This window comes from Gluconobacter albidus (assembly GCF_002005485.1).
GTDB lineage: Bacteria > Pseudomonadota > Alphaproteobacteria > Acetobacterales > Acetobacteraceae > Gluconobacter > Gluconobacter albidus.
The window spans coordinates 2,305,001-2,418,614 of record NZ_CP014689.1; the positions used below are offsets into that span (position 1 = coordinate 2,305,001).

The 113,614-nt window shown below is 60.3% G+C and carries 105 protein-coding genes, 3 tRNA genes, 1 other RNA gene, 5 pseudogenes and 1 riboswitch (2 of these 115 cut by a window edge); of the genes and pseudogenes, 54 read left to right on the top strand and 60 right to left on the bottom strand.

The features are described 5' to 3' along the window. Together clpB and A0U94_RS10505 are read right to left on the bottom strand one after the other, a co-directional pair. On the bottom strand, positions 1-1,357 hold the 5' portion of the coding sequence (clpB, locus tag A0U94_RS10500) for an ATP-dependent chaperone ClpB (RefSeq protein WP_077803337.1). The gene continues 1,244 nt to the left of window position 1, outside the view; the window shows 1,357 of its 2,601 coding nt (coding positions 1-1,357); the start codon lies at positions 1,355-1,357; the stop codon falls past the left edge of the window. Between the two features lie 92 nt (positions 1,358-1,449). Beyond that, entirely contained in the window at positions 1,450-2,529 is a 1,080-nt protein-coding gene (locus tag A0U94_RS10505; RefSeq protein WP_077803338.1) for an aldo/keto reductase, read from the bottom strand. A 197-nt stretch (positions 2,530-2,726) separates the two neighbouring features. Between A0U94_RS10505 and A0U94_RS10510 the strand changes: the two genes are divergently transcribed. After that, on the top strand, positions 2,727-4,946 hold the full coding sequence (locus A0U94_RS10510; protein ID WP_077803339.1) for a S9 family peptidase: 2,220 nt from the start codon (positions 2,727-2,729) through the stop codon (positions 4,944-4,946). A gap of 60 nt (positions 4,947-5,006) precedes the next feature. On the opposite strand, the gene A0U94_RS10515 is transcribed toward A0U94_RS10510, so the two are convergent. The 3 genes from A0U94_RS10515 to A0U94_RS10525 all read right to left on the bottom strand — a co-directional run bounded on the left by A0U94_RS10515 (position 5,007) and on the right by A0U94_RS10525 (position 7,773). Next, complete coding sequence (locus A0U94_RS10515) at positions 5,007-6,398, bottom strand: M20/M25/M40 family metallo-hydrolase (RefSeq protein ID WP_077803340.1); 1,392 nt, start codon at positions 6,396-6,398, stop codon at positions 5,007-5,009. A 64-nt stretch (positions 6,399-6,462) separates the two neighbouring features. Next, positions 6,463-7,116, bottom strand: a complete 654-nt coding sequence (gene grxB / locus A0U94_RS10520; RefSeq protein ID WP_077803341.1) for a glutaredoxin 2 — start codon at positions 7,114-7,116, stop codon at positions 6,463-6,465. A 30-nt stretch (positions 7,117-7,146) separates the two neighbouring features. Continuing rightward, positions 7,147-7,773, bottom strand: coding sequence for a YqgE/AlgH family protein (locus A0U94_RS10525; RefSeq protein ID WP_062106878.1), 627 nt, complete (start codon positions 7,771-7,773; stop codon positions 7,147-7,149). Positions 7,774-7,919: 146 nt separating this feature from the next. Between A0U94_RS10525 and A0U94_RS10530 the strand changes: the two genes are divergently transcribed. From A0U94_RS10530 to A0U94_RS10540, 3 genes are read left to right on the top strand one after another with little or no spacing between them, the layout of a single operon-like run. After that, positions 7,920-8,675 (top strand): SDR family NAD(P)-dependent oxidoreductase, encoded by a 756-nt coding sequence (locus tag A0U94_RS10530; RefSeq protein WP_062106864.1) that lies wholly within the window; start codon positions 7,920-7,922, stop codon positions 8,673-8,675. After that, on the top strand, positions 8,665-9,543 hold the full coding sequence (locus tag A0U94_RS10535) for a polyphosphate kinase 2 family protein (RefSeq protein ID WP_077803342.1): 879 nt from the start codon (positions 8,665-8,667) through the stop codon (positions 9,541-9,543). Before A0U94_RS10530 ends, A0U94_RS10535 begins: the two co-directional genes overlap by 11 nt. A gap of 8 nt (positions 9,544-9,551) precedes the next feature. Continuing rightward, positions 9,552-10,655, top strand: coding sequence for a glycosyltransferase family 61 protein (locus A0U94_RS10540; protein ID WP_077803343.1), 1,104 nt, complete (start codon positions 9,552-9,554; stop codon positions 10,653-10,655). A 67-nt stretch (positions 10,656-10,722) separates the two neighbouring features. Here the strand turns inward: A0U94_RS10540 and A0U94_RS10545 are convergent, their stop codons facing one another. Next, on the bottom strand, positions 10,723-12,552 hold the full coding sequence (locus A0U94_RS10545; RefSeq protein ID WP_062106860.1) for a DEAD/DEAH box helicase: 1,830 nt from the start codon (positions 12,550-12,552) through the stop codon (positions 10,723-10,725). A gap of 127 nt (positions 12,553-12,679) precedes the next feature. Further along, a complete protein-coding gene (locus A0U94_RS10550) occupies positions 12,680-13,330 on the bottom strand; it encodes a class I SAM-dependent methyltransferase (RefSeq protein ID WP_208611634.1) in 651 nt (216 codons plus the stop codon). 84 nt (positions 13,331-13,414) lie between these two features. On the opposite strand from A0U94_RS10550, the gene dapF reads away from it, so the two are divergent. From dapF to ftsY, 3 genes are read left to right on the top strand one after another with little or no spacing between them, the layout of a single operon-like run. Further along, on the top strand, positions 13,415-14,197 hold the full coding sequence (gene dapF / locus A0U94_RS10555) for a diaminopimelate epimerase (protein WP_077803940.1): 783 nt from the start codon (positions 13,415-13,417) through the stop codon (positions 14,195-14,197). Then, a complete protein-coding gene (locus A0U94_RS10560; RefSeq protein WP_077803345.1) occupies positions 14,194-15,396 on the top strand; it encodes a MiaB/RimO family radical SAM methylthiotransferase in 1,203 nt (400 codons plus the stop codon). Before dapF ends, A0U94_RS10560 begins: the two co-directional genes overlap by 4 nt. Positions 15,397-15,456: 60 nt before the next feature. After that, positions 15,457-16,419, top strand: coding sequence for a signal recognition particle-docking protein FtsY (ftsY, locus tag A0U94_RS10565; RefSeq protein WP_062106856.1), 963 nt, complete (start codon positions 15,457-15,459; stop codon positions 16,417-16,419). A 31-nt stretch (positions 16,420-16,450) separates the two neighbouring features. On the opposite strand, the gene A0U94_RS10570 is transcribed toward ftsY, so the two are convergent. The 7 genes from A0U94_RS10570 to argC all read right to left on the bottom strand — a co-directional run bounded on the left by A0U94_RS10570 (position 16,451) and on the right by argC (position 23,746). Continuing rightward, positions 16,451-16,921, bottom strand: coding sequence for a hypothetical protein (locus A0U94_RS10570; RefSeq protein WP_062027971.1), 471 nt, complete (start codon positions 16,919-16,921; stop codon positions 16,451-16,453). Between the two features lie 9 nt (positions 16,922-16,930). Beyond that, positions 16,931-18,901, bottom strand: a complete 1,971-nt coding sequence (locus tag A0U94_RS10575; RefSeq protein ID WP_077803346.1) for a serine/threonine-protein kinase — start codon at positions 18,899-18,901, stop codon at positions 16,931-16,933. Positions 18,902-18,990: 89 nt separating this feature from the next. Continuing rightward, positions 18,991-20,280 (bottom strand): adenylosuccinate synthase, encoded by a 1,290-nt coding sequence (locus A0U94_RS10580; protein ID WP_077803347.1) that lies wholly within the window; start codon positions 20,278-20,280, stop codon positions 18,991-18,993. 57 nt (positions 20,281-20,337) lie between these two features. Continuing rightward, positions 20,338-21,477 carry an ATP phosphoribosyltransferase regulatory subunit gene (locus A0U94_RS10585; protein WP_077803348.1) on the bottom strand — a complete coding sequence of 380 codons (1,140 nt, stop codon included), beginning with the start codon at positions 21,475-21,477 and terminating at the stop codon, positions 20,338-20,340. Then, a complete protein-coding gene (locus A0U94_RS10590) occupies positions 21,474-22,631 on the bottom strand; it encodes a phosphoserine transaminase (protein ID WP_077803349.1) in 1,158 nt (385 codons plus the stop codon). The genes A0U94_RS10585 and A0U94_RS10590 overlap by 4 nt, the downstream gene beginning before the upstream one ends. Positions 22,632-22,685: 54 nt before the next feature. Further along, a tRNA-Leu gene (locus A0U94_RS10595) sits at positions 22,686-22,769 on the bottom strand. A 77-nt stretch (positions 22,770-22,846) separates the two neighbouring features. Next, on the bottom strand, positions 22,847-23,746 hold the full coding sequence (argC, locus tag A0U94_RS10600) for an N-acetyl-gamma-glutamyl-phosphate reductase (RefSeq protein WP_077803350.1): 900 nt from the start codon (positions 23,744-23,746) through the stop codon (positions 22,847-22,849). Positions 23,747-23,893: 147 nt separating this feature from the next. Here argC and mazG point away from each other — a divergent pair, with 147 nt between their 5' ends. The 5 genes from mazG to A0U94_RS10625 all read left to right on the top strand — a co-directional run bounded on the left by mazG (position 23,894) and on the right by A0U94_RS10625 (position 28,603). Continuing rightward, positions 23,894-24,697: a nucleoside triphosphate pyrophosphohydrolase gene (mazG, locus tag A0U94_RS10605; RefSeq protein ID WP_062028401.1), complete on the top strand. Its 804-nt coding sequence runs from the start codon at positions 23,894-23,896 to the stop codon at positions 24,695-24,697. 157 nt (positions 24,698-24,854) lie between these two features. Then, entirely contained in the window at positions 24,855-25,118 is a 264-nt protein-coding gene (locus A0U94_RS10610; protein ID WP_208611635.1) for a hypothetical protein, read from the top strand. A gap of 85 nt (positions 25,119-25,203) precedes the next feature. Further along, positions 25,204-26,247 (top strand): tRNA preQ1(34) S-adenosylmethionine ribosyltransferase-isomerase QueA, encoded by a 1,044-nt coding sequence (gene queA, locus A0U94_RS10615; RefSeq protein WP_077803352.1) that lies wholly within the window; start codon positions 25,204-25,206, stop codon positions 26,245-26,247. Positions 26,248-26,276: 29 nt separating this feature from the next. Continuing rightward, positions 26,277-27,422, top strand: a complete 1,146-nt coding sequence (tgt, locus tag A0U94_RS10620; RefSeq protein WP_149026819.1) for a tRNA guanosine(34) transglycosylase Tgt — start codon at positions 26,277-26,279, stop codon at positions 27,420-27,422. A 131-nt stretch (positions 27,423-27,553) separates the two neighbouring features. Beyond that, positions 27,554-28,603 carry a purine-nucleoside phosphorylase gene (locus tag A0U94_RS10625; RefSeq protein WP_077803354.1) on the top strand — a complete coding sequence of 350 codons (1,050 nt, stop codon included), beginning with the start codon at positions 27,554-27,556 and terminating at the stop codon, positions 28,601-28,603. On the opposite strand, the gene A0U94_RS10630 is transcribed toward A0U94_RS10625, so the two are convergent. Genes A0U94_RS10630 through A0U94_RS10640 form a run of 3 tightly spaced genes read right to left on the bottom strand, consistent with a single transcriptional unit; the run spans position 28,576 to position 32,084 of the window. Next, on the bottom strand, positions 28,576-29,466 hold the full coding sequence (locus tag A0U94_RS10630) for a DUF817 domain-containing protein (RefSeq protein WP_149026753.1): 891 nt from the start codon (positions 29,464-29,466) through the stop codon (positions 28,576-28,578). The two genes, A0U94_RS10625 and A0U94_RS10630, sit on opposite strands and share 28 nt — an antisense overlap. A gap of 3 nt (positions 29,467-29,469) precedes the next feature. After that, complete coding sequence (locus A0U94_RS10635) at positions 29,470-30,546, bottom strand: purine nucleoside permease (RefSeq protein ID WP_077803356.1); 1,077 nt, start codon at positions 30,544-30,546, stop codon at positions 29,470-29,472. Further along, on the bottom strand, positions 30,543-32,084 hold the full coding sequence (locus A0U94_RS10640) for an adenosine deaminase family protein (protein ID WP_077803357.1): 1,542 nt from the start codon (positions 32,082-32,084) through the stop codon (positions 30,543-30,545). The genes A0U94_RS10635 and A0U94_RS10640 overlap by 4 nt, the downstream gene beginning before the upstream one ends. 158 nt (positions 32,085-32,242) lie before the next feature. Between A0U94_RS10640 and queG the strand changes: the two genes are divergently transcribed. Both queG and A0U94_RS10650 read left to right on the top strand, forming a co-directional pair. Next, a complete protein-coding gene (gene queG / locus A0U94_RS10645; protein ID WP_077803358.1) occupies positions 32,243-33,301 on the top strand; it encodes a tRNA epoxyqueuosine(34) reductase QueG in 1,059 nt (352 codons plus the stop codon). Continuing rightward, a complete protein-coding gene (locus tag A0U94_RS10650; protein WP_062028418.1) occupies positions 33,298-33,528 on the top strand; it encodes a ribbon-helix-helix domain-containing protein in 231 nt (76 codons plus the stop codon). The genes queG and A0U94_RS10650 overlap by 4 nt, the downstream gene beginning before the upstream one ends. Here the strand turns inward: A0U94_RS10650 and A0U94_RS10655 are convergent. Next, positions 33,525-33,842, bottom strand: coding sequence for a hypothetical protein (locus tag A0U94_RS10655; RefSeq protein WP_231865250.1), 318 nt, complete (start codon positions 33,840-33,842; stop codon positions 33,525-33,527). The two genes, A0U94_RS10650 and A0U94_RS10655, sit on opposite strands and share 4 nt — an antisense overlap. A gap of 170 nt (positions 33,843-34,012) precedes the next feature. Here A0U94_RS10655 and A0U94_RS10660 point away from each other — a divergent pair, with 170 nt between their 5' ends. Together A0U94_RS10660 and A0U94_RS10665 are read left to right on the top strand one after the other, a co-directional pair. Next, positions 34,013-34,843 carry a TerB family tellurite resistance protein gene (locus A0U94_RS10660; RefSeq protein WP_062106825.1) on the top strand — a complete coding sequence of 277 codons (831 nt, stop codon included), beginning with the start codon at positions 34,013-34,015 and terminating at the stop codon, positions 34,841-34,843. Positions 34,844-34,917: 74 nt separating this feature from the next. Continuing rightward, positions 34,918-35,070, top strand: a complete 153-nt coding sequence (locus tag A0U94_RS10665) for a DUF3309 family protein (RefSeq protein ID WP_077803360.1) — start codon at positions 34,918-34,920, stop codon at positions 35,068-35,070. Between the two features lie 68 nt (positions 35,071-35,138). Here the strand turns inward: A0U94_RS10665 and A0U94_RS10670 are convergent, their stop codons facing one another. The 3 genes from A0U94_RS10670 to A0U94_RS10680 form a co-directional block, all read right to left on the bottom strand. Continuing rightward, entirely contained in the window at positions 35,139-36,596 is a 1,458-nt protein-coding gene (locus tag A0U94_RS10670) for a mannitol dehydrogenase family protein (RefSeq protein WP_077803361.1), read from the bottom strand. A 147-nt stretch (positions 36,597-36,743) separates the two neighbouring features. After that, complete coding sequence (locus A0U94_RS10675; protein ID WP_077803362.1) at positions 36,744-37,811, bottom strand: FUSC family protein; 1,068 nt, start codon at positions 37,809-37,811, stop codon at positions 36,744-36,746. A 25-nt stretch (positions 37,812-37,836) separates the two neighbouring features. Then, positions 37,837-39,399: a Do family serine endopeptidase gene (locus A0U94_RS10680; RefSeq protein WP_077803363.1), complete on the bottom strand. Its 1,563-nt coding sequence runs from the start codon at positions 39,397-39,399 to the stop codon at positions 37,837-37,839. Positions 39,400-39,524: 125 nt separating this feature from the next. On the opposite strand from A0U94_RS10680, the gene A0U94_RS10685 reads away from it, so the two are divergent. From A0U94_RS10685 to A0U94_RS10690, 3 genes are all read left to right on the top strand, one after another. Further along, entirely contained in the window at positions 39,525-40,724 is a 1,200-nt protein-coding gene (locus A0U94_RS10685; protein ID WP_077803364.1) for an Mrp/NBP35 family ATP-binding protein, read from the top strand. Continuing rightward, complete coding sequence (locus A0U94_RS15930) at positions 40,721-40,891, top strand: hypothetical protein (protein ID WP_167369379.1); 171 nt, start codon at positions 40,721-40,723, stop codon at positions 40,889-40,891. Before A0U94_RS10685 ends, A0U94_RS15930 begins: the two co-directional genes overlap by 4 nt. 91 nt (positions 40,892-40,982) lie before the next feature. Continuing rightward, positions 40,983-41,057 (top strand) — tRNA-Thr (locus A0U94_RS10690). A gap of 645 nt (positions 41,058-41,702) precedes the next feature. On the opposite strand, the gene thyX is transcribed toward A0U94_RS10690, so the two are convergent. Continuing rightward, entirely contained in the window at positions 41,703-42,614 is a 912-nt protein-coding gene (gene thyX, locus A0U94_RS10700) for an FAD-dependent thymidylate synthase (protein WP_077803366.1), read from the bottom strand. Positions 42,615-42,707: 93 nt separating this feature from the next. On the opposite strand from thyX, the gene ssrA reads away from it, so the two are divergent. The 3 genes from ssrA to A0U94_RS10715 all read left to right on the top strand — a co-directional run bounded on the left by ssrA (position 42,708) and on the right by A0U94_RS10715 (position 44,180). Continuing rightward, positions 42,708-43,032: a transfer-messenger RNA gene (gene ssrA / locus A0U94_RS10705) on the top strand. Positions 43,033-43,133: 101 nt separating this feature from the next. Then, positions 43,134-43,709 carry an SspB family protein gene (locus A0U94_RS10710; RefSeq protein WP_062028435.1) on the top strand — a complete coding sequence of 192 codons (576 nt, stop codon included), beginning with the start codon at positions 43,134-43,136 and terminating at the stop codon, positions 43,707-43,709. A 78-nt stretch (positions 43,710-43,787) separates the two neighbouring features. After that, the gene (locus A0U94_RS10715; RefSeq protein ID WP_062028437.1) at positions 43,788-44,180 is read left to right on the top strand and encodes a VOC family protein; all 393 of its coding nucleotides are present in this window, start codon (positions 43,788-43,790) and stop codon (positions 44,178-44,180) included. A gap of 37 nt (positions 44,181-44,217) precedes the next feature. On the opposite strand, the gene A0U94_RS10720 is transcribed toward A0U94_RS10715, so the two are convergent. The 3 genes from A0U94_RS10720 to A0U94_RS10730 form a co-directional block, all read right to left on the bottom strand. After that, complete coding sequence (locus A0U94_RS10720) at positions 44,218-44,436, bottom strand: hypothetical protein (RefSeq protein ID WP_011252962.1); 219 nt, start codon at positions 44,434-44,436, stop codon at positions 44,218-44,220. Between the two features lie 94 nt (positions 44,437-44,530). Then, entirely contained in the window at positions 44,531-45,328 is a 798-nt protein-coding gene (locus A0U94_RS10725; RefSeq protein ID WP_062028440.1) for an ABC transporter ATP-binding protein, read from the bottom strand. A 4-nt stretch (positions 45,329-45,332) separates the two neighbouring features. Further along, positions 45,333-46,202 carry an ABC transporter permease gene (locus tag A0U94_RS10730; protein WP_062028446.1) on the bottom strand — a complete coding sequence of 290 codons (870 nt, stop codon included), beginning with the start codon at positions 46,200-46,202 and terminating at the stop codon, positions 45,333-45,335. Positions 46,203-46,425: 223 nt separating this feature from the next. On the opposite strand from A0U94_RS10730, the gene A0U94_RS10735 reads away from it, so the two are divergent. Genes A0U94_RS10735 through A0U94_RS10745 form a run of 3 tightly spaced genes read left to right on the top strand, consistent with a single transcriptional unit; the run spans position 46,426 to position 49,023 of the window. Further along, positions 46,426-47,835, top strand: a complete 1,410-nt coding sequence (locus A0U94_RS10735) for a transglycosylase SLT domain-containing protein (protein WP_062028448.1) — start codon at positions 46,426-46,428, stop codon at positions 47,833-47,835. Between the two features lie 55 nt (positions 47,836-47,890). Beyond that, entirely contained in the window at positions 47,891-48,439 is a 549-nt protein-coding gene (locus tag A0U94_RS10740; protein ID WP_062028450.1) for a peroxiredoxin, read from the top strand. After that, on the top strand, positions 48,436-49,023 hold the full coding sequence (locus A0U94_RS10745; protein ID WP_062106553.1) for a DUF1643 domain-containing protein: 588 nt from the start codon (positions 48,436-48,438) through the stop codon (positions 49,021-49,023). The genes A0U94_RS10740 and A0U94_RS10745 overlap by 4 nt, the downstream gene beginning before the upstream one ends. Positions 49,024-49,048: 25 nt before the next feature. Here A0U94_RS10745 and A0U94_RS10750 read toward each other — a convergent pair whose 3' ends face one another. Continuing rightward, positions 49,049-49,678, bottom strand: coding sequence for a POTRA domain-containing protein (locus A0U94_RS10750; protein WP_062106551.1), 630 nt, complete (start codon positions 49,676-49,678; stop codon positions 49,049-49,051). A 159-nt stretch (positions 49,679-49,837) separates the two neighbouring features. On the opposite strand from A0U94_RS10750, the gene A0U94_RS10755 reads away from it, so the two are divergent. Further along, positions 49,838-52,072 (top strand): TonB-dependent receptor, encoded by a 2,235-nt coding sequence (locus A0U94_RS10755; RefSeq protein WP_077803368.1) that lies wholly within the window; start codon positions 49,838-49,840, stop codon positions 52,070-52,072. 87 nt (positions 52,073-52,159) lie between these two features. On the opposite strand, the gene A0U94_RS10760 is transcribed toward A0U94_RS10755, so the two are convergent. From A0U94_RS10760 to A0U94_RS10800, 11 genes are all read right to left on the bottom strand, one after another. Next, entirely contained in the window at positions 52,160-53,716 is a 1,557-nt protein-coding gene (locus A0U94_RS10760) for a carbohydrate porin (RefSeq protein ID WP_077803369.1), read from the bottom strand. 217 nt (positions 53,717-53,933) lie between these two features. Continuing rightward, positions 53,934-55,421, bottom strand: a complete 1,488-nt coding sequence (locus A0U94_RS10765; protein WP_062106547.1) for a peptide MFS transporter — start codon at positions 55,419-55,421, stop codon at positions 53,934-53,936. Positions 55,422-55,456: 35 nt separating this feature from the next. Then, entirely contained in the window at positions 55,457-55,600 is a 144-nt protein-coding gene (locus A0U94_RS15935) for a hypothetical protein (RefSeq protein ID WP_167369321.1), read from the bottom strand. Between the two features lie 10 nt (positions 55,601-55,610). Beyond that, the gene (locus A0U94_RS10770; RefSeq protein WP_062106545.1) at positions 55,611-56,531 is read right to left on the bottom strand and encodes a DnaJ C-terminal domain-containing protein; all 921 of its coding nucleotides are present in this window, start codon (positions 56,529-56,531) and stop codon (positions 55,611-55,613) included. Then, a complete protein-coding gene (locus A0U94_RS15940) occupies positions 56,528-56,686 on the bottom strand; it encodes a hypothetical protein (RefSeq protein WP_167369380.1) in 159 nt (52 codons plus the stop codon). The genes A0U94_RS10770 and A0U94_RS15940 overlap by 4 nt, the downstream gene beginning before the upstream one ends. Before the next feature lie 47 nt (positions 56,687-56,733). Next, entirely contained in the window at positions 56,734-57,681 is a 948-nt protein-coding gene (locus tag A0U94_RS10775; RefSeq protein ID WP_062028462.1) for an alpha/beta hydrolase, read from the bottom strand. A 32-nt stretch (positions 57,682-57,713) separates the two neighbouring features. Continuing rightward, entirely contained in the window at positions 57,714-59,219 is a 1,506-nt protein-coding gene (locus A0U94_RS10780) for an efflux transporter outer membrane subunit (RefSeq protein ID WP_062026976.1), read from the bottom strand. Between the two features lies 1 nt (position 59,220). Continuing rightward, a complete protein-coding gene (locus tag A0U94_RS10785; RefSeq protein WP_077802588.1) occupies positions 59,221-60,132 on the bottom strand; it encodes an HlyD family secretion protein in 912 nt (303 codons plus the stop codon). A 12-nt stretch (positions 60,133-60,144) separates the two neighbouring features. Then, positions 60,145-60,339, bottom strand: coding sequence for a DUF1656 domain-containing protein (locus tag A0U94_RS10790; protein ID WP_062026972.1), 195 nt, complete (start codon positions 60,337-60,339; stop codon positions 60,145-60,147). A gap of 191 nt (positions 60,340-60,530) precedes the next feature. After that, positions 60,531-60,965, bottom strand: coding sequence for a hypothetical protein (locus tag A0U94_RS10795; RefSeq protein ID WP_077803370.1), 435 nt, complete (start codon positions 60,963-60,965; stop codon positions 60,531-60,533). 77 nt (positions 60,966-61,042) lie between these two features. Next, a complete protein-coding gene (locus A0U94_RS10800; RefSeq protein ID WP_062027183.1) occupies positions 61,043-61,321 on the bottom strand; it encodes a hypothetical protein in 279 nt (92 codons plus the stop codon). Positions 61,322-61,407: 86 nt separating this feature from the next. Here A0U94_RS10800 and A0U94_RS10805 point away from each other — a divergent pair, with 86 nt between their 5' ends. From A0U94_RS10805 to A0U94_RS15725, 11 genes and pseudogenes are all read left to right on the top strand, one after another. Next, the gene (locus tag A0U94_RS10805; RefSeq protein WP_077803371.1) at positions 61,408-62,580 is read left to right on the top strand and encodes an ABC transporter ATP-binding protein; all 1,173 of its coding nucleotides are present in this window, start codon (positions 61,408-61,410) and stop codon (positions 62,578-62,580) included. A gap of 171 nt (positions 62,581-62,751) precedes the next feature. Then, positions 62,752-63,786 (top strand): extracellular solute-binding protein, encoded by a 1,035-nt coding sequence (locus A0U94_RS10810; RefSeq protein ID WP_231865200.1) that lies wholly within the window; start codon positions 62,752-62,754, stop codon positions 63,784-63,786. Beyond that, entirely contained in the window at positions 63,786-64,190 is a 405-nt protein-coding gene (locus A0U94_RS10815; protein ID WP_231865199.1) for a hypothetical protein, read from the top strand. Before A0U94_RS10810 ends, A0U94_RS10815 begins: the two co-directional genes overlap by 1 nt. Continuing rightward, complete coding sequence (locus A0U94_RS10820) at positions 64,187-64,678, top strand: YcgN family cysteine cluster protein (RefSeq protein ID WP_062105764.1); 492 nt, start codon at positions 64,187-64,189, stop codon at positions 64,676-64,678. Before A0U94_RS10815 ends, A0U94_RS10820 begins: the two co-directional genes overlap by 4 nt. A gap of 5 nt (positions 64,679-64,683) precedes the next feature. Next, a complete protein-coding gene (locus tag A0U94_RS10825) occupies positions 64,684-65,367 on the top strand; it encodes a M48 family metallopeptidase (RefSeq protein ID WP_062105762.1) in 684 nt (227 codons plus the stop codon). A gap of 7 nt (positions 65,368-65,374) precedes the next feature. Continuing rightward, positions 65,375-65,460 (top strand) — tRNA-Leu (locus A0U94_RS10830). Between the two features lie 94 nt (positions 65,461-65,554). Continuing rightward, positions 65,555-65,674: pseudogene (locus A0U94_RS16295) on the top strand (DUF6538 domain-containing protein); the annotation flags it as partial. Between the two features lie 63 nt (positions 65,675-65,737). After that, positions 65,738-66,349, top strand: a complete 612-nt coding sequence (locus tag A0U94_RS10835) for a hypothetical protein (RefSeq protein ID WP_244177995.1) — start codon at positions 65,738-65,740, stop codon at positions 66,347-66,349. Beyond that, a pseudogene (locus tag A0U94_RS10840) lies at positions 66,268-67,382 on the top strand (IS5 family transposase). Before A0U94_RS10835 ends, A0U94_RS10840 begins: the two are co-directional and overlap by 82 nt. Before the next feature lie 369 nt (positions 67,383-67,751). After that, positions 67,752-68,711: a glycosyltransferase family 2 protein gene (locus A0U94_RS10845; RefSeq protein ID WP_244177996.1), complete on the top strand. Its 960-nt coding sequence runs from the start codon at positions 67,752-67,754 to the stop codon at positions 68,709-68,711. A gap of 49 nt (positions 68,712-68,760) precedes the next feature. Beyond that, positions 68,761-70,272, top strand: a complete 1,512-nt coding sequence (locus A0U94_RS15725) for a hypothetical protein (protein WP_149026755.1) — start codon at positions 68,761-68,763, stop codon at positions 70,270-70,272. A gap of 156 nt (positions 70,273-70,428) precedes the next feature. Here A0U94_RS15725 and A0U94_RS16135 read toward each other — a convergent pair. The 3 genes and pseudogenes from A0U94_RS16135 to A0U94_RS16140 all read right to left on the bottom strand — a co-directional run. Then, positions 70,429-71,210, bottom strand: a pseudogene (locus tag A0U94_RS16135) (IS5 family transposase). A 48-nt stretch (positions 71,211-71,258) separates the two neighbouring features. Then, positions 71,259-71,600 (bottom strand): type II toxin-antitoxin system PemK/MazF family toxin, encoded by a 342-nt coding sequence (locus tag A0U94_RS10855; protein ID WP_077803373.1) that lies wholly within the window; start codon positions 71,598-71,600, stop codon positions 71,259-71,261. Between the two features lie 48 nt (positions 71,601-71,648). Beyond that, positions 71,649-72,060 (bottom strand): annotated as a pseudogene (locus tag A0U94_RS16140) (transposase); the annotation flags it as partial. Between the two features lie 213 nt (positions 72,061-72,273). On the opposite strand from A0U94_RS16140, the pseudogene A0U94_RS16340 reads away from it, so the two are divergent. The 3 genes and pseudogenes from A0U94_RS16340 to A0U94_RS10865 all read left to right on the top strand — a co-directional run. Beyond that, a pseudogene (locus A0U94_RS16340) lies at positions 72,274-72,759 on the top strand (transposase); the annotation flags it as partial. Between the two features lie 21 nt (positions 72,760-72,780). Continuing rightward, entirely contained in the window at positions 72,781-73,242 is a 462-nt protein-coding gene (locus A0U94_RS16345; RefSeq protein WP_149026757.1) for a hypothetical protein, read from the top strand. A 159-nt stretch (positions 73,243-73,401) separates the two neighbouring features. After that, positions 73,402-75,495: a glycosyltransferase 61 family protein gene (locus tag A0U94_RS10865; RefSeq protein ID WP_077803374.1), complete on the top strand. Its 2,094-nt coding sequence runs from the start codon at positions 73,402-73,404 to the stop codon at positions 75,493-75,495. A 50-nt stretch (positions 75,496-75,545) separates the two neighbouring features. Here A0U94_RS10865 and A0U94_RS10870 read toward each other — a convergent pair whose 3' ends face one another. Then, positions 75,546-76,472, bottom strand: a complete 927-nt coding sequence (locus A0U94_RS10870) for a LysR family transcriptional regulator (protein WP_077803375.1) — start codon at positions 76,470-76,472, stop codon at positions 75,546-75,548. 128 nt (positions 76,473-76,600) lie between these two features. On the opposite strand from A0U94_RS10870, the gene A0U94_RS10875 reads away from it, so the two are divergent. Continuing rightward, a complete protein-coding gene (locus A0U94_RS10875; protein ID WP_077803376.1) occupies positions 76,601-77,623 on the top strand; it encodes an isocitrate/isopropylmalate dehydrogenase family protein in 1,023 nt (340 codons plus the stop codon). A 33-nt stretch (positions 77,624-77,656) separates the two neighbouring features. Next, a complete protein-coding gene (gene acnA / locus A0U94_RS10880; RefSeq protein ID WP_077803377.1) occupies positions 77,657-80,350 on the top strand; it encodes an aconitate hydratase AcnA in 2,694 nt (897 codons plus the stop codon). A 115-nt stretch (positions 80,351-80,465) separates the two neighbouring features. Here the strand turns inward: acnA and A0U94_RS10885 are convergent, their stop codons facing one another. The 3 genes from A0U94_RS10885 to ahpC all read right to left on the bottom strand — a co-directional run bounded on the left by A0U94_RS10885 (position 80,466) and on the right by ahpC (position 83,407). Further along, a complete protein-coding gene (locus A0U94_RS10885; RefSeq protein WP_062027343.1) occupies positions 80,466-81,098 on the bottom strand; it encodes a LysE family translocator in 633 nt (210 codons plus the stop codon). Positions 81,099-81,147: 49 nt separating this feature from the next. Beyond that, positions 81,148-82,719, bottom strand: coding sequence for an alkyl hydroperoxide reductase subunit F (ahpF, locus tag A0U94_RS10890; protein WP_077803378.1), 1,572 nt, complete (start codon positions 82,717-82,719; stop codon positions 81,148-81,150). Between the two features lie 124 nt (positions 82,720-82,843). Next, a complete protein-coding gene (gene ahpC, locus A0U94_RS10895) occupies positions 82,844-83,407 on the bottom strand; it encodes an alkyl hydroperoxide reductase subunit C (protein ID WP_077803379.1) in 564 nt (187 codons plus the stop codon). 246 nt (positions 83,408-83,653) lie between these two features. On the opposite strand from ahpC, the gene A0U94_RS10900 reads away from it, so the two are divergent. Next, a complete protein-coding gene (locus A0U94_RS10900; RefSeq protein ID WP_062027349.1) occupies positions 83,654-84,583 on the top strand; it encodes a hydrogen peroxide-inducible genes activator in 930 nt (309 codons plus the stop codon). A gap of 7 nt (positions 84,584-84,590) precedes the next feature. After that, complete coding sequence (locus tag A0U94_RS10905; protein ID WP_167369381.1) at positions 84,591-86,090, top strand: hypothetical protein; 1,500 nt, start codon at positions 84,591-84,593, stop codon at positions 86,088-86,090. 32 nt (positions 86,091-86,122) lie between these two features. Here A0U94_RS10905 and A0U94_RS10910 read toward each other — a convergent pair whose 3' ends face one another. Both A0U94_RS10910 and A0U94_RS10915 read right to left on the bottom strand, forming a co-directional pair. Beyond that, complete coding sequence (locus A0U94_RS10910) at positions 86,123-86,581, bottom strand: hypothetical protein (protein ID WP_077803381.1); 459 nt, start codon at positions 86,579-86,581, stop codon at positions 86,123-86,125. A gap of 111 nt (positions 86,582-86,692) precedes the next feature. Next, entirely contained in the window at positions 86,693-87,967 is a 1,275-nt protein-coding gene (locus A0U94_RS10915) for a cation:proton antiporter (RefSeq protein ID WP_062027353.1), read from the bottom strand. 245 nt (positions 87,968-88,212) lie between these two features. On the opposite strand from A0U94_RS10915, the gene A0U94_RS10920 reads away from it, so the two are divergent. After that, positions 88,213-88,434 carry a hypothetical protein gene (locus A0U94_RS10920; RefSeq protein WP_077803382.1) on the top strand — a complete coding sequence of 74 codons (222 nt, stop codon included), beginning with the start codon at positions 88,213-88,215 and terminating at the stop codon, positions 88,432-88,434. Between the two features lie 3 nt (positions 88,435-88,437). Here the strand turns inward: A0U94_RS10920 and A0U94_RS10925 are convergent, their stop codons facing one another. From A0U94_RS10925 to A0U94_RS10945, 5 genes are read right to left on the bottom strand one after another with little or no spacing between them, the layout of a single operon-like run. After that, positions 88,438-89,085, bottom strand: coding sequence for a glutathione S-transferase family protein (locus A0U94_RS10925; protein ID WP_077803383.1), 648 nt, complete (start codon positions 89,083-89,085; stop codon positions 88,438-88,440). Further along, complete coding sequence (gene mnmA / locus A0U94_RS10930; RefSeq protein ID WP_077803384.1) at positions 89,085-90,170, bottom strand: tRNA 2-thiouridine(34) synthase MnmA; 1,086 nt, start codon at positions 90,168-90,170, stop codon at positions 89,085-89,087. Before mnmA ends, A0U94_RS10925 begins: the two co-directional genes overlap by 1 nt. Positions 90,171-90,175: 5 nt before the next feature. After that, a complete protein-coding gene (locus A0U94_RS10935) occupies positions 90,176-90,490 on the bottom strand; it encodes a ferredoxin family 2Fe-2S iron-sulfur cluster binding protein (protein WP_062027361.1) in 315 nt (104 codons plus the stop codon). Between the two features lie 21 nt (positions 90,491-90,511). Beyond that, a complete protein-coding gene (locus tag A0U94_RS10940) occupies positions 90,512-91,654 on the bottom strand; it encodes a cysteine desulfurase family protein (RefSeq protein WP_077803943.1) in 1,143 nt (380 codons plus the stop codon). Positions 91,655-91,668: 14 nt separating this feature from the next. Continuing rightward, complete coding sequence (locus A0U94_RS10945) at positions 91,669-92,769, bottom strand: cysteine desulfurase family protein (RefSeq protein ID WP_077803385.1); 1,101 nt, start codon at positions 92,767-92,769, stop codon at positions 91,669-91,671. A gap of 137 nt (positions 92,770-92,906) precedes the next feature. Between A0U94_RS10945 and A0U94_RS10950 the strand changes: the two genes are divergently transcribed. From A0U94_RS10950 to A0U94_RS10980, 7 genes are all read left to right on the top strand, one after another. Further along, on the top strand, positions 92,907-93,572 hold the full coding sequence (locus tag A0U94_RS10950; protein ID WP_062028603.1) for an alpha/beta hydrolase: 666 nt from the start codon (positions 92,907-92,909) through the stop codon (positions 93,570-93,572). 118 nt (positions 93,573-93,690) lie between these two features. Next, positions 93,691-94,617 (top strand): ABC transporter ATP-binding protein, encoded by a 927-nt coding sequence (locus A0U94_RS10955; RefSeq protein WP_077803386.1) that lies wholly within the window; start codon positions 93,691-93,693, stop codon positions 94,615-94,617. Next, entirely contained in the window at positions 94,614-96,020 is a 1,407-nt protein-coding gene (locus tag A0U94_RS10960) for a hypothetical protein (protein ID WP_077803387.1), read from the top strand. The genes A0U94_RS10955 and A0U94_RS10960 overlap by 4 nt, the downstream gene beginning before the upstream one ends. Positions 96,021-96,136: 116 nt before the next feature. Beyond that, a complete protein-coding gene (gene tyrS, locus A0U94_RS10965) occupies positions 96,137-97,387 on the top strand; it encodes a tyrosine--tRNA ligase (protein WP_062028609.1) in 1,251 nt (416 codons plus the stop codon). Positions 97,388-97,494: 107 nt separating this feature from the next. Then, the gene (locus A0U94_RS10970) at positions 97,495-98,046 is read left to right on the top strand and encodes a hypothetical protein (protein WP_077803388.1); all 552 of its coding nucleotides are present in this window, start codon (positions 97,495-97,497) and stop codon (positions 98,044-98,046) included. After that, the gene (locus A0U94_RS10975; protein WP_099253128.1) at positions 98,046-99,170 is read left to right on the top strand and encodes a sensor histidine kinase; all 1,125 of its coding nucleotides are present in this window, start codon (positions 98,046-98,048) and stop codon (positions 99,168-99,170) included. Before A0U94_RS10970 ends, A0U94_RS10975 begins: the two co-directional genes overlap by 1 nt. Next, the gene (locus tag A0U94_RS10980; RefSeq protein ID WP_062028613.1) at positions 99,167-99,772 is read left to right on the top strand and encodes a response regulator transcription factor; all 606 of its coding nucleotides are present in this window, start codon (positions 99,167-99,169) and stop codon (positions 99,770-99,772) included. Before A0U94_RS10975 ends, A0U94_RS10980 begins: the two co-directional genes overlap by 4 nt. 14 nt (positions 99,773-99,786) lie before the next feature. Here the strand turns inward: A0U94_RS10980 and A0U94_RS10985 are convergent, their stop codons facing one another. From A0U94_RS10985 to rpe, 6 genes are all read right to left on the bottom strand, one after another. Continuing rightward, positions 99,787-100,374 carry a LutC/YkgG family protein gene (locus tag A0U94_RS10985; RefSeq protein ID WP_062028615.1) on the bottom strand — a complete coding sequence of 196 codons (588 nt, stop codon included), beginning with the start codon at positions 100,372-100,374 and terminating at the stop codon, positions 99,787-99,789. Next, positions 100,371-101,894 carry a lactate utilization protein B gene (locus tag A0U94_RS10990; protein ID WP_077803389.1) on the bottom strand — a complete coding sequence of 508 codons (1,524 nt, stop codon included), beginning with the start codon at positions 101,892-101,894 and terminating at the stop codon, positions 100,371-100,373. Before A0U94_RS10990 ends, A0U94_RS10985 begins: the two co-directional genes overlap by 4 nt. Next, positions 101,891-102,634, bottom strand: a complete 744-nt coding sequence (locus A0U94_RS10995; protein WP_062028656.1) for a (Fe-S)-binding protein — start codon at positions 102,632-102,634, stop codon at positions 101,891-101,893. The genes A0U94_RS10990 and A0U94_RS10995 overlap by 4 nt, the downstream gene beginning before the upstream one ends. Before the next feature lie 200 nt (positions 102,635-102,834). Continuing rightward, positions 102,835-103,980: a glycosyltransferase family 4 protein gene (locus A0U94_RS11000; protein WP_062108111.1), complete on the bottom strand. Its 1,146-nt coding sequence runs from the start codon at positions 103,978-103,980 to the stop codon at positions 102,835-102,837. A gap of 25 nt (positions 103,981-104,005) precedes the next feature. Beyond that, entirely contained in the window at positions 104,006-105,664 is a 1,659-nt protein-coding gene (locus A0U94_RS11005; protein ID WP_077803390.1) for a heparinase II/III family protein, read from the bottom strand. Continuing rightward, positions 105,661-106,338, bottom strand: a complete 678-nt coding sequence (gene rpe, locus A0U94_RS11010; RefSeq protein ID WP_077803391.1) for a ribulose-phosphate 3-epimerase — start codon at positions 106,336-106,338, stop codon at positions 105,661-105,663. Before rpe ends, A0U94_RS11005 begins: the two co-directional genes overlap by 4 nt. A 154-nt stretch (positions 106,339-106,492) precedes the next feature. Here rpe and A0U94_RS11015 point away from each other — a divergent pair, with 154 nt between their 5' ends. Beyond that, on the top strand, positions 106,493-107,752 hold the full coding sequence (locus tag A0U94_RS11015) for an AGE family epimerase/isomerase (protein WP_077803392.1): 1,260 nt from the start codon (positions 106,493-106,495) through the stop codon (positions 107,750-107,752). A gap of 1 nt (position 107,753) precedes the next feature. Here the strand turns inward: A0U94_RS11015 and A0U94_RS11020 are convergent, their stop codons facing one another. The 3 genes from A0U94_RS11020 to A0U94_RS11030 all read right to left on the bottom strand — a co-directional run bounded on the left by A0U94_RS11020 (position 107,754) and on the right by A0U94_RS11030 (position 111,128). Then, positions 107,754-108,335, bottom strand: a complete 582-nt coding sequence (locus A0U94_RS11020) for a YdcF family protein (protein WP_149026759.1) — start codon at positions 108,333-108,335, stop codon at positions 107,754-107,756. Next, the gene (locus A0U94_RS11025; RefSeq protein WP_077803393.1) at positions 108,335-109,573 is read right to left on the bottom strand and encodes an MFS transporter; all 1,239 of its coding nucleotides are present in this window, start codon (positions 109,571-109,573) and stop codon (positions 108,335-108,337) included. Before A0U94_RS11025 ends, A0U94_RS11020 begins: the two co-directional genes overlap by 1 nt. Positions 109,574-109,700: 127 nt before the next feature. Then, positions 109,701-111,128 (bottom strand): methyl-accepting chemotaxis protein, encoded by a 1,428-nt coding sequence (locus A0U94_RS11030; RefSeq protein WP_077803394.1) that lies wholly within the window; start codon positions 111,126-111,128, stop codon positions 109,701-109,703. Between the two features lie 187 nt (positions 111,129-111,315). After that, a riboswitch (TPP riboswitch) is annotated at positions 111,316-111,445 on the top strand. 92 nt (positions 111,446-111,537) lie between these two features. Here A0U94_RS11030 and A0U94_RS11035 point away from each other — a divergent pair. Beyond that, a protein-coding gene (locus tag A0U94_RS11035) for a TonB-dependent receptor (protein WP_149026760.1) crosses the window boundary here: on the top strand, positions 111,538-113,614 show its 5' portion. It continues 362 nt past the right edge of the window; 2,077 of the gene's 2,439 nt are visible here — the first part of the coding sequence; it begins with the start codon at positions 111,538-111,540; its stop codon lies off the right edge, out of view.

Sequence of the window (113,614 nt, forward strand, 5' to 3'; positions counted from 1 at the left end):
CCAGATCGGCCAGTTCGGCCTCCAGCGCGACCAGACGATCCTTCGACGCGTTATCGTCTTCCTTGCGGATGGCCTCCCGCTCGATCTTGAGCTGGATGATACGACGGTCGAGTTCGTCCAGCGCTTCAGGCTTGCTGTCGATCTGCATCCGCAGACGGCTGGCAGCCTCGTCGATCAGATCAATGGCCTTGTCCGGCAGGAAGCGGTCCGTGATGTAGCGGTTGGAGAGGGTCGCGGCCGCAACGATGGCGTTGTCCGTGATGCGGACGCCATGATGCAGTTCGTACTTCTCCTTGATACCACGCAGAATCGAGATCGTGTCGGCCACGGACGGCTCACCCACGAAAACCGGCTGGAAACGACGGGCCAGAGCCGCGTCCTTCTCAATATACTTGCGGTATTCATCGAGCGTCGTCGCACCCACGCAATGCAGCGTGCCCCGCGCCAGTTCCGGCTTGATGAGGTTGGACGCATCCATCGCACCATCGGACCGACCGGCACCGACAAGCGTGTGCATTTCGTCGATGAAGAGAATGATCTCGCCTTCAGCCGTCTCGATTTCCTTGAGAACAGCTTTCAGGCGTTCCTCAAACTCACCGCGATACTTCGCACCTGCAATCAGCGCACCCATGTCGAGCGACATCAGCTTCTTGTTGCGCAGGGCCTCGGGCACGTCACCGTTGACGATCCGCTGTGCGAGACCTTCAACAATGGCCGTCTTGCCCACGCCTGGCTCGCCGATCAGGACCGGATTGTTCTTGCTGCGACGGGCCAGAACCTGAATCGTCCGGCGGATTTCCTCGTCACGGCCGATAACCGGATCGAGCTTGCCAGCCTGCGCAACTGCCGTCACATCGCGGGCGTATTTCTTCAGAGCGTCGAACGTGTTTTCAGCTGAGGCGCTCGTCACGGTGCGCCCCTTGCGAATTTCCGCAACGGCGCGCTCCAGAGCGGCCGCACTGGCCTTGCCGTCCACAAGCGCCTTGCCAGCCGCCGTGTTGCTGGCGGCAATCGCCACAAGCAGACGGTCCTGCGCGACATGACTGTCGCCAGCGACTTTCGCAGCAGACTCCGCCGCATCAAGCAGACGCGCCAGATCAGACGTCATCTGCGGCTGGCCAGCACCGCCACCCTGCACTTTCGGCAGTTTTGCAAGAGCGGCATCGTTAGCGGTCTGAACTGCTTTCGGATCACCACCTGCGGCGCGGATCAGGCCAGACGCCGCACCCTGTTCATCATCCAGCAGGGCCTTGAGCAGGTGCTCCGGCGTCAGCTGCTGATTGTAGTCCCGAAGCGCAATGGTCTGTGCGGCCTGAAGAAAGCCCTGGCTGCGTTCGGTGAAATTCTGAATGTCCATCGTCTTTTAAAATCCTCGTATGCCCCGTTATGGCGGCATTGATATGTCTGGCCGCCCCCGAAGGCAGCGGCCTGTGATTAATATTTAGGCAGTCATTTTTTGGTTTCAAGAGCCTCCCGATGACGTTTTGCAGGCCCCTGCAAAACAAGATCCGCTTTGGAGAGACGGTCAAAAGCATTCCGGTTCTGATGCCAGTAGGGATAGATCAGGTCAGGAGCACTCACATCGTCAAGCCGCCGGACCTGCTCCTGCGTCAGACGGAGCGATGCGGCCGCAAGATTATCCAGAAGCTGGCTCTCCTTGCGCGCGCCCAGAACGAGGGACGTGATGCCCGGCTTGTGCAGCGTCCAGGCCAGCGCCACGCGGGCGGCGGAAACGCTGTGCTCTTCCGCGATCTGCACCAGAACCTCGACCGTATCATAGAGCTTCTTCAGATCCCGGACTTCAGGCTCTGGCCAGCCGGAAATGCGGCGGGAATCTTCCGGAGCCGTCTTGCCGCGCCGATACTTCCCGGTCAGCAGCCCACAAGCGAGCGGGCTCCAAACCTGCACGCCCAGCCCCTGATCCACGGCGAGCGGCAGAAGTTCATATTCGGCGTCCCGAGCTTCAAGGGAGTAATAGAGCTGCTGACTGACCGGCGCGATCAGACGGTCCCGCTCCGCTGCCCCGAGCAGTTTCATGGCCTGCCAGCCTGCGAAATTGGAGATCCCCGCATACCGGATCTTGCCCTGATCGCGCAGGGTCTGAAGCGCCTCAAGCGTTTCCTCAACCGGCGTCAGGCCGTCCCATTCATGCAGATAATAGAGGTCAATATGATCGCGTCCCAGACGACGCAGACTGTCTTCGCAGGCATTGAGGATATGATGGCGCGACAGGCCCTGTTCGTTCGGCCCTTTCCCGGTGGGGAAACGCACCTTGGAGGTCACGAGCAGTTCACGGCTGCGTCCCTGAAGAACACGGCCAAGGATTTCCTCGGCCTCACCGCCAGAATAGGCATCCGCCGTGTCGAACATGTTCACACCGTGCTCGACACAGATATCCACCATCCGCGTGGCTTCGGCGAGATCCACCTTGCCCGTGGCGGCAAAATTGCCTTGCCCCCCGAACGTGACCGATCCGAAATTGAGTGCTGAAATCTTGAGGCCCGAGCGACCAAGCTGACGATACTGCATATCCGTCAGGCTCCTTCTTGCTGAGACATACCGTGATGCAGAACACCTGAGCCCCGGATCGGTCCCGCTAAAAACGCCCCCGCTCCCGAAAACGTGAGACGGCTGCGTCATCCTTCGCGGAAACCCTGTTCACAAACGGCGCCCCGGTCCATGATCGACGTCAAAATCCTGCCCGTTGTTATCCTTGCGGAGATGCCATGCTGTCCCCTTCCCTGCCGCTTTCCCTGCGCCGAACCCTTCTGGCCTGCGCCGTCCTGTTTCCGATGGTGTCAGCCAGTGCCCTTCAGGCCGCCGATCCCGCGGCCTGCATGCTCGATCTCGCCAAGACCCGGAACGGAACGCTTGGCCTGCCGAACCATGCGGAAGTCACGCCGGACGGTCACTCCGTCCTGTTCCTGCGCTCGGGACCGTTCGACACACATCTGCATCTCTACCGCTACGACCTGCCGGACCACACGATTCATGAACTGGCCGCACCGGCATCGGGGCCGGAACATCTGTCGGTCGAGGAGAAGGCCCGGCGCGAACGGGCGCGCCAGAGCATGTCCGGCATCACCGACTACCAGATGAGCGAGGACGGCGGCACGGTTCTTGCCTCGCAGGGTGGGCAGCTAGAACGCATTGCCACGGATGACGGTCGCGTCACGCCGGTCGAGGGCCAGTGGATCGCCCCGCGCCTCTCGCCAGATGGGCTCAGCCTCGCCGCCGTGCGGGATAATGACCTTTATAGTGTCGATCTGGTCAGCGGACGTGAAACACGCCTGACGACCGGGGGCAGCGACACTCTGAGCCATGGCCTCGCCGAATTTGCCGCCGCCGAAGAACTGGAACGCGCGGACGGTGCCTGGTGGTCTCCCGACAGCAAGACCATCCTGTTCGAGGAAGCCGATAACAGCGACGTCGAAAAGCACTACATCACCAACCCCGAAGCCCCCCAGGCCGAACCGGTCACTTTCCGCTATCCCCGCGCCGGGACGAACAACGCCAAAACGCGCTTTGGCCTCGTAGACGCAAAAGGTGGTCCGGTCCGCTGGATTTCCTGGGACCACGACGCATGGCCCTATCTCGGTCGCGTGGTCTGGCGGAAAAATGGTCCGCTCGCCATCGTGCTGCTCAATCGTGCCCAGACGCAGGAACAGCTTCTCACGATCGACCCCGCAACCGGCACCACCCATCTCCTTCTGGAACAGTCCGACCCGGCCTGGATCGAGTTGGACCCGCGTGCCGCGTCCGGCGGCCACAACCTTCCCGTCTTTCTTGACAATAATGCCGGATTTCTCTGGGCCGCAGACCGGGGCAAAGACTGGCAGCTCGAACTCCATACTCCGGACGGAAAGCTCGAGCGCGTCCTGACGCCGCCCGGCCTGTCCTATATCGCCCTCAACGATTACGACGCCGAACACAACACACTCACGGTCACCGTCCGCGCCAACCGGCTGGACAACGAGGTCGTGCATATCGACCTGAAAACCGGAGCCGTCACGCCGTTCGTGACGGAACGCGGCATTCACAACATCCACGTCACGAATGGGACGCACACGGCCATGGTGGACACGTTCGCCAGTGCCACCGGCACGCGCCAGACGATGGTGCGGGATACGGCAGGCCATGTCGTGGCAACACTTCCGGGTGTGGCACAGGCCCCGAAACTCTCGGTCCATGCCGAGTTCACGACTGCAGGCCCGCGTGATCTGGACGCAGCGATCATCCGGCCGGAGAATTTCAGCGCCTCAAAACGCTATCCGGTCGTGCTGTCCGTCTATGCCGGGCCGGGCTCCAAGATGGTGCACGACACGCCGACATCCTATCTTGATGACCAGTGCCTCGCCAATCAGGGCTATATCGTCGTCACGCTCGACGGGCGTGGAACGCCGGGGCGCGATCATGATTTCGAGCGCGCCATCAAGGGCAACCTGATCGATCTGCCGCTTCAGGATCAGGTGGACGGGCTTCAGGCGCTCGGCAAACGTCATCATGAAATGGATCTCTCCCGCGTTGGCGTGCATGGCTGGTCCTTTGGCGGTTATTTCACCGCCATGGCGACCATTCGCCGACCGGATGTGTTCAAGGTCGGCGTGGCTGGCGCACCGCCGGTTGATTTCGCGGATTACGATACGGCCTATACCGAGCGTTATCTCGGCACCCCGCAGGACGACCCGGAAGGCTATCGCAAGAGCAACGTCCTGACCTATGCCGACACCCTGAAACAGCCCCTGCTGCTCATGCACGGCATCACGGACGACAACGTCTATTTCGAAAATACCATGAAGCTGACGCAGGCCCTGCTCCATGCGGGCAAGCCTTACGACCTGCTTCTGCTGCCGGGCACGCATATGCTGCCCGATCCTGTCATCCGCGCCAGGGTGGCCCAGCGACGGGTGCAGTTCCTGAGCACGGTTCTTCAGCCCGGAAAATAATGCCGAAACAAAAAAGGGGGTCGGATCGCGTGATCCACCCCCTTTTTTTCAGGTTATTTTTTAGTGGGACAGATCCGTCACCATCACCATCATCGCATCAATGGCAGGGCGAATGGAGGCCACGGGTGTGCGTTCGTTCAGTCCATGCATGAAGGATTCGGACGGTTTGATGAACAGCGGTGACATGCCGTAACTCGGCACGTGGTTGTAGCGGTACCACATGCTGTCGCTCGCACCGGAAGACATGCTGGGGAAGACCGGCATTCCGGGATAGACGCTGTGGATGCCATGTTCGACCGCCTTGACGAAATCCGTTCGCATCGGAGAGGCAGCGGTCTCGACGGAACCCGCCGTCATGTCCTCGACTGTCAAAGCCGGATCGGCAGCGGCGGCCTGAAGTTCCTTCGCAATCTCCGGGCGGGGATGTCCGGGGAAAATCCGGCAGTTGATATTGGCCGTCGCACGCTGAGGCAGCGCATTGAGGGCATGGCCGCCGTTGATCATGGTCACGACGCAGGTCGTCCCGATCCGTCCGATCAGGGCAGGATCGGCCGAGAGGGTCGCAATGGCCTTTTCATCGGTCGGGTCAGCCGCAAAGGCGCGCATGGCAGCCCCCGTCGCCGGAGCCTCCCACTGTGCAGCACTGACGAAATAGGCGCGTGTCAGATCGTTCAGCTCCGGCTTGAAACGATGCTGCTTGATCCGCAGCAGAGCAGCCGCCAGTTCATCAATCGCATTCACGGCGCGCGGTTCGGAGGAGTGGCCGCCGGGATTGGTGATGGTCAGACGGTAATCCGCATAGGATTTCTCCGCACCTTCCCAGCTGAAATAGATCGGCTTTCCCGTCCGCTCGTCCAGAACGCCGTTGGCTCCATCGAGATTCAGCACCAGATCCGCATGATCGAGGAGTTTGGCGATTGCCTGACCGGTATTCATCTCGGTCTCCTCATCCCCGGAGAACGCGATGATGATATCGCGCCGCGGTCGATACCCCTCACGTTTGAGCGCCAGAAGAGACGCAATCCCGAGCGTATCGTCGAGCTTCATATCTGTGGAACCACGTCCCAGCAGATAGCCATTCACGATCTGGGGCTTGAACGGATCATGGGTCCAGTCAGACGCTTTGGCTTCAACCACGTCCATATGACCGGAAATCACCAGCGGCTTGAGGGACGGGTCGGTCCCGTGCCAGCGGGCAATCAGATAGGCCGTGTCACGATAGGGGGTGATGGTGATGTCGGAAGGCGCAAAGCCGCCCTGGACCAGGGCATCCCGAAACAGCGCCGCAACCTGTGGTGTCTGGCTCGCAGGTCCCTCGACCGACCTCAGGGCAATCGCCTTTTCCGCCAGAGACAGGGCCTGTGTCTCTGCCTGCGGATGGCTGGCGGGAGCGGCGAGCGCGCTTCCGGCCATCAGACATGAGACAACAAATCCACAAACAGTTCCGCGCATCCGAACCTCCAGAATTGAATGCGCGACCGTAACTGTCAGGACGGAGTTTGCCTAGCGATGCCGCTCAGACGGCAATATCGTCGAACAGTTCCACGCCGGAGCGCACCGCCATGGCCTGCCGGTAGGTCTCGACCTCAGCCGGGTAAGCCACGCCCCGGATCAGCGAGAGGCTGTGCAGATGCGCGAACAGATGAATATCGTCCGTGGAGAGCTCGCCATTCACGGCCTCGGGCGAACGGATCAGTGGCGCCAGATCTTTCAGCAATGCATTGAGCTGCGTCAGTTCTTCGGTCTTCTCTTCCAGAAGTGCGCTGAAAGCCCCGACGGAGGGCTCCTTGCGGCGGATAAATCCGGCGCGTGCGGATGTTGTTCCAAACTCTGGCAGCGGTGCGGCAGCGGCGCGCGGAAGGAACAAGCGATAGAGCGGCGCGGCTGCCTTCTGGAGCCATGCCGTAATCTCGGGGCGCGTGTCTCCCGTCAGGACGGACGTTCCAATCGCGTCAATATGCGTGACGATATCCATGCTCTCGGGCATGAAATGTCCGCTTTCCTCAAGGATGGGAACAACCTTGCGCCCCACCATACGGACCGGACCGTCCACATCGTCATTGAGCAGGATGCGCTGCTCATAGGGAATTTTTTTGAGCCCGAAGATCATCCGCGCCTTGGTGCAAAACGGGCAGTGTTCGTAAATGTGGAGAATATAGGGTGCGCTCATGCTGCCTTCCTGTGTCTGACGGGTGCCCTCTCAGGCTTCTCCGACCGATGAAGAAAAAAGAAGCGGGTCGATCTCTATGGCGCCAAGAGCCTGTCGCCATTTCTTTGCATGGTCGGCGCCGAACACGATCTCATCACTTGCCGGCGCCACAAACCACGAACTGTCCCGCAGGATTTCCTGTTCAAGCTGCCCCGGTGCCCATGCGGCGTGTCCGAGGGCCAGCATCGCCTGTTTCGGTCCGTGTCCGTTGGCGATTTCGCGCAGGATATCCAGACTGGCGGTCAGGGTCGTATGCCCGTCAACGGCCAGACTGCCCTCCCCCGCCCAATCCGCCGAATGCAGGACAAAACCGCGTGAATGCTCGACCGGACCGCCCATGCACACGCCAATCCGGCGTTCGGGGGGGTTGGGCTCGATTCCGAGCTGTGTAAACAGATCGTCCAGCCCCGGCTGACCCAGACGCTTGTTGACGATCAGCCCCATCGCCCCGTCCTGCTCCGAATGGGCGCAGAGATAGATCACGGTCCGTTCAAAAAACGTCTCCGCCAGTGCAGGCGCTGCCACAAGCAGCTGGCCCGTAAGGCCCGCCTCCCTGCCCATCGCCACAAGGGCAGGGTCCGTCAGGTTGTCATTCCGTCCATCGAGTGTTTTCTTCATGCCTGCCAACATGGGTGCATCCCTTCCTGTATTGCAAGCGTTTGCCTTCAGGAGTGTTAATGACATCCAATGTTACTGACCTGAGCTCACCACCCGCCCCCCCTACCCGCCCCTGCCGGGTGCGGACTGCCCGTCTGGAGATTGCCATGCCTCTCACCGTCCTCGTCACCGGCGCCACAGCAGGCTTCGGCCACGCCATTGCAACGCGCCTCGTCCGCGAAGGTCACCGTGTCATCGCCACCGGGCGCCGTAAGGAGCGGCTCGAGGCCCTCAAGGACGAACTGGGCGAGAGCGTTCTGCCCTTCACGCTCGACATGACCAACCGAGATGCCCTGCGTGCCCTGCCCGGCGCACTGCCCGAGGACTGGCAGGATATCGACGTTCTGGTGAACAATGCCGGTCTCGCCCTCGGCATGGAGCCCGCACAGGACGCCGAGCCCGACAACTGGGAATCCATGATCGCCACGAATGTTTCGGGCGTTGTCGAACTGACCCGTGCACTTCTGCCGGGCATGGTCCAGCGCAATACGGGCTACATTATCGCTCTGGGCAGCACGGCCGGGACCTACCCCTATACCGGCGGCAACGTCTACGGTGCGACCAAGGCCTTCGTACACCAGTTCACCCAGAACCTGCGGACAGACCTGCTCGGCACCCGCATCCGCGTGACCAATATCGAGCCCGGACTGTGTGGGGGCAGCGAGTTCAGCAATGTGCGTCTGGGAGACGACACCAAGGCGGCTGCTGTCTACAAGGACACGACGCCGCTGACGCCCGAAGACATCGCCGGGACGGTCTCCTGGCTCATCGGTCTGCCGTGGCATGTGAATATCAATTATCTGGAAATGATGCCCGTCTGCCAGGCCTCGGGTGGTCTTGCGGTGAACCGTCATGTCGGTTGAAATCGGGCTTCCTCCCCAGCTTCGCATAACGGACGGCAAAAAATTCCGCCTGTCGTCCATTCCCACAAACGACACGCTTGGTCGCCAGAAGAACGAGTCCCGCACCCGCATCCGCGACTGCGTGGACCGGATGTCCCTCCTGCAGCAGCGCCTTGCGGCCTATGCGACGCATGGCATCCTCGTCGTGCTTCAGGGCATGGACACTGCCGGGAAGGACGGCGCGATCCGGCACGCTTTCTCGGGCCTAAATCCGCAGGGCGTGCATGTCACGTCCTTCAAGGCTCCTGCCGGAATCTCGACGCGCCATGACGATCTGTGGCGCATCCATCTCGCCGTCCCCTCGCGCGGCGAGATCGGCATCTTCAACCGCAGCCATTATGAAGACGTTCTGGTGGAGCGCGTTCATCCGGACATGGTCCGGGCACGCGGGCTCAATCCCGACCTTCCGGATTTCTGGGATCATCGTCTGGAGGATCTGCGGAACTTCGAAAGCTATCTGCACCGGCAGAACATCCTCGTGCTCAAGATTTTCCTGCATATTTCGCCAGAAGAACAGCGCCTGCGCCTGCTCAAGCGGCTGGATCATCCGGAAAAGCGCTGGAAATTCAGCCCTTCCGATCTGAAGGAACGTGAGTACTGGCCGCATTATACCGCCGCTTACGAAGAGGCCATCCGCGCGACTTCAACGCCCGAGTCCCCCTGGATCGTCATTCCCTCAGACCATAAGTGGCTCGCCCGCGTTCTGGTGGCCGAAACGCTGCTGGAGACGCTTGAAAGCCTGCATCTCAAGGAACCCGAACAGAAACTGTCCGACGCCCTCAGGGATGCCCAACAGGCCCTGCTCAAAGGTGCGGCCAAGACCGTCTGATCCGGATCATGCAGATTTTCTCCCGTCTCAGGCGCTTTCTGTCTCCCCCGGCCGGACCTTCCGGTCTGGCGGAGATTGCCCGAAGCGTGACTGTGCTTGAAAGCTGCCCTGTGCGGCCCGTCTCATCTCCGGGCCTTTCCGAACTGCCCTATCCGGAGCGCAATCCGTTCCGGGACTGGACGAGCATGCCTGTCACGGTCCAGCACCATGCCCTGCGCAACGTCGTGCTGGACCAGCCCCTGATGACCCTGCTGCATGCAGGCCAACCCGTCTCCGAAACAGCCTATGTCCAGCCCCCGGACGCCCTCCGCGCCCTGACGCTACGCCCGGCCGACACGATCCGCTGCACGCCTTTCAAGGGCCTTACGGCAAGCTGCGTCGATCACTGGGCCTCGAACTATTATCACTGGGTCGCCCATACGATCCCGACCCTGCATGTCCTTTCCCTGCAGGGCAAAGCTGTCCGTCTTGTGCTGCCCGAACACATGCATCCCTGGCAGTTCGAGACGCTGGAGCTTTTCGGCCTGACATCCGACAGTCATATCCGCCTGCAACAGGAGCGCCAGTACGCGTTCAGGACGCTGGATTACATCACCTTCGTCAATGGCAGCGCGGATTTTGCCATCTCGGATGTCTCCCGCGCCGCCTATGCGCGCCTGCGTGAGGCCGTGGGAGCCTCGGCCAAACCCGCGGGTCGGCGGCTTTATATCGAACGCGGAGCCTCGGCCAACCGGCATGTTCCCAACGAATCCGAACTGGCGGAGGAGCTGGAGAAATTTGGTTTTGAGCGCGTCCGTCCTGAAACCCTGTCCCTGACCGAGCAGATCCGTCTGTTCAGCGAAGCCGAAATGGTTATGGGCATGCTCGGCGCCGGGATGGCCAATATCGCCTGGTGCCAGCCGGGAGCGCTCGTTTACGAACTCGTCCCATCCCATCACGTCAATCCGTGCTTCGCCGCCATGGCGACACAGGGCGGCCTCCGCTACTGGGCGGATGTCTTCCACACGGGTGCCGCGCAGGAAAACCATACGGACAATGCTTCGGTTCCGCTCCCCGTTCCAGACATCCTCGACCGTGCCCGGGATCTGATCGTCCGACTGCTCCGGCCCTGAACAAACAAAACCCCGCCGAAGACCTGCTCCGACGGGGTTTCACATCATTCAGATCCCGAAAGACGGATCAGGAACGGCGCTTGCGGCTCGAACCATCGCCGCGCGGGCCTTCACCACCGGCTGCGGGCTTCGGGCGACCATAACCCGAACCGCCACGGCCCTTGTAGCCACCACCGGCGCCACCACCAGCACCGCCGCGCGGACCACCCTTGAAGCCGCCGCCACCCGGACGGCCACCGCCGCCAAAGCGCTTGCCTTCACCGGGGTTGCGACCACGGGGACCCATGCCGCCCGCAGGCGCTTCGGACGGCTCGATCGTCACTTCATCGGCTTCTGCACCGGCGAGGCAGGACTTGAAGCGGGCCACGCTCTCATCGGCGATCTGGAAATAGGTCTGTTCCTGATCAATGCGGATGCTGCCGATTTCGCGCTTCTGCACGCCACCCAGACGGCAGATCAGCGGGATCAGCCACTTCGGATCGGCGCGCTCGGTCCGGCCGACGCTCATCTTGAACCACTCGCCCGCCATGACGTGCTCTTCACGCGGCGCACGTTCACCACGCTCCGTGTGACGCGGGGCTTCGACGGACATCGGACGGATCTGCTCGACCTTCGGCAGACGCGCGCGGTACAGGCCCACCAGCGCAGCTGCCAGCTTCGTGGCGTCGTATTTCTCGGCGAGCTGGTTGACCAGTTCGTCGGACATGTCGTCCACGGCATTCGTCAGGATCGGATCGTCCATCAGACGGGTCTTGTCCTGCTCGGCAATCGCCGCAGCCGTCGGAACAGCTTCCCATTCCGCCTGGATCTTTGCCATCTGAAGCAGACGTTCAGCCTTGCGACGCTGGCTCACCGGAACCATCAGCACGCTGGTGCCCTTGCGGCCCGCACGGCCTGTCCGGCCCGAACGGTGCAGCAGGGTCTCGGCTGCTGTCGGGATGCTGGCGTGGATCACGAGGTTCAGGGCCGGGACGTCAATACCACGGGCCGCAACGTCGGTCGCAACACAGACGCGGGCCTGACCGGAACGCAGGCTCTCGATCGCACGGCTGCGCTCGTTCTGACCCATCTCGCCAGAGATGGCGACGGATGCAAAACCACGCTCAAGCAGCGTTGCCTGAACCTGATTGACCATCATGCGGGTGTTGCAGAACACCATGGCGGTCGGGCTCTCGTAGAAACGGAGCACATTGACGAGCGAGCGCTCGATTTCCTGCGGCGGCGTGACAACGCAGCGATAGGTAATGTCGGAATGCTGCTTCGCACCCGAAACCGTGTCGATCCGCTCGGCATTTTTCTGGTAGCGACGCGCAAGGGACGCGATCTCGCGGGCGATCGTCGCGGAGAACAGCAGGGTGCGCCGCTCCGTCGGAGCGGCGTCGAGAAGCTGCTCCAGCTCGTCACGGAAGCCCATGTCCAGCATTTCGTCGGCTTCGTCGAGGATGACGCAGCGCAGGGCGGACAGGTCGAGGGAGCCGCGCGACAGATGATCGCACAGACGGCCCGGCGTACCGACAACGATATGAACGCCGCGGCTCAGTTCGCGGGCTTCGCTACGGGCATCCGTGCCACCAATGCAGCTCGCGATGCGGGCACCGGTTTCGGCATAGAGCCATTTGAGTTCGGACTGGACCTGAAGCGCCAGCTCACGCGTCGGCGCAATCACGAGCGCCATGGGCTGAGGGGACGGCGGAAGGCGATCGGCATCTCCGAGAAGGGTCGGAGCGATGGCCAGGCCGAAGGCGACGGTCTTGCCCGACCCCGTCTGCGCGGAAACCAGCAGGTCGCGCTCGTCCAGCCCCGGCTGCAGAACAGCTTCCTGAACAGGAGTCAGCTGTTCGTAGCCACGTGCCTCAAGGGCGCGCTTAAGGGCAGGATGGGTATCGGGAAAAGGCATATTTTATGAACACTCGGCAAACGTCACGCCGACGACAGGATGCGGCGGCTGGAATGCCGCTGCATAAAGACTTCCGCTTCAAAATACCAGAAAGAACGTATGCCGAGGTTTTTCTTGTGTTTGCGCTTCAGGTTCTGGGCTTGCGACCAATCACCGCATGAACCGTATCGCGCCATGCCGTCAGGTCTTCAGGGGGCACGACTTCACCCGTATCCAGCTCGGCCAGACCGGTGCGGGACATGAGAACACTCACCAGACGCACACGGTCCGCAGGCTCCAGCGCCTGCCAGATCGCAACCGCCTTCGCCGCATGGAACTGGTCGGAGAATGTCAGGATCAGCGGCGCACCGGGCTTGAGGACGCGCACGATTTCCATCAGCACAGCCAGAGGCTGCGTCAGATAGGCCAGCCCGTCGCACAGCGTCACGGCATCGAAACTGTCATCTTCAAAAGGCAGGATGGGCTCGTCATTGAGATCCTGCACAACCCGTTCACTCAGGACCGGATTGGCCTCCAGAGCCGCTTTCGCAACCCCCAGCCCGACCACACGCTGGAACTGTGCCTCGTCCGGATAATGGCTCAGCGCTCCAGCCATCAGGTCCAGCACAGCGCCGCCGACCGGCAGAGCTGTCTGATACAGGGCCTTCACGGCTGTCTGCGCGCCCATGTCCATCAGCGAATCCGGGATGCGCTGCGCATGGAAAATCGTGTCAGGCTCGTTGTTCGCACGCGTGAACGCCGCGACGTGCATTCCTTCAAGCTGTTCCGGGCCGCTCATATCCACTCCTTCTGATCCAGCAGCGGAGATGAGGGCATGTTCCCCGTGCGTCAACCCGCGGGATGCTTTATGAGAGGGGCCATCATGAGCCTCTCCTTCACGAAAATGCACGGTCTGGGCAACGATTTCGTTGTGATCGACGCCCGTCAGAACGATCCCGCGCTCGACACCGCCACCATCCGCCATCTGTGCGACCGACGCTTCGGAATCGGCTGCGACCAGCTGGTTCTGCTCACACTACCGACCCTGACCGGTGCAGACGTGCATGTCCGTTTCTTCAATCCCGACGGCTCGGAAGCCGGAGCCTGCGGCAATGCCTCCCGCTGCGTGGTGAAATTCGTCGGCGGTGCGCCCACGCTCCAGACAGCCGCCGGTCTTCTCCCCACCGCGCGCGACGGCGATCTCGTCACGGTCGATATGGGTCTGCCCCACCTGGACTGGCAGGACGTGCCGCTGTCGCAGGCCTGCGACACGCTGCATCTGCCGCTGCCCACGCCCCTTGACGCCGCGGCCTGCTCGATGGGCAATCCCCACGCCACGATCTTCGGCGATGCCTCCCGCGCGGAAGCACTGGGAGCCGGGCTAGAACAGAACGCCCTGTTCCCCGAACGCGCCAATATCGGTTTCGCCCAGATGCTTTCCCCAACCCATATGCGCCTGCGCGTCTGGGAGCGCGGGGCCGGCCTGACGCTGGCCTGCGGGTCCGGCGCCTGCGCTGCTGTCGTGAATGCCGTGCGTCGCGGCCTGACGGAGCGCACCTGCACCGTGACCATGGATGGCGGCGACCTGCACATCACCTGGCGCGCGGACGGCCATGTCCTCATGACAGGGCCCGCTGTCACGGTTTTCCACGGAACAACCGCGTGACCGCCTCCCTCCTGACCTTCGGGTGCCGCCTCAATGCGCATGAAAGCGACGGCATGGCCCATCATGCGCGCGGCCAGACCGACACCATCATCGTCAATACCTGCGCCGTGACGACCACCGCTGAACGGCAGGCACGGCAGGCCATTCGACGGGCGCATCGCGAAAATCCGGATGCAAAAATCGTCGTGACGGGCTGCGCCTCCGACATCGCACCGGATCGGTGGGCCGAACTGCCGGGCGTGGTTCGCGTCGTCCCCAACGAAGACAAGCTCAAACCCGCCATCTGGGGGGATAACGGTGCCGGCCTGCCACCTTCACGTCATGCCCGCGCCCTGCTTCAGGTCCAGCAGGGCTGCGATCACCGCTGCACGTTCTGCATCATCCCCTATGGCCGGGGCGATTCCCGCTCCACCCCAATGGAGGACGCCATCGCGCGCGCAGAGGCCCTTGTCGAAGCTGGTCATCAGGAAATCGTCCTGACCGGTGTGGACATTGCCTCCTGGCAAGGCACTGAAGGCAAGGGGCTGGGCACGTTGTGCCGTGAACTGCTGCGCAGTGTTGAAGGTGTCCGGCGGCTGCGCCTGTCGTCCATCGACCCTGTTCTTCTGGATGTAGAGACGGGGGATGCGGATCTGTGGTGGCTGCTGGAAAACGAGCCCCGCCTGATGCCACATCTGCACCTGTCCCTTCAGGCCGGGTCGGATCTTATTCTCAAGCGCATGAAACGCCGTCACGATACCGCGGGCGTTGCAGCCACGCTGCGTCGCGTCCGCTCCATGCGTCCGGAAACGGGTGTGGGCGCCGACCTGATCGCGGGGTTCCCTACGGAAACAGAGGCTCTGTTTGAAGAAACGCGCGCCTTCATCGAAGAGCAGCAGATCCCTTTCCTGCATGTCTTTCCCTACAGCGAACGCCCCGGCACCCCTGCGGCACGGATGCCAGCCGTTCCCAACGCCGAACGCCAGCAGCGCGCTGCCCGACTCCGCGATGTCGGCGAGAGGAACCGTGACAGTTTTCTCAAACGCCTCATCGGCACGGAATTCGATATTCTCGCCGAAACGCCCGATCGCGGCCATTCTCCCGAATTTGCTACCATCCGCCTCGTCGGCGACACGCCCGCGCCGGTGCGGGGCAGTTTCGTTCCCGTCCGGGCCACCGGGTTGGAAAACGGGACACTTCTGGCGGAAATCCGCAGCTGAAACGCGTTCAGACCTTCCTGCACCCTTGACGTCAGGCCTGACCTGTCCGAACTCCCATGCATGGCTGGATTTTTCTCACGACTCAAACAGGGTCTTTCACGGTCGAGTTCGCGTCTCGGCTCCGTCTTCACCCATCGCAAGCTGGACGAAACGGCTCTTGAGGAACTCGAAGACGAACTGATCGCGGCAGACCTCGGCCCCGCCGTCGCCGAACGCGTGATCGAAAGCTTCCGCAGCACGCGCTTCGGCAAGGACGTGACCAGCGACGAAATCCGCGAAACCCTCGCGACCGAGATCGCCCGCGTTCTGGAGCCGGTTGCAGTTCCTTTCGAACCCGATCCGACGAAAAAGCCCCACGTTGTTCTAGTGGTCGGGGTCAATGGCGTCGGCAAGACTACGACCATCGGCAAGATGGCCCGCCTGTACACCGAAGAAGGCAAGTCCGTGATGCTGGTGGCCGGAGATACCTTCCGCGCCGCGGCCGTCGAGCAGCTCGAAGTCTGGGGCAAACGCGCCAATGTTCCGGTCATTGCCGGAAAGCACGGCGCCGATGCAGCGGGACTGGCCTATGACGGCCTCAAGCGCGCAACGGAAGCCGGAACCGACCTGCTTCTGATCGACACAGCCGGACGCCTGCACAACAAGGGCGCGCTGATGGAGGAGCTGGCCAAGGTCATCCGCGTCATGCGGAAATTTGACGAAACGGCACCGCACTCCGTGCTGCTGGTGCTGGATGCCACGACGGGTCAGAATGCCGTCGAACAGGTTCGCGTGTTCCGGGAACTGGTCAACGTGACCGGGCTGATCGTGACCAAGCTGGATGGCTCCGCCCGCGGTGGCATCGTCGTAGCCCTTGCGGAACAGTTCAAGCTGCCCGTCCATATGGTCGGCGTCGGGGAACAGGCCGAAGATCTTCGTCCCTTCTCGGCTCAGGACTATGCCAGAGGTCTGGTCGGTGGCGCGAACGACCTGGCCTCAAGACTGATGGAAACCCCGGGCGAAGACACGTCCACCGCCGAATAAGACGTCAGAACCCGCTGACCTGCGAAAGATCTCAGGTTGCGGGAGTATCATCGTCCGAGGACATCCATTCTTTCTGAAGATAGGCAATGCGCTTTTCAATGGATTTGCGCTCGCGCCGGGCGACCTCCGCATTCCAGAGTCGGCCGCCAATGGCCGAGGCCTCTGCCACAAGCCATGCCGCCCCGGCCGCCAGCCAGTCCAGCGCCAGCGTCACCGGCTGCGTAATCTGCGCGATGCAGGTCTCCCAGTCTCCATTGGCGGCCCAGGCTTCATGCAGCGGCCGCACCATGACCGCGCCGACATAAAACAGAACGATCATAAGACGCTGGCCATCAGCATTCGGATCAAACAGCTTCAGGGCCACCAGCGGGAGCAACAGCACACCGGCGACAAGCAGACTGCCCGGCACATAAGACAGCATCAGGCCGATAATGATCCCGTGCCACCACCGAAATCCCGGAGCACGGAGCATTCCCGCTTCTGCCTGCCTAACGGACGCCATAGATCTTCCTCACTGGCAGAATTCCAACCAGATACTTGCCATTGCAACTGCGATGCCCGTCAGGAGGGAAAAAAATTCGCCAGAATTTCGCGCCTCGCGATCATTGGCGGCTTTCCGCTCAGGCGCCTCGTCGAGCACGCGCATCAGATTGCTGATTTCGGCCTCGGCTTCCTGAGCCTGCCTCTGATCCAGCCGGAGGCCGGTCGGATCGTTGACTGTTGCCAGAAAGACGCCCAGATTTCCGTTTTCCGCTGCCTTTCCCAGACGCACACGCCGCCGGGCGCGTGAGGTTCTGCTCCGCCACTGCCGCAGTTCCGCCTCAAGCAGAGGCAGAGCACGCTGCGCCAGAAAACTGAGCGGCGTGTTGTCGAATTTCCTCTGGACCGCGGCAAGCAGGGTCAGGTCTGCCAGCCAGCCCGGCAACCCGGCTTTCTGTGACTGCGACAGAGGAACAATGCCCTGTCGCGCGCAATGCGTCTCCAGGAACGAGCGCATCTGGTCGTCCAGAAAACCGCTCCGCGCCAGCATATCGTCCGGAAGGTCTTCGATGCCCACATGCCGGTTCAGCCACTGCAACAGACCTTCCGGCAGGGAAATCCGTGCATCCAGACATTTTTTCGAAAGACATGGAAGATAGCTGTTCGCTTCATAGGGGAACCGTCTGACCAGGTCCGCACCTTTGAGCGCCATGCGCCGCGCCGCCACCGACAACGCTGTGATCTGCCGTCCCTGTCTCTGTGGAAGATGGGCTGAAAGGAACGCATCCGGGTTACCCGCCATGAAGCTCAGGATATTGCGGACCGTTCGTTCATCGTCCGGACTGTCTGGCTTCACTGTTGCCTGGGCCATCATCTGGGGCAGCGCTTCAGGCCAGAACCAAATCCCCCCCCAGAACATGGGCGCGGCAGGATCCAGGACGGAAATCGCATGCGTAATGACCATCGTCGCGGGATCGACCGCCTTGCTTCCGCCCGCAGGAAGAAATGAGGCACTTGCCTGTTCGATCAGACTCGACATAACGGAGAGTTCAAGCTCGCCATGAAGCCAGTTACTGACGACTTTCCTTTGCAACAGCGCGGAAAACTCAGTGGGGTGACGTCCAGCGTACCAGGCCAGAGCCTGCGGTGTGTACACGGCATTCCCGCCAATCATGAGCGGAATACGGGCAGGAATGACCGGACGGACCGTAAAAACCTTGCTGGGCGCAATCGTCACCAGATCGCGCGGGGAAGGACGGTTGCGCGGATCATCGGCCAGCATGGCAGTCAGAAGGGAACGCAGCCCGACAGGCACTTTCTGGTCCTGCATGTAGGCCGCTGGCGTACCGATCTCAAAACGACGCTTGAGGATATCAGCATCGGACAGTCCCTCAAGTGGCAGCTTTCCAATCGCAAGCGCGAGAATGATCACGCCCAGCGAAAAGATGTCACAGTCCATCGTCCCCTCGCCCCGTGCGGAAGGACGGCAGACAGCCGAGGACAGGGGTTCGAAAAGAACAGGCTGTTTTTCAGCAGGCGCGGTGACTCCCAGCGGCCCCAGAACAACCTTGTGCAGCCCCTGCCCTACGAACATGTTGTCGGGACGGATGCTGCGACATGTGAGGTTGGCCGCTTCCAGCTTCTGGAGAAGTCCGGCAAACGGACGGATAACGCCGTCAATCAGCTGGCTCTCGGTCCAGAGGCCGAGACTTTCCGCAAGGGAGGGGCCGGGAGGGTGCGGGCACAGCACCCACAGGGCGCCCTGACAGTATTCATGAGTCTGGATCGGAATCACGCTCTCATGACGAAAGAACATGAATTCGGAAAGACGGGCGGAGGGTGCTAAGGGCGCCAGAGCCAGATAGGACGCCCCGGAAGCCGTCATATCCTGCGCGCCATATGTCGCGCAGCCGCCAAAATCAGGCTGTTTGTGATCCAGGCTGATCAGATACCGCTCGGCAATGAGCAGTTCCTGGCTGTTATCTGCCTGTGTGTCGGCCATCGAAATCCCGTTGTTTCCCTGTCCGGTCTTTTGTGCCGGACAGGGATTGAGACTTCGTTAATGCAGAAAGCGATTCCAGCCGTAAGAGATCAGTCTTCGAACGGATCGCGCATCAGGATGGTGTCGTCGCGTTCCGGGCTGGTGGAGAGCAGCGTCACCGGAGCTTCGATCAGCTCCTCGATACGGCGGACATACTTGATGGCCTGTGCGGGAAGTTCGGCCCAGGAGCGCGCACCGGCCGTCGTTTCTTTCCAGCCCGGCATCGTCTCGTAAACCGGCTTGACGCGGGCCTGTGCACCCGGAGCGGACGGAAAGGTCTCGATTTTCTGGCCGTCCAGCTCATAGCCCACGCAGATCGAAATCTCGTCCAGACCGTCCAGAACGTCCAGCTTCGTCAGGGCGATGCCGCTGACGCCGCCGACGCGGACGGCACGACGGATCAGAACCGCATCAAACCAGCCGCAGCGACGGGGGCGACCGGTCACGGTGCCGAATTCATGGCCGCGCTCACCGAGGGTCCGGCCGGTCTGGTCGTGCAGTTCGGTCGGGAACGGCCCCTCGCCCACGCGGGTCGTGTAAGCCTTGGCAATTCCGAGCACGAAGCCGACGGAAGACGGGCTGACACCGCTGCCCGAAGCTGCCACGGCCGCAACCGTGTTGGAGCTCGTGACATACGGATAGGTGCCATGGTCGACGTCCAGCATGACAGCCTGCGCACCTTCAAACAGGATGCGACGACCGGCACGGCGGGCTTCGTCCAGACGGTCCCAGACCTGGCAGGAGAACGGCAGAAGACGCGGCGTGATCTCGGTCAGGAAGTCCTTGAGCTGCTCCTTCGTGAACGTCTCGGCACCCAGACCGGCGAGCAGCGTGTTGTGGTGCAGGAGCAGTTCGTCCAGCTTCCAGTCGAGCGTCTCGGGCTCGGCCAGGTCGCAGATGCGGATGGCGCGACGGGCGACCTTGTCCTCATAAGCCGGGCCGATGCCACGACCGGTCGTGCCGATCTTGTGCTCACCACGGGCAGCCTCACGCGCACGATCGAGCGCACCATGTACCGGCAGGATCAGCGGAGCGTTCTCGGCAATCCACAGCGTCTCGGGCGTAACGACGAGGCCCTGCCCAGTGACGCGGTCGATCTCGGTCATAAGGGCTTTAGGGTCCACGACGACGCCATTGCCAATCACGCCGATCTTGCCACGCACCAGACCGGACGGCAGCAGCGACAGCTTGTAGACCTGCTCGCCCACGACCAACGTGTGACCGGCATTGTGGCCGCCCTGAAAGCGGACAACGATATCGGCGCGGCTGGCGAGCCAGTCGACGATTTTGCCTTTACCCTCGTCTCCCCACTGGGTTCCGATCACGGTGACGTTGGACATGAGCTGACTTCCTAGAACTGACAATACGGGGCGGGAGAAACGAAAGGGACCGGCAGGTCAGAGCGGCTGGGCCGCACCATCCTTCCAGACATGGGTGCAGCGCAGATGACGCGCCTGAGCGAACGCGTCCTCGTCGTAAGACAGGGCGGACACCGTGGCGTAACCGGCCTTGTGCAGGCCGGAGAGACTGGAGGCGTCCAGATCGACGGGCACATAACAGCGCGGACGTGAGGCCGACACGGGAGCAGCGCGCAGAAGGGCCTGCGGACGGAGTGTCAGGCCGCAGGCGGGTTCTTTCCCCGCCAGATAGCGTCCACCACGTCCCAGTTCCTCACGCGAACTGGTTGAAAACACCGTCACGCAAAGGCCGGTATGATAGCACCAGCCCCGGAAATCCACAGGATCAATCGTCAGACGCAGGTCGGGGCTTCGCTCGCGGATCGCTGCCACGGAGGCTGCGAGACGTTCGAAATGCCCGGCGATTTCCTTCGGATAGTCCAGCTCGGCCAGCAGATCCAGCGCACGGTCGGCAGGACCGGCGGCGCGGAGCATGACGGCCAGCATTCCGGCGATCGGGCCGCCCAGTTCCGCCACGGCACTGGCATCCTTGCGGTCCAGCGCATGCAGCAGGGGTTCGCGGTCGGCTTCGGGAATAACGCCTTCGATCAGGCCCAGCGCCAGAGCGGGCATGGACAGATCGAACGACACCCCCTCAATTCCCAGTTCCGTAAGCGCCTTTGCGCCAAGCGCAATGACTTCTGCATCGGCCTGCGCACTGTCGGGGCCGATCAGTTCGATGCCGGCCTGCGAGACCTGACGGTCAGCCTCGCGGCCCGGCGTGCCGACCACGATGCAGCTTCCCGAATAGGACAGGCGCAGGGGGCGCGGCGCGTCCTGAAGACGGATGCTCGCAATCCGGGCGATCTGCGTCGTCATGTCCGGACGCAGTGCCATCATACGATGCGAGTTCGGGTCCATCAGGCGGAAGGTCTGGGGCGCGAGGGATTCCCCCGAACCACCCAGAAGAGAGCTTTCAAATTCCAGCAGAGGCGGCCGGACACGCTGATAGCCGTGACGGGAAAACGCTTCCATCACGCTGGCGATGCCACGGGCTTCGGCTTCTGCCTCACCGGGCAGCAGGTCCGCAAAACCGGACGGGAGCAGCGCTGTGCTGGGGCTTTCGGAATAGAGACTCATGCCGAAAACTCCAGGCGGGTCTGTTCATGCGCCCAGTCGAGCCAGGGCAGCAGCGCTTCAATATCAGCCGTCTCGACCGTGGCCCCCCCCCAGATCCGCAGACCGGCGGGCGCATCACGATAGGCTGCGAGATCGTAACCGGCATCTTCCTTCGCAACGAGCCCGGTCAGATGCTTGACCGCCTTGCCCTTCGCCTCGTCAGACAGGCTTTCAAACCACGGCGCCGTGATTTTCAGACAGATGGACGTGCTGGACCGCGTCTCTTCCCGGACGGAGAGGAACGACACCCAGTGCGCCGTTTCGATCCACTGGGCGACAGCCGCCAGATTCTGCTGCGAACGCGCCTTCAGGGCAGTCAGACCGCCGATCTGTTCGGCCCAGCGCAGACCATCCAGCGCGTCCTCGACGCAGATCATGGACGGCGTGTTGATCGTATCGCCTTCGAAAATAGCCTCGATCAGGCCCTTCTTGTTGGCCAGACGGAAAATTTTGGGCAGCGGACGCGGAGAAGGCTGAGCCAGACGGGCAGCAGCACGCGGGCTGAGCGCTACCATGCCATGCGCGGCCTCGCCACCCAGAGCTTTCTGCCAGGACCAGGTCACGATATCGAGCCGGTCCCACGGCAGATCCATCGCAAACGCCGCAGACGTGGCGTCACAGATGACCAGACCTTCGTGTTCGACCGGAATGGCGTCAGCGTTGGGAATGCACACACCCGACGTCGTGCCGTTCCATGTCAGGACAACATCGCGGCTCCAGTCCACGGCCGTCAGATCCGGCAGTTCGCCATAAGGTGCGTCCAGAACGCGCAGATCTTCGATTTTCAGAACGTCGCGCAGATCCTGCGCCCAGGTTCCGGAGAAGCTCTCGAAGGACAGGACGTCGATCCCGCGTTCACCGGCGAGCGCCCACAGGACCATTTCCACAGCGCCCGTATCGGACGCGGGAACAATCCCCACACGCCAGTCGGATGGAATGCCGAGCAGGTCTTTGGAGCGGGTGATGACCTCTTTAAGGCGCGCACGGCCCTCGGGCGCGCGGTGCGATCGGCCGAGCAGGGCCTGATCCAGGCCGGACAGGGACCATCCGGGACGCTTGGCGCAGGGACCTGAGGAGAAGAACGGGCGGGAGGGTTTGACAGTCGGCTTGGACATGCGCGTTCCGGGCTGATCGGTCCTGAGGTCATTCCGGCAGAAAATGACCGTTCATGGTGCGAGAGAGGGGACTCGAACCCCTATGCCTTTCGGCGGTCGATTTTGAGCCGACTGCGTCTACCGTTCCGCCACTCTCGCGCGGGCAGCCCGGACCCTAATGCATTCCCCACAAAAGGGCCAGAGTGCAAAAATCCGGGCTGTGAAATAACGTAATCTTACAGGCCCAGCATCAGCAGCAGGTTCTGGATGGCCGCGCCCGAGGCACCCTTGCCCAGATTGTCCAGCCGCGCGGTCAGAACGACCTGTTCGCCGTTATGATGCACCCGCAATTCCATATCGTCGGTATTAGCCAGAGTGTCCGCCACAAGCTGCGTCTCGGCGGGCATAACGCGCACATGGGCGCATCCGGCATAGGCGTCCTGCAGTACAGCTTCGATTTCCGCCGCCGAGGGCTGACCCGGAAGATCTTTCAGATGCAGCGGGATGGACACGATCATGCCCTGAGGGAAATGCCCGACCGAGGGGACAAACAGCGGCTGGCGTGTCAGGCCGGAATAGTGCCGGATTTCCGCCAGATGCTTGTGCTTGAGGTTCAGTCCGTACAGGAAAAATGCCGGACCGCCGTTCTTTTCATGCTCCTCGATCGCCACGCGGCCTGCGCCGCTATAGCCCGAGACAGCGTTGATCGAGACGGGATGATCGGCCGGAAGCAGTCCTGCCCGGACCAGAGGGCGCATCAGGGCAATGGCGCCCGTCGGATAGCAGCCGGGATTGGCGACAAACCGCGCGCCCTTGATGGCAGCCGCCTGTTCCGCATCCATTTCAGGAAAGCCATAAATCCAGCCATCAGCGATCCGGTGTGCGGTGCTGGCATCCAGAATCCGGACATCCAGCCCCTCGGCCAGCGCCACGGTTTCGCAGGCGGCTTCATCCGGCAGACACAGAATGGCGACATCAGCCTGTTCGAGCATGGAGCGACGGGCGGCCTTGTCCTTGCGCAGATCCGGCGCAATCGACAAAATTTCCAGGCCATGAGAGGCCGGAAGCGCCTCGATCCGCTGGCGGATTCCCAGACCCGTCGTGCCTGCTTCCCCGTCAATGAAAATGCGTGCCATGCGCCAGCAACCCCGTCTGCAAATCCGTTCCGGAAGACGTTTTACGTCGGGAATGTCAGGCTGTCACGCGCAGGGCGCATCCGGTGCTTTCATCCACCCGGCCGCACGGCTATGAACCTCTGAGCACGATAACAGTAGGATCTTCCCATGCCCCAGTCCAACCGGCCGTCCTCCCAGCCGTCCCCGCGGCAGATCGACCGCCTGCTGGACGTCATGAAGCGCCTGCGCGACCCGCAAGGCGGCTGCCCCTGGGACGTGGAACAGACGCCGGCCACCATCGCCCCTTTCGCGATCGAGGAAGCCTATGAAGTCATGGACGCCATCGCCCGTGACGACCGCGAGGCCATTCCCGACGAACTGGGGGACCTGCTGCTTCAGGTCGTCTTTCAGGCCCAGATGGCGCAGGAAGCTGGTCACTTCGATTTCGAGACCGTGGCAGGACTGATCGCCGACAAGCTGGTGCGCCGTCACCCGCATGTTTTCGGCGATGCGGCTCTGGATGACGATTCCTGGGAGCGGGAAAAAGACGCCGAGCGTCAGCGCAAGGCCGAATACGGCGCGCTGGCCGGTGTTGCCCTCCCCCTCCCCGCCCTGATGCGCGCCGCGAAACTGAGCCGCCGCGCCGCCCGCGTGGGGTTCGACTGGGACGCCCCCACTGGCATTCTCGACAAGGTTCATGAAGAGATCGACGAACTGAAAGCCGAACTCGGCGGAGACCGGGACCGCATCGAGGACGAACTGGGCGACGTCCTGTTCACCGTGGCAAGTCTGGCCCGCAAACTGGATATCGACCCCGAAGCGGCCCTGCGCCGGAGCAATGCCAAATTCACCCGTCGCTTTGAAGCGATGGAAGAAATGCTCGCGCGCAAGGGGCAAACCATGGCCGAGCAGGACCTGCCGACCATGGAAGCACTCTGGCAGGAAGCGAAGACACTTCCCGGCATGAAATGACATCTTGATTACAGATCATACCTTCGTTGCGAATGAAACTGCCGCGAATACCGTAACCGAATACACTCCGTATCACTCGGTTACAGGAGTCCTTATCCTTTCTTAACCTTCTGATCCGAAACTGGTCTTCGTTTTTTTCCAACGGAGTCTTTTCATTATGACAGGCATTTCTTCCATCGGCTCTTCGGCCATGAGCAGCCTTTACAGCGCGAGCAGCGCGTCGTCTTCCAGCGCGTCCTCATCGTCCAGCAGCAGTTCCTCCACGCAGGAAACCACGACAACCAAACTGAATGCCGACGGCTCCACGACGACCATCGTCGAGGACGCCCAGGGAAACATCATTTCCGAGACGACTTCCGGCGAATCTTCGAACTCCGGCTCCAGCAGCGATACGAGCCATCTGCTCAGCGTTTCGGCCTGAAACGTACACCTGCTACACAAAAAGATACGTCAGGCCCGCGGGTCTGACGTTTTCATGCGGGCCGAACCTGCTAGAGAACGTTCCCATGACGGACGATCTCGCCCCCTTCGATTTCGAACTCCCCCGCGATCACATCGCGACGGAACCTGCACGCCCGCGTGACAGCGCAACGCTGCTGCATGTCCGGCCCGGCCTGGCACCTGATCCGCATGTGATTCGCGAATTACCGGATTTCCTGCGTGAAGGAGATCTGCTGATTGCCAACAATACGGCCGTTATCCGCGCCCAGCTTGCCGCCACGCGTGGCGAGGCAAAAATCGGCCTGACGCTCGACCGTATTCTTGCGGACGGAAGCTGGCACGCCCTGGCACGCAATTCCCGCAAGCTGAAACCGCAGGATATCCTGCATTTCGGAGACGATCCCGTCACGGCCACCGTTGTCGAAAACGAAGGCGACGGCGCGGTCAGCATCCGCTTCTCAGTCGAAGGAGACGATTTCGATGCGTTTCTCGAACGGGTCGGAGCGCTGGCCCTGCCTCCTTATATCGAGCGCCCTTTCGGCCCGACGAAACAGGACGATACGGATTATCGCACTATTTTCTCGCAGTATCGCGGTGCGGTCGCAGCGCCGACGGCGGGCCTGCATTTCACGCCTGAAGTGCTCGCAGCACTGGACGCAAAAGGCATCCAGCGCCGGACCCTGACGCTGCATGTCGGCGCGGGCACATTCCTGCCCGTCCGCTCCACCATCGCCGAGCACAAAATGCATGCAGAGTGGGGCGAGATCGACGCCGACACCGCAGCCGCCATCAACGAAACCCGTGCGCGTGGCGGCCGGGTTATTGCCGTCGGCACCACGTCCCTGCGCCTGCTGGAAAGCGCAGCCCGCGATGACGGCACCGTGGCCCCCTGGCGTGGCGAGACCTCCATTTTCATCAAGCCCGGATACCGCTTCAAGGCAGTGGACGTCCTGATGACGAACTTCCATCTGCCGCGTTCGACGCTGTTCATGCTTGTTTGCGCGTTCAGCGGCACCGAGACCATGCGTGAGGCTTATGCCTACGCCATCGCCAACGGATTGCGGTTCTATTCGTATGGCGATGCCTGCCTGCTGGAGCGCGCGCCATGAGCAATCATCAAACCGATCATGCCACCAAAATGACCTGGGTGCCTGAAGCGAGCTGCGGCATGGCGCGCGCGGGCCATCTGCACACCCGCCACGGTACGGTCCCAACCCCAACCTTCATGCCGGTCGGCACGGTGGGCACGGTCAAGGGCATGACGATGGACGCCGTGCGCTCCACAGGGGCGGGCATCGTTCTGGGTAATACCTATCATCTCATGCTACGCCCCACGGCGGACCGTGTGCAGAAGCTGGGCGGCCTGCACAGAATGATGGACTGGCCCGGCCCGATCCTGACCGATTCCGGCGGATTTCAGGTCATGTCGCTCGGCGCGCTGCGCAAGCTTGACGAAGACGGCGTGACGTTCCGCTCGCATATCGACGGCAGCAAGCACCGCCTGACACCGGAGATCTCGACCGACATCCAGTTCAAGCTCGATGCGACCATCACCATGGCGTTCGATGAGTGCCCGGCCCTGCCTGCCACGCCGGAAGTGCTGCGGAAATCCATGGAAATGTCCATGCGCTGGGCCGCCCGTTCCCGCGAGGCGTTTGTCGCGCGTGAAGGATATGGCCAGTTCGGCATCGTACAGGGCGGAACCGAGCGGGACTTACGCGAATATTCCATCAAGGCCCTGACCGAGATCGGCTTTGAAGGCTATGCGATCGGTGGTCTGGCCGTGGGCGAAGGTCAGGAACTGATGTTCTCGACGCTGGACTTCACCACGCCGATGCTGCCGCAGGACAAGGCGCGGTATCTGATGGGTGTCGGCACGCCGGACGATCTGCTGGGCGCGGTCATGCGCGGCGTGGACATGTTCGACTGCGTGATGCCCTCACGCGCGGGTCGCACCGCCCGCGCCTATACGGAGCGCGGCCCCATCAATCTGCGCAACGCCCGTTTCGCCGAAGACACCCGCACGCTGACGCCCCATGATGATACACCCATCGCCGGGCGTTACAGCCGCGCATACCTGCATCATCTGTTCCGCGCCAACGAAATGCTCGGCCCGATGCTGCTGACATGGCACAACCTGGCCTATTACCAGCGCCTGATGCGCCAGATCCGCGCCGCGATCGTGGACGGCACGCTCGACGTTTTGGCTGTGAAGCTGCGCGAAGACTGGGCCAAGGGCGACTGGACCGAAGACGAATGGCCGATGCCGGATCTGGCCCTGTAAGCTGGGGCTTTGCCCCAGACCCCACAGAGGGACGCAGTCCCTTTGATCCCGATTCATAAAGCGGGGTGAAAGGGTCTCGACCCCTTCCGGGTGCAGGGCAGAGCCCTGCATCACCTCAGAAAGACCCATCCATGCGCCATGTCGTCTCCGCTCTGGTTCTGAGCACCGCTCTCGCAACGGGAACGGCCTGCGCCGCACCGGAAGAAATCCGCGTTCTGGTCGTGGCCAATTTCGAAGTCGGGCACGATACCGGGGACGCGCCCGGCGAGTATCAGGACTGGGTAGAACGTCTGCATCTGGACGAAACCGTCCCCATCCGCGGCGTCCCGGACCAGCTCCGCCGCAATAAGGAGGGCGTGTACGGCATCGTCCTGCGACATGGCGATATGGATCTGCACGCATTGGCGCTCGATCCACACTTTGACCTGCACCATACCTACTGGCTATTCACCGGCATTTCCGGCGTTAATCCGAACATGGCATCGGTGGGAAGCGTGGCCTGGGCACAATGGGTTGTGGATGCGGACGCCCTGCGCGAAATCGACGACCGCACTATCCCGAAAGGCTGGCCTTACGGACTTTACGCGATTGGTGCGAGCCGTCCGGACACCCTGCCCGACAACCCGAACCATTATGGCTCAGTGACGGATGTGGCGCAGTTGACCAAGGCCTATCCGCTCAATCGTGGTCTGGCGCGCTGGGCGTTTGCCCTGAGCCAGAATGTAAAACTCGCGGATGATCCGGTGATTGCCGAACGCCGCAAGGCATGGCGCGGCTATCCGCAGGCGCAGAAGCCGCCGATGGTGCTGATGGGCGAGACGCTGGGTACCGAACGCTACTGGCATGGCGCGGAACGCAACCGCTGGGCCGAAAACTGGGTCACGATGTGGACGAAAGGTCAGGGACATTTCGTCATGACCAATGAGGAAAGCCAGCATTACCAGTATGACACGCGGATGCTGGCGCGGCTGGGCTATGTTGATCCGGAGCGGATCATGGTCCTGCGCTCAGGCAGCAATTTCGATATGCCACCGCCTGGCGTTTCGGTCACGGCGTCCATGGGAGACGAAGGACCGGGGCAGGCCGTCGCCTATGACAACAACGAACGCGCGGGAGAGCCGGTCGTGCGTGAACTGGTCACGCACTGGGCCCGCTATCGCGACCATATTCCGACACGCTGACCGGAGTTCGCAGACCGGCCTTTTGCCGTCGGATAAAACCTGTCCCGATCCAGCAGCGTGACGGTCATGAAGGCGACGTAAAGCAGCAGGTACCACGATCCCATTTTGCTAAAACTGACCATCTGGTGCCCGTGCTGCCCCGCATAACGCCAGATGCCGCTCGTCGTGCAGACATTTTCGGCAATCCAGAGCGCAACACTCGACAGGAATGCGGCCAGAGGCAGTGGCATCCACCAATCGCGCTGCGTGATCCGGAAGTGGATCATGGTGCGACCATAAACCGCGAGCGTGCCCATAAAGAGCGCATATCGAAGGTCTGGAATGAAATGATGCGAGAAGAAATTGACGTAAATCAGCAGCGCCAGGCCGAATGTCTGCCAGAATGGTGGATAGGGGATGAAGCGCATGTCGAAAATACGGATGGCGCGCGCCATGTAGCTGCCGACGCTGGCATACATGAAGCCTGAAAACAGCGGCACATCCATCACGCGGAAAAAACAGGGTTCGGGATAGCCCCAGGCGCCCACGCGGACCTTGAACCACTCCATGGCCGTTCCCGTCAGATGGAACAGCACGATGACGCGCGCTTCCGTCCAGGTTTCCAGCTTCAGGGCAAGGAAAAGAAGCTGGATCAAGATGGCGAATACGAACAGCGCATCATAGCGGTGCACCGGCCATCCGGGCTGCCAGAGAACGCGCGTGAGCAGGGCGGCCCCTAGCAGCAGACCGCCAAACAGCGCGGCCCAGCCCTGCTTGAGCACAAACAGGATGGCGTCCCGCAGGACAGGCGGCAGCCAGTGCCGCGCCCAGTCCCCCATCCGTCGTTCAAGAAGACCGGTCTGGAGAGGGGGCTGGTCAGACATGGTTCATTGCGCCGACGGCAGGGCCTTGCCGTACCGGTCCCAGTGCGTCGCCAGTTCCTTCACGACGACGCTGCCCACCGTATAGGCCGCATCGACCGAAGCCTGAAAACCCGAAAAACCCGTCTCATGCGCTTCGTCCGACAGAAGCTGCGCCGCACTCTGCCCCGGCGGCGGCATGTCGAAATTGCTGGCCGTGCGCAGGATCAGCGCGCGCTTCGGATCAACACGCCCGGCCTTGCCCTGAAGCGCCAGAGCCTGACAGAACGCGACGTCTTCTTCCGCCGTCGTGGCCATCACGCCCTGTCCATCCGTCCAGTATTTCACCCAGCGTTCGGCCCACTGGTTCATTTTCGCGCCGACCCAGAACGTCTCGCCTGAAATCGTGTCGCCAAGCTGCACGGAAGGGGGCTTCTGGGCGGAAGCAAAGCCGATGTAACGCAGACGCGAGGCCTTCAAACCGTCATTATCGGGGAGCGTGATGTCTTTCGTCAGCCCATAGGCCCACTGCACAAGGGCCGGATCGAGCGTGTATTCCATGTCTCCCATGCCGGAATGCAGCGCGGGGCGTGGCTTTTCATCCGGGGTGCTGCCCTGCACAGGCGTAAACCCGTCCGGCCAGGAGGCGGGAATTTCGCGTGGGTCCACCAGATGGGACAGACCGCCATTGATAACGCGCGGTGCCCAGACGGCCGAGCCGATCGTACCGAAATTCGGATCAATCCCGCCAATCCCGGCCAGCACGAAATAGGCATGGCGCAGATCGAACCGCGGATCGAGCACGAGGGCCGTAATGGCCGAGGCCATATGCTCTGGCCCCTCGCCGCTTGCGATGCCCAGAACATGCAGCTCCGGATTGTAGTGCATGACATCATGATCGGTACCGGGGGCCGGGATCGTCTGCTGCAGGGGCAGTTTTTCGATCCAGTTCTGGTACTCGCCCGCTGTATCCCCTGTGTCCTTGCCGATCTCGAAAGTCGTGACGACGACGACGCGAACAGGGATCGGAGCATGAGCCGAGGCCACACCAAAAACACCAAGGGACAGGAGCGCGGCCCCGAAAACGGTTGAGACAGATTTCACTGGTAAAGACCCTCATGTGTGGCAACGGTTTCGAACCGACCGAACCGCTCTTCAAGTGCCCATTGCAGACGGGCTTTCTCGCTGGATTTCAAAAACGCCGTGCAGGACGCGGATGGGACGGGAAACGTCCGGCAGGCCGGAACAAACTGTCCCGGCTGATGATCGGACCACAGGCTTTCGCCCGGCACGAATGCATAGTCCAGCCCGGCGCGGGACAGCGTTTTCAGATCGGCATAGGACAGATCATAGGTCTGGGCCGCACGGACATATTCCTGTGTCAGATCCCCGCGCGAAACGCCCTCATCATCCGTAGACAGCGCCATCGGCACCCTGGCCCTGCGATACAGCAAAAACGGATGGGCCGCGCCTTTGACGCCAAGGATCTCGTCATTGCTGGTCAGGTTGATTTCCACCATCACATGACGCTGCGCCATCTCAGCCAGAAGCGTTTCAGGGTCGTCCTCAAGCGCCACATCCACGCCATGTCCGATGCGACTGGCACCTGCCACATCGACGGCTGCACGAATGTGATGGCGCAAACCCTCCGTGGGGACGAGGCCCGTCGTGAGTTCCCCCGCATGCAGGCTGAGTTTCACGCCCGGATACACGCCATTCAGAAAATGGAACATCCGCATGTGCAGGTCGTAGTCGCGCATCGCGGTTGGGTCGTCTTCGGGCGCCACGATATTCAGCCCGACGAAGCGCGGGTCGGCTTTCACGGTCGCATATCCGGCATCAAGCTGTGCATAAACGGCCTGGGACGGGAAAGTCCGCAGGGTTTGGAACAGATAGCGCACCGTGACCGCGCAGCCCGGATGGGCCTGCGGTGTTCCACATTTCAGCACGTCCCGCGCCTGCGCTTCCATCCGGTCCGTTTCGGTGCGCGCTTTCTGCACCAGCGCCGGAATTTCCGGCAGGAGCGCCTGATGCGCGGAAGCGAGGTCGTCACCCTGCAACGGATGATGAAAACCCGTCCCGATCATGGCGCCGACACCGGGGGAGATCATCAGTTCCAGATACGTCACATGATCGCGTGCGGCACGGTCGCGGGCTTCGGCCAGCATTTCGCCCTCATGCGCGTCGGCAATGGCGCCAAAGCGGGAAAAAGTTGCGAAGAAATGGTCGTGCCCGGAAGCATCGCCCGGCGACGGGACGAAATCGCGCATGGATAGCGCATCAATCAGCGCGTTTTCCGATCCCGCATGGTGCGACAGATCGGCAGCCGGGAACTCGCCATCTCCCGGATGGGTGCAGGCATGATCGAGAATGCGCTTTTCCGTCAGGGACACGCACAGATGATCGCGTGCCGCCCAGTCCAGCATGCTTTCGGCATAGATCGCGCCGGCCAGATGGTTGTGCAGATCCGCGCCTTTGGGAAAGGCGCGAAGGAACATGTTCAGCCGGACCGGATCATTCCGGACATGGTCATAAACCTGTGCTGCGGAAGACGGGGTGGCGTGTGCGACCTGGATCATCGCCAAAGCGGAAGTCATGCCCAGACAAACGGCAGGCAGAACGGATAGGAAGGGGTGTCGCATGGCCCAACGATGCCGCCCCGCCCCCGGCGTGGCAAGCCATTTTCAGATCGTGACAAACCCTGTCTGAAACGGGCCTTCCGAACATCGGAAAAGCTGGTCCGCTTGCGCGCCTGATGACATAATGGAGGTCCGTTCACCGGTGAGACCAATCCCTTTTCATGCCTGATTTTCCAACACCTAACACAGGGCTTGAAACCCGGATTGCGGACCATGCGCGCCATCTCGGGTTTGATGCGGTCGGGTTCTGCAAGGCTGAACTTGGACCGGAAGTGGCTCAAGGGCTGCGGGAATTCGTCGCACAAGGCCATCATGGCACGATGGAGTGGATGGAGACGCGCATCGAAGAACGCGCCCATCCCCAGGCGCTGTGGCCCGAAGTGCGGAGCGTGATTTCGCTGGGCCTGTCCTATGCTCCGGCACAAGGCCCGACGACCGATCCCGAATGCGGCAATATTTCCGTCTATGCCCGTAACCGCGACTATCATGACGTCATCAAGGGCATGCTCAAGCATCTGGCGCAGTATGTCGTCAAACTGGGCGGACCGGAGACGCAGGTGAAGGTGTTCGTCGATACCGCACCGGTTTCAGAGCGCGCGCTGGCGGAGAAAGCGCAGCTTGGCTGGACGGGAAAGCACACCTGCCTCGTCTCGCGGGAGCACGGGTCCTGGCTGCTTCTGGGCGAGATTTACACCACGCTGGAACTCGCGCCCTCCGAACCCAAAGGTGGAAGCTGCGGCTCCTGCACGCGCTGCCTGACCGCCTGCCCGACCGATGCGTTTACGGCCCCCTACCGGATGGATGCGCGCCGCTGCATCTCGTATCTGACGATCGAGCACAAAGGCCCGATCCCGCACGAACTGCGCGCGAAGATCGGCAACCACATCTATGGGTGCGACGACTGCCTGTCCGTCTGTCCGTGGAACCGCTTTGCCGAGAGCGCGCGGCATATCAAACTTCAGGCGCGTCCTGAACTTGTCGCCCCAAAGCTCGACGAACTGGTCCGGCTGGATGATGCGACCTTCCGGACATTCTTTTCCGGCTCGCCCATCAAGCGGATCGGGCGCAACAGATTTGTACGCAACGTGCTGATCGCCATTGGAAACTCAGCCGATCCGTCGCTCCTCCCCGCGGCGCGGGACCTGCTGGCAGACCCGGACCCGGATGTTGCCGAGACGGCGCACTGGGCCATCACCTGTCTTGAGGACCATCCGGCATGAGCGATCTCGTCAAACGCAGTCTGTCCCTGTCCGGACATCGGACGTCCGTGGCGCTCGAGCCAGAATTCTGGACGGTTCTGGACATGATCGCCACAACCCGACAGCAGAGTTTTGCCTCACTCGTCGCCGCGCTGGATGCAACGCGACCGCCCGAACGTCCGCTGGCTTCCGCGCTTCGGGTTGCTGCACTTATGCATCTGCAAAAGCGCCTCGACGGCGCCGGCTAGGCTTTATCGGCTTGCAGCCCCAGCCAGTCCGGATGGCTGCGCTCGATCCAGCGCAGGACGCGGCCCTGCAAGCGGCGGAACAGCGCAATATCCTGTGACAGCAGCATCACGCCGATCGGCAGCATCCACAATCCGAGAACCGGCAGAATCGACAGGACGCCGCCCAGCATAAAGAGTACGCCCGCCGGAATCCGCACCCATTTATGCGAGGGCTCCCGCAGCCAGTTCAGCACGGTCTGCAACTTCTCGGGCAGCCGGCGGATCAAAAGCTCCATCAACTCATCATCAGTACGAGGGGGCAGCGAAGAAGTCATGAAAATATCCGTCAAACAGTCTGAAATCCTGACACCACAAAGCATGAAGAGCGGCCGGGTTCGTCATCCGGCTTTCATAGCACGCCTCACGCCAAAGCTTTCAGCTTCTGGCAAGCCCGGCTGTACGATCTGTCATTTGCCGCCACGAACGGGCGTGCTAGGCTGAAGTCATGGCTATCTGGGGCAAAATGTTCGGTGGTGTCGCGGGCTTCGCGGTTGGTGGTCCTTTTGGAGCGCTGATGGGCGCAGCACTGGGTCATGCCGCCGATAGCGGCTCCCTGCTCAAACCCTCAACAGGGGGATGGAGCGAGCGTTTTCCTGCAAATGGCCGTCCCGACCCCAACAGCGCGGCCTTTTTCGGAGCGGCCAAGATCGCGGCGGCGCTGGGCAAGCGGGATCAGCTCTATGCCATCGGACTTGTCGCGCTGTGTGCGAAACTTGCCAAGATCGACGGCCCGGTCAACCGGCACGAGATCAACGCTTTCAAGACCTGCTTCCAGTTCCCGTCCGACAACGTCAAGGAAGTCGGCATGTTGTTCGACCGCGCACGCGACCGGACGGACGACTTCGAGATGTATGCCCGCGAAATGGGCGCGGCCTATGCCGACAACACGGCGCCGCTTGAAAATCTCATGACGGCCCTGTTCCGCATCGCCCGCGCCGATGCCGGGCCGGACCGCAAGCTGCATCCCAGAGAAATCGACTTTCTCCAGCGTGTGCACCGGGCCTTCGGCCTCCCCGCGGGGGCGTGGGAGCGGGCGGAAAACGGGAACAGCCGCGCTGCCAGTTCAAACGAGCCGGACGCCTATCGCATTCTCGGCATCACGCGCACGGCCACCGATACCGAAGTGCGCGTCCGCTGGCGGACCCTGATCCGCGAACATCATCCGGACGTTCTAGCACAGAAACCCATGTCCGAAGCCGAGCGCCGCCGCGCGCAGGACAAGGTCGCCCGCATCAACGCTGCGTGGGACCGCATCAAGCGCGACCGGCAGCTTTGATCTTTCGCAATATTGCGGAAACTTTTATTCACCAACGCGCGTAAAGCAGTCTCAACCGGCAAGAGAGATGTGCCATGGGACTGATCCTTCTTGTAATCCTGATCCTCCTGCTGATCGGTGCGCTGCCGTCATGGCCGTACAGCTCAAAATGGGGATACTACCCCTCCAGCGGACTTGGCCTGATCGTGGTCATCGTCGTGATCCTTGTCCTGATGGGACAGATCTGAGCATAAAAAAAACCGCGCTCCTTCCAGAGCGCGGTTTTCTGTTTCAGTCCCTACCCTAAAAGCCGAATTCAGGCCGGGATGGCGGCTTTTACGCCCTTTTCGCGGATGATCTTCCGCAGCGCGATGACCTTCTGATCCAGTTCGGACGTATCCAGATCGCGCCACCCGTCGAATGCCGGGAGCTTCAGAGAGCTTTCGAAATCGTCAGCCTTGGCAAGCTTCCATTCGGCGTCACCATAAGTCGGCTCGGACGATTCATACGTTCCGCCTTTCTCGTCCCGCCCACGCAGCATTTCGAGATAGGACGCAATTCCGAACGCAATGCGTGACAGGTCCCGCTTGCCTTCGATCGCCCGGCGCACGGTTTCCGTCCAGAACACCTGAACCTTGGAACAGCCATCGCTGGCAATCCGGAGCGTCTGGTCCGACATCGCCTTGTTGGAGAAACGGCTGATGACGCTGTCCCGGTAACCTTCGAGCGTCATGCCTGAAGGCGCTTTCAGTGTCGGGATGACATCCTTGTTGAGATAGTTCTTCAGATTGCCAAGGAGCTCGCTGTCTTCAATGGCGTCATCCACATTCTCATAGCCGACCAGAATGCCCGGGAAGCAGAGCGTGACATGCCCGGCATTGAGCATCCGGATCTTGACGTGCTCCCAGTCCGTCACATCCCCGACCATCTGCACACCCGCTTTTTCAAGCGGCGGACGGCCATCTGCAAACTGGTCTTCGAGAACCCACTGGTGGAAATCCTCGGCCACCAGCGGCAGGTCGTCGTCCAGCCCGCTGGCCGTGTTCAGTTTCTTCGCAATGGCCGTTGAAACGGTCGGGGTGATGCGATCAACCATTCCGTTCGGGAAGGTTGCGTTCTCCTCGATCCATTTTGCCAGTTCCGGATCGCGCGCTTTCGCATAGCCGAGGAAAGCCTTGCGGGCGACATTGCCGTTATGGCGCAGGTTATCGCAGGACATGACCGTAAACGCCTTGTGTCCGGCATCCCGGCGGCGACGCAGGGCCTCGACGACATAACCGAAGACGGTGGACGGCTTTTCCGGGTTCTGCAGATCGGCCTTCACCGCCGCATTTTCCAGATCGAACGCGCCGGTTGTCTCGTTGATGTTGTAGCCACCTTCCGTGATCGTCATGGACACGATGCGGATGGCAGGGTCGGCCAGATGCTTCAGCACGGCTTCAGGATCTGCCGGGGCGAGAAGATAATCGCGCAGCGCCCCCATGACGCGCACCGTGCTTTTGCCGGAAGGTGCCGTCTCGGTCAGGGAATACAGGCAGTCCTGCTTTTTGAATTCCTCGGCCTTTTTCTTCGAGCGGTCACTGCCCGTCAGACCAACACCGATGATCGCCCAGTCAGGCGCGTGTTCGAGGATCTGCTCCACATAGAACGCTTCATGAGCCCGGAAAAAATTGCCGACACCGAAATGCACGATCCCCGGTTTCACGCCATCAATGTCGTAAGGGGGCGCCTGGACACTGGCGGGAAGAGATTTGAGGGTTTCGCGCGTAATCATGGACTTCTCCGTGGTTTCGGGCCGGTCTCTGACGGGGACCGACAAGGCCGGGCATGTGCCATCATAGCCCCCGGACAACGCAAAAGCCGAATAACGGTTTCAACAGCCCCCGGAACCGTCCGCCGCAAAGACCCTGGGAAAGAGGCGTCAGAGCCCTTTCATGCCACTCACATCTTCGCGCATGACCACACCCACGGCCCTTTCCAGATCTTCCCGGAAAAGGGCCATCACAAAGCGCATTTCCGGTCGGGTCTGTTCTTCCAGGCGTGGCAGAAGATGAAGAATTTCTTCATCCTGCGCCTGTCGCGGATGACGGCTGTTCTTCGCGAGCAGCTGTTCTTCACAACTATGTGCCAGCGCCCGCAGCGCATGGCTCAGCCCTTTGTACAAGGGCATCAGGCCGGTATTTCCTGCCGCGCGCCCCGTCGCAATGGCCCGCGCGACCAGCATCGTGTCATTCAGCAGGCGCCGCATGAGCCGTGGCAGCGCTGCCAGAACCGGATCACGTTTTTCCAGTTCCTTCAGCCGCTCGCGCCGCGCTTCGGTGACGGCGTCCTCAAGCTCTATCAGCAGGGCCACACAGTCATCGTTCTGCTGCTCGATTGCCGTCCATCCCGTATTCTGGTCGAGCGCGCTTTTGAGAAGCTGGTCCATGCGCCGTAACAGACGCCCGGCCGTATGGAACGCCTGCTTGCGCGCACTGCTGTGCAGAATGAGGAACGATACGACGATCGACACCGCAACGCCCATGACAATGGCCAGAAGCCGCGTGACCAGCGGCAGGAACGGGCTGCCCTGACTGGGAAACAGATACACGATCATCAGCGTGATGCAGGCGAAACGCAGCGTCGGCTGAATGGCCGTCAGAAACACGAGCGGCGTCAGCGTGATCCAGAACGGAACCCAGCGCAGACCCGTCGTGATTTCCAGCACGACCGCACACCCGCCCGCCAGCGCCCCGATCACCGTTCCGCTGATCTGGTCGCGGGCCGTGGCCATGGTCTGGCTGATGCTGGACTGCGTCACGATCAGGGCCGTGACCAGCGCCCAGATCGTTTCCTGCAGATGCATGAGCGATCCGACGATCCACGCTACGACCACCGACACCAGAACCCGGATGGTCTGGCGTATTGCGGGACGCATGACTTCGCGCCAGCTGCTGTTCCGGGGCGGCGCAGGCAGCCAGGCCAGGCCCAGACGTATCAGAACATTCATGCTCAAATTTCAGTACAGGTGAAAATCAGTTCCCCAGAAAGGGCACCGGAACCCAGCGCAGCCCGTCGTCGTCCTGCACCAGCAGCAGGGCTTCCGTCTTCTTGCGCTCGTGCAGACCCTGCACGGCCTTGGCGAAATCGTCCGGGGTATTGATCTGGTCCTGCCCGACCTGCGTAATCACGTTGCCTTCCACAATCCCGCGCGAGGCGGCGGGGCTGCCCGCCTCGACCCGCGAGACGAGAACGCCGCGCTGATCGTCAGACAGCGCATATTGCGTGCGTGCGTCCGCGTCGATCGCACTGACCGTCACCCCCAGTTCACCCAGAGCCGCATGCCGGTGTTCAGGCTGATGCGTGTCTGATGGCGGCATATCCGGCGGCGTGGGGGACTGCGCGAGCGTGATCGGCAGCGTTTTGAGGGCACCCTTGTGCCAGACCGTCAACTGCGCCTGCGTCCCCGGCAGAATGGAGGCAATGATGCGCGGCATGGTCTGGCCGGTCACGTCCTGATCGTTGACGCGGGTGATGATGTCGCCAACCTCAAGACCCGCTTTTGCAGCCGGGCCTTTCGGATCGATTTCAGAAATCAGCGTTCCCTTGCCGTTGGAGCCGTCCGGCTTGCGGAAGTCGAGCGTCTCGGCGATGTCGTTCGTCACATCCTGGAATTTCAGCCCCATCCAGCCGCGCGAGACATGCCCGGTGCGCCGAAGCTGGTCGATGATCCCCCGCGCATCATCCGCCGGAATGGCAAAACCGATCCCGATGGAATCACCCCCCGAGCCGCCATAGATCAGCGTGTTGATGCCAATGACCTCACCGGACAGATTGAACAGCGGACCGCCGGAATTGCCACGATTGATGGCGGCATCTGTCTGGATGTAGTCGTCATACAGGCCATGTTCGACGTTTCGTCCGCGCGAGGAAATGATGCCTGCCGTCACGGTTCCGTTCAGCCCGAACGGGTTGCCGATCGCCAGAACCCAGTCCCCGATCCGCGCTTTGTCGCTCCGGCCCAGCGGGACGGTCGGAAGCGGACGCTTGGGCTTGACCTCCAGCACGGCCAGATCGACCTGACTGTCCCGTCCCACGATCCGCGCCGGCATTTCGGTCCCGTCCTGAAGCGTGACGCTGACCTGATCCGCCCCTTCAATCACGTGGTTGTTCGTCACAATGATTCCGGACGCATCAATGATGAAGCCCGAACCCAGAGCCTGCTGACGGCGGGGTGGATGGTTCGGGGCGGGCTTATGCCTCAGATAATCATGGAAGAATTTTTCCAGCGGTGAGCCCTGCTGGAACGGGGGCACCTGCGGGCCGTCAGGATCGCTGGAATCGGGCCCCTTGTCATCCGTCTTCGCAGGCTTGAGCACAGCGGATGTCGAGACGTTCACGACCGACGGCAGGAGCCTGTTTGCCAGATCCGCAAAGCTCGACGGCACCGAACGTGGTGCAGGAGTCGGTACGGAAGATGGCTGGCCTGCAACCGGCGCAGCATCCTGAGCCAGCGCCGGAGCCGCGCCCAGCGCCCAGCCCGCGGAAAGGGACAGCGCCAGAGCAGAAACGGAAAGACGGACAGACGGGTTTTTCATACCCCCACGCTAACGCAGAACATGGCCCTTCGTCACCATCCTGCCGTTCAGGATGCGTTTGCAGCCCATTCATGATAGCGTCACAGTCTTTCCCGATATGAGATTTCCCCTGAAGAGAGCCCGGCATGACTGACACCACGCCCCCCAACGACATGCCGCCCGCCTCCCCCGGGACGGACACCCCCAGTGCCGAAACCCGCATCACAGATATCCTGAAATCCGAGCAGGACGGTCAGGGCTCGAACGTCCTGTCTTTCGCAGCCCTTGAGAGCGTCTCGGTTCAGAACGGCCATGCGCATGTTTCCCTCGCGACGTCACGGGACAACGCATCGCGCGTAGAGCCCCTGCGGCCGCGTGTCGAAGCAGCGATCGCGAGCCTGCCGGGCATCACGGGCGCCACCCTGTCCTTCACGTCCCACCGCCCCGCAACGCCGGCCGCCGCCAACGCGCCCGCACAGGGCGGAGGGCACCGCCCCTTCAATCTGGGCGACAAACGCCGCAACGCCGCGAGCCGACATGCTCCCGAGACGCTGCTGCCGGGCGTGAAGGCCGTTATTGCCGTCGCATCGGGCAAAGGAGGCGTCGGCAAATCCACCACGGCCGTCAACCTTGCGGTCGGTCTTGCGCGCGAGGGCCTGAAGACCGGACTTCTGGATGCGGATATCTATGGCCCCTCCCTCCCCCGGATGCTGGGACGCAACACCCGTCCGGACGTCGTGGACGGAACGATCCTGCCGATCGAAGCCTGGGGCCTGAAGAGCATGTCCATCGGCTATCTGGTGGACGAAAACCAGGCCATGATCTGGCGTGGTCCGATGGTCATGGGCGCGCTGACGCAGTTTCTGGGCGAAGTCGAATGGGGCGAACTCGACGTTCTCGTGATCGACATGCCCCCGGGCACCGGCGACGCGCAGCTGACGCTGGCCCAGAAACTCGGCCCCAAGCTTGCCACTGGCGGCGCGGTCATCGTCTCCACGCCGCAGGATATCGCGCTGCTGGACGCAAGACGCGGCGTGGCCATGTTCGAGCGGATGGAAACCCCGATCCTCGGCGTCGTCGAGAACATGTCCTATTTCTGCTGCCCGAACTGCAACCACCGAACGGAGCTATTCGGGCACGGAGGGGCCAAGGCCGAAGCCGAAAAAATGGGCGTTCCATTCCTCGCGGAGATCCCGCTGCTCGCCGATATCCGCGCAAGTGGCGATGACGGGACTCCGATCATCCTTTCCGCACCCGACAGCGAAGCGGCTCAGGCCTATAAAAGGCTTGCGCAGGCTGTGGCCCGTTCCCTGTCTTCCGAACACAGCACGAAAGAGCCGTCATGATCCGTATTCTTCTCCTCGGCGCCTGCCTGACAGGAGCAGGCCTGACACTGGCTGGCTGCTCCCATACGGTCACGCATCAGGGGCTTTCTTCCGACGGCTATGGCTTTACGAAAGACTCACAGCATCTGCCACCGCCCGCAGACCTGACCACCCCCATCCCACACTGAAATCCAAACGAAAATCCGGTACTCGAACAGAGAATCGTTCTCGGGCGCTTGACCTGACAGGCCCGGACATGGAAAAAGCCGCACTGCCGATGCCGGGTTAGCACAGTGGTAGTGCAGCGGTTTTGTAAACCGAAGGTCGGGGGTTCAAATCCCTCACCCGGCACCAGCTTTTTCCAAAAGCATGGCGACAGCGACGGGCGGACGGTCAATGCCGTTCAGGGCGTAGTTTACCTGCGCATTTTTGCCACAAAATCAGAATTTTCACCCCGCACCAGTAATGCACAAGTATCGCACCCACAGAGGGTGAAATGTGGGTATTCCAATAATCTTCTTGACAGACTTGGCGCCAAATCCTGATCGGCCTTGCGACCTGATTCTAAAATTATCGCATTAAATCAGCATCTTAAAAAATTTTACGCTCCCAAAAATACGAATCGGAGCGCTCCAGGCAGATGGCAATACCCTGTGGATAAGTCTGTTTGTAAAAAGCCCTGAGATAAATGTGATAAAATTCACACGAATTCGCGCTGAATCTCTCATGACAGCCCATGAAGTAAAAAATCAGAGAATATCTGCTTTTACTTACCGTTTATTGGGCTAAATATTTTATGAAGCGGGCCAGAAAAAATGAATGGCAACAGATATCAGGACAAGCGAGCCCGCTATCCCGGCCCAGACAAGAAGATTAGGTGGATTTACAGGAGCGTCTTCCACAGGGCTTTCAGCCTGTGCCTCCCGCGCCTCGCTCATCAGCCGTTCAAGATCGCTTTTGGCGGAATCGTTTCCGACAGATGCGAAGCCGGGGCTGGGTTCAGGATTGGCCATCCAGAACCGCCGTCATTTCAGACCATTCCCGCTTGGTCAGGCCGGAATTCTCCTGCGTGACGGTTTCACCCGCCAGGCTGCGGCGCACAACCTTCAGCATCCCGGCCGAAAGCGTAAAGGCGCCAAGGCGATATTCCTCGAATGCCGCAGACGTCGCGGGCACCCAAGCCTTAAGAATTTCGATCATCTTTTCCGCATAGACGCGGATCTCGTACTGCGCATGCGGGTCGGCGCGCAGGGCGAGGAAATGCATCAGATTGTGCAGATCAATCTTCCAGTACCACTGTGTGTAGGTGTTCAGGGTCAGATTGATCCGTGCAAGCTCACGCGCCAGACCCGTACCTTCAGGGTTCAGCAGGCTCTCATAATCGTCGTAGCACTGGCTGGCATCCCGACGCAGGATTTCCAAAACCTCGTGCGCCGTCTCGGCATCCAGTGCATCGCTGCGTCCCTGCCGGTTTGAACTGCTCTGCGCAGCGACCTGATCCGTCGCCGGAAGGTAGAATTCCCGATCCAGAATGGAATAGCGCGCCGAATACTCGTTCACGCTCGCCATACGGTGACGAATCCACTGCCGCGCGACGAACACTGGCAGCTTCACATGGAATTTGATCTCGCACATCTCGAACGGCGTCGAATGACGGTGACGCATCAGATAGCGGATCAGACCCGCATCTTCGGACACCTTCTTCGTCCCGCGACCATAGGACACACGCGCAGCCTGAACGACCGCGCCATCGTCGCCCATATAATCGACCACGCGCAGGAAACCATGATCCAGCACCTCGAAAGGCGTGAAAAGCAGGTTTTCCATCGCCGCCACGGTCGGACGGGACGTAAGCTGGGGTTCGCTGCGCTGCGCTTCGATTTCAGCGCGCTGTTCGGATGTCAGTGCCATGGCGGCGGCTTTAGCATGCGCTTTCGTCCCGCGTCATCCGAATGAATCGGATTGACACGATTCCGGACGTCTAATTTTTTTCGTGGCCGCTTTTCCCTTGCGACAGGACAGCCGGGCTCCTATGTTCACCAATGCAAGGGGTTCGTCCCCGGCTATGGCGATAAACGGTAAGTGGAATAAGTGTTGTGGACCCGGGGGCAGTGCCCGGCGTCTCCACCATGAAAAACCCCTCGCAAAAGGGGTCTGTGGGGACGAAACAGGCTCGACGCGCACGGTAAAGACTTATCTTTTGCCCGGCATTGTACCACCGTCATCGGGCTAAACTTACAAGTGCCAACGATAACTCAGAGGTGCTCGCTGTCGCTGCATAAGCGATAAGCGCGGTTCGGGAGGGCACCGGGCAACAGAAGCCCTCCCACCTCATCATGTCTCCGACATTCCTCTCAAAGACGGCTTGCCATCCGTGCCGGTCTGTCGCATCCCTTGATGAAAGTTGACCGAAACATCAGGCTTGCGACCATGAGCGACGACGATCACAACGGCCAGGACGGCTTCGAGCACGAGCTTCCCGAAAGCCTCCTCCCCTATGATGACTGGGTGGAAGACGCCTACCGTGAGGTCATGCTGCGTGCGATCGAGCATGTTGCGGCCGAGGGGCTGCCGGGGGCCCATCACTTCTATCTGACGTTCCGGACGAACCGGCCGGATGTGATCATCCCTGCCCGTCTGCGGGCACAGTATCCCGAAGAAATGACCATCGTCCTTCAGCACCAGTTCTGGGATCTGGCGCTGGACCGCGACAAGAACGTGATTTCGGTCGGTCTGTCCTTCGGCGGCGTTGGGAGCATCCTGTGCATTCCCGTCAATGCCATCACGGCCTTTGCCGACCCCCACATCCGGATGGCCCTGCGCTTCAACCACTCCCCGCTTGAAGACGATGAGGACATCGAAATTCCCGAGGGCGCGGTAGAGCCCGACGATATTGATCCGGCCCATCATCCGGACGTCCAGCCCGAGCCCTCCTCTTCGGAAGACGGCAAAAAAGACGCGGAAGTGGTCAGCCTCGCGGCCTTCCGCAAGCGTCCGCCCAGCTAGGCGTTAGCCAGAGTGTGTGGTTCCGGCCTATACTGACCGGAACCAATGGCCTGAATGTCGCTTTCATGAGGGATCCCCATGCGCTTTACCGTCGATCGCCTTGACCATATCGTGCTGACCGTCCGGAACCGGGACCTGTCTGCGTCCTGGTATCAGCGGGTTCTGGGCATGGATATCGACGAGTATGGCCGCAACAATCGTGTGGCCCTGAGCTTCGGCGGCCAGAAGATCAATCTTCGCCCCGAAGGCTCGGAAGGTTGGGATACCGCCGGAGCCGCTGCTCCGGGCACATCGGATCTGTGTTTCACAACGGCCATCGCCAGTGAACAGATCGTCAAGCATCTGGAAAAATGCGGCGTGGAAATCGTTGAAGGCCCGGTCGCGCGCCTTGGCGCACTGGGGCCGATCACATCCGTTTATTGCCGCGACCCGGATGGTAATCTGATCGAACTGGCTTCCTATAACGGCTGAAGGCAGCGGAGCCTGGCGCCGCTGCCTTCAGATCGCGTTACCAGTTCTTGGAAATCAGCCAGAATTCCTCGGAGGTGAGGGTAATGGCATTACAGTCCTTCGTCTCCGCTGCTGCCTTGGCGAGCGCATGAATCCGTTCGATCATGATCGTCTTGCGCTGATGGGCCTCGGACGTTTCCTTCACGGTCGACAGGGTCTGAAGCGCGGATTCGGAAGCTTTGGCGACGCGTGCAGCGTCAATGGCGGCATAAGACATGAAATGTCTCCCTGAATGTAAAAACCCCTCGGAGCCTACCCCACGGCTGCTGGGATACCAACTGCGTTGCCCGCAAGGCGTCGTGAGGGGGAGTTTATACCGGAGTCACTGCCAGCGCCGCTTCATAAGCGTCCAGCACCTCTTGTGCCGGGCCATCCATGCGGATTTCCCCGCCTTCCATCCAGATGATGCGCGTACACCACTGCCGGAGAATTGACAGCGCGTGGGACGTCACCACCAGGATCTCCGCCGCGTCGACCATGCTCTCCAGTCGTGCCCTAGCCTTATCCTGAAATTTCTGATCCCCGGCCATGAACCATTCGTCCATCAGCAGGATCCGGGAACGCGGCACCGTCGCCAGCGCAAAACCCAGCCGGACAGACATGCCGGAGGAATAGAGCCGCACCGGAAGGTCGAAAAACGCTCCCAGATCCGAGAACGCCTCCACATCCTGTTCCAGTTCCTGTGTCGCAACCCGTCCCATTCCCATGCGACAGGCGAAGAGCTGGATGTTCTCACGTCCCGTCAGCTCACCGTTCATACCTGCATTGGGATCAATGAGGGCATGGGTGTCGCCTTCGATGTCCAGCGTGCCGTCACCCGTTTCATAAATCCCGGCGAGCACGCGCAGGAGCGTCGATTTTCCCGCACCATTATGCCCGACCAGCCCGACCCGTTCCCCTTCGGCAATCGTGAGGCTGACATTGAAAAGAGCCTGAACCTCCACGACTTCGGCGGAGTTGCCGCTGACGCGCATTCTGCCACCCACTGCGCCCGATTTTGCGGCCACGGTACTTTTCGCACGGGCCAGCAGGGTCTTTTTCAGAGAACGCGAACCGCCATGCAGAACGGGGAATGACAGAGAGAGATCTTCGAGACGGATATGGGCCATGATGTCAGATCCAGAAGACAATGCGCGCCCGCGTCCGGATGAACGCACGTACGGCAATCAGCCAGAACACCGCACTGATGGCCAGCGCAATGCTCCAGATCTGCAGGGATGGCACACGCCCGAGCAGAGGCTCGCGCACGATTTCCAGCAGCGGATAGAACGGATTGTACAACAGATAGGACGCCTTTGCGCCAAGCTGCTGCGGCATCCAGATGACCGGCGTCACGTAGAACACGATCTGCAACAGCGCCCCGACGATGGGCGCAACATCCCTGAAGCGGGCGCAAAGCGATCCGAACACCATGCAGGCGGCAAACCCGTCCAGAGCCCAGAGCAGAAGAGCCGGAACCGCCAGAACGGCATTCAGTCCCGGCCAGACATGATAGAGAGCGAATACGGCAAGCGGCACCACGATATTATGGGCAAACACGATCGCATTTCGCACCACGACACGCAGCGCATATAGCAGGAGCGGCAGCTGGACGGAGCGCACCATGGCCTCCGCTTCAAGAAAGCAGGTGCAGGATTCCTGGATCAGGCTTGAAAGCCCCACACTCCACAAGGTGAGCGACAGCGACAGGAACGGCAGATAGGTCGCAAGCTGCATATGAAACAGCCGGCTGTAGAGAACGCCCATCGAGGCGACCATCAGCGCGGAGGTGATCGTAAGCCAGAACGGCCCCAGCGCGGACCCCCGATACCGGAGCCGGATATCGAGCCAGCCGAGCCGCACACCCAGTCTCCACAGGCGTCGTGTCTCCTTCCAGTCCGCCCAGGCCCGCGCGGCAGGACTGCTGCGGGGAGTGTCACGACGGGTCTGTCTGCGCGGCACTTCGTCCCGTGCAGCACTGGAAGCTGGAGAAGGTACACTCATACTGTCCGCCTACCCGATCCCCCATGTCCCGGCAAGAAGACGCTACGGTGATCGTCATATTCCGGGAAGTTCATATTCGGGAAATGAATTTCCGCTACACCCGGATCAACGGACAGTCCTGCATCAGAAAATCTGCCCGTCAGAACCCTTTTTCCTAGTTTCGCCGCAATCCCCGTGTATGCTTGACACAATGAGACCCGTTTTCCTCAGGTGCCCCGACCCGATGCCCAGACCCGTCTTTCCTCTCCGGACTTCTGTCCGCACCCTGTCTCTCATTCGTGCGGGCGCGGCGTTCGGTCTGGTCGGGCTTCTGGCGGCCTGTGCCGGCAACAATGCCGACATGGGATCCTCTTCGGAACTGCCAGTCTCGCAGGAAGCGGCCAATTACCGCGCTCATGCAAAATCCTATTACGCCCCTCCGGGCCCCCCCGAAGATCCATGGGGACCTTATATCCGCGAGGCGTCCGAGCGCTTTGACGTACCCGATGCCTGGATCCGGGCCGTGATGCAGCAGGAATCCGGCGGTCACCTTTTCGACCATAACGGCAACTTCATCACATCGGTTCCTGGCGCGATGGGTCTTCTGCAGCTCATGCCCCCGACCTATGACGACATGCGCCAGCAATACGGGCTTGGCGAAGATCCCTTCGATCCGCATGATAATATTCTCGCAGGTACGGCCTATCTGCGCCAGATGTATGACATCTATGGCTCTCCCGGCTTCCTTGCGGCCTATAATGACGGTCCGGGCAGCCTTGACCGTTATCTGCGTCGCGGCCGTGCGCTGCCACGCGAGACACGCCGGTATGTCGCCGCGATCGGACCGCATATCGCCGGGATCACGCCCCGTAACCGCTCCGCCGCCGATCTTCTGGTCGCACAGCATGACCCGAACGCGCAGGTCATGCTGGCCCAGAATACCCAGCCTGCCGATATGACGCCAGCGGCCTCCCCCTCCGAACGACAGGCCGTGAGTGCAGCCTGGAGCCATCGGGAAACAGCTGAAACGGCGTCTGACGATACAGACTCCGACACGTCGTCCACCACGTCCCAGAGTGCGACACAGCCGAGCGCAGCGTCGCCTGCAGAGGCGCCGGTTCAGGTCGCCTCCACTGCGGGGTCGGACGCTCCGACAAGCATCAGCGCCGCCTGGGCCGCCCGGGGTTATGCGCCAGCACCCGCTCATCCTCTTGTGCGTCAGGCCTCCGTGCCCGCAGACGATGTGGCAGACAACCGCGTAACGGCACAGGAAATCCCGATCGGGCATCATCTCCAGCCCCAGCCGATCATGGCCGTCATGCCCGCCACCCGTCCCCAGTACCGCATGGCGCTTCCTGCTGCGTCCGCTCCGGCCAAAAGCACAGCGACACCGGGAAATGCGACCGGAAACTGGGCCATTCAGGTCGGCGCCTTTGCCAATGCCAAGCAGGCAAGCCTTGCGACCGCCACGGCTCACAGCAAAGGCGGTGTTGTGGTGGCCTCCGCCAGATCGCAGGTGGAAGGCGTCAAAAATGGCCGGTCCCATCTCTATCGTGCACGCCTGACGGGGCTGACACATGAAAATGCGGTTGCAGCCTGCCGCCGTCTGTCGCACGGTTCTCCCTGCGTCGTGGTTCCGCCCGGCGCCTATTGATCCGTTTGCCGGGCTGCGTGCTAGCCCGCTTTTCTGACAGGAATACAAAACCCCGATGCGCCGCTTTCTTGCAACGACCGCTTTCTGTGCTGTCGCCCTCTCCGGCGCCCTGACGATCACTCCGGCGCATGCCGCCCTCGAAACCGGCAGCCATGCTCCGGATTTCTCGGCCCCTGCAAGCCTCGGCGGGCACGAGTTCACCTATCATCTGGCCGACGCCCTCAAGACGGGCCCGGTGGTCCTGTATTTCTATCCGGCGGCTTTCACCAAGGGCTGCACGATTGAAGCCCATGAATTCGCGGACGCCATTCCCGACTTCAAGGCGCAGGGCGCAACCGTCATCGGCGTTTCCATGGACCCGATCGACAAGCTCGACCGGTTCTCCGTCAGCGAATGTCGCAGTACCTTTGCCGTGGCTGCCGACCCGACGGGCAAGATCACCCGCAGCTATGCCGCCAAAATGCCCCTGCTGCACATGGCGAGCCGCACGTCCTACGTCATCGCGCAGGATGGTCATATCGTCATGAGCTATGCCTCGATGTCTCCTGACGAGCACGTTTCGCGCGCGCTTGCCGCGGTAAAGGCCCTGAAGCAGACCCCGTGAGCGCACGTTCCCCGTCAGCGGCTCCCGATCTGTTCGACCATCATCATGTCGGTGATTCAGGCCCTCTGAAACTGTCCGCGGATGTCAGCAGCACCGCGATCTATGGTGGCCCGAAAGACTGCTACCGTTACACGCTGCGCCGCGTCTGGGACGACACACGCCCCATGGTCATGTGGCTGATGATGAACCCGTCTGTGGCGACCGAGTTCGGCGATGACCGTACGGTCGCCAAGTGCCAGCGTTACGCGCGGGCATGGGGCTATGGCGGCATGTTCGTCGGCAACAGCTTCGCCTATCGCTGCACGGATCAGAAGCGCCTGCTGGAAGTGGACGACCCGGTCGGGCCGGACAACGATGCCCACCTGCTGGAGATGGCCCGCCAGGCCGATCTGGTCGTGCTGGCTTATGGATCGCCACAGGCCAAAGGCCTGCGCGCGCGCGGCACCGAAGTTGCCCGCCTGATGGGGCAGAACGGCATCCGGGTTACGGCCCTGCGCCTGAGCAAGAGCGGGCGTCCTGAACATCCGCTCTATCTGCCCTCGATTCTAACCCCGGAGCCGCTCGACCCCGATACGCTGGGCTGAGCGGCATTTTCCAGGGGAGGCTGCGTCAGTTCGCAGCTTTGTCCTGTTCCTTGATGACCCAGACCAGAACGACATGCTGGTCGTGGTTCGGATAGGTCGCCTGGGGCTGGAAAGATCCCCCGACATTCTTGTTCTTATAGAGGGCCTGGATGGCCTGCTGGTCTGCAGACAGCAGTTCGTTCGAAACAGGTCCGCCCGCGCGAAGCTTGGTCGCGGCTTCCAGATCGGCTGTCGAAACCTTTTTGTTTCCCTGGAACTCGACCTTGTCCAGAACGAGCGAAGCAGGCTGGGCGGGAGCGCTCGCGGCCTGTTCCTCAAGAATGATCTTCACGGCCACGCCATTGCCGGAGATCCGCAGACGCTCTTCCAGGCTGGTCCCGACATTGCGCGATGAATAGAGCTCGCCGACCCGTTTCTGACCTGCATCCAGATCGTTGCGCGTAACCTTGTCACCTGCGTGATAGCCGAACGCCTGCAGGATGTCCGCCGTCGGAACGCGGCTGTTGCCCTGAACAGCAACACTCATCAGCTTGAGCGGCACATTTGGAGCCGGAACCGCCGCAAAAGCATATTCCGTGGCAGCCGTTCCAGCGAAGGACGCAACAGCCAGCGAAACACCCAGAAAACTCCGGGCAAGCAGGGGACGAAGGGACATCTGGAAATTTCCTGTCATGAAAAAACTCTGACTTTTACGCTACAGGAGTTCCCGGCTTTGGCAAATCGCCGTTGCGCCGATCCAGAATTCATATTTTAGTTGCGAATAAATCTCATTATCGCAATAACGCGCCCAACTGCTTCTTGCTTCGAGGTCTCCGTGCGCGCATCGCTTTCCATTCCGTTCTCAAACCCGCTCCGGGTTGCGCGCCTGTCCTGTCTGCTGCTGGCAGGGACAGCTTTTCCCGTTTTCGCCGCCCCTTCCGTCGTCTCCGACACGACATCCACCGCTTCGGCAAAGCCTTCAACAGAAGCGCAACAGGTCAGTCAGGATGAGGAAATCGTTGTCCGCGCCAGACGCCGGGATCAGATGCAGGTCAGCAGCGGCGGACAGCTCGGGGCTCTGGGCAACAAAAAGGGGCTGGATGTTCCGTTCAACATCCGCAGCTACAATTCCAGCCTGATCCTCAACCAGCAGTCCCAGACGCTCGGCGAGGTTCTGGAAAACGATCCGTCCGTCCGCACGACCTATGGCTACGGCAATTTCTCGGAAATGTTCGTCATCCGCGGCTTTGCCGTGAATGGCGACGACGTTTCGATCAACGGGCTCTACGGCATTACGCCCCGGCAGCTCGTCTCGCCCGAACTCTACGATCAGGTGCAGGTTCTCAACGGTGCCAGTGCGTTCCTCAACGGGGCAGCACCCAGCGGGTCGGCCATCGGCGGCAACATCAACCTGCTGTTCAAACACGCAACGAATGCCCCCCTCACCCGCATCACCGGCGATTACACCAGCAGCGCCATGGGCGGTGGCAGCATCGACGTTGGCCGTCGGTTCGGACAGGACAAGGATTTCGGCGTGCGGCTGAACGTCGCGGGCAAAAGCGGCGAAGATGCCGTGACGGACGAATACCGCCATTCCACCACGTTGGGCGCGGATTTCGACTGGCATGACCGCGACAACCGCACCCGCGTTACAATGGATATCGACTATGAAAACCAGGGCGTGGACGGGGGGCGGCCGGCGATCTTTCTTGGCAGCGCCGTCACGTCCGTTCCCCGCCCTGTCGCGCCCTCGCATAATTTCGGGCAGCGCTGGGCATATAATGACCTGAACTATGTTTTCGGCATGCTGAACGTCGAGCATGACCTGACGAAAAACATCACGCTGTATGGCGCATTCGGCGCCCTTACCAGCAATGAAAAGGGCAATTATTCCAACCCTACCGTCACAGATCCTGCCACTGGCGCGGGGACGGCGGGGGCGATGTATGTGCCCTATGATCAAACGAATGAAAGCACCCGCGCAGGCGTTCGCGCCCATTTCCGCACAGGCTTCATCCGCCATGAAATCAACGCTGGCGGTTCCGGCCTGTGGGAAGACAGCGCCGCCGCCTATGCGATGGCCCTGACGCCCGGTGCGACCAACATCTACAACACGCCGCAGTTTTCAGCCCCGGCGGAGACGTTTATTGGGGGTGTGCTTAATGACCCGCAGTCCACCAACCGCACGCGCCTGTACAGCCTGTTCTTCTCAGACACGATGTCCTTCTTCCACGACCGTGTCGCCCTGACAGGCGGTTTCCGGTACCAGAACATGCTCATCAAAGGCTACGCCTACAGTAAGACCGGCCGAGGCGCGATGAACAACCATTACGATCAGGACGCCATCACCCCGGTCGTGGGGCTGGTCATCCATCCGACGCGCCGGACGTCTCTGTATTTCAACCGGATCGAAGGCCTGTCACAGGGGCCGACCGCTTCGGGAAATGTCGTGAATCTGGGCGAGATTTTCCCGCCATACAAATCCACGCAGTATGAAGTAGGCGCGAAATACGACACGGGCCGCTTCAGTGCCGCGCTCGCCGTCTATGAGATTTCACAGCCCAACGCCTATTCCGTCGCACTTGGCAATACGGGCACGTTCGCCTTTCGTGAAGACGGATTGCAGCGGAACCGGGGCATCGAACTGACGCTGAATGGCGAGATCCTGCCCGGCCTGCGCTTCAATGGTGGCGGCACCGTCATTCAGGCGGATCTGCGTCATACGGCAAACGGCCTTCAGGACGGCAACACGGCCATCGGCGTGCCGAACTATACCATCAACGCCAATCTCGAATACGATCTGCCGTTTCTTAAAGGCGCCACGGTCGTCGGGCGGGTGGTCAATACCGGCAAGCAGTGGGTCAACACAGCCAACACCCTGCATATCCCGGTCTGGACACGCTTTGATCTGGCAGGGCGCTATACGTTCGTGACGCATCACACGCCGGTCACGCTGCGCTTTGGCGTCGATAACCTGGCCAACACGCGTTACTGGTCCTCGGCCTTCAACGGTTATCTGATGCAGGGCATGCCCCGCACGTTCAAGTTCTCCTTCACGACGGATCTGTAATCCGCATCACACCGCTGGAAACAAAAAACGCGCCCTCCCATGCGGGAGCGGCGCGTTTTTCATGTCAGACGTTCCGGTCGGGAACGATCAGAACGTGATGCCCGTTTCGAAATCCAGAAGCAGCGGATTCTTGTATCGGTTCGTGCCGCCCGTGCTCCAGATATACTGTGCACCCGGCCGGATCACGAGCCAGGGCGTCGGGCGCCAGCCGTAGTTCAGTTCGATCGCATGCTCGCCGGAGGGTTTGTTGATGCCCTGTGCGCCCGAGGCCTGCATCTGGCGTGCCCAGATCGTCAGCTTCGGATTCACCCAGAGCATCTTCATGCCCAGACTGATCGTATCGTTCGGGCGGTTGCGGAACGTACCCTTGCGGGTCACGCCCCAGGTGATGAAATACGGTGCGACGGCTGTGCGCGGATCGCCCCAGGTGAAGGACGTGAACAGCGTCGTGCCGCGGTTCGGATCGGCCGCATCCCGCTCCAGCATCCGGTCGAACTGGAACCAGCCACCGAACCGTCCACGGACCTTCTGCGTCGGGGCCGACAGCAGATACTCCGCCGGAACGGAGAACATGCTGAGCTTGGAATAGACATCGCTGACTTCGGACGTATCCCAGTATCCGCCGATCTTGACGTTGGTCTGGAGCGGGCCGCTGTAGTCGTCCTTGCCGCCCTGATGCCAGCCGAGCTGGAACGGAATATAAGTCCCGATCGCGTCATGCAGGTTCAGTTTCCAGCCGTTATGCGTGTTCGAGATCGTGGGGTCGATCGAGTACGCGCCGAACTGCACGAGATAATGGTCGTTCCCGGCCGGGTAGAACTTCACCCATGCCCCCGGATGGGCCGTCGGATACCAGCCATAGCCCGAGTTCATCGCAATGGACTGCGGCATGCCACAGATCGCGTTGGACTCGAACTGGCAGTACTGGCTCATGCCCCAGTAGATGGACGACTGCTCGAAATCGTTCTCGGTGTTGATTTCACCAACTTCGGTCGACACATACCGGTTCCAGGGCATTTCCCAGGACAGACGCGTCAGACGCACCGTTTCGCCCGACCCGAAGATCTGCTGCGGGCTGTCCAGCGCCGGAAGCGTCGCGCCAATGCCCAGTCCCTGACGCGCTGTAATCAGCGTGTGGAACATGCCTAGATTCAGGCCCGTCAGCTTCTTGAGGTTGAAATCGACATTGATGCCGAACTCATCCGCATAACGCACGGCCTTGGTCTTGCCGCCCATCGGATTGCCGGCACTGTCCTCAAGATAGTGCCCCCCGATATTGATGCCCTTGTCGGTCAGCCATGTCCGCCAGCCGCCCCAGTCACCCGTCATGGTGCTCTGGGTCAGCCAGTCGTGGAAAGACGCCGGGAAGAAACGGTTCTCGGTCGTGTCAGACGTGCTGGCTGCGGGTTCAACACCTTTGGGGGTCGGCTTCACGAGCTGCGGCACGGGAGAAATGGATTTCGTGCGGATCTGCGGCGTGCCCATGGTCGCCGTGCTGGTTCTGGCCGCTGCTTTCTGATGACCGTCCACGACACCAGCCGGTGTCGTCTGCGCATATGCGGCGGCCATAAAGCCAGGAAGCAGCGCTGTCATGGCGCAGGCCGTCCACAGCGTTTTCGTCCAATCCTGTCCGAGCTTCCCCATCTTCCAAACCGTCTCCCTGTGACACCATGACAGCCGCCAGAACCCGATCACGCGGCTGGGAGATGTCATACAGTCCGAAAACGGTCCAGAATAGAGCGTGGAAGACGTCAGTTTTCATAATATGTCTTTCAGGACACGAGCCCGACACCTGACGCCATTTTTTTATCTGGAGATTTCTCCGATATTACAAAAAGTTTAACGCTCCAGTTTCCCGGAGTTACTCCGCGATCACAGTTGCGTGTTCGCGGTCCCAACGTCGCGTCACAGGCTCCAGAAGCGCCAGAATGACCACAACTCCGGCCGCAACTTCGCAAAGCGTCCGGAACAGTCCCGCATAAAGCGACGCTCCGCCGTTGCCAGCCACCACTTCAGGCGGCAGGGCAGCCTGATTGGCGATGATGCTGCCCACATACATGGCAATGCCCCACAGCAGATACAGCGCCCCCATCATGAATCCGCTCAGCCGGGCGGGTGAATAGCGCGCGATGATCGCAAGCCCCAGCCCGTTCGTGAGCAGTTCCGCCAGCGACAGGAAGCCATACCCAACCACCATAATCCAGGGAGATACCAGCCCGTCCGTATGAGCTGCCGCAGCCCACCAGACCCCGAACCCGACCGAGACCATCGCATAGCCAACCAGCATCTTGCGCGCATGGGATGTCGGCTTCTGCTGCTGTCCCATGCGGTTGTACAGAACCGCCAGAACCGGACTGAGAACCATGATCCAGACGGAATTGAGAACCTGAAACTGGCCCGCCGACATGTGGAAGAGCGTGATGCCGCCAATGCGGTAATCCCCGGACACGCCACGCAGGGCGAACAGGGTCAGGGAGGTCATCATCTGCTGGTAGAAGACCATATAGATCGTCCCCTGCAGACACAGCAGATAGGTCAGCCGCAGGCCCGGACGTTCGATCCGGGGCGCACGGACGTAAAGCGCAACCCAGACAGCCGCCAGTCCGGCTCCGGCCGCAATCACACACAGGCGCGCCAGGGTATCGCTTCCCAGAACCCAGGCGTTGAAAACCGTCAGTACGGCAAGCCCCCCCAGGACGAGCCCGAAGCGGGACAGGGGGACGGGCGCCTTTTCAGCCGCGGGTGTTGTCGGCTCAAGCCAGTTGGCGCGCAGCACATAATAGAGCAGACCAATGCCCAATCCGACCGCACAGGTCGCAAACGCCACCGGCGCTCCGTAATTGATCTGAAGCCACGGAGTAAGCAGCATGGAAACGGTCGAGCCGACATTGACGGACATGTAATAGAGCGTGAAGGCGGCATCGAGCGCCGCATCGTCGCCCTTATAGATCCGACGCACCAGATTTCCGGCATTGGGCTTGAACAGGCCGTTTCCCGTTGAAATCAGCGCCATCGCCACCAGCAGCAGCATATGGGACTGAAGCGCCGCTGCCAGAAAGGCATAGCCGCAGGTCAGGGACAGCGCGCCCATGACCATCGTCCGCCGCGCGCCCAGCACCCTGTCGCCAATGACACCCCCGATAACGGGCGTGATATAGGTCAGCGCGCCGAAAGCGCCCATCATGAGGTTGGCGGCGGCATCACCCATCCGGAGGTGCACGACCATGAAGAGCGTGAGAACGGCCTGCATGCCGTAATATCCGAACCGTTCCCACAGTTCGATGGCCAGAACGACGGTAAACGCCTTGCGGCGCATTCCGGGAGCGGAAGGAAGAGAAGAAGCGGTCATGCAGAACCCGTCAGAAACCAGAAGACGGGGGCACCTTAGGGCAAATGCCACTCCCCGGCGAGGATCAGTGCGTGCGTACTGATGACACCCAGACACACCACGAAGATCAGCGCCACGATCCCGCCGATGATGTCACTCCACGGCCATTCCGGCAGTCTCGACCGGACGCGACGCACCATCCCCATCTCTTCAGCTCTCCTGCTGGCTGAAGAAGGCCTCCAGCTCGGGGGAGACAGTACCGATATGAACCTGCAGCGTCACCAGCAGATCACCGGCCGGATGCTTTTTATCGCCCCCAATTCCACGCCCTGCCAGACGCAGCACCTTGCCGCTGTCGGAGTGCTTCGGGATCTTGACCGAAACGTCACCCTTCGGGGTCGGAACGGCGATTTTTCCGCCTACAACAGCCGTTTTCAGATCCAGATTCTGCGTCATCCGCAGGTTGCGTCCCTCACGGACATAACGGCTGTCGGGCGTGACGGAGATCGTCAGCAACGCATCCCCGGCCACGCCCGGCTGGCCGTCCATCCCCGGACGCCCCGGCGCACCCTTGCCGCGCACGCGCAGGGTCTGCCCATCCTCCACACCCGGCGGGATGCGGACTTCCGTGTGCCCTCCCTCACCCAGTGTCAGATCGAGCGATGTTCCCAGAACAGCCTGCTGAAACGAGATCGTCACTGCGAAACGGCGGTCGGATCCCTTGGAGGCACGGCGTCCACCGGAACCGCCCGGCTGGAAATCGCCGCTGAAGCCTCCGCTGAACATGTCCGAAAAAAAGGAGCCGAGGTCTTCCTGACTGAAACCACCCTGGGGGCCCTGCCCGCCCGAACGCGGGCCACCCGGACCATACCCGCCACCGCCAAAGCCGCCGCCGAAAGGCCCGCGCTCCTGCCCGTCGGCATCAATCTCCCCACGATCAAAGCGCGCGCGCTTTTCCTTGTCGCCAACGATGTTGTACGCCTGCCCGACCGATTTGAAGCGCTCTTCGGCCTTTTTGTCGTCCGGGTTGTGGTCCGGATGGTACTGCTTGGCCAGCTTCCGATACGCGCTGCGAATTTCCTTGTCCGTCGCCGTTTTCGAAACGCCCAGTACCGAATATGGGTCGCTCATCTCATTTCCCCGTCTTCTTCAGGTCCCTCATCCAGCAGGGAAATCAGGACCGCAATGACTTCATCCTGCGGGAAGCCAGCCCGCACACCGTCTGAAATCAGATCCTGCAGCTTCGGTCGCAGATAATCCTCTGCCGGATGTCCGTCGTCTGCCATCTCTGATCCTCCGTTATCCCCAGATGTGTGACCACTGCGGCTTCGGGTCAATGTTTCTGAATGAACTCTGCAATATCGGGCACGACAGCACCATCCAGCAAAAGCGACCCATCGGCGGCTGGAACCGTACCCAGATCCGCCAGCGGATGGATCGCCGACGGCAACAGAACGACTGTCGCCCCGGGATCCGCAGCCTTCAGCAGCGACAGGTCATCGGCTGCACTGACCTTGCGGTCCTCGCCGCCCTGAACGATCAGGACCGGCCCGTGATACGCCTTGAGCAGCGCCGCCGGATCATGATGGAACAGATCAATCATGAAATCCTGCACCAGAGGATGAAACATGCCCCGCAACCCCGGATGCAGCGTCTGGACATCCACATGCTGTCCGGCTTCAAGAGCATCAATCGTCGCGTCAATCTGCGGCAGAACCGTTTTGGCCGAAGGAATGGCGTGAAGCTGCGCCCGCAGAACTTCACCCAGCCGCCGTCCGGGCGTGGACAAAAGTATCAGCCCGCAGATGTCGGCCTGTCCCTGAACGCTTGCCAGCGCGACGAGCCCACCCTCGCTGTGACCCGCCAGCCAGACACACCGCGCGCCGGTTCTGGCCCGGATGACCGCAATCCAGTTCCGCACATCCGCAGCATAATCCGCAATCGTGACGTGATTGCCATCAGCCACTGCCTGTTTGCTGCCGAACATGCCACGTTTGTCGATCCGGACGGACGAAATTCCATGGGCAGCAAGACCATCCGCAATCTGCCGCAGCGTCGCAGGTTTCTGCCCCAGAGCCGAATTTCCGTCGCGGTCCGTTGGGCCGGAGCCGGGGATCATCAGCACAACAGGTGTGCCAGCACCCGCATTCACAAACGTCCCTGCCAGCGCCCCCAGAGGGCCGGGCGCCGTGATGGCGCTGCTCTCAGCCGCAAATGCATGCGACGCCAGACCGCAGACGCCTGAGAGGAGAAAGAGGAAACGAAATATTTTCGGCTTCATTCTGCGTCTCCTGTTCAGGCGCCTTTGCCGCTTTACCTTGTAAAAGCTCTGACGAAAGCGTTTTGCTGATTGACTTCGACGGGGAGCCTTGTGTCGGTGAGGGCTTTTCCCTGCCATCCGGCGCCGAGGGCGATGTAGAGGGCGACGGCGTTGCGGACGCGGGCGAGACGTCCGACGACGGCCTGGTCCTGTGCGGACAGGGCGGTCTGTTCGGTCGTCAGCACGTTCAGATAGCCGGTCAGACCGGCCCCGAAGAGCTTCTGGGCGCGGTCGCGGGCGAGGCCGGCGTCGACGGAGGCCTGGTTCAGCTGCTCGACCAGTTCGGCATTATGCCGCCAGTCGCCCATCGCGTCCTCGACATCCGCGAACGCCCTGAGCACCGTCTTGCGGTAGTTCAGACGGCTGCCCTCGGCCTCGGCCCGGGCCTGCGCGATGGCGGCGGTGTAGCGGCCGCCATGAATGACCGGCAGCGTCGCCATCATCATGAAGCTCCACGCCATGCCGCCCGCCTGGAACGCCTGATAGGCGGCGGAAGCGTTCGGGTTGAACGTCAGCGGGATCATGAATTTCGGATAGAGGTTCGAAACCGCAATGCCCACACGTGCGGTGTCGGCGGCGTATTCGGCCTCGGCCACGCGGATATCGGGGCGGTTGGCCAGCACGATCGATGGCAGGCTGTCGGGGAAGCGCGGCAGATCGGGGATCGGACGGCGCTTTTCCAGCTCTTCCTCAAGCTGGCCCGGCATGTCGCCAACAAGGACGGCGATGGCATGCATCAGCCGCTCTTCCTGCTCGTGCAACGGCGCCAGACGGGCGCGCTCGAGATGTTCTTCCGTCTGGGCCTGCGCCACGGCCAGCGTGTTGCCGAGGCCATGGGTGTAGAGCTTTTCGGTCAGTTCGCGCGAGCGCACGGCTACGTCGATGGCACGCTCGGTCACGGTCAGACGCTCCTGCACGGAGCGCAGTGTCACATAGTCCGTCGCCATCTCTGCCAGCAGGGCCAGGAGAACGCCCCGACGGTTCTCGATCGACTCTTCGACGATCCGCTTGCGCTCTTCCACCTGCCGGGCGATGTGCCCGAACAGATCGACTTCCCAGGTCGCCCGCGCGCCATAGGTCAGGACCGAAGCTTCGGGGCGGTTGGCCGGATTGCCCGGACGCAGCGGCCAGTTGTCGATATTGATCGAATAGCGGTCATCGCCGCCGCCTGCGGCCACGTCGAGCTGCGGATACCAGGCCGACTGTGCCTGACGGCGGACGGCGCGCTCGGCGATGATGTGCTGCGAGGCGATCTGCAGGTCGTAATTGCCCTTGATCGCCTGATCCACCAGCTCGTTGAGCATGGGGTCGTGGAACTGCGACCACCAGTCCTTCATGTCCGCCGCCGACTGCGCCAGCGCATCGGCCGTGGCGGGATGGGGCTGCTCGACGAAGGCGTCGGGCACCTTGATCCGGTCCGGCGTGAAGTTTGGCCCCACCGTACACGCCGTCAGCGACAGACAGGTACTCAGGGCAAGGGTCAGGAATTTGCGGGACATGTCAGAGGTGGTTCTGCAGCCAGGTGGTCAGACGCCCGCGCGCGCCCGGCGTTTCGCGCCCGATCGTCACCGTGGCCGTCATGCCGGCCGCCAGCGTGATGTTCGGCGGGACGCTGTCGAGTTCCAGACGCACCGGAATACGCTGCGCCAGACGCACCCAGGTGAAGATCGGATTGACGTCCGGCAGGCCCAGCTTGTCGGACACGCCGTTCTGGTCGTTGATGCCGCGGCCGATGCTCACGACATGCGCCATGAGGATCTGTTTGTAGCCCATCAGCTTGATGCGGGCTTCGTCCCCCACATGCACGCCGTGCATCTTCGTTTCTTCGAAATAGCCGTTGATCCAGAAGCTGTGCGCGTCGATCACGGCCATACCGGGCTGACCGGCATGCGCGTAATCACCCACGCGCAGGTTCAGGTTGGTGATGTAGCCGTCCACCGGCGAATAGACCGTGGAGCGCTGGAGGTTCAGCAGGGCGGTGTTCAGCTCGGCCTTGGCCGCGTTGACCTTGGCGCGCTGGGTCTCGACGTTGGAGTTGAAGTCTTCCTGTTCTTCCGCCGAGACGATACCGCCCAGTCCCATGCGGCGCTTTGCATCGGAGCTGCGGAGCTTGAGGTCTTCCTCGGCTCCGGCCAGACGGGCGCGGGCGGCGTCGATGTCGAGGCGGAAGCGCACCGGATCGAGCACAAAGAGCGGATCGCCCTTGTGAACATACTCGTTGTCCACGACCGGCACGGCCACGACCGTGCCTGAAACTTCGGGGGCGGCGTCTACGACATAGACGCGCACGCGGCCGTCACGGGTCCAGGGGGCGAGGACATAGATGTCCCACATCGTCCGCCCCAGGCCGATGGCGAGCGCCAGCACCACAAGGGTCAGCAGGACACGGATTACACTGCGGGTCCAGTTCATCGCTGACCCTCCCTAGACGTAAAGGATGAGCAGACAGAGAACACAGACATAGAGCGCTATTTCAAAGAGAGCGACGTGCCAGAACCATCCCAGGGCGCCCGTGCGCCACAGAAGGCTTCTCAGCAGTAACGTTACAAAGACCGCCGCTACGGCATAAATGGAAAGCGGAGCAACGAAAACGCCAAACAGGTTAACTTCAGCCAGCATCAGAAGCCAGCTCCAGCGTCAACCACCAGACTGCCAAACGCCAGACTGTAAGACAACTCGCCCACAACGCTCCTCACTCAGACACAACGACTCCTCCTCAAATAATGAGGAGGTTGTGTGCTGGCGACGTGCTTACGCCATTACGCTGGGGCTGACTATATGGCTTTGACCAATATCAGCCACAAAATGTCTTATTTCCTGAGACCCAGAATATTGCGCACGAGATCAAGCACGCGCCGGAATGTAAAACGTCCGGCAGGGCCAAATACAATGCCTGTCAGCGCTGCCATGGCCACGGACTGTTTGAGCTGTGCCAGCTTGCGATCCCGACGGATACGCGCCTCGATCGCAACAGGATCCGGAATGGAACGGGCCGCGAGAAGGCCGAAGATCAGAACGAACAGAAGGTCCACACCCATGACGCAGAGTGCGGACGCGACGTAACCCAGTCCGACCACATCAATGAAAAATGCCCACAGGAGCCCGTGAAACGAGATCGCCGCGAACATCAGGAAGACTGCCGCGACAACACCATAAGCGACTCTGCGGCCGATTCGCATGGCAGAGCGGGAGAGGATCTGTCCCTGGGCGGAGAGGACGTCCTGTCCGAGTTCAATGGGCTTCATGGGAAATCGTTTGCCTCTTCTTCAGGACGGAGCCGGACGAGATGCCGTCCGTCTCCTGCCTGGAAAGAACCGGGCTGTTACTTGGAGAAACGGCCGGCAAGGAAACCGACAACAGCCGAAATCAGGACGGCTGCGATCGGACGCGCCCGTACACGCGTCGAAACATTTTCAATTTCATGATCCGTGATTTTGCGGGCATTTGCAACGGCATGATCCGTGCGATCTGCTGCGTCGAGCAGGGCAGGATTGATGCGGTTGTTCAGGAGTTCCTGCAACTGGGTCCGCAAACCGTCGATCTGAGCCTGCGTGGTCTCGGTTGCAACTTCAATGTTATCCTTGACGCTTTTACGGCTCATGTTCAAACCCCTTCTTCAGTATCAGGTCAGATCTGTTCTGGCCTGATTTTGTTTCGCTCATAACGGTTCATTCTCCCAGAGGTTGCATGTCAGGCCTGTCAGGCGCTCCCCGCATGGCTCCCAAGCAGGGGAGCGTCCGCCCCTCCCGCCCGAAGGCCGTCGTGGAACCCGTGCTGGACATTGTCGGGCTGCGCGCCGCCATTGACGCACAGCCCGTCGATCTGTCGCTCCAGCCCGGCGCGACCCTGACCCTTTTCGGCGACCAGCCCGCGGCCCTGTCGCGCCTTCTGGATGTACTGGCAGGCTTCCTGCCTCCTCTGGGCGGCACCATCACGGTCAATGGCGAGGATGTGACGTCCCGCCCGCCCGCAGAACGGCGCATGCGGATTGTCAGCCCGCGGGACCCGCTTTTTCCGCATCTGAACCTGCGCGACAACATCGCCTTCAGCCTGCGCGCGAACCGGAAAGGCAAAACAGAAGCCCTGGCTGCTGCCGGACGGATGATCTCGCTCATGGGGCTGGATGGTCATGCCGACCTGCGACCGGCTGAACTGAATGCTGAACAGTCCCTGCGCGTCAGACTGGCGCGCGCCCTGATCACTTCACCTGACGTCCTGCTTCTTGACGACCCGCTCCACGCGCTCGATCCGCATGCCGCACGCCGCATCCCGATCCTGCTGGGCACCCTCTCCCGTGCCCTGAACCTCAGCGTCATCCATGCCGTCTCACGTCGTGAAGATGCCCTGCGCTCCGGCGGTGCCATTGCGGTTTTTCAGGATAATGTGCTTTTGCAGTGCGCTGACGCAGCCCGCCTCTATGACCGTCCCGCCTGCGTTGAAGTCGCAACCCTTTTCGGCGAGACAAATACTTTGACGGGGCAGGTTCTGGACATCGGTGATGACGTGGCCCGCGTACATCTCGCCTGCGGCGGGATTGTGGACGCCATGGTTTCCGAAGATCTGATTGAGGGTCAGGAATGTCTTGTCTGCGTTCGCCCGGACCGGATATCGCCATTTTTCGGCCCCCAGAGCCTCGGCATGGACGACGACGGAGACATCCCCGTGCGGGGCGTGCTGACCGACAGCACCCATCTCGGCGACCATATCTGCATGCGCGTCCGTTGTGCGGAAGGGACGGAAATCGAGTTGCGCCGCCCCCCGCTTCAGGCCCAGAAAATCCCTGCCCCCGGCACGGCTGTACAGCTTGCATGGCCCGCTGCCCATGCGACGGCCTTTCCGCTGAGCGCCGGGATGTATTAAACTGCGGCCGCCCCGTCCGGAAACAACCGGGCAGCCCCTTTCGGACACCTGAATTTTTCTAAGGATCCTTTCGTTCTGACCCGGCCCGCCTTCCCTTCGCGACATGTCTCCCGGACATCTGGTCGGGCCTCCCACAGGAGCCTCCCGCTTCGGACACCCCTGTGCGCGCTAGTGATTCTGTCTTTGCTGCGCCCGGCAGCACAGGCCGCGTCGCCGCACCAGAGTAACGGCATCGGAACATTTTTAACGTCTGTCGGACACGACATCACATCCGTTTTCGTACCCGCGCCGGCCTCGGCCCATGCACACAGACGCACTCGCCACGTTCGCAAACCCGTCCATCACCCTGAACCCGGCTTTGGTGTGCCCCAGGGAACAATCGCAGCACACGCCCTGACCTCCACAGACACCACTCTGCCTCTGGTAGAATGGGACGGCCGGACAACCACGCTTCAGACCGCAACGCAGGCGGCCAAGCCCGCATGGATGGCCGTTCTCGTAACCGGTACGCAACTGGTGCAGGCCTGTGAGGGCAAATGGGTTCATCCGGTCGACAGCACACCGACCTGCGGCATTCCCGGAGGTGTTAGCGACATTGCACTGACCTGGGACCGCTCACGCCTGACAACTGCACCGACCTGGCAGGACTTCTGGGACGTGGCCCGCCATCCGGGACGACGGGGATTGCATTTCGGCGCCCGGACCACACTGGAAATCGCCCTGCTGGCTGACGGCGTTGCGCCACAGGACATCTATTCCACGCTGTCCACATCGGCCGGCGTGGAACGTGCGCTCCGCAGGCTGGATCTGCTGCGACCCTATATCGTGTGGTGGGAAACGCCTGCCGATGCCGCGCGCATCATGGAACAGAGCGGTGCCCTCATGCTGAGCGCGCCCGCCACGGAAGTCACCAGCGTGAGCGCACGGGCCCCATCCGGTCCGGCGACATCGCTTTTCGTTGCCGGTACGCAGGGTGTTCTCCGCTCTCCGCTTTTCTGGGCCATTCCCACCAATGTTTCCGCGGAGAGCGCACACCGGACCCTTGAGCAGCTCAGAATGCACGCTCCTCATCTGGAGGACATGCCCGTTCCTGTTCCCCCGGAGAAACCTCCTACATTCCTGACAGTCAGCGACACGTTCTGGTCCCTGCACGGCGAGGCACTCGAACAGCAGTTCGAAGCACGTTTCGTTCCCCGGACACCCTGATGGCCCTCGCTCTTCGCCTCAACCTCCCCTCGATCCTGACGGGACTTCTCGGAGCCTGTGCGCTGATCGCACTGCTCATACGGGTTCTGCCAGCGCCGGTTCTGCGCCGCCTGGGGCTGATCCTGCTTCTTCCCGGACCAGGACTGGCACTCGCTCTGGCCAGCCTGCATTCCGCTCCGGGATGGCTGGAAGGGCTGCTCATCGCACCCGCAGCGGTCTTTCCGACAGGCGCCACTCTGCTGACCCTTCCTCCCGGCACAACCCGCGCCGCCATCGGTCTGGGAGCAGACCTGCCGACACGCCTGCGCCTGATCTGGTTCCCGCTCCTGCTGCCGTCTGTTTTTCTTTCCTTTCTTCTTGCGACTGCTTTCTGCATCGCCTGTGCCCTGCTGGACCATCCATGACGTCTCCTTCCACGCCTTTCTGGCAAACCGTTCCTCTGGACCAGATGTCCTCCGAGCAGTGGGAGTCTCTCTGCGACGGCTGTGGCCGGTGCTGCCTCAACAAACTGCGCGACGAAGATACGGAAGAGGTCATCTATACCAACGTCGCCTGCCGCCTTCTCGACACTCACACCTGCCGCTGCACCGACTACGCGGACCGTCACCGCAAGATCCCGGACTGCGTAACCCTGACCCCGGCACTTCTGGCCGAGATCGACTGGCTTCCGCCCAGTTGCTCCTATCGCCTGCTGCGCGACGGATTTGATCTTCCCGACTGGCATCCGCTGCGCACGGGTAACGGCAAAGGCGTCCACAGTTCCGGTGCGTCCGTTCAGGACCGCTGCATCAGCGAGCGTCGCGCAGGTCCTCTGGAAGACCATCTGGAAGACTGGCCTGGCGAATGGCCGGACCGATCGCCGCTGTGTCAGGTCCTGAAACTCAAGGGCTGACATCCATGCTCCCCCCGACCGTTCCACTGATCTGGAAGCGTTCGGCACGGGCCAGGCGCATCACTCTGCGGATCGAACCTGTGCGCGGCGAAGTCATCGTCACGGTGCCCCAGAATGTCACCAGGGACCGAGCTCTGGCCTTCGTTCACCAACAGACGGAATGGATCGCAAGAGCCCTTGCGGCATTGCCGGAAAAGCCCGCACTGACAGACGGTTCTCACGTCATGATCGACGGGCACCACGTTCCCATTCTTCATGACCCCACAGCTAGACGCGGATGCTGGCTTGATGCAGATGGGCTCCATGTGAGCGGAGATGCTTCCCACACGACCCGCCGCGTCTGCGATTTCCTTCAGCTTCTGGCAAAAGAACGCCTGACCCAGACCCTTCAGACCCATTCTGAAAAAATGAATCTTTATCCCACACGCCTCGACCTGCGCGAGGTCCGAACGCGCTGGGGAAGCTGCACGAAACAGGGCCGGATCATGCTCAGCTGGCGCCTTCTGATGGCACCAGTTTCAATACAGAATTATGTGATCATCCACGAACTGTCACACCTGAAACACTTCAATCATGGCCCCGACTTCTGGACTCTGGTGGACAGTTTTATTCCCGAAGGACGAACAGGACGTCTTGCAGCGGAGCGCTGGTTGAGAGAAAACGGTACCGCTCTCCTGCGCGCAGCATGAGGGTTGTGCGAGCTTGGCGGAATGGTAGACGCACGAGACTTAAAATCTCGAGTCCGCAAGGACGTGCGGGTTCGAGTCCCGCAGCTCGCACCACATATAAGTTATTGAAAATAAACAGCTTTTAGGGTTCTCAGCAACCTGGAGCCCCCATTCTTCTACAAAGGACTTCTACAAAACGAGCCCTGTTATGCTGATTCGTCTGCAATCCGGTTTCCACTTCAGACGCAGAATTCCTCTCCGCTTCAGGCCGATTCTGGGAAAGCGGGAAATCTGGCATTCTCTTGAGACGCCAGACAGAAATCTTGCCAGAACCCGTGCCTGTGCCATGTATGGACTGACCTCTCAGCTTTTCGAGTGCATCAGTCTGACCATGTCTCACCCGGAAGAAAAATCCTCGCTCAACACTGTGGTTGAGACGTTTCAGGAAGCTCTCTCCACCTCGGACCTTCATCCTGTCCAGCAGGACCTGTTTCAGTCCATTATCCAGACCTATGACAGTGAGATTCAGGCTCTGAAAGCTCGCTATAACACCATGAATGCCGAGCATCGTCTGGCACGAATGGAAGACCATCAGCGGGTTTCCAGCGTTCTTGAAAAGATTGGTCCCGAAATCAACGCTCTGACCGACATTATTCACAAACTGGGCAAGGACAAAAGAAGCTCGGGCGAAGAAGCCCTGACAAAGCTGTCAGAACAGGTTGCCGCACTGACAAGGCTTTTCCAGCCGCCAGCTCCCAAACCCTCCCCTCTGTTCTCCGAAGCGTCCGAGACCTTCCTGAGCGTCAAGGCCAAGAAGTCAAAACCCTCCGTCATTGCCGAACATCGCAACACCTACAGAAGATTTGTCGAAATCTGTGGAGACAGACCCATCCGCGATTACACGGGAGAAGACGCCGGCACATTCAAGGACATGATGGAGCAGATGGAGGGTTCGCAAACCCGTCTGGTTTCTTTGATGTTGAAGAGCGACTTGCGCGATTGAGTTGACTTGGTGATCAGCTCGCAGCGTTTTCCCAGACTGTGGATTTTGAAGTATTCCGTCCGGATCTGAACAGGGCTCAGGCGTATTCAGACGGGAGCAAAGGCGGGCGCCCTCCGTTTGATCCGGCGCTGATGTTCAAGATCCTGGTGATCCAGACGTTGAACAATTTGTCTGATGAGCGGACGGAATGTCTGATCAATGACCGCCTGTCTTTTATGCGTTTTCTTGGTCCGGGGCTTTTGGATCGGGTGCCGGATGCCAAAACGGTCTGGCTGTTCCGCGAACGTCTGACACAGGTGGGGGTCATTGAAATTCCGTTCAATCGCTTTGACGCTATTTTGAGGAAGGCCGGTGATCTTGCCGATGTCAGGCCAGATCCTGGATGTTACGCTGGTCGCGGCTCCGAAGCAGCGCAATACGAACGCGGAGAAAGCGGATCTTCGGGAGGGACGGATCCCGCAGGACTGGAAGGACAAGCTGTCAAAGCTGTCTCATAAAGATCGTCATGCGCGCTGGACGCTGAAATTTACCAAAGCAAAGCGGCAGGAGGATGGAACCATCCGTCCAGCGATCTCGCCATCCCGTTCTTTGGCTACAAATTCCACGTCTCCATCGACGGAAATTTCGACTGATTCGCAAATGGAAGACGACGCATGATGGCGCCAGACTGCGCGAAGGCCTGCTGGATAGAGCCAATACAGCCTCAACGGTCTGGTCGGATACGGCCTACCGCTCAACGGCCAATGAGGACTTCATGGAAAAGCATGGCTTTGTCTCGAAGGTCCACAGGAAAAAACCGCATCTCAAGCCGATGCCCCGGCATATCCAGAGATCCAACGCCGGAAAATCCGTTATCCGGTCGCGTGTCAAGCATGTTTTTGCCGATCAGAAATCGCAAACAGGACTGTTCGTCCGAACTGTAGGCATAACGCGGGCCACCATGAGGGTCGGGCTGGCCAACATCCTCTACAATATGCGCCGCTTCCTCTTCCTGGAACGGATCAGCGCTGCAGCGTGGCAATCCAGCAGATGATAGCTCCCAATCCGCTCAAAACTCAGATCAGAAACCATCAATAAGTGCCCCAAAACTCAGAAATCACAGGCCAGGCACATCCATCAACAGTTCTTCGATCCCTCCAGGTTGAATCGTTGAGAGGACCTTCGCACGGTTCCGAAGGTGTCGTCGCCTCGAGAAAAAGGTCGAGGCAGCACTTGAAGCTTCCCAAGTATGGCTCATTGTCGCCCATATCCGCAAAATTCTGCAAAAAATCACTCAAACCGCTTTTTTGCGACACGCTTTTAATTCGACGAAACAAGACACAGAACAGAACACGTAGAGCATTTGCAAACAATAAGGTAAACTACCGATTGATATCTAATTCCTTGGATGTGTGCTCTTATTATGTCTTTAGATAGTATTTTTGATCCCAACCTGAAGATTGCCGTTCTTATCCCATGCTACAATGAAGAGGTTTCAATCGCGCAGGTAATTAGTGATTTTCGAGTAGAATTACCGAATTCTTTAATTTATGTATACGACAACAATTCCAGTGACCGTACTATACAGGTTGCTCGTGAAGCTGGCGCCATTGTCCGGACAGAGCGTATGCAAGGAAAGGGGCATGTTATTCGACGCATGTTTGCGGATATCGATGCTGATTACTATGTGCTCGTTGATGGCGACGCGACCTATGAGGCCGCTTCAGTTTCCGCTATGCTGGATGCGGCCCTGACCGAAGGGCTGGATATGGTGAATGGCGCTCGCGTGACGGATCGAGAAGCCGCTTATCGCCCTGGTCATGTATTGGGTAATAAAGTACTCACTGGCTTGGTAACAGCGGTGTTTGGCCGACGTCTTTCCGATATGCTTTCTGGTTATCGTGTGTTTTCGCGACGTTTTGTAAAGTCCTTTCCGGCTCTCTCCAGCGGGTTCGAGACAGAAACAGAATTTACCGTTCATGCGCTGGAACTAGGCATGCCAATTGGCGAGATATCAACGAGTTACATCGAACGTCTCCCAGGATCCACTTCAAAGTTGAGCACCTATTCTGATGGGGTAATTATCCTAAAAACAATTATAAATCTGATAAAGCAAGAAAGGCCATTAGTATTTTTTTCAATTTTTGCATTTATTTTTGCGGCAATCGGTGTAATTCTTGGCATCCCTATTATAATAAATTATATCGACACAGGATTTGTTCCACGTCTTCCTACTGCACTTTTGGCCGCAAGCTGCATGATTATTTCTGCATTGTCTATGGTATGCGGACTAATACTGGACAGTGTAACTTTAGGCCGACGTGAACAGAAGCGAATGCATTATCTCGCACTACCTGCTCCCAAACAGATTACTGAAAAATGATATAAAACGACTTCATCTAGTTTTTTCTTTTTCGCCACGAAAGATCAACATGAATTTTTCCGACAGGCAGAATTACTGCGTACGGCGTTATATTTTGGCTATCGGGATGACTCTCCTGACTGTCATATATTTTTTAGGATATTTACATAATCCTGCACGCCCTTCACCAAGCGCGCCTTTTCCAGAAGGGTGGTGGGGCTGGTTCGATCAATCAAAGTATCTCCAGTCGGCTCAAGCACTGGCACATCTTGACTTGTCACCTTCCAGTCATTGGTATCCTCTCGGATATGCCATTTTAGGGGCCCCTTTTGTTTGGATGGGAAATCACGTCTATCTGATACCTGATCTTTTATGTCTTCTTATAACCGCCGGTGGAATTGTCTTCTTTGCAGAAGGTCTGGGTATTTCGACCTTTACAGGAATGCTAATTGCCATTGGAACAACCATGTTCCCAAGTCAGATTTTAAGTGTATGGGTCGAACCTTGGAATACAACACTCTCTGCAGCACTTATCTGGTGGTCCTTGGCTCTAGGCACTCGACTGACTTTGCTGAGAAACGAAGGAAGCCTGACGGCACATCGTATTCCGTTATTCATCCTGCTTGGAGCATTGCTAATCCTCATTCCTGTCACCCGGCCGACAGATATTCTGATTTCTGCAACGGTGGCAGGATGTTGTTTTTTGACTGCATTATGGAATCGGGAACTACGAATACAAGAATTTTTCGCCGCTATTGCAGGCGCCCTTTTTGTATTTGTAATAATTTCTACTCTCTATCTTCAGATCTACGGGTTTCGGCCATCAGATTACATGATCCATTCAAAGCAGCTCGGCTTTCGAACGGATCTTCTGTGGTGGAAAACATATTTGCTTATGGTAACACCACGCCCGTGGTTTCCTGATGGCGAAGGCCTGCTGGAGCGTATGCACTGGCTATTTTTCGGCATTACGGGCATTGCCATGCTGCCTTGGGTTGTTCGTAGTCGCAACGATCTGCCTTATGTCCTATTGGCTGTACTATGTATTTCTTACAGTCTGTTGTTCTTTTCCTACATTGATCTAATTCCGGGCGGCCTGTGGCGTTATAATAACGTTCATTATTTCAAGTGGCTTTTCCCCGCCATGGGGTTTCTGGCCTGGCATGGCTTACGCATACTCTTTTCGTCGCGATGGCGGATGGCAGTTGCTGTTATGGGAAGTGTATTTCTGGTATCCTGTCTTCGCATTCTGCCAGTACAAGTTCCCAATGGAGCTTCGCATGCCTGGATGCTGACCCTGCATGAGCCCCCTCCTGCATGGCCTGATAGCTATTTCCGCGACTTCACTATTAAAGATCAAGACGGTCAGTTGGTTAATATTCGCGACTTCCGCTCACTTCCCGATTCACAAGGAGAGCGGTGGATTGCGCTTGCACGACCATTCGATGGTGAAGTCCACAACCTTACGATAACCAATCCATCTCATATTCCATTCGTCTCTTGGGATATGAAACTGGTTCTACGTCCCGATCCATGTTGGCTGAGGCCATATGCCTGCCGCTACAAAGCACCCCTTCCCTAAGTCCCTGGGAGCAACGGGGAAAGCATTCCCCCTTGCCTGCTGCTCAATAGATAGCCATTGGGCACTGCTAGCTCCCGCGTTTTTTTGCCTTTGAAACTTTTGAAAAATTCTAGGCTTTTCAGCCAACTAGAAGCCGAACGCGTCGACGGATGGCTTCTAGGTCACGTTGACAAAAGATCTGATCCAGAGCCTTGCGGCGGCGATATTGAGGAAATTCATGAAGGACAAGGCGGTCTTGTCGTAGCGGGTCGCGATACGGCGCATCTGCTTGAGGGAGTTGAACATCCGCTCGATGCGGTTGCGGTCCCTGTAACGCCACCAGTTTGTTTTCTGAGGAACGCTGCGGCCTTTTCGTGAGGGAATAATCGGCAGGATCCCGTGGAGCAGCAGATTCTGGCGGAAGCTGTCGCTGTCATAGCCCCGGTCAGCGAGTATGGCCCTGGGGTTCGGAACCGGAAGTGCCATCAGAGCATTGACGGCTTTATAGTCCGAGACTTGCCCGCCGGTGAGGACAAAGCCAAGAGGACGTCCCTGATTGTCGCATCGGGCGTGGATTTTGCTCGTAAAGCCGCCGCGTGACCGACCAAAAGCCTCCGAATGAGCCCCCCTTTTTCCCCAGTGGCTTGTGAATGGGCACGCACCACGGTGCTGTCGAGCATATGCTGCCAGTCATCAGTCAGTCCCAGGTCTACCAGGGTTTGCAGCAGGGCATCCCAGACACCCTGTTCAGCCCAACGCCGGAACCGAACATAGACCGAGTTCCATTTGCCGTAGCGCCCATGCATGTCCCGCCAAGGACAGCCTGTGCGCAGAACATGCAGCATACCATTGAGAAACAGGCGATTGTCTCCAGCTGGACGGGCCCAACGTCCGCGCTCAGACGGCAGAAGCGGACCAATCATCGCCCATTCCTGATCCGTCAGATCGCCTCGTGCCATGCCTGTTCCCCCTGCTCCTTATCCCACAGGCAGCAAGTGAATCAGATCTCAGGCTGATCGTATAGATCTTTTGTCAACGTGACCTAGTTCCTGCGGGGGCACCTTCCCCTTAAGTTTCGCATTCCGAACACGCCAATCAAGGCTTCTCACCGCGTTAGACAAAACGACACTCGCTGCCTTGCCAGCGATCGCCTCTTCAAGCGGATAGCCTTTGATTTTCGTGGTCGTTGGATAACAGAGCATCACGCCTGCCTTCGCTTTATAGCTGGCAGGACCCCGTACAATAGCAGGACGGTGCCCTGCCCGCCCTCTGCTAGCCTGTGAGTCAAACTCAAGCCAGACAATCTCCCCGCAATGTGGAACCCATGCGCCTTTGCTTTTTCCACTCACCAGACTTCACCGCCTACGGCAGGCCCATAGCTGGCTTCTTCGCGCCGATTAGGGCCATCTGTCATAGCGTGTTGCAACGCGTCGCCAGCCCTTGAGGCGTCCAAACATGATTTCGATGCGGTTGCAGCGTTTGTATTTCTATTTCTAGTATCTGATGAGCATTGGTTGGAATTTCTGCCTTGGAATGCGGGGGTTGATACTCTTCCCTTCCAGTGCGTCCCTGAACCAGTCAGCGTCATAACCGCAGTTTGCCAGAAGCAATTCTGCCTTAGGAGGCAGTCCACCAAAGCCGTTGCCCCTGTACAATCACTGATCTGACCTGCAGTCATGAGCAAACTTAAAGGACGGCCGTTCGCATCGGTGATAGCATGAAGTCGGGTTTTCATGTCGCTTTTGTGCGGCCGATCAAGCGGTCCACATCCTCTTTTTTACCGGTAGACCGGAAAGCCGCACGGTGCGCCATCTGCTAGCGCTCATGGACAAAGCTTGACGGGTCTGCACGAGATTGATTCAACGCTGCCATTTGGAGATGGCTTTGGACGAGACGATCGGGACGACGGAGGCAGAATGGGCGCTGATCGCTCCTCTTCTGCTGTCTGAAACGGGGCGCGGCTGCCGTCCTGCTAGTAAATAACAGTCGGTTCTTCGACGGCATGATAGTGCTGGCTCGGCCGAGGCGCTTGGCCGATCACGGGGAGGGTTCACAACCAAACTCCATGCCCGCTGCGACGCACGCGGCCTCCCGCTCGCCTTCGTCCTGCCGCCCGGACAAGCGCACGATCAGCAGCGCTTTGGGCCATTGTTCCAAGCCATCAGCGGTCGTCTCGACAAGCTTCTGGCGGATCGTGGCTACGACACCGACCAGATCCGGGCCGACATCGCCTACGCCGGCGCCCGTCCGGTGATCCTGGCCAAACGCGGGAGCCCCCGCCAGCCACGATCGTCATGCCTACAAGCTGAGAAACCGTATCGAGCGCATGTTCAACAGGCTCAAGAACTGGCGGCGTGTCGCCACCCGATACGACAAGACCGGCCAGCCCTACCTCGGCTTCGTCTCTATCGCCTCAGCCTTCCTTTGGATCAGCTTTATCCACGGGCGCCAGTCCGCCAGCCAGAACAAATCACTCAGGTTTATGCATGTTTCAAACTCAGCATGTAGACGTCAAAACAACGAGGTCGTATGGATAATAACTTCTACGAAGCCTATCAATGCGCTGTGCTGCCTTACTGGTTAAGGCAGCAGCTTGGCGATGCTGCCGGTTCACTTTGGATCCAAGCAGTCAGCCGCAAACTCAGTCAGTGGAGTGGGGTAATTGATAGCCAGAGTATCAACCCGTCTCATACAAAGGCACATAATTATAACGCGGGCAAGGAGATCGTTGGTCGACAACGCCATATCGTAGTCGATATGGATGACCGACTAATACTGGTCGTGCGGGATATTTCAGACATTGCATTAAGGACATATGATCCTAGACGCTGGTTATGGGTGAAGCACCTGTTAGCCGATGGCGCCGCTTGTGACATCTTCCGGTTGATGGACAAGGTTGCCTTTCTCGATTGCACAGTCGGAATTATCCGACGGTCAGATGCGACAAAAGGGCGCTCATTCTCACGATTGTTTAATTCTGAGAGGAAATAACTGAAACGCTTTTTGCTTCAACCTTCACAAGAAGAAAAAGTATTTGTTTTCAAATTAATCTGGATCTTATTTTCATGGTTGCGTATTGTCACCTGAAATTATATTTGCCAGTATTTATAAAATTTAATTTCTTCCCCTGACAAACAAGGAAAAACTTAAATGATATGCAAGAATATCTCTATAAATGACTTAAAAAAAATCAAAGAAAAATTTTTTATTGACAATACAAGTTATATAAAAAACAACTGCGATCGGGAAATTATACAATATGTAAATGATTTCTTAAGTGGTAATTACTATTATTTTGATTTTAATGAAGAAAAGATAACACAAGAAAAGGATTTTTTTAATAAAAAAGTAATTTATACCTGCTTTAGAGAAAAAAATAGACACTGGGAGGGTTTTTTTCAATCAATAAAAAAAGATATAATCGAAAAAAAATTATTAACAAACAAAAAAATATTTAAAAATACTCACGCGGAATGCATTGGCATAAGACAATGCCGTCCAGATAAAAAAGAATACACAATTGACCAATATCATAATATTGGTTTTTATAATAAAAATCCTTTTTATGAATACATAAACTATGATGAATATAATGTATTTAGGTACCTAAAAAAAGAATTTGGAGATGTTGTTGTAAACAATTTTAATTATATAAAAAGCAACGAAGCGAAATCTGATTTCTTCCTTTCTGCCATTTTATATAAATCTGGTGGAATTTCTTCAGACGTCTGCTCTGTTGCAGAGTGTGATATCACACCTCTCATCGAAGGCGTGGATATTACTTTTGTTTACGACGAACAGGGAATAAATAAAAAATTCCTTTTTTCGAAGCCGTATGAAGATTTTTTTGGAAAATATTTCGAAAATCTGAACGAAAAATCTACCGTTCCAGGCATTCATGATCAGAGAACAGGCTTTTCCGACCGTGAACAGTTTAATAAATTTTTCTTGGATTACTTCTGCTTTTTTGGATTCGAAAATAAAAAAATAAATTTCATCCATAACTCTGTTTTTGAAGCGTTTGTTTCGCCATCCGAAGCAGAAGAAAATATTTTTGAAAAACAGGAACAAAACATAAAAACAAAATCATTAAAGGGGATATTCCGAAACGATGCTTATGGTTTACCAGAAGGAAAGAAGAAATATTCTGACCATGATAATTTCTTCATGCCCAAAAGCCATAATGTACAGCTTGTCGGCCTGGATGTGACGCCTCATATCTCCCAGAGACATACAAAAAGCTATTCTCTCTCCAGTCGTGATGTATTTGAGATGACAAATGTAGCCCTCTCTGGACATGCATGCCTCTGGAACGATGGGTTTCTTTTAGATTTAGAATCCGACTTGTGTACCGTTGCCGAGAATGAAGCACGTGCTGGATTTTGGAAAAAACCAACTTCTGACAATATCACAAAGAAAATAGAGGAAGATTGTATTATCGCTTTCAGCCCTGGTTACGGGTGCTACGGACATTATCTTGTTGATGATCTTCCGCGGATAGGACTCATACGGGACCATATTGGCCCTCAGGCATTCAAAGAAAAAAAATTCATTATTCCAAAGGCTACACCCTCGTGGGGAAGAGATCTTTTAAAATATTTCTTTGATCTATCAGAAGATAATTTTCTATTATTCGAGCACACACAAGAAATATGGGAAATTAACAGGGTTCTAATTTCATCTTATCCACATAAAAATTATAATTTCCATCCTTATATTAAGGAATTTTATGATAAATATAAAATGAATACAAACAAACCTTATCGAAAGGTGTGCCTTTCGAGAAAAACCTGGGAACCAACCAAGCGTGGACAGCGGGTTTTTCGGCAACAGAAATTTTTCGAGGAAATGGCATTAAAGCTGGGTTATGAAATCATTGAGCCGGAAAAACTCAGTATTGCGGAGCAGATAAAGCTCATGCAGGAAACTGTTTGCCAGATTGGCGAGCATGGATCTGCACAGCATTCTTCACTCTTCAATACAAACGGAATGACAATAGGAACAATTCATCCTCGTACGGAAGTCCAGATTGGAATTGGTCGTATATACAACGACGATAACATCATATGTTATGCTGATTCCGAGAATACGGATCAGAACAACAACATATTCTATGATTTGTCCGAGGAAAAAATAATTAAATTCTTCGAGGCTGTGGAAAAAAAACACGTGGCCCGGATAAAAAAAGATAACACTATGATGCCAGAGCTCTGCGGAGAACTATCCGACACGCAAGAGCGCTAATCAAAGCAGTTTTTACTACCATTTAAAAAGATTAAAAACCAATAACGGCCTTAATTGGTCGTTACTGGTCCATAAGTCTGCCTGATACGACGGGCCTGGTGAATGAAATAGAGCTTAGCGCCCGTCATGCGGACAGAACGAAACACCAGATAAAGCGGCGCCGTCAGGGCAGTGCGGGAGGACAGCGGGATATAGGCCACCTGTCCAGCATGATGCTGCTGCATGGACTGTGGGACGAGGGAGATTCCCAGCCCCCCGGCGACCAGGTTGAGAGCTGCCAGAAGCTGCGGACCTTTCTGATGGACCCGTGGTGTGAAACCCGCCCCCAGACAGGCATCAACGATCGTCTTGTACAGGCCGTTATTATATTGGCTCTGATACAGAATGAAGTCTTCGTTTTCGAGTTCAGCAAGTTTCAGACCCAATGCTGGAGCTTCTTTCGCCAGACGGTGCGTCCGGGGAACCGCTACCACCATGGGTTCTTCCACGATCAGTTCGACCACAACATCCGACACGTCTGGAATGGACGTCCGTACAAAAGCAACATCCACGGTGTCTTCACGCAAGCCTCCCAGAAGCTGACTGGAATTGCCCTCGGTCAGCGTCAGGCCAACGTCAGGCCAGGTTTCGCGGAACTGTCCCAGCATGTCCGGCAGGCTGGGATGACAGAGGGCTGAGTTGGTGAACCCGATCGACAGTTCTCCGGTCTCGCCACGCACAATACGGCGGACATCCTCGACCGTCTCATCCATACGCGCGATAACATCATACGCCCCCTTGAGCATGCTCCGCCCTGCGGACGTCAAGCGCATGCCTCTTGCGTGGCGCTCGAAGAGCTGCACCCCCAGTTCCTGTTCCACTCCCCTGAGAAGCCGGGTCAGCGGGGGCTGCTGAATTCCCAGCCGCTCGGCAGCCCGGGTGAGGTTGCGCTCCTCGGCGATGGCGATGACGGCGTGGAGGTGTCTGAGTTCGATCATTCCATACCTTTAAAGTATGATGAAACCCTCCCGCAAACATTGGTTCAGACACGGAACTTCTTTAAGGTCCGCCGCGTCACAGACACACTCCCACTCCCAGCCACTCCTTGACCGGACAGGAACGCGCCATGACCAAGACCATTCCCGCCACACTCATTGCCGGTGACGGAATTGGCCCGGAAATCATGCAGTCGGTCACGACCGTCATGGACGCCCTTGAGGCCCCTTTCCTCTGGGATCACCAGAGCGCAGGCGTCGGCGCCTTCGAGGAGCACGGAACCGCCCTCCCCGAAGCTACGCTCGACAGTATTCGTCGCACTGGCCTCGTGCTGAAAGGCCCTCTGACCACACCCGTGGGCAAAGGTTTCCGCTCCATCAATGTCACGCTGCGTCAGGCCTTCGACCTGTACGCCAACGTTCGCCCGACCCAGACGATCGTTCCCGGTGGCCGGTATGAGAACGTTGATCTGGTCGTGATCCGCGAGAACATCGAAGGCCTGTATGCCGCGATGGAGCATTACATGGCCGTGGACGGAGACCCGGAAGCCGTGGCGTATGGCGCCGGGTTCAATACCCGTGCCGAATGCAACCGGATCGTCCGCTTCGCCTTCGAATATGCCATCAAGAACAACCGCAAAAAGGTGACGCTCGTCCACAAGGCGAACATCCTGAAAATCCTGAGCGGCCTGTTCCTGCATGAAGGCCGCAAGGTCGCCGCGGAATATGAAGGCCGCGTAGCGCTGGAAGAGCGGATCGTCGATGCCTGTGCGATGGAGCTTGTGATCCGTCCGGAGAATTACGACGTCATCGTCACGACCAATCTGTTCGGCGATATCCTGTCCGACCTGACGGCAGGTCTCGTAGGCGGCTTGGGCATGGCGCCGGGTGCGAATATCGGCGAGAAAATGGGTATCTTCGAAGCCGTGCATGGCTCCGCGCCCGACATTGCCGGACAGGGCATCGCCAATCCGCTGGCGCTGATGATGGCGGGCAGCATGATGCTCGCCCATGTCGGACGGCTGGACCTGTCCGAGCGGCTGGACGGCGCGATGAAGCAGATCCTTCAGGTCGAAGGCCTTCGCACCCGCGATCTGGGCGGCAAGGCCACCACGCAGGACGTCACGCAGGCCCTTCTGCGCGCCATCCAGTAATTTTCTGACAGCCCTCCAAGGAACATTCCCATCATGAAACAGGTTGGACACGACCTTCTGGACTGCCAGCGCGACCTTTCGATCGAGGGGCGCTCCTATCGCTATTTCTCCCTGCCCGTCGCGGCTGAAAAACTCGGCGACATTTCGCGCCTGCCCGTCAGCCTGAAGGTGCTGCTCGAAAACGTCCTGCGCTTCACGGATGGTTCGACCTATCGCGTCGAGGACGCGCAGGCGATCGTTGACTGGACGAAAGCCGCGCATTCGACTCAGGAAGTCCCGTTCAAGCCCGCGCGCATATTGATGCAGGATTTCACCGGCGTTCCGGCCGTCGTGGATCTGGCCGCCATGCGCGACGGCATCGTCTCACTCGGCGGTGATCCGCAGAAGGTCAATCCGCTCGTTCCCGTCGATCTGGTCATCGACCATTCCGTGATGGTGGACGTCGCCGGACGCAAGGATGCACTCCAGCAGAACGTCTCGCTGGAATTCGAGCGCAATGGTGAGCGTTATGCGTTCCTGCGCTGGGGCCAGGAAGCGTTCGACCAGTTCCGCGTCGTCCCGCCGGGTGCTGGCATCTGCCATCAGGTCAATCTGGAATATCTGTCTCAGGTGGTCTGGACGGGAACGGTCGGCGACGTCACCTATGCCTATCCCGACACGCTGTATGGTACGGATTCCCACACGACCATGGTCAATGGTCTGGGCGTTCTGGGCTGGGGCGTTGGCGGGATCGAGGCCGAAGCCGCCATGCTCGGACAGCCGATTTCCATGCTCATCCCCGATGTCGTGGGCTTCCGGATGGACGGACGACTGCCGGAAGGCACGACCGCGACCGATCTGGTTCTGACGGTCACACAGATGCTTCGCGCCAAGGGCGTGGTCGGCAAATTCGTGGAGTTCTTCGGCCCGGCGCTGGATCACCTGCCGGTCGCGGACCGCGCGACCATCGCAAACATGGCCCCGGAATATGGCGCGACCTGCGGATTTTTCCCGGTCGATGCGCTGGCGCTCGACTATCTGCGCCAGACCGGCCGTGACGAACACCGCATTGCGCTGACGGAGTCCTGGCTGCGCGCACAGGGCATGTTCCGCGATGCCTCCACGCCGGAGCCAGTGTTCTCGGACGTTCTGACGCTGGATCTGGGCACGGTCACGCCCTGCATTTCCGGCCCCAAGCGCCCGCAGGACCGGATCGAACTCTCCGCCGCCACCCCGGCTTTCGAAAAAGCCCTGACAGACGCACTGGGCGTCAAGCCAGCCGATACCCACAAGACCGCTCCTGTCGCTGGAACGGAGTATGCGATCGGGCACGGCTCCATCGTCATTGCCGCCATCACATCCTGCACCAACACGTCCAATCCGGCCGTTCTGGTCGCGGCCGGACTGGTGGCCCGCAAGGCCCGCGCGCTCGGCCTGATGCCGAAGCCCTGGGTCAAAACGTCGCTGGCGCCGGGATCGCAGGTCGTGACAGACTATCTGGATCGCGCCGATCTGAGCGCCGATCTGGACGCGCTGGGTTTTGAGACGGTCGGCTATGGCTGCACGACCTGCATCGGCAATTCCGGCCCGCTGGCGAAAGAGCTTGTGGACGCCATTGAAGGCAATGGTCTGGTCGCAACCTCGGTCCTGTCCGGCAACCGGAATTTCGAGGGCCGCATTTCGCCAAACGTGCGGGCCAATTATCTCGCAAGCCCGCCGCTCGTCGTCGCCTATGCGCTTCTGGGCACGATGCGCGAGGACATCACGACGGCCGTTCTGGGACATGCACCCGATGGCACGCCGGTCCATCTGCGCGATATCTGGCCGACCAACCACGAGATCGCAGAACTCATCGGCTCCGCCGTCACACGCGAAGCCTTCGTCGAGCGTTACAGCCACATCACGGAAGGCACGAAGGAATGGCAGGCTCTGGCCTCGGCCGGCACTTCAGCGACCTATGACTGGCAGCCAGGCTCGACCTATGTGCAGAACCCGCCCTATTTTGATGGGCTGACCGCCGAACCTGCGCCCACAAAGGACATCGCCGGCGCGCGCATTCTCGCGTTGCTGGGCGACAACATCACGACCGACCACATCTCCCCGGCCGGTGCGATTGCGGCCTCTTCGCCTGCGGGTGTATATCTTCAGGAGCATCAGGTCGCGGTGAAGGACTTCAATTCCTACGGTTCACGTCGCGGCAATGACCGCGTCATGGTCCGGGGCACCTTCGCCAATATCCGCATCCGCAACGAGATGGCGCCGGGGACCGAGGGCGGTGTCACCCTGCATCAGCCCGATGGTGCGGAAATGTCCATCTATGATGCCGCCAGCCACTATGCGCAAGACGGCGTGCCGCTCGTGGTGTTCGGCGGCAAGGAATATGGAATGGGCTCGTCGCGTGACTGGGCCGCGAAGGGCACGCGCCTGCTGGGCATCAAGGCCGTCATCGCAGAGAGCTTCGAGCGGATCCACCGCTCCAATCTCGTTGGCATGGGCGTCCTGCCCCTGACCTTCGAGCCGGGTACGACGTGGAAAACGCTGGGTCTGGATGGAACGGAGACGATCGCCATCCACGGCATCGAAACCCTCACGCCGCGCGCAACCCTGACCATGACGATCACCCGTCAGGATGGCAGCACGCAGGATGTCCCGCTGCTGTGCCGTGTCGATACGGTCGATGAGGCTGACTATTACCGCAACGGGGGCATCCTGCCCTACGTGCTTCGCGGAATGGCGTCAGCGAACTGAGAAATGGCGGGGCTTCGGCCCTGCCATTTTAATGATGGGTGGCGCCGTAAGACACAACGGCACAGGTTGCTCCCACGACAAAGCAAACCATGAAGAGATAGGTTTTGGTCATCGGTCAGGCCCTCCGGCTCAGGGCCAGTTTAAGACTGAACGCCAGAAAAATACTGCCTGTCAGCCGGTCCATGCGCCGCACAACCGTGGTGCTCGACAGGAACCGCCCGAGCGGTACGGTCATGGCGACAAGGAGTGCCAGCCACGAGAAGGACAGCACGGCCTGAATGGCCGTCAGGAGCAGCGAAAACTCTTTCACATTCACATGCGGCGGAATGAACTGCGGCATGAACGTCATGTAGAAAATGCCGACCTTGGGATTGAGCAGATTGGTCAGCAGTCCACGGCGGAAGGCCGCGCGGGCGCCGTCATGCACCGGCGCTGCATCCGCTGTCCCCAGAGAGGCACGGGGATGCAGGATCAGCCCGATCCCAAGCCACGCCAGATAAAGCGCACCGGCCCATTTGACGACTGTAAACGCCGTTTCCGAAGCCGCCAGCAGAGCCGTGAGGCCAAATGCTGCCGCGAGCCCCCAGATCCCCAGCCCCAGACAAATTCCCACAACGGCCGCCAGACCGGCCTTCCAGCCGGACGTCGTGGCGGTTCGCAGCGTCATAGCCGTGTCGAGGCCCGGCGTGATCGTAAAGACCGCAGCGGCAGCGGCAAAGGTCAGGAGCGGGATCAGATAAGGATGCATGATCGAAACCTACACCCGGTTTATCAAATCCCCAATCCCCCCCTTTTTCTCAGGCCTCCTTTGCCGGAACCGGCAGACGGATCAGATAATCGAATGCTGACAGAGAGGCCTTCGCCCCCTCCCCCATCGCGATGACGATCTGCTTGTAAGGCACGGTCGTCACGTCTCCTGCGGCAAATACGCCAGGGACGGATGTGGCACAGTGATCGTTGATGACGATCTCGCCATAAGGGCTCAGTTTCAGCGCGCCTTTCAGCCACTCCGAATTGGGCAGCAGGCCGATCTGAATGAACACGCCATCCGTCTTGACCTGATGCAGGCCGCCATCGCCGTCGCTATAGGTCAGGCCGGTCACTTCCTTGCCGTCACCCTCGATCTTCGTGGTCAGGGCATTGGTCAGGACCGTAACATTCGACAGGCTCAGCAGCTTGTCCTGAAGCACCTTGTCCGCCTTCAGATGCGCGCCACGCTGAAGCAGGGTGACGTGCGACACGATCCCCGCAAGGTCGATCGCCGCTTCCACGCCGCTATTGCCGCCACCAGCCACCACAACCGGACGCCCCTTGTAGAACGGGCCGTCGCAATGCGGGCAGTAGGCCACGCCCTTCGTGCGGTACTCGTCCTCGCCCGGCACACCCAGATGCCGCCAGCGCGCACCAGTCGCAATGATGACCGTCTTCGAGCGCAGGGTGGCCCCGCTTTCCAGAACGATCTGGTGCAGACCACCGACTTCCTCAGCCGGGATCAGCTTTGCCGCAAGCTGGGACGCAATGATCTGCACATCATACTGCCGCACATGGGCTTCAAGCGCGGCCGAGAGCTTCGGCCCTTCCGTTTCCTGCACGGAGATGAAGTTCTCGATCCCGGCCGTGTCCATGACCTGACCACCAAACCGCTCCGCCACAAGACCCGTGCGCAGACCCTTACGGGCAGAATAGATCGCCGCCGCATCGCCCGCAGGCCCGGCGCCAAGTACCAGCACGTCAAACGGCGCCATATCGTTCAGCTTTTCCGCCGACCGGGCAACAGAAGCGGTGTCCAGTTTGGCGAGAATATCCGCCACTTCCATCCGCCCCGACGCGAAAGGCTCGCCATTCAGATAAACCTGCGGGACCGAACGGATGCCGAGACGCTCTACTTCGTCCTGAAAATCCGCACCATCAATGGCGGTGTGATGGATCTTCGGGTTCAGCACGCTCATCGCATTGAGCGCCTGCACCACGTCCGGACAGTTCTGGCAGGACTGGGAGAAATACGTCTCGAAGTGGAAGTCGCCGTCCAGCGCACGGATCTGTTCGACCACATCCGCCTCGATCTTCGGCGGATGGCCGCTGACCTGCAGCAGCGCCAGAACAAGCGACGTAAACTCGTGCCCCATCGGCAGGCCCGCAAAGCAGACCTGAATATCCGTATCCGGACGGCGGATCACGAAGGACGGTGTGCGGGGACCCTGTCCCTTCTCCGAAAACGTCACCTTGGGGGACAGGCTGGCAATGTCTTCCAGCAGGCCGCGCACTTCAGCAGAGCGGGCATCCGCGCCAAGGGTCGCCTCAAGCACGACCGCATCACGCAGGTACTCCATATAGGCGCGCATCTGGGTTTTCAGGTCGTCCTGAAGCATGTTTTTTCTCCGGATTTCGGGACTGGACAATTTGGAACCGGAAGACTGTCCGGCGCAGCCGCCTCCCTCAGGAGGCGGAGCGGGTGAAGCCCGAAAGCCCCACCCTGATCGGATCCGGAAAGGATCAGATCTTGCCGACGAGGTCGAGGGACGGCTTCAGCGTTTCGCCGCCTTCCTTCCACTTGGCCGGGCAGACTTCGCCCGGATGGCTTGCGACATACTGCGCAGCCTGGATCTTCTCCAGCAGCTCGGTTGCACTACGGCCAACGCCACCGGCGGTGATTTCGATGTACTGGATCTTGCCTTCCGGATCGATCAGGAACGTGCCGCGATCGGCCAGACCGGCTTCTTCGATCAGCACATCAAAGTTGCGTGCAATCGCGCCCGTCGGGTCGCCCAGCATCGTGTACTTGATCTTGCCGATGGCCGGGGAGGTGTCGTGCCAGGCCTTGTGCGTGAAATGCTTGTCCGTGGAGACGGAATAGATTTCCACGCCCAGCTTGTCGAAAGCGGCCTGGTTGTCGGCGAGGTCTTCAAGTTCCGTCGGGCAGACGAACGTGAAGTCGGCCGGATAGAAGAAGAAAACGGACCATTTGCCGCGAACGTCGGAGTCCGTGACCGTGAGGAACTCACCGTTGCGGAAAGCATCGGTAGAGAAGGGCTTCAGCGGGGAGTTGATGCGAACCATCAGACTGTCTCCTGACCTTGGGTTGGTGTTGTGTTGCGGACTCTGTGTCACACAGAAAGAGAGAGACAGGAAACAGTTCCTGTCAATATGACTGATCGCTAAAACCGAACTTGTGAGATGAAGATATCAAGACTCCCGATCATGAGATGCGCCATACCTTCAGGAAACAGCCTTTTGCGATGCAATTTTTCCCTGACAGGCAAAACCGGACTTCCCCATAACGTTATTCGATCCTATCTATAAAATATGAGCTATGTTCCCCTCTCCGGCCTGTCCCTGCGCGATATCGAATATGTGGTCGCGGTCGATGACCTGCGCAACTTCTCCCGTGCGGCCGAACGCTGCGGCGTCAGTCAGGCCGGGCTGTCCGAACAGGTCCGCAAGCTCGAACAGCTTCTGGACGTCACCCTTTTTGAACGCTCACGGCGTCACGTTGCGCCAACCCCCGATGGCGAGCGCCTGCTTACACTCGGGCGCGAAGTTCTCGCGGCGGCGCGCAATCTTCTTGAAGTCGCCCGCGCCCAGACCGGCCCGATGGAAGGCGCGCTGCGGCTCGGCGTCATTCCCACGCTCGGCCCATATTACATTCCGGGCCTTCTGCCACGCCTGCGGGAGCATTATCCGGCGCTCAGCCTGCGCCTGCGCGAAAGCATGACAGACACACTCGTGCATGCCCTGCGCAACAGCGAGCTGGACGTCGCCCTGATGGCATTGCCCGCGCCTTCTGAGGCTCTGGAAAGCGCACCAATTTTCGAAGAGTCGTTCCTCGCCGTATTTCCCAACACGCATGAACTGGCCCAGAAGCCGAAACTCTCTCTCAGCCAGCTCGGCCGCCCGGATCTTCTGCTTCTGGAAGACGGGCACTGCCTGCGCGATCAGGCCCTGTCCATCTGCCCGACGGTTCCGCGCGAAGGCGAGCAGCGCCTGGCCACCAGCCTTGAAATGCTGTGGTACATGATCGGAGCCGGCGAAGGGTTTTCCCTCATCCCTCAGCTTGCGCTGCGCAACCGGGTGGATTTCGAGGATCTCATTACCGTCCGTCCGCTCCCCGAACCCGAAGCACGCCGCACGATCGGTCTGACCTGGCGCGCATCGGACCCACGGGCTCCAGTCTTTCGCGATTTCGCGGCATATCTTCGCAGCATCACACCAGAGCACTGCCACACCTGTGGCTGAAACCCTTGTGAAGCCTTCCCAATCCCCGGCTCCACGTTCCGCTGAACCGAACATCCTCGGAACAGCCTATGGCGTTGTCCTGTGCGTGATGCTCAGTGTCATCGCCCTGCAGGCCGCCATTCTCCCGGCTTCTGTCTGGCAGGGAGACGAATACGACTATTTTGCCAATATCCGGGAGCATGGTCTGGCCTTTCTGTCGGACAGACTGCTGCACTGGAGCCCACGTCCATTCTCGGAAATTGTCATATTCGCCTACGGAACGCTCGCCAACGCCGTGCATAAGCCACTGGCATGGATCTTTCTGGCCCTCACATGGCTGTTTTGTGCTGCGATAGCCTTTGTGCCCTTCCTCCGTCGAAGCGCTGCACCTATCACGATGCGCCTGCTGATTGCCGTGTCCCTCGCAGCCATTTTCATGCTCGGCCACCCTTCCGCAGACCTGTTCTACTGGCCGATGGGAACCATTGCCCATCTTCCCGTCCTTGCCGCTGCCTGTGGGCTGATCCTGCTGAAGATCAGCAATACCCTGTCTCTCCGGGCCGAGGCTCTGTTGCTGACCCTGGCTCTGGCATCAAGCGAAGCCGGAGTGTTTTTCGGAATGCTCTGGCTGGGAATGCGCGGATTTGAGAGCCTGAGCGGCCGTCGGACCTTCCCGCTGGGGCGGAGCAGATGGCTGCTCCTGCCGACGGGTATTGGACTCTGTGTGTTTACGGTGATGATTTTCAATCACAGAATGGGCGGCAGTGGATTTCCCTTCACGCCCACCCATGGACATATCAGAGCAAGCCTTGCTGCGGCATTTCGCCCGTTTCTGAAAACGCTGTTCGCCCTTCAGCCGGACGAAATAAGCTCGGGGAGCCTCTTCACCAGGAAAGCCCTTGCCAGCGGGGTGGTCCTGAAAGCCCTCCTGACCGGCGCATTTACTGCACTCTTCATGGTCTGTGGCATCCGACCGGCCTTGCGTACGCTTATGGCCCCAGCCCTTGCACTTTCAGGCACAATGTACCTGACGATCGCCGCCGCTTTTTACGCATTTGGCTTTCTCTGCTGTCAGCGCCATGAAACTTTCCGGCTGGACTTCTCCATCCTTCTTGTCCTGCTGCTTGCTGCGGGACTCAGCACGATTTTATCGGCAAAATTCAGGATATCTTCTGACGACCGAAAAAGAGAAACGACCCTCCAGATCTGCGCGCTTGCAGGGCTTCTGCTGTTTACAGGATGGACAATGCGGTGGCGCCTTTCGGACCTGTCCCTCGCTCTCGCAGGTCTGCCGCTGGAGGAAGCCGCTCATGACCGCGTCTGGGCGTCAGGCCTGTCGGCAGGGACCGAGATGACCTATACGCAAGGCACGGCTTCACCCGCCTTCTACTACTGGCGCTGGGAGCCGGGCACCTACCATGTGGGTGGAAGCGGATGGGAAGTTCAGTCCGCGATGCGGTATTTCGGCAAGACAACGCTTCATGTCCTGCCGCCCGCCAGTCTGCCCCCCCTTCCCGCCGTACCTTGAACGGGAAGGAAACAGGGTCTGAAAACCAGACCTTATTCGGCCGCGTTGCAGCGATGGGTCGAACCGGGGAAGTCTGAACACTCGCCCTTCACGGAATCCCAGCGGAAATCCATTTCGTCACCCGCCATGCCGTTCTTCTGGAACTCGGTCGTCACCGCGCTCACATTCGTGACATGGCCTTTAGTGTAAACCAGTTCGACATAGCCGTTATAGAAACCCGGGATTTTGCCCACACCTTCGAAATAGGTCGGTTTTCCGTCTTTTCCCGGCACCGCGAACAGTTTGGTGACCTGAGCCGGAGTGGCATGCTCCAGCTTGCGCAGGAATTCCGGCGACAGGGTCTGGCAGCTGATTTCCGGGCGCGGGTCCTCGCCGACATTCGACTGCCAGCAGGCCGTCTGGCCCGGCAGCGGCGTCGCGGACGCAAGATGCGGAGCAACAAGCGCCGCTCCCAAAGCCGCGGCTAACGTGACATGCTTCAAACGTACCATCTGTAAAATGCTCCAGCAGAACTCTCTGTTTTCCGAACCTATCACAGCCCTCTTTCGGAACCCACAGACCCTGCCCAACACCTTTTGCGGAACTGGCGTTTCAAGGGGCTTTCAGGCAGGCGGCGCTTCATCAATGGAAGGCTTTTCGGGGTAGAGCCAGCGCACCACCCGCCCCATCGTCAGACCCTGAACGATGATCGTAAACACCACCACCCCATAACAGACGGGCAACAATGTATCGCGTAGTTCTCCCGCCGGGAGCCCCAGCGCGAGCGCAACGGAAATACCGCCCCGCAGCCCACCCCATGTCAGAAGCCCAAGAGCGCGCCCGCGCTCGCCGGGTTGCAGATGCACGGGAATGGTCGACAGGAAAACACTTGCGCCGCGCACCAGAACCGACAGCGGAATTGCCACCAGCATCATCAGGAACGGCGCCAGATGCGGCCGGATTTCCAGCAGTTCGAACCCGATCAGCAGGAACAGCAAGGCGTTCAGGATCTCATCAATCAGGTTCCAGAACCCCACCATTTCCTCACGGGATTTCTGCGTGATGGCGCGGTGCCCCGCCTTGCTGGCCAGGCTCATTCCGGCAACCACCACCGCAATCGGCCCGGACATGTGCAACCCGTTCGCAAGACTATACGTCCCGGCCGCGAGCGCCAGAGAACCCAGCAGGTCGATCTGCGCGTCCTCCACGCCGCGAAGCAGCAGAAGCGCCAGCCAGCCCGTAAAAGCGCCGAACAGCCCGCCTCCCACGGCTTCAACCAGAAATCGCAAAACGAAATCACTGGCCGAAACGGACGCAATATCACCCGTGGCCAGCCCGATCATCGTTCCATAAAAAACGACACCCACGCCATCGTTGAACAGGCTCTCCCCCGCGAACGTCGCCTGAAGCGCGGGTGGCAGTCCCAGACGCCGCAGCATGCCTACCACCGATACCGGATCGGTTGGCGCAAGCATCGCACCCAGCAGCACGCACCAGCTGAAAGGCACGGAAAGCCCGAATACAGGAAAAATAAACCACACCGGAACCGCCATCAGCGCCACGGCCAGTGACGTCCCCACGATCGCCAGCGCCGCGACCGACTTTCCGCGCGACACCAGCATCCCCAGATCGACCTGCATCGCCCCTGCAAACAGCAGGAAGGACAGCGCTCCATCCAGCAGGGTCCGGGGCAGATTGATCGTTCCCAGAAGGTTCTGCGGAACCTGCTGAAGATCATATCCAGGAAACAAAGGGTTCAGGAGCATGACGATCAGGGAGATCACCATCGAAATCAGCAGAATTCCGATGGCCAGTGGAAGTCTGAGGGTCCGGTAATTGATGATTCCGAGCAGGGTCGCCACAGCCAGCAGCAGAGCAAACAGCCCCAGAGAATTCATGACCGCATTTCCTTCCCCGATCTCTGCTCCGGCAACGACTCAGGCCATGACAGGCCGCACGCAGACAGATCCACCCTGCTTAACTGCTCGGGGTACACCGAAGTTTCTTCCGAAAACCGCAACAGCCCTTCCGGAGGTCACTTCTCACAGGCCGTACGCTTACGCTTCCTTACCGTTCCTGACATGACAGACGTTACGGCAGAACGCACTCTTCGGCATATCAGCAACCGGAGGAAACGGATTTCGTGACAAAGACCTGCGCTATCGCCGTTTTCATCCTGCTCGCAGCCTGCGCCTCACACGCCCCGCCCGACATGACGTCGGCCAGCGGTGACGACGATGATCCCGCCTATACGGTCAAAAGCGACCACACCCACGGTGGTGGTGGCATGGGCGGCAACGGCAATCTCTGGGGAGAAGTCTTCAGAACCGCTCTCCAGACCGGCATGGGCTTCGTCCACCACTAGGTCTCAGTAAACGAGACGCCACTCCGCCGGTTCGGCCTCGGCCAGCGCATACCATTCCCGCAGCAGCGGATGATCGAGCATCGTCCGCACCCAGGTCTTCACGACCGGATCAACAGCCAGTTCAAACGTGTGAATGCGGATGGCAACCGGCGCATACATGCAGTCCGCCACCGTCATCCGCTCCCCGAAGAGGAACGTCGTCGGCGCGCCAGAGCGGAGAAGCGCGTCCTTGAGCGTGCGGCTCAGCAGCGCCACATCGGCCGCAAGTTCATCGCTGATTTCCGGCAGAGGCGCGGGAGTACGCTCAACATCCATGGAGCAGTTCTGGCGGATCGGGCGGAAACCGGCATGCATCTGCGCGCTGATGCTGCGGGCATGGGCCCGCACGATCCGGTCTTCAGGCCAAAGCGAGGGTGCGATTTCGGCACAGTATTCGCAGATCGCCAGACTTTCCCAGACATCCGCGCCGTCATGCTGAAGATACGGCACCATCCGGTTGGGCGAGCGCGCATGGATCTCGGTTGTCCGGCCAGCGCCCTTGAGCGCAATGACCTCTTCCGTCACATCCAGCCCCGCCAGCCGCACAGCCAGCCAGCCCCGCAGAGACCAGGACGAATACCGACGCGACCCCAGAAGCAGCATACCCGCCATCAGGCGTCTCCCGCAGTAATAAAGCCGCCACCCAGCACGCGGCTTCCGTCATACAGCACACAGGCCTGACCGGGCGCGGGCATCGCGGCCTCGTTCAGTTCCACCAGCGCGCCACCATTCTCCAGCGGCTTTACAAGCGCCTCACGCAGCTTTTCCCGCGCGCGGATCTGTACGCCACAGCGCACGCCCTCAGCCGGGGCGTCGATCAGCCAGTTCATGTCGCGCAGGCGCACGGTCCGGCGGCTGTCGGCTTCCGAAAGCTGCACGCGCGGCCCGACCACGATGCGCCGCTTGGGCACATCAATGCGCGTCACCATCTGGCGCTCGCCCGTCGCGGTGTGGATGTCCCCCAGACGCTTGCTCTGCCCGACTGTATAGCGCGCCACGCCTTCGTGCCGGCCCAGAACCTGGCCAGCCTCGTCCACGATCTCGCCCTCGCCCCGTACTTCCGGACGCAGCTTCTCGACCAGTTCGGCATAGGAGCCGGTGGGGACGAAACAGATGTCCTGACTGTCCGGCTTGGCGGCGATGGAAAGCCCCAGCTCTTCGGCCAGCGCACGCACATGCGCCTTGTCCGGCATCTCGCCCAGCGGAAAGCGCAGATAATCGAGCTGGTCTTTTGTCGTCGCGAACAGGAACCAGGTCTGGTCCCGCTCCGCATCGACGGGACGGTGCATTTCCGCCCCTTCCGGCCCTTCGACACGGCGGACGTAATGCCCGGTCGCCATGGCCTCGCAGCCCAGATCCCGCGCCATGCCCAGAAGATCCGTGAACTTCACGCCCTGATTGCAGGCCACGCAGGGAACAGGCGTTTCGCCACGCGCATAGGCATCCGCAAAGCTCTCGACCACACTGTCACGGAAGCGGCTTTCCGCATCAATGACGTAGTGCGGGAAGCCCAGACGGTCCGCCACGGCGCGCGCATCCATGATGTCACGCCCCGCACAGCACGCGCCCGGCTTGGCCGCCTGTCCGTGGTCGTAAAGCTGGAGGGTCGCGCCAATCACCTCGTGGCCCTGCCGTTTGAGCAGCGCGGCCACTACGGAACTGTCCACGCCTCCCGACATGGCAACGAGGATCCGCATGGTGCTCAGCCCGCCTTCGGAAGGCGAACGGTCAGGCCATCCAGCGCATCCGTCATAACGATCTGGCAGCCCAGACGGGACGTCTTTTCCAGACCGAACGCCAGATCGAGCATGTCTTCCTCGTCATCCGTCGGCGTGCCCAGCTTGGCGGCCCAGTCCGGATCGACGACCACATGGCAGGTCGCGCAGGCCAGCGAGCCTTCGCAGGCGCCTTCAAGGTCAATGTCGTGCTTGTGCGCGATTTCCAGCACCGACAGTCCGACAGGCGCGTCCACGTCACGACGGGTTCCATCACGCTCGATAAAGGTCATCTTGGGCATAGTCGTACGCTTTTTCCGGTTTCACTTGGGTTGGCACGTCCGCGCGGCTGCGATCAGAAGCCCGGCCGCACGGTCAATATCGGCCTTGGAGGTAGAGCGTCCGACCGACAGGCGCAAGCATTGCGACGCCTTCTGCGCAGAAAGTCCCATCGCCGTCAGGACATAAGAGGGTGCAATCTCCGCCGCCGTACACGCCGATCCGGTCGAAGCGGCAACATCCGGGCAGGCTTCCAGCACGTCCAGCGCCCGGAGTCCCTTGGGCAGACAGACATTCAGCGCCCCCGCCAGACGAGGCACGGTGCGCCCGTTCAGGGCAATCCCCGGCAGGCCGCTCTGAAGCTGCGCCCACAGATCATCCCGCAGCACCGCCTGCCGCACGGCTTCCTCGGCCATGCTCGCCGCAGCCAGCTCCGCAGCCGCTCCAAACCCGACAACCAGCGGTGTCGGCAGCGTTCCGGAGCGGAACCCGCGCTCCTGCCCGCCTCCGGAAAAAAGCGGCTCCAGCCGGACACGCGGACGACGCCGGACATACAGCGCTCCGATCCCTTTCGGCCCGTACATCTTGTGCGCGGACACGGACGCCAGATCCACATCCTTCAGCGATACCGGCATTTTCCCGGCCATCTGCGCCAGATCGACATGCATCAGCGCGCCCGCCGCCTTCACGATCCCCGCAAGCTGCGGAATATCCTGCAACACGCCGGTCTCGTTGTGCGCCGCCATGATACTGACCAGCAGCGTCGGCACCTCCAGCGCCTTGCGCAAAGCCTCGGGATCAACCCGCCCGTCAGCATCCACGCCCAGCACAACCGCCTCAAAGCCTTCAGACGCCAGCGCCCGCACCGATTCCAGAACGCATTTATGCTCGGTTGCGACTGTGATGATCCGCCGTCGCGGATCGCCCAGCCGCGCCAGATGCCGCGCCGCCCCCTTGATGGCGAGGTTGTTCGCTTCCGTCGCACCGGACGTGAACACGATCTCCCGCGCTTCCGCCCCGATGAGCCGCGCCACGCTCTCCCGCGCCCGCTCCACGGCCTGCGCCGCTTTCCGCCCCGGCCCATGCAGACTGTGCGGATTGCCGAAATCCTCCCCGAACCAGGGCAGCATGGCCTTCACGACCGCCGGATCACACGGCGTTGTCGAAAAGTGATCGAGATAGATCATGCCCATTGCCCCGATCATTTCCGCAGCCGACGCGCCATCGTCTCATACGCCTCACAGAACGCCTCGACCTGAGCCTCCTGCACATTCCAGGGAAGCGAAACACGGATGGCCTGCGCGGCACCCTCCGTCTCCCCCATCGCCCGCAACACATGCGAAGACGACACTTTCCCTGACGAGCAGGCCGAGCCCGCAGACACGCAGAACCCCGCCAGATCCAGCGTCATGAGTTGCACCTGCGCCGCCACACCATCCAGAATCAGACAGCTCGTATTCGGCAGCCGCGCCACCGCCTCGCCGGCAACCCGCGCCCCAACAGCTTTCGCCGCGGCTTCGACCCGATCCCGGAGACGCTGTATGGGAGCCCAGTCCTGCAGACGCGCCGCATCAAACGCCGCCGCCATGCCCAGAATGGCCGGAAGCGCCTGCGTCCCGCCCCGGCGGCCCCGTTCCTGACCACCCCCCGCCACAAGCGCATCCATGGGCTCATCTTCCGCCAGCAGCAGCGCGCCAGCCCCTTTAGCCCCCCCCATCTTGTGCCCCGACACCGCAACACTGCACCCGCCCAGCGCGAACGGCACCCGTCCCGCACTCTGCACAGCGTCCACATGCAAATGCGCACCCGAGTCGCGACAGACCGCCAGCACATCCTCCAGCGGCGAAAGCACCCCCGTCTCGTTATTGGCGGACATCACACAGACCAGTGCCGGGCCGCTCTCGCGCAGCCGAGCCCGGAGGTGTTCCACATCCACAATCCCGTCCCCGTTCACAGGCAGGATTTCAGCTCTGGGCGCGGCCTTGAGGATGGCATCATGTTCCGTAGCCCCAACAAAAATCCGGCGTCCCTGCCCGAAAGCATGAACCGCCATCGCATCGGCTTCCGTCGCCCCGGACGTGAACACGCAGGTGCCGGAAATCCGCCCGAAACCCGCTGCCATCCGGCTGCGGGCGTCTTCAAGGAACCGGCGCGCTTCCCGCCCTTCAGCATGGACCGAAGACGGGTTTCCCGACAGCATCATCCCCTCCAGCGCCGCCTCCTTCGCACAGGGGCGCAGGGGCTCGGTGGCATTGGCGTCCAGATAGGTCGTCCCGGAAACAGTTTTCAGCGCAGTCATCATGTTTTCCAGATTGGGCAAACGGGCGGAAATCGCAATGGTATGTCGATTTTGGTGGAAATCGGCTTTTGCGAATCGGTATACACAGCACCACCGGACGGCAGAGTTCCAATCCTGCCTGACACAGCGCGAGAGTATTCATGCCTGAAGTGATGTTCGCCGGCCCAGACGGTCGGCTTGAGGGTCGTTACCACCACTCCAGCGAACCCAACGCTCCGCTTGCTTTGGTGCTGCATCCCCATCCGCTCCACGGCGGCACCATGAACAACCGTATCACGTACACGATGTATCGCAGCTTCGAGAAAATGGGTTTCTCGGTCATGCGCTACAATTCGCGTGGCGTCGGCCGCTCCCAGGGCCGTTATGACGGCGGTATTGGCGAGATTTCCGATGCGGCAGCAGCCCTCGACTGGATGCAGATGGTGAACCCGAACTCCACCGAACTGTGGATCTCGGGCTATTCCTTTGGTGCCTTCGTCGGCATGCAGCTTCTGATGCGCCGCCCTGAAATCAGCGGCTGGATCAGCGTAGCTCCCCCGGCCAACGACTACGATTTCGGCTTTCTGGCCCCCTGTCCCTGTGGAGGCCTCATGATCGCCGGCGGCAAGGACGAAATGGCGCCCGAACCCGGCATTCACAAGCTGGTGGACAAGCTCAACACCCAGAAGAACGTTACCGTCGACTACCGCATTTTCGACGACGCCGACCACATCTTCGCCAAACAGGCCGACCGTGTCGGCGAAGCGCTTGAAGACCACGTCAACACGATGCGCGGCCGCAAGGCACTGGCTCTGGCCGCAGACTGATCCGGGACATAATTCCCGCCAGACACCTTCAAAAAGGCTCTCCCTCACGGAGAGCCTTTTTGATTCCGGCCCCCGGATTTTCTTGCCCTGTCCAGACAAATATGTAACCGGATATTTCATGCAAGACCGAAACATTCTGCACCCCGGCGCTCCCCTGTCCCTCCCCGTCGAGGTCTCGCACCTCACCAAGAGCTTTGGCAGTTTCAAAGCACTGGACGACGTCTCCTTCTCCATCGCGCAGGGCGAAACCGTGGCCCTTCTGGGGCGCAACGGGGCCGGGAAATCCACACTGATTGGCTGCCTCATGGGCTTCCTGCTCGCGGATGGCGGCTGCATCGACATTTTCGGTCACAGCATCGCAGCTCTCCCGCGTGAAATCCGGGCCAGAACCGGTTTCGTGCCCCAGACCATGACCGGGTTTGGCAATTTCCGCGTCGGCCAGCTCATGGACTATATCGCCGCCTTCTACGGCGAACTTCCTCCCGTTGATCCTGCCCTGATCGCCTGGGCAGTCCTCGATCCGAAAAAACAGGTGCGCGCGCTGTCGGGTGGTCAGAAACAGCGTCTGGCCATCGTTCTCGCCATGCGTCACAATCCCGAATTTCTGGTTCTGGACGAACCCGTCGCCAGCCTGGACCCCCATGCCCGGCGCGACTTCATGAACCTGCTCGACGCCTACACGCAGCGGACGGGCGCGAGCATCCTGATTTCGTCGCATATCCTGTCCGATCTTGAACGTATGTGCTCGCGTCTGCTGTTCGTCCGGCAGGGTCGCGTGGTGCTGGACGTGCCGACCGGGACGTTCCGCGCCACCACACGCTGGCTCGAACACCCCGCGCCTGCCCAGCTTCTCGCGCTCCTCCCCCCGGACGTCCAGATCCTCGGACAGCGCCCCGATGCGCTGCTGGTGCATGGCTGGACAGGAGACCTCAGTCTCCCCGAAAATACCCTGACAGTCGTGCCGGATTTCGAGGACGCCTTTCTGGAAATCACAGCCCCCCGCACGACCCCGGCCCATGCTGAAGGATCGGACAGCGCGGCATGATGAGTTTCCTGCCCTCGGGCGCACTGGAACGCAAAGACACGATCCGCGCGCTGCGGCTGTACGGCACACGCGTTTTTATCGTCGGCAATCCGATGGTCTATACGGCCGGATTCTTCATCTTTCTTGCGGGCATGACGGCCCATGATCTGCACACGGCCCTCCTGACGCAGGGGCTGGAAAAGGCGCTTAAACACGCCAACGTCTTCAACGCCGCCATCGCCGCAACCTTTATACAGAACTGCCTGCAAACCCATTCCGGCAACCAGATCGGCGCGTCCCAGGCCCCAGCCATCCCGGGCCTGCTTCACGCCGAGGCCCGCGCCGCAGCCCTGACGTCCATTGTGGCCATCATCGCCCTCGCAGGCCTGCTGGCCTGGAGCGGACTGCCCCTGCATGACACGCTGTTCTACACCCTTCTCAACACGGTTCCGGCCGTCGTCCAGTGGTACGCCCCGCCGCAGCAGACATCCCGCAGGGTCAAGGGCATCATGACGGTGATTGGCGTCACCCTGCTGCTCGGCCTGGTGCTCCTGACCTTCGCAACAGATTTTCCGCTCTGGGCACTCACGCGCCCGGCCGTCCTGACCATCCCGGCCGATCTCGCCATGATGAGCCTGCTGACGGCGGCCATCATGACGCTGCCCAACCGTCTGCACTCCCCGGCCATGCTGGCGCCCACGGATGGCGTTACGGCATCTGCCCCGGAATTTGCGATGCCTGACAGCGCCCCGCGCGTCGCACCGCAGGATCTCAGCTTCTATCAGCTCCGGCAGATGCTCCTCTCCCCAGCCTCCCCGACCAGCCAGCGCAACGACCTGCTGATCAGCCTGATCATGCCTGCCAGCATCATCCTGTTCATGGGCAGCCTGCCACTCGGACACGGCTCTTTCGGCACCCGGATTGCCCATCTGACGCCCGGCATGACGATCCTGATCGCCCTTCAGGACGGCTGGATCAGCAACCGCAAGCACTGGCCGCTGCTCCTGACGACGGGACGTTTCGGCAGCCGGCTCAGTTTCGTGCGCTCAGTGTTCGCCGCCAAAGCCAGCAGAATTTTCATGACGGCCCCGCTCCGGACGCTGAGCCTCATGCTGCCGGTCACGCTCTTCAAACCCCTTACCCCCACCCATGCCCTGCTGGATGGCGCGGAACTTCTGGTCGCAATGCTCGGGGTGACATTCTGCTGCCCGCTGCCGTTTCTCGTCATGAAGCAGCCTCCGCAGGGCATTATCGTTGCGGCCAGCATCGCCCCGGCCTTCCTGCTCCAGATCTGCAACCCGTTCATTCTGGGAACCCGCATCTTCGGGCCTATCGCTCTGGCTCTCGCAGCCCTTGGGGCATTGTGCTTCTTTGTTGTTCCGTCGCGCATGGCCCGCTCCGACTGGCCTTACGAGACCGAGTAAGCGTCGAATAAGCGCCCGGCCCGATGCCTCGCCGGGCTCCGGAGTTTCCGCTTCGGTCCCGGTCATGCTAGGGTTTGTGTCCCTTCTTTTCAGCAGTAGCGTAGCAAGACCGACCCATGACAAAGAGTCCGTTCCTTCTCGAAGCCCAGGCCCGCGGCCTGATCTTCCAGTGCACCGACCTCGACGCCCTCGACGAGGCCCTGCTGGCCGGACCGATCACCGCCTATGTGGGTTTCGATCCGACAGCAGACTCCCTGCATGTCGGCAATGCGCTCTCCATCATGGCGTTACGCCTGCTCCAGAAACATGGCCACCGCCCGATCGCCCTGATGGGCGGCGGTACGGCCAAGATCGGCGATCCGTCCTTCCGCGACGAGGCCCGCTCCCTCATCACGAACGAGACAATCGCGCACAACATTGCGGGGATCGAAAAGTCCCTGCGCCAGTTCATCACCTTCAGCGACGAAGATCCCTCCAGCGGCGCCATCCTCGCAAACAATGCCGACTGGCTGGACAAGCTCTCCTACATCGACCTGCTGCAGGATGTCGGCGCGCATTTCTCCATCAGCCGCATGCTGTCCTTCGACAGCGTGAAGCAGCGTCTGGAGCGGGAACAGGGCCTGACATTTCTGGAGTTCAACTACTCCATTCTCCAGTCCTACGATTTCCGCGAACTGAACCGCCGCCACGGCGCCGTTCTCCAGATGGGCGGTTCGGACCAGTGGGGCAACATCGTCTCGGGCATTGATCTGGCCCGCCGTACCGATGGCAAGCAGATCTTCGGTCTGACCACGCCGCTCGTGACCACCTCCTCGGGTGCGAAAATGGGCAAGTCCGCCAACGGCGCCACATGGGTCCGGGCGGAGCGTCTGCCGGCCTTCGAATACTGGCAGTTCTGGCGCAACACCGAAGACGCCGATGTCGGCCGTTTCCTCAAACTCTTCACGGACCTTCCCGTCGAGGAGTGCGAACGTCTCGGCGCGCTTGAAGGCGCGGACATCAACGAGGCCAAAAAGATCCTCGCAACCGAAGCCACCGCCATCTGCCACGGCCGCGCCGCTGCCGAAGAGGCCGCTGAGACGGCCCGGCGTGTGTTCGAGCAGGGTTCCACACAGGCTGCCCTGCCGGAGATCGACCTGCCCGCCACTCTGCTCGCCGAGGGCCTGCCCGCATTCCGCGTCTTTCAGGAAGCCGGACTGGCCGCAAGTGGCGGAGAAGCGCGCCGCCTGATCCGTGGCGGAGGCGGTCGCGTCAATGACGTGGTGGTCTCGGACGAGAACCAGACCTTCACCCTCGACGATCTGCGCGACGGCGTCCTGAAGGTGTCGTCCGGCAAGAAAAAGCACATCCTGCTCCGTCCGGTCTGAAACCCCTCATGACCAATGTCATCTGCCACTCCTGACAGGATACCCTGTTTTTTCTCCTCCGGAACGGGCATTCTCGCCGCAGGGTGCCCAACGGAGACACGGCGCGGATGATGACGGAACGCAAAAACTGGCGTGGTCTGCTGACTGACTGTGCAGGGCTGGCCTTCGCCGCCGTCTGGGCCACGCGCGGCGCACAGGCGGCCAGTCTTCCCCCGGCCTTGACCGTCGCGCTCATCGCCATCCCGACGCTCCTTCTTGTCCTCGGGTTCGCCCGCCGCGACCTCATCCTCCGACGCCCCGAAATCTCCGTTGACCCGAAGCTGACCCGTCGCATCAAGATCCTGCGTTTCGTAGGGATTTTCGCTGCCGCATCATGGACCCATTCCCATCACCGGCTGGACCTGTTCTATCCGATGCTCGGGGCCATCATCGGCCTGTCCTACGTCCCGCTGGGCCGCGCCCTGCAAGAACCGGTGCATGTCTTCATGGGCGGCGCCATTGTCCTGATTTCCGGCCTTTCCATGCTTCTGCCCGAACCTCACCATCTGGAAGTCGCAGGTTTTGGCACGGCCGTTGCCATCTGGGCCGGAAGCGCGGTGCGGCTGTGGCGGTCCGGCCTGTTCCTGCCTGCGGAACCGGCTTCCATCACCCTCACCTGATGGCCGCGGATTCCCTCTCCCGCCATCTGGCGGATCGCAAGACGCCCTGGCCGCACTTCAACCACTATCTGGTAGCCTATCTGAGCTACCTGCTGTTCTATCCGGTTCCCTGGCTGCTGGGCTATCACCGCCCCACACTTCCGGGCGTCCTGTTCTCGGCAGCGGCCATGCTGCTGTTCCTGCTGGTCTATTTCGCGCCCTACCGCAAAGACCGCTATTACGGCTATGGCGAAATCATCCTCACCGATCTGATCGGCTATGCCTGTGCCTGGACGCATGGCGACTGGGAAGTCTACTGCATTTTCGCCGCCGGAATGTGTGCACGCCTTCCCGAAAGGCGACAGTCCATCACGATGGTCATCCTGTTGCAGGTCGTGCTCATCATCTCCGGCCACTTCCGGCACAAGACCACACTGGAAGTCATTCCCGGCGCCTTTTTCAGCATCATCACCTATATGGGCACACTGGTGCAGTGGCAGCTCGGCATCCGCAATTTCGAACTTCGCGAAGCCCAGAACGAGATCCGTACCCTCGCCACCACAGCAGAGCGCGAACGCATCGCCCGCGACCTGCACGATCTTCTGGGCCATTCCCTGACTGTCATTTCCGTCAAGGCCGAACTCTCAGAACGGCTGTTCATGGCTGATCCCCCCCGCGCCCGGCAGGAAATCAACGAAATCAGCCAGATCGCCCGCACATCCCTGCGCGAAGTGCGCGAAGCCGTATCCGGCATGAACGGCGCGTCCCTCCTGCGGGAAATGGACCGTGCCCGCAAGGCCCTGCACACCGCAGGCATCACACTCGCACTGACCGGCCGCGCCCCTCCCGCCGACGCCCCGCCGAACAGCGTGCTTGCCCTGGCCCTGCGCGAAGCCGTTACGAACGTCATCCGCCATTCCGAAGCGCGGACCTGCACCCTGACCTTCCTGTACGATGCCAGCGGACACATCCACACCTTCACTCTCGAAGATGACGGCCCGCTTCAGGCCACAAAACCCGCCCGGGCCATCGTCGAAGGCAACGGTCTGCGCGGCATGCGCGCCAGACTTGCCGCCTCGGGCGGCACCCTGACCATTTCTCCCCGCCCCCAGGGCTTCACACTGACTGCGACGACGCTGCCATGATCCGCCTCATCCTTGCCGAAGACCAGACCATGCTCCTCGATGCCTTCGAGGCCCTGCTGCATCTTGAAGACGATATCCAGATCGTCGGACGCGCCACTGACGGGCGCGAGGCGCTCGACCTGATCCGCGAGCACCGCCCGGATGTGGTCCTGACCGACATCGAAATGCCCCATGTCACGGGCATCGAACTTGCCGAGAAAATCCTTCAGGAAAATCTCCCCAGCCGCGTCATGATCGTGACAACCTTTGGACGCTCCGGCTATCTGCGGCGCGCGCTTCAGGCGGGGGTGCGCGGCTACATGCTCAAGGACGCCCCCATCACGCAGCTTGCCGCCGCCATCCGCAAGGTCGCCGCGGGTGGACGGGCCATCGCCCCCGATCTGGCCGAAGCCGTCTGGGACGCCCTGCCTGATCCCCTTTCCGAACGCGAACGCACCATGCTCCGCCTGGCCGAAGCCGGGCGCACGAACCGCGAAATTGCGGAAGAACTGTCCCTGTCCTCAGGAACAGTCCGCAATTATTTCTCGGAAATCGTCCAGAAGCTGGATGCCCGGAACCGCATAGAAGCCGGCCGGATCGCCCGAGCGAACGGCTGGCTGTAAGCGCCCCGCCGCTATCAGGGCTGGAACAGAACGCTCAGAGACCGCACACCCTGGGCGCCATGCACCAGAACACCTTCAATATCCGCCGTCGCTGACGGGCCGCTCTGGAATACGGCATAATGGGCCTGCAACCATTCCGGACGCTGATAGGCATTATGCAGGTTGTAAACGATCTGGGCGGGGTCCAGCAGGACGATCAGATGCTGCGGCAGAAAGCCCGTCGTGTTCACATGAAGCTGCTTTTCCGTGAAACATAGCGACCCGGTCTCCGCCACGCCAAACGCCGCGCGCAGAACAGCATATTCGACCGGCGCGATATCCGTGGGCTTCGTGTGAGGCGTGATTTTCATATCCCCCTCAAACTCCGGCACGCACGACACGACAGGCCCCGGCTTGACGATGGCCTGCCGCACGGGCGCCATCGGATCAGCCACATCCGTGAGCAGCATCTTTCCGCCCATACGTTCCAGAGACTTCTGGAACAGAGCCTTCAGATCGGCTGGGGCTGCCTGATCGAACAGCGGCACCGCAGGGCGGGGATGCTCGCCCTGAAGATGAGTGCTGCGGATTGCTCCCAGAATGGCCTCGCGTGATCCACTCATGAGTTTTCTCCTTCGCCCTGCGACTTCCGGTTCCGGCGATACCATTCATTGAACGTCTGTTTGGGCGTTTCGGGAATGTCGCGCTTGCGGCCCCAGGTATTGAGCTTGTTGTACAGCATGAAATGCGGCAGGTGCCGCAGCGCGCTCCGCCCCAGAGGCAGGCTCGCCCGATAGACCACAGGCGATGCCAGAACCTCGCTCGCCGCCTTCATCATGACCTTCTTGACCGGAGAAATTTCCCCCTCGCCCGCCAACGTCTTGCGCCAGTCCGCAATCTGTTCGTGAATATTGATCTTCACCGGACAGACATTGGTGCAGCTCCCGTTCATCGTCGAGGAATATGGCAGGTTGCGGTATTTATGGACGTTGAAGGTCGGGTCGATAATCAGCCCGATCGGCCCGGCATAGGTCGCGCCATAGCTCAGCCCGCCGCTGCGCCGGAACACCGGGCAGGTGTTCATGCAGGCGCCACAGCGGATGCATTTCAGCCCCGGCCAGAACTTCTCCATCCCCAGACGCTCGGAACGCCCGTTATCCACGAGCACGACATGCATTTCGCCACCCTCACGCGGGCCGCGAAAATGCGACGTATACTGTGTGATCGGGGACCCCAGAGCGCTCCGCGACAGCAGCCGGATAAAGACGGGCAACTCATTCAGGCCGGGAATGAGCTTCTCAATCCCGATGGACGCGATATGCAGCGGCGGCGTATTGGCGGACAGATCCGCGTTGCCCTCATTGGTGCAGACAACGAACGTTCCCGTTTCCGCAACCACGAAATTACCGCCCGTCATCCCGGCCTGCGCCGAGAGAATCAGCGGGCGCGTAGCCTCGCGCTGACATTCTGTCAGGTAATGCGCATCGGCATTGTCAGGGTCGGAGCCGATCGTTTTGGCAAAAACGCTAGCGACATCAGTGCGCAGCTTGTGCACGGCCGGAACCACCACATGGCTCGGCGCTTCGTCATCAAGCTGCTGGATGCGTTCGCCAAGATCCGTCTCGATGACCTCGACATTATTGTGGGCCATGAACTCCCGGAAGCCGCATTCTTCCGTCAGCATGGATTTGCTCTTGATCAGCCGCTCGACGCCCCTGCTCCGCAGGATTTCCAGAACAATGGCGTTATGCTCGGCCCCGTCCTTCGCCCAGTGAACCTTGATTCCGTTGGCCGTCGCATTCTTCTCAAACAGTTCGAGATAGTAATCGAGCTTTGAAAGCGTGTGTTCCTTGATGCCGGAGGCGAGGTTCCGGAGCTCTTCCCATTCCTCGATCCCATGCATTTCCTTGTCGCGCTTCTGGCGCAAATCCCACAGGCGCGCGTCATGCATGGCTTCGTGTTCGGTCGCGGCCATGAAGCGGTTCGCAGCTTCGGACTGGTCAACGGGCCGGTTGCCACGGATTTTCGCGCCCCGCGGCTGGGGTTCCGAAATCCGGGACTTCAGAGGCCGGGATGAGGCGGCGCCGTGATCGAGCTGTTCGCCATGCGGGTCCGTCAGCTCTTCATGCAGTTCGGCGGTCATGCGCGTGCTCCATTCAGGATCTGGGCGATGTGAATGTATTTGAGATTGGCACCCATCCGCCGCGCACAGCCTTCCTGATGCATCATGCAGGAACTGTCGGAGGACGTGACATATTCCGCCCCGGACCTGAGCTGGTCCGTGACCTTGTCCTGACCCATCTTGGCCGAGACGCCTTCCTCGAACACCGAGAACGTTCCGCCAAAACCGCAGCATTCGTCAGGGCGCGTCAGATCGGCGAATTCAATGCCCTTGACCATCCCCAGCAGCGCCTTCGGCTTGGAAAACGGCTCTTCCCGACGTTCGCTCATGCTGGCGATCCGCAGGTTCCGCAGCGTGTTGCAGTTGTTGTGCAGGGCAACACGATGCGGAAACTCGGCCCAGGGAAACGCATCGACCTTGAGAACGTCATGCAGGAATTCGACCAGTTCATAGGTGCGGCTGCGAACGTGTTTGACGGCATCAGTCTGTTCGATGGCCGTCATGTTGTTGCGCACCTGATTGGTGCAGCTTCCGGAGGGTGTGACGATGTAATCGTATTTCCCGAAATTGCGGACGAACAGTTCTTCCGTCTTGGCCGCCTCGCGCTCGCAGCCGGTATTGGTCATGGGCTGGCCGCAGCATGTCTGATCGACAGGATATTCAACGGACAATCCGAAACGCTCCAGCAATTCCAGAGTCGCAATTCCTGTCTCGGGGTGAAACATGTCCACATAACATGGAACAAACAGACCGACCTTCATGGGAATACCTTTGTCTTCAGTCAACGCGTGTGATCACAGTCTCATGAAAACAACACAAAAACAAAAGACAAGTTTACGGGAGAATCGAAGTCATCATAACCAGAGTATTTTAGTCCTGATAGTAATACCAATATCTGATCGTGATTTGAAAAGATGATTTTCAAGTATTCATCAAAGAAAATTGGAAAAACAAAATAGTCTCAGGCTCTCTGGCCGCCCAGAGTATGCCCGGACGCCGTCTTTTCCATCAGGGCCACGACATGCCGGAGAATACGACGCTCGTCATAAGTCTCCAGCGCCAGTCGTCTTGCGGCTTTACCCATGGCGTCTCGCAATGCCGCGTCCTGCACCAGAAGACGCAGGGCGCGGGCAAGCGGGGCGGAGAGGCCCGGGGGCACCAGAAATCCGGTTGTCCCGTCCACGACCTGCTCTCTAGGTCCGCGAACATCCGTCGCCACGACCGGCAGCCCGCTCAGCATCGCTTCGATGACCGACATGGGCAGACCTTCAAAATGGCTGGGGAGTGCGAAAATATCCGCCGCCATCAGAAGCTCGGCCACATCCTCCCGATATCCAAGCATCCGCAGACGTGGTCCCAGACGCTCCCCTGCGCGCTCGAACGGCGCCGTCAGATCCGCCCCGTGATCCGAAGGCAGACGCTCGCCAACGACCCACAGTTCGGCATCCGGAACATCTTCCATCGCCCGCAGCAGTTCGGGATGACCCTTGTGCCGCACCAGACGCGACACCACGATAACCACCGGCCGATCCTGCGGAACCCCAAGCTCCTCGCGTATCCGGGCCCGGACGGACGGGTCAGGATGAAAGCGTTCCGGGTCCCGGCCGTTGCCGATGGCGATGGGATGGCGGTTCAGATGCAGCCGGCGCGCATCCCGCGCTTCCTCGCGCGAGACGGTCATGTACAGATCCGTCATGCGCCCCGCCGCCCATTCCAGCATCAGAGACAGCATCCGGCGTCGCCAGGATCCCGGCTGGTTGAACAGAAAACCGTGGCAGGTATAGGCCACGATCCGCACCCCGCAGAGCCGGGCGGCAAACCGTGCCAGAATCCCGCTGATGGGCATATGGCCATGAACCAAATCCGGCTTTTCACGCCGGATCAGGCGCAGCAGCGCGACAAATGCCCGATACTGGGCAACCGGCGAGAGCGATCGCGCCATCGGAACGCCGTGCACCGTAAAGCCCTCGGCCCGCACGACCTGAAGATGGGCCCCTTCGGCACAGGCCCCCTGAACATCATGCCCGGCTTCGCGCAGTTCCCGCATCAGCGGCAGCAGGAACTGCCTGAGCGCGAAATCCACATTCGTGATTTCGAGGATCTTCACGCCTGCACTCTGGACACGAAACGGCCTATTCCGGAATGCGTTCGAGCAGCCATGTCACGCTCTGATGGGTCCGTTTGGCGGGCTTCTGCGCTGCGGCGGATTTTTCAGGCTCGGGCGCGCTTTCACCCTCAGGCGGGGCCGCAACCTCAGCAACCGGCTGCGGCGTGATGATGATCTGGCGGCAGATTTCGCGTTTTCCACGCCCCAGATACACGTCGTTTTCCAGACGCACGACACCGTCTCGCTGCCTGAAACGCCAGATCGTCCCGCCGACCTGAAGGATGATGTCCTCGTCATCCTGCGTCACCGTCACATCCGGGTGGATGTGAAAACGGATCGCAAAGTCGATATTGCGTTCGCCGTCGATCAGTTCCTGCCCCCGCAAATCCTCACCATCAGCACCGAAATACAGACGCCGCGTCCATTTCGCACCCAGAGGCGCGTGATAGCCGTCATGCGACAAGTCCAGCCAGTGGGCGGTCCCGTCCGTCTGATGGTCGCAGGAGACAGTGACCGGACGGCGCGTCATGCCGCCATCAGGCCCGAAATCCGCCGAAGACAGACCATCCGCGACAAGAACCGTATGGGCAGCACTGCTGCGCATGGCGTCCCGCCACGCCCCGATCACGGCACTGCCGCAATTGACGAACAGACGGTGCCGCTGATGCGAGAACTCGAAAGACAGCGTTCCGGCATGGGCGGTTTTATCGAAACCCGCCGGAGCAGGCGGTCCGCTATCGACAATCAGCAGCGATTTCCCGAGCGCAAGCCGCGTGAAGCGGCCCTGCGGCATGGCAGGCGCGATCAGCTTCTGGCGCGATCCCTGCGCCAGAACATCCTCTACCGCCGCACTGTGCCGCTCGTTCGCCCCGTTGAAAACCGCAAGCCCCCCGTCTCCATGCCGCATGGCCCGCAGAACGGGACAGACCTTGTCCAGAGCCCGGTCGATGAACGGCGGAACAGTCGCATGGGCCGTGCGGAACATGACGGACATTTCCGCCAGCTCACGCGCCACCAGGAACTGAGCCTCGGGACTGCGCTCGATCACGGTCCCATCGGCGAGAACGAGACGCTCCAGCTCCGCCGGAAGATAGCGCAGAAAGCGTGACATGAATCCCGTCTGCTCCGGCATCGCCATCGCGGCGGCCAGAAGCCCACGGAAGGCCATCAACCCGCGCGCACCCTGCGGCGGCAGCGGCAGAAGGGCCGCAATGGTCCGCCCCTCCACCAGCATCCGCTCCATCAGACGCTGCTGAAGCCGCGGATCGGCGGATGCCAGACAGAACTCATGGTTCGACAGCCACGACGCCAGACGCGATCCCGTCACACAGGCATCGCGGACCAGAGGATCGGTTGGCGGATGCGCCAGCCAGTCACTGACGAGTCCGCGCGCGGTCAGGCGGGCCCTGTCGCTCCCGAGCGTCCGCAGGTCCCGCAGCCAGCCGAACCCGTGCAGCCATTCCCGCGCCGGTTCGGGCCAGGAGCCACGCTCCCAGTTGCCGCTGGGCAGAACATAATCGTGCCGGTCGAAACGGAACTTCCCGCCAATCAGGCGCGCACCCTGCTCAGCATCCCCTTTCCAGGGATCACGAAACACGTGCACCGGCCCTTCGGAGGCAGGCGCGCCAAACGGCAGACGGGCAAGGGAAAGACGAAGACCGCGAAGCCAGCGACTGCCTGTCATCCGGGCGTCTGTTCCACGAACGGTCCTTCAAGCGCCCGGATCGCCGCGTCCCGGTCTTCTTTTCCAAAAATCGCCGAGCCTGCGACGAGCATGGTCGCCCCTGCTTCCACAACACGTGGCGCCGTTTGCGGGTCGATGCCGCCATCCACGGCAAGGATGATCTCGCGGCCACTCTTGCGAATCATCTCCGACAGCGTCCGGATCTTGGCGAGCTGGCTGTCGAGGAAGCTCTGTCCGCCGAAACCGGGATTGACGGTCATGACCAGGATGATGTCCACCAGATCCATGACCTCCGACAGCGCCACGGCAGGCGTCGCCGGACAGATCGCCACACCGGGACGGCAGCCCAGAGCGCGGATGGTCTGGAGCGAGCGATGCAGATGGGGCGCATTCTCGACATGGACCGTGATATGGTTGGCACCGGCTTTCGCGGTCGCTTCCAGATACGGATCGACCGGATCAATCATCAGATGCACGTCGAATTTCGCATCAGTATGTTTGCGCAGTGCCGCAATCACCGGAGGGCCGAACGAGATGTTCGGCACGAAATGCCCGTCCATCACATCAAGATGGAGCCACGGCGCACGCGCGATGGAGGCGATCTCTTCCCCGAGGCGGGAAAAGTCAGCAGCCAGAAGGCTGGGGGCGACAATGATCGAAGAACGCTCAGTCATACTGTCATGTATCGGCAAAGCCATCGCGCGACGCAAGCCACATCCGCATCCGTGCGCATCTTCGTGAGGTTCATGTCTGTGTGTGCTGCTCCGGAACCCCGGCGCGTCTGAAACGTCCTGATGACTAAATCCGTAGACCTGCCCGGAGCGCCTCATGACCGATCGCCTTTCGCCTACCCTTCTCAGCCGCGACAGCTGGATCCGCCGCCCCTCACACCGGGCCTGGCTGGAAATGCAGGGTCGCCGTCTTCTGGATTTCAGCAAGGGCGGCTGCGTCAACGGAGGTTTCGCAGGACTGGATCTGGAAGGCACCCTTCCCGAAAACGCCAAACCCGAAGCCACCCTGACCGCACGCTGCGTTCACGCCTATGCACTGGCCGAGTTGCAGGGCCTTCCCGGAAGCGCACCACTTGTCGCGCATGGCATCCACGCCCTGCGCACGCATTTCCGCGATGACGACCATGGCGGCTGGCAGCATTTCGCGGACAAGGACAATGACCGCAAACAGGCTTATCTCCACGCATTCGTCGCCCTTGCCGCCTCTTCAGCCGTCCTGATCGGAGCGGAGGGCGCAGGCGAACTGCTCAAAGACGCCACCCATCAGATCGACACCCATTTCTGGAGCGAGGACGAAGGCGTCATGCGCGAGAGCTTCGCTCCGGATTGGTCGGACGAGGAAAACTATCGGGGCGCAAACAGCAACATGCACTCCACCGAAGCCTTCATGGCTCTGGCGGACGTCACCGGAGACGTGAAGTGGCTGCAGCGCGCCCGGCGCATCGTCACCCGCTTCGTGCATGAACTGGCCGCCGGGCAGGGCTTCGCCATGCCGGAGCATTTCGATCGCAACTGGACCCTCATGCGCGAGTACCACAGCGACAAACCCAACGACGACCTGCGCCCCTATGGCATGACGCCGGGGCATTTCGTGGAATGGGCGCATCTGACCCTGAAACTCGAAGCCGCCCTGCTCCGTCATGGCCTGGAGGCCCCGGACTGGATGCTGCACGACGCGCAGGCGCTGTTCGAAACGGGGATGAACACCGGCTGGAACGCCGATGGCCGACCGGGAATGCTCTACACGATCAACTGGGAGCATGCCCCCCATAACCGCAGCCGCATCCACTGGGCACAGGCCGAGGCACTGACAGCTGCCATCAATCTCTACAAGCGGACTGGAAACCCTCATTACGAGCACTGGTACCGCACGATCTGGGACTATATCGACACGACCCTGATCGACCGGGATTTTGGAAGCTGGTTCAACGAAGTCAGCCCTGAAGGCGAACCCACCGAGACGATCTACAAAGGCAAAGGCGATCTGTATCACGCCTATCAGTCCACACTGGCTCCCATGATGCCGCTGGCGCCTTCCCTTGCCACAGCCATCGAACAGATCGGCGTTCCCTACTGAGTCAGCCAGCCGGCGCTTTCGTCAGGACGTAGACCGGAAGCGCCACGGAATCCCGAAACAGATACCAGAGCTCCGCCAGCCGGAACCGGGACGGCGCCGCACCCGAAACCGGCGATACGCCCGCCCGGCCCAGCGCCCATTCCGCCCGCAGGATATGAAACCACTGCGTGACCACGACCGCGCCCTGCGGATGCAGACGCGCGACATGCAGGGCCGTCAACCAGGTATTGTTCCCGTGCGAATCCACAATGATGGCGGCCTCCGGCACACCCCGCTCCATCAGCCAGTCCGCCATGATCCGGGCTTCATCACGATGATTGCCGCTCTCGATCGCCCCACTCACCATCACAGTCCGCACAAGCCCGGCGCGCCAGAGCCGCAGTCCTTCCTGCAACCGTTCCTGCAACGCAGGCCGGGGCGTGCCTTTCGCAGTCACCGCCGTCCCGAAAATGACCGCCATCTCAGAACGCTCCGGCACGGCTGACAGCCCCCGAAACGCCACGAACCCCATCCAGAGCAGAAACAGACCCGGGAGAACCGCACCAAACGCCAGCCCGCGCACAACCCAGCCCCTGCGCCCCATCAGGATACCGTCTCCTTCCCCGCCTGGGTACGGTGCAGATAAAGCAGCGCCACTCCCGCTGCCAGAATCCCGGACAAAGACCCCACACCCAGCGCCCAGCGCGGCCCCAGCGAGTTGGCCACCATCCCAACCAGCGGCGCCCCCAGCGGCGAGGACCCCGCGAAAACCGCAAAACGGATCGACACCACGCGCCCCCGCATGCCCGGATCGGTCGCAAGCTGCATGTAGCTGTTGCTCACCGCCGTAAACGTCAGGGACGCCATGCCCGCCATGACCAGCGTGACCGCAAAGGCCCAGTATCCAGGCGAAAGCGCGCCCAGCAGACAGGCCAGACTGAACACCACCGCCCCCTGCGGCAGCGCCGAAAATTTCATGGTCCTGCGGCTGGCAGCGAACAGCGCGCCCGTAATCGTCCCCACCGCCATCGCCGAATTGAGAACCCCGTAACCATGCGCCCCGACATGAAAGACACTGACGGCCATGGTCGAAATATAGATCGGGAAATTCAGTCCGAAAGCGCCCAGCAGAAACAGCATGAACAAAATGGTCCGCAGATCATCGCGCTTCCAGACATACCGCACCCCCGACAGCAGATCCTGCTTTTCCTGATGCGCGCTTTCCGGTTTGCGGGACGAAAGACGGTGCAAATCCTGCGCCCGCAGGGACAGAAGCGACATCAGCACGCCGTAAAATGAAAACCCGTTGAGGATGAACGACCACCCCGAACCCAGTTCCGCAATGCAGAACCCGGCTACCGCGGGGCCGATCATGCGACCGGCATTGTACGACACGGAATTGAGTGCCACCGCATTCGGCAGGTCTTCCTCGCCCACCAGTTCACCAGCAAAAATCTGTCGGACCGGACTGTCAAATGCCGCAACACATCCGCTCAGGAAGGCGAACAGATCCACTTCCCACAACCGGATCATTCCGGTCACCACCAGAGTTCCGAGTGCGATGGCCAGTGTGCCCAGTGCGGCCTGCGTCAGAAGCAGGAAGCGATGTTTCTCCACCCTGTCGGCAATTTTTCCGGTCCAGAAAATCAGCAGAAGGGGCGGGGCAAGCTGAAGCGCCGTAACAATCCCGACTGCCGTTGCATCCTGCCGGGTCAGTTCCGTCAGGACCAGCCAGTCCTGAGTTGTCATCTGCATCCAGGTTCCGATATTCGAAACCAGCGCGCCCATGGCCCAGACGCGGTAATTCCGCCGCCCCAGAGACCGGAAGGCCCCGCCCATCATGGGCAGGCCCTGTCATTCAGCGCAGAAAGAAAGAGCGGACTGACAACCATGGATGTCAGTGTCGGGAATATCGGCTCCGATGTCGAGACATGTCAGGAAAATGCGTCTTTCACTTTCCTGAAAAGCCTCAGAAACCGGCCGGAACCAGTTCACGGGGTATGGACCCCGGTCTCCTGCCTGCGGACTGTGCCGGGCTGAAACGGAATTTGGACAGTTCAGCGAACAGATCCTTCGCCTCGTTGCTCAGATTCCGGCAGGCCACGTTGACCTCTTCCACCATCGCGGCATTGCGCTGCGTCATCTGGTCCATTTCGTTGATGGCCTTGTTAATCGTCTCAAGGCTCTCGGCCTCGCCCGTCGTGGAGCGGGAGATGTCTTCAAGCAGCGACGTGATCCCGTCCACATGCTCACTGATGACCTTCATCGAGCGGTCCGCATCCCCGACAAGCTGGACACCCTCTTCCACCTGCCGGCCCGAAGACGTGATGATGTTGCGGATATCCTGCGCCGATTTGGCGGAGCGCTGCGCGAGAGCCCGGATTTCCTTGGCCACAACATCAAAACCCTGACCGGCCTCTCCCGCCCGGGCCGCTTCGATCCCGGCATTCAGCGACAGAAGATTGGTCTGGAACGCGATTTCCTCAATCAGGCCCAGAATACTCTCGACCTGCCGTGACGACGTCCGGATTTCGCCCATGGCCCGGTTGGCCGAATGCATGATCTCCGAAACCACGACGGTTTGTCCCCGCGTTTCAAGAGCCGTTTCACGCGCCCTTACCGCAGAACGCGCCGTTTTTCCGACCGTCTGGGTGATGCTGTTGATGGAGGCGGCAGACTGGGCCAAGGTGATGGCCTGACGTTCCGTTCGTCCACTCAGTTCCGTAGAGGCTGACGCAATTTCGGAAGTGCCGTTGGCGATGACGGAGGTCGCATCGGAAATCTTGGCGATTGCCGTCCGGTAGATCTGGATGAGCGTGTTGAAATTCTGCCGGAATTCCTCGAACCGGTCCTGAAAACCGCCGCCGAACGTGAAGGTCAGATCCCCTTCCTTCACAATCTCCAGTCCGGCACAGATGGTCCCGATCGTCTCATCCTGCACCCTCCGGATACGCTCGCTCCGGCCGGACAGTTCCTTCTGGATCTGCGCTGCATCCCGTGCTTCTTCCGCAGAGTTTTCCTGAAGCTTCAACTGCTTCTGGCTGTTTTCACGGAACATCTGAAGCGAGCGCGCCAGCCGCCCCGCACAGTCATGGTGATGAAGGCACGGAATGGTGATGTTGAGAGCGCCGCCCGCGACCTTCTCCGTCGCAGCGGTAATCTGCTCGAAAGGCACGGCAATTACATGAATGGCGAACCGGGCGATCAGAAGTGTCAGTCCAACCTGAAACAGCAGCCCCATGCACTGCGACAGCATCTGTTCATGCCGGTAATGAATAAACAGATGCTCGCAAAGCTGCTCCACCACGAACTGCACCAAGGCAATCATGACAAGAATCGCAAAAAGTACTTTGATTTTCTGTCGGACGTAGGCGGTTTTTTCAATCCAGTTTAACATGATCGCCTTTATTGAGCTCAGCTCTCACGCACTGCTTGGACACTGGCGTGATGTTTTTTGAAAACTATACATGTCGTTATTAATAAAGAATGAAGAATGCTCTCGAAATTGTTTGCAACATTCCATCTGCACTGCGCGGACAAAATCTGCTCATATTGACAATTTCCTGTCCCCGGACGATCTGTGACGCTTCACCGTGGGGAGCCCCGGCAAGGGGCTGAGATTCTGCTGGCATGATGCTTGTCCGTCATAGGGCGCAGTGACCCATTGAACCTGATCCAGTTCACACTGGCGGAGGGATGGTGGTCGCTGCCTGACGGACGCATTCTCATGATCCAGCCAGCCAGCAGCTTGAACCTTTCCTGTCAGCGCTGAACTCCCATTGCTTGCAGGCGAGGCGCGTTCCATCATGGCCCACGGACACCACGGAAATTCTGCTGCACCCCGCCTGCGGTATCATGGCATCCTGCCGGCCCTGCTCGGCACCACGGTCTGCCTGTCCGTCGCCCATGCAGCCGATACGACCGGCCCGAAAACCCATCAGACAGCCCCCGCCTCCCCAGCCACGAATGCGCCCCGCACCGCCCCGGCCGAACACGTGGCCGAGCATATCGTCGTCCACCGAATTCCAGACAGCGCGCCCGGAAACCAGCCGGGAGGCGGCCTGATCCATCCGCAGGACGGCGTGAAATCAGTCAGTACCGTCAGTCAGGATTTCATTTCCAAACAGGCCCCCATGGCCACGGCCTTCCAGCTTGCTGCCATGCTGCCCGGCGCCAATGTGTCCTCGTCCGACCCGATGGGGTTTTCTCCCAATACCGACATCACCGTCCGCGGGCTCGATAACAGCGCCATCGGTTATGTGCTCGAAGGCATGCCGCTGAACGATGTCGCCGCCTATTCCGGCACGCCCAGCCAGTTCGCAGACAGTGAGAACTATCAGGAAATCGCCCTGTCGCAGGGCTCGGCCGATCTGGACAGTCCGGTCCTGAACGCCGCCGGGGGCCTGATGAACCTGACCTTCCGCGACCCCGCCAAAAAAGCGGGGGGTGACGCCAGCGTGTCTTACGGGTCCTACAACACCAACCGCGAATTCATCCGCCTCGACACCGGCGACATCGCCCATACCGGCATCCGTGGCTTCGTCTCCTACTCCCACGGCGCGACCGACAACTGGCGCGGGCCAGGACGCGACGAAAAGCAGCATGTCGATTTCAAGTTTCTCAAGGAATGGGGGCAGGGCAACCGCGCCAGCCTCATCGGCACCTTCAACACAACCATCACGAGCTGGTATCCCGAACCCACCATGGACACATGGAAATCGGATGGGATCAAAGGCCAGAACAACCTGCTGGCCCATTATGACAGCAGCAATCCGGAAAACGGCGCGAATTACTGGCGTCTGTGGCGGGACGGAGAGCGCACGCTTTATGGCGGCGCGCCGGTCCATCTGACCCTGACCGACCATCTGACCCTGGACGTCACACCCTACGCGCAGCTTGCCTATGGCAACTGGCCGGGCGGAAGCACGCTGTCCGAAACCGGACTTTACCAAGGCACACAGGCCCTGTCGGACACTCTGAACCTCCCCGGCGCGCAGGACGGCGTGGGCGTTGTTCGCGCGGATTACACCCAGCGCAGCTACCGCTCCGGCTTTACCAGTGCGCTTCACTACAAAACCGGCTGGAACGATTTCGTTCTGGGGTACTGGTATGATTATGGCGACGACAACGAACAGCAGCCCTTCACGGCCGTCCAGACCAACGGCTATGCGCCGGACATCTGGGCGCAAAACGGCCGCGACGTGATCCGCCTGCCCAACGGCGAACGCCTTCTGGGCGGCAGCTTCCACACCATTTCACAAACCAACGCGCTGTTCATCGGCGACCACATGTCCCTGCTGCATGACCATCTGGCCATCGACCTCGGGTTCAAGGCCGTCATGATGAACCGCGATGGCACGAACAGCATGCCGGGCCCGCAATACCATGTCGGCTCCAATAGCATGGAGCCCCTGCCCCGCCTCGGCGTGCGCTGGCGCATTGACGCGGAAAACCAGATCTTCTTCAACGCCACGACCAATTTCCGCGCCCCGGATCAGAGCTCGCTGTACAACACCTATGACCCCTCTTCGGGCGAAATGTACGGAACCGGATCGGCCGATGTCCGCAACGAATATTCCATTTCCGAAGAACTGGGATACCGCCGCACGGGGCGCTGGATCATCGGCAGCCTGACGCTGTTCAACTACAACTTCACCAACCGCCAGATCTCCACGCAGGCCGTCCAGAATGGCTCCATCGTCAGCACGACGATGAACGCAGGTGGCCAGACCTCCCGCGGCGTGGACGTGGAAATCGGCCTGCGTCCCTGGCATCATTTCAGCCCCTATGTCTCAGGCGAGTACCTGCATGCCACGATCGACAATGACCTGATGTCGGGCGGCGACCTGCTGCGCACCCGCGGCCGCATCGCCGTCCGCAGCC

Bases quoted from the DNA above. Each gene is read 5' to 3' on its own strand.
- A0U94_RS10505 (WP_077803338.1), bottom strand. From the start codon at position 2,529: ATGCAGTATCGTCAGCTTGGTCGCTCGGGCCTCAAGATTTCAGCACTC.
- A0U94_RS10510 (WP_077803339.1), top strand. From the start codon at position 2,727: ATGCTGTCCCCTTCCCTGCCGCTTTCCCTGCGCCGAACCCTTCTGGCC.
- A0U94_RS10515 (WP_077803340.1), bottom strand. From the start codon at position 6,398: ATGCGCGGAACTGTTTGTGGATTTGTTGTCTCATGTCTGATGGCCGGA.
- grxB (WP_077803341.1), bottom strand. From the start codon at position 7,116: ATGAGCGCACCCTATATTCTCCACATTTACGAACACTGCCCGTTTTGC.
- A0U94_RS10525 (WP_062106878.1), bottom strand. From the start codon at position 7,773: ATGAAGAAAACACTCGATGGACGGAATGACAACCTGACGGACCCTGCC.
- A0U94_RS10530 (WP_062106864.1), top strand. From the start codon at position 7,920: ATGCCTCTCACCGTCCTCGTCACCGGCGCCACAGCAGGCTTCGGCCAC.
- A0U94_RS10535 (WP_077803342.1), top strand. From the start codon at position 8,665: ATGTCGGTTGAAATCGGGCTTCCTCCCCAGCTTCGCATAACGGACGGC.
- A0U94_RS10540 (WP_077803343.1), top strand. From the start codon at position 9,552: ATGCAGATTTTCTCCCGTCTCAGGCGCTTTCTGTCTCCCCCGGCCGGA.
- A0U94_RS10545 (WP_062106860.1), bottom strand. From the start codon at position 12,552: ATGCCTTTTCCCGATACCCATCCTGCCCTTAAGCGCGCCCTTGAGGCA.
- A0U94_RS10550 (WP_208611634.1), bottom strand. From the start codon at position 13,330: ATGAGCGGCCCGGAACAGCTTGAAGGAATGCACGTCGCGGCGTTCACG.
- dapF (WP_077803940.1), top strand. From the start codon at position 13,415: ATGAGCCTCTCCTTCACGAAAATGCACGGTCTGGGCAACGATTTCGTT.
- ftsY (WP_062106856.1), top strand. From the start codon at position 15,457: ATGGCTGGATTTTTCTCACGACTCAAACAGGGTCTTTCACGGTCGAGT.
- A0U94_RS10570 (WP_062027971.1), bottom strand. From the start codon at position 16,921: ATGGCGTCCGTTAGGCAGGCAGAAGCGGGAATGCTCCGTGCTCCGGGA.
- A0U94_RS10575 (WP_077803346.1), bottom strand. From the start codon at position 18,901: ATGGCCGACACACAGGCAGATAACAGCCAGGAACTGCTCATTGCCGAG.
- A0U94_RS10580 (WP_077803347.1), bottom strand. From the start codon at position 20,280: ATGTCCAACGTCACCGTGATCGGAACCCAGTGGGGAGACGAGGGTAAA.
- A0U94_RS10585 (WP_077803348.1), bottom strand. From the start codon at position 21,477: ATGAGTCTCTATTCCGAAAGCCCCAGCACAGCGCTGCTCCCGTCCGGT.
- A0U94_RS10590 (WP_077803349.1), bottom strand. From the start codon at position 22,631: ATGTCCAAGCCGACTGTCAAACCCTCCCGCCCGTTCTTCTCCTCAGGT.
- argC (WP_077803350.1), bottom strand. From the start codon at position 23,746: ATGGCACGCATTTTCATTGACGGGGAAGCAGGCACGACGGGTCTGGGA.
- mazG (WP_062028401.1), top strand. From the start codon at position 23,894: ATGCCCCAGTCCAACCGGCCGTCCTCCCAGCCGTCCCCGCGGCAGATC.
- A0U94_RS10610 (WP_208611635.1), top strand. From the start codon at position 24,855: ATGACAGGCATTTCTTCCATCGGCTCTTCGGCCATGAGCAGCCTTTAC.
- queA (WP_077803352.1), top strand. From the start codon at position 25,204: ATGACGGACGATCTCGCCCCCTTCGATTTCGAACTCCCCCGCGATCAC.
- tgt (WP_149026819.1), top strand. From the start codon at position 26,277: ATGACCTGGGTGCCTGAAGCGAGCTGCGGCATGGCGCGCGCGGGCCAT.
- A0U94_RS10625 (WP_077803354.1), top strand. From the start codon at position 27,554: ATGCGCCATGTCGTCTCCGCTCTGGTTCTGAGCACCGCTCTCGCAACG.
- A0U94_RS10630 (WP_149026753.1), bottom strand. From the start codon at position 29,466: ATGTCTGACCAGCCCCCTCTCCAGACCGGTCTTCTTGAACGACGGATG.
- A0U94_RS10640 (WP_077803357.1), bottom strand. From the start codon at position 32,084: ATGCGACACCCCTTCCTATCCGTTCTGCCTGCCGTTTGTCTGGGCATG.
- queG (WP_077803358.1), top strand. From the start codon at position 32,243: ATGCCTGATTTTCCAACACCTAACACAGGGCTTGAAACCCGGATTGCG.
- A0U94_RS10650 (WP_062028418.1), top strand. From the start codon at position 33,298: ATGAGCGATCTCGTCAAACGCAGTCTGTCCCTGTCCGGACATCGGACG.
- A0U94_RS10655 (WP_231865250.1), bottom strand. From the start codon at position 33,842: ATGACTTCTTCGCTGCCCCCTCGTACTGATGATGAGTTGATGGAGCTT.
- A0U94_RS10660 (WP_062106825.1), top strand. From the start codon at position 34,013: ATGGCTATCTGGGGCAAAATGTTCGGTGGTGTCGCGGGCTTCGCGGTT.
- A0U94_RS10665 (WP_077803360.1), top strand. From the start codon at position 34,918: ATGGGACTGATCCTTCTTGTAATCCTGATCCTCCTGCTGATCGGTGCG.
- A0U94_RS10670 (WP_077803361.1), bottom strand. From the start codon at position 36,596: ATGATTACGCGCGAAACCCTCAAATCTCTTCCCGCCAGTGTCCAGGCG.
- A0U94_RS10675 (WP_077803362.1), bottom strand. From the start codon at position 37,811: ATGAATGTTCTGATACGTCTGGGCCTGGCCTGGCTGCCTGCGCCGCCC.
- A0U94_RS10680 (WP_077803363.1), bottom strand. From the start codon at position 39,399: ATGAAAAACCCGTCTGTCCGTCTTTCCGTTTCTGCTCTGGCGCTGTCC.
- A0U94_RS10685 (WP_077803364.1), top strand. From the start codon at position 39,525: ATGACTGACACCACGCCCCCCAACGACATGCCGCCCGCCTCCCCCGGG.
- A0U94_RS15930 (WP_167369379.1), top strand. From the start codon at position 40,721: ATGATCCGTATTCTTCTCCTCGGCGCCTGCCTGACAGGAGCAGGCCTG.
- thyX (WP_077803366.1), bottom strand. From the start codon at position 42,614: ATGGCACTGACATCCGAACAGCGCGCTGAAATCGAAGCGCAGCGCAGC.
- A0U94_RS10710 (WP_062028435.1), top strand. From the start codon at position 43,134: ATGAGCGACGACGATCACAACGGCCAGGACGGCTTCGAGCACGAGCTT.
- A0U94_RS10715 (WP_062028437.1), top strand. From the start codon at position 43,788: ATGCGCTTTACCGTCGATCGCCTTGACCATATCGTGCTGACCGTCCGG.
- A0U94_RS10720 (WP_011252962.1), bottom strand. From the start codon at position 44,436: ATGTCTTATGCCGCCATTGACGCTGCACGCGTCGCCAAAGCTTCCGAA.
- A0U94_RS10725 (WP_062028440.1), bottom strand. From the start codon at position 45,328: ATGGCCCATATCCGTCTCGAAGATCTCTCTCTGTCATTCCCCGTTCTG.
- A0U94_RS10730 (WP_062028446.1), bottom strand. From the start codon at position 46,202: ATGAGTGTACCTTCTCCAGCTTCCAGTGCTGCACGGGACGAAGTGCCG.
- A0U94_RS10735 (WP_062028448.1), top strand. From the start codon at position 46,426: ATGCCCAGACCCGTCTTTCCTCTCCGGACTTCTGTCCGCACCCTGTCT.
- A0U94_RS10740 (WP_062028450.1), top strand. From the start codon at position 47,891: ATGCGCCGCTTTCTTGCAACGACCGCTTTCTGTGCTGTCGCCCTCTCC.
- A0U94_RS10750 (WP_062106551.1), bottom strand. From the start codon at position 49,678: ATGTCCCTTCGTCCCCTGCTTGCCCGGAGTTTTCTGGGTGTTTCGCTG.
- A0U94_RS10760 (WP_077803369.1), bottom strand. From the start codon at position 53,716: ATGGGGAAGCTCGGACAGGATTGGACGAAAACGCTGTGGACGGCCTGC.
- A0U94_RS10765 (WP_062106547.1), bottom strand. From the start codon at position 55,421: ATGACCGCTTCTTCTCTTCCTTCCGCTCCCGGAATGCGCCGCAAGGCG.
- A0U94_RS15935 (WP_167369321.1), bottom strand. From the start codon at position 55,600: ATGGTGCGTCGCGTCCGGTCGAGACTGCCGGAATGGCCGTGGAGTGAC.
- A0U94_RS10770 (WP_062106545.1), bottom strand. From the start codon at position 56,531: ATGAGCGACCCATATTCGGTACTGGGCGTTTCGAAAACGGCGACGGAC.
- A0U94_RS15940 (WP_167369380.1), bottom strand. From the start codon at position 56,686: ATGGCAGACGACGGACATCCGGCAGAGGATTATCTGCGACCGAAGCTG.
- A0U94_RS10775 (WP_062028462.1), bottom strand. From the start codon at position 57,681: ATGAAGCCGAAAATATTTCGTTTCCTCTTTCTCCTCTCAGGCGTCTGC.
- A0U94_RS10780 (WP_062026976.1), bottom strand. From the start codon at position 59,219: ATGTCCCGCAAATTCCTGACCCTTGCCCTGAGTACCTGTCTGTCGCTG.
- A0U94_RS10785 (WP_077802588.1), bottom strand. From the start codon at position 60,132: ATGAACTGGACCCGCAGTGTAATCCGTGTCCTGCTGACCCTTGTGGTG.
- A0U94_RS10790 (WP_062026972.1), bottom strand. From the start codon at position 60,339: ATGCTGGCTGAAGTTAACCTGTTTGGCGTTTTCGTTGCTCCGCTTTCC.
- A0U94_RS10795 (WP_077803370.1), bottom strand. From the start codon at position 60,965: ATGAAGCCCATTGAACTCGGACAGGACGTCCTCTCCGCCCAGGGACAG.
- A0U94_RS10800 (WP_062027183.1), bottom strand. From the start codon at position 61,321: ATGAGCCGTAAAAGCGTCAAGGATAACATTGAAGTTGCAACCGAGACC.
- A0U94_RS10805 (WP_077803371.1), top strand. From the start codon at position 61,408: ATGTCAGGCCTGTCAGGCGCTCCCCGCATGGCTCCCAAGCAGGGGAGC.
- A0U94_RS10815 (WP_231865199.1), top strand. From the start codon at position 63,786: ATGGCCCTCGCTCTTCGCCTCAACCTCCCCTCGATCCTGACGGGACTT.
- A0U94_RS10820 (WP_062105764.1), top strand. From the start codon at position 64,187: ATGACGTCTCCTTCCACGCCTTTCTGGCAAACCGTTCCTCTGGACCAG.
- A0U94_RS10825 (WP_062105762.1), top strand. From the start codon at position 64,684: ATGCTCCCCCCGACCGTTCCACTGATCTGGAAGCGTTCGGCACGGGCC.
- A0U94_RS10835 (WP_244177995.1), top strand. From the start codon at position 65,738: ATGTCTCACCCGGAAGAAAAATCCTCGCTCAACACTGTGGTTGAGACG.
- A0U94_RS10845 (WP_244177996.1), top strand. From the start codon at position 67,752: ATGTCTTTAGATAGTATTTTTGATCCCAACCTGAAGATTGCCGTTCTT.
- A0U94_RS15725 (WP_149026755.1), top strand. From the start codon at position 68,761: ATGAATTTTTCCGACAGGCAGAATTACTGCGTACGGCGTTATATTTTG.
- A0U94_RS16345 (WP_149026757.1), top strand. From the start codon at position 72,781: ATGGATAATAACTTCTACGAAGCCTATCAATGCGCTGTGCTGCCTTAC.
- A0U94_RS10865 (WP_077803374.1), top strand. From the start codon at position 73,402: ATGATATGCAAGAATATCTCTATAAATGACTTAAAAAAAATCAAAGAA.
- A0U94_RS10870 (WP_077803375.1), bottom strand. From the start codon at position 76,472: ATGATCGAACTCAGACACCTCCACGCCGTCATCGCCATCGCCGAGGAG.
- A0U94_RS10875 (WP_077803376.1), top strand. From the start codon at position 76,601: ATGACCAAGACCATTCCCGCCACACTCATTGCCGGTGACGGAATTGGC.
- acnA (WP_077803377.1), top strand. From the start codon at position 77,657: ATGAAACAGGTTGGACACGACCTTCTGGACTGCCAGCGCGACCTTTCG.
- A0U94_RS10885 (WP_062027343.1), bottom strand. From the start codon at position 81,098: ATGCATCCTTATCTGATCCCGCTCCTGACCTTTGCCGCTGCCGCTGCG.
- ahpF (WP_077803378.1), bottom strand. From the start codon at position 82,719: ATGCTTCAGGACGACCTGAAAACCCAGATGCGCGCCTATATGGAGTAC.
- ahpC (WP_077803379.1), bottom strand. From the start codon at position 83,407: ATGGTTCGCATCAACTCCCCGCTGAAGCCCTTCTCTACCGATGCTTTC.
- A0U94_RS10900 (WP_062027349.1), top strand. From the start codon at position 83,654: ATGAGCTATGTTCCCCTCTCCGGCCTGTCCCTGCGCGATATCGAATAT.
- A0U94_RS10910 (WP_077803381.1), bottom strand. From the start codon at position 86,581: ATGGTACGTTTGAAGCATGTCACGTTAGCCGCGGCTTTGGGAGCGGCG.
- A0U94_RS10915 (WP_062027353.1), bottom strand. From the start codon at position 87,967: ATGAATTCTCTGGGGCTGTTTGCTCTGCTGCTGGCTGTGGCGACCCTG.
- A0U94_RS10925 (WP_077803383.1), bottom strand. From the start codon at position 89,085: ATGGCGGGTATGCTGCTTCTGGGGTCGCGTCGGTATTCGTCCTGGTCT.
- mnmA (WP_077803384.1), bottom strand. From the start codon at position 90,170: ATGCGGATCCTCGTTGCCATGTCGGGAGGCGTGGACAGTTCCGTAGTG.
- A0U94_RS10935 (WP_062027361.1), bottom strand. From the start codon at position 90,490: ATGCCCAAGATGACCTTTATCGAGCGTGATGGAACCCGTCGTGACGTG.
- A0U94_RS10940 (WP_077803943.1), bottom strand. From the start codon at position 91,654: ATGATCTATCTCGATCACTTTTCGACAACGCCGTGTGATCCGGCGGTC.
- A0U94_RS10945 (WP_077803385.1), bottom strand. From the start codon at position 92,769: ATGATGACTGCGCTGAAAACTGTTTCCGGGACGACCTATCTGGACGCC.
- A0U94_RS10950 (WP_062028603.1), top strand. From the start codon at position 92,907: ATGCCTGAAGTGATGTTCGCCGGCCCAGACGGTCGGCTTGAGGGTCGT.
- A0U94_RS10955 (WP_077803386.1), top strand. From the start codon at position 93,691: ATGCAAGACCGAAACATTCTGCACCCCGGCGCTCCCCTGTCCCTCCCC.
- A0U94_RS10960 (WP_077803387.1), top strand. From the start codon at position 94,614: ATGATGAGTTTCCTGCCCTCGGGCGCACTGGAACGCAAAGACACGATC.
- tyrS (WP_062028609.1), top strand. From the start codon at position 96,137: ATGACAAAGAGTCCGTTCCTTCTCGAAGCCCAGGCCCGCGGCCTGATC.
- A0U94_RS10970 (WP_077803388.1), top strand. From the start codon at position 97,495: ATGATGACGGAACGCAAAAACTGGCGTGGTCTGCTGACTGACTGTGCA.
- A0U94_RS10975 (WP_099253128.1), top strand. From the start codon at position 98,046: ATGGCCGCGGATTCCCTCTCCCGCCATCTGGCGGATCGCAAGACGCCC.
- A0U94_RS10980 (WP_062028613.1), top strand. From the start codon at position 99,167: ATGATCCGCCTCATCCTTGCCGAAGACCAGACCATGCTCCTCGATGCC.
- A0U94_RS10985 (WP_062028615.1), bottom strand. From the start codon at position 100,374: ATGAGTGGATCACGCGAGGCCATTCTGGGAGCAATCCGCAGCACTCAT.
- A0U94_RS10990 (WP_077803389.1), bottom strand. From the start codon at position 101,894: ATGACCGCCGAACTGCATGAAGAGCTGACGGACCCGCATGGCGAACAG.
- A0U94_RS10995 (WP_062028656.1), bottom strand. From the start codon at position 102,634: ATGAAGGTCGGTCTGTTTGTTCCATGTTATGTGGACATGTTTCACCCC.
- A0U94_RS11005 (WP_077803390.1), bottom strand. From the start codon at position 105,664: ATGACAGGCAGTCGCTGGCTTCGCGGTCTTCGTCTTTCCCTTGCCCGT.
- rpe (WP_077803391.1), bottom strand. From the start codon at position 106,338: ATGACTGAGCGTTCTTCGATCATTGTCGCCCCCAGCCTTCTGGCTGCT.
- A0U94_RS11015 (WP_077803392.1), top strand. From the start codon at position 106,493: ATGACCGATCGCCTTTCGCCTACCCTTCTCAGCCGCGACAGCTGGATC.
- A0U94_RS11020 (WP_149026759.1), bottom strand. From the start codon at position 108,335: ATGGGGCGCAGGGGCTGGGTTGTGCGCGGGCTGGCGTTTGGTGCGGTT.
- A0U94_RS11025 (WP_077803393.1), bottom strand. From the start codon at position 109,573: ATGATGGGCGGGGCCTTCCGGTCTCTGGGGCGGCGGAATTACCGCGTC.
- A0U94_RS11030 (WP_077803394.1), bottom strand. From the start codon at position 111,128: ATGTTAAACTGGATTGAAAAAACCGCCTACGTCCGACAGAAAATCAAA.